General features: G+C 66.9%; 112 protein-coding genes and 5 pseudogenes (1 of these 117 running past the window's edge). 47 read left to right on the top strand and 70 right to left on the bottom strand.

Annotation, left to right across the window (positions count from 1 at the left end; translation table 11 throughout):
* The 4 genes from IPM80_05310 to IPM80_05295 all read right to left on the bottom strand — a co-directional run.
* Positions 1-89, bottom strand: the start of a protein-coding gene (locus IPM80_05310; GenBank protein MBK8957849.1) for a hypothetical protein. 352 nt of this gene lie to the left of the window's left edge; the window shows 89 of its 441 coding nt (coding positions 1-89); it begins with the start codon at positions 87-89; its stop codon lies beyond the left edge, outside the window.
* The gene (locus IPM80_05305) at positions 56-466 is read right to left on the bottom strand and encodes a hypothetical protein (protein ID MBK8957848.1); all 411 of its coding nucleotides are present in this window, start codon (positions 464-466) and stop codon (positions 56-58) included. Before IPM80_05305 ends, IPM80_05310 begins: the two co-directional genes overlap by 34 nt.
* Entirely contained in the window at positions 467-1,114 is a 648-nt protein-coding gene (locus IPM80_05300; GenBank protein MBK8957847.1) for a PAS domain S-box protein, read from the bottom strand.
* A 108-nt stretch (positions 1,115-1,222) separates the two neighbouring features.
* Positions 1,223-2,083 (bottom strand): TIGR03619 family F420-dependent LLM class oxidoreductase, encoded by an 861-nt coding sequence (locus IPM80_05295; protein MBK8957846.1) that lies wholly within the window; start codon positions 2,081-2,083, stop codon positions 1,223-1,225.
* Between the two features lie 143 nt (positions 2,084-2,226).
* Between IPM80_05295 and IPM80_05290 the strand changes: the two genes are divergently transcribed.
* Positions 2,227-2,601, top strand: a complete 375-nt coding sequence (locus IPM80_05290; protein ID MBK8957845.1) for a DUF4440 domain-containing protein — start codon at positions 2,227-2,229, stop codon at positions 2,599-2,601.
* Positions 2,602-2,639: 38 nt separating this feature from the next.
* Positions 2,640-3,170 (top strand): hypothetical protein, encoded by a 531-nt coding sequence (locus tag IPM80_05285; protein MBK8957844.1) that lies wholly within the window; start codon positions 2,640-2,642, stop codon positions 3,168-3,170.
* Positions 3,171-3,298: 128 nt separating this feature from the next.
* Here the strand turns inward: IPM80_05285 and IPM80_05280 are convergent, their stop codons facing one another.
* Positions 3,299-4,003 (bottom strand): PEP-CTERM sorting domain-containing protein, encoded by a 705-nt coding sequence (locus IPM80_05280; GenBank protein ID MBK8957843.1) that lies wholly within the window; start codon positions 4,001-4,003, stop codon positions 3,299-3,301.
* Positions 4,004-4,417: 414 nt separating this feature from the next.
* On the opposite strand from IPM80_05280, the gene IPM80_05275 reads away from it, so the two are divergent.
* A complete protein-coding gene (locus IPM80_05275) occupies positions 4,418-5,323 on the top strand; it encodes a sulfotransferase domain-containing protein (GenBank protein ID MBK8957842.1) in 906 nt (301 codons plus the stop codon).
* Positions 5,324-5,349: 26 nt separating this feature from the next.
* On the opposite strand, the gene larB is transcribed toward IPM80_05275, so the two are convergent.
* From larB to IPM80_05240, 7 genes are all read right to left on the bottom strand, one after another.
* Positions 5,350-6,006, bottom strand: a complete 657-nt coding sequence (gene larB / locus IPM80_05270) for a nickel pincer cofactor biosynthesis protein LarB (GenBank protein ID MBK8957841.1) — start codon at positions 6,004-6,006, stop codon at positions 5,350-5,352.
* On the bottom strand, positions 6,003-6,794 hold the full coding sequence (locus IPM80_05265) for an adenine nucleotide alpha hydrolase (protein ID MBK8957840.1): 792 nt from the start codon (positions 6,792-6,794) through the stop codon (positions 6,003-6,005). The genes larB and IPM80_05265 overlap by 4 nt, the downstream gene beginning before the upstream one ends.
* Positions 6,795-6,841: 47 nt before the next feature.
* On the bottom strand, positions 6,842-8,167 hold the full coding sequence (locus tag IPM80_05260; GenBank protein ID MBK8957839.1) for a LarC family nickel insertion protein: 1,326 nt from the start codon (positions 8,165-8,167) through the stop codon (positions 6,842-6,844).
* Between the two features lie 9 nt (positions 8,168-8,176).
* On the bottom strand, positions 8,177-8,356 hold the full coding sequence (locus IPM80_05255; GenBank protein MBK8957838.1) for a hypothetical protein: 180 nt from the start codon (positions 8,354-8,356) through the stop codon (positions 8,177-8,179).
* 87 nt (positions 8,357-8,443) lie between these two features.
* Positions 8,444-8,956: a DUF111 family protein gene (locus IPM80_05250; protein MBK8957837.1), complete on the bottom strand. Its 513-nt coding sequence runs from the start codon at positions 8,954-8,956 to the stop codon at positions 8,444-8,446.
* Positions 8,953-10,734 (bottom strand): hypothetical protein, encoded by a 1,782-nt coding sequence (locus IPM80_05245; GenBank protein MBK8957836.1) that lies wholly within the window; start codon positions 10,732-10,734, stop codon positions 8,953-8,955. The genes IPM80_05250 and IPM80_05245 overlap by 4 nt, the downstream gene beginning before the upstream one ends.
* A gap of 28 nt (positions 10,735-10,762) precedes the next feature.
* Positions 10,763-11,458, bottom strand: a complete 696-nt coding sequence (locus IPM80_05240; protein ID MBK8957835.1) for a glutathione S-transferase N-terminal domain-containing protein — start codon at positions 11,456-11,458, stop codon at positions 10,763-10,765.
* A gap of 170 nt (positions 11,459-11,628) precedes the next feature.
* Between IPM80_05240 and IPM80_05235 the strand changes: the two genes are divergently transcribed.
* On the top strand, positions 11,629-12,645 hold the full coding sequence (locus IPM80_05235) for a helix-turn-helix domain-containing protein (protein MBK8957834.1): 1,017 nt from the start codon (positions 11,629-11,631) through the stop codon (positions 12,643-12,645).
* A gap of 18 nt (positions 12,646-12,663) precedes the next feature.
* Here the strand turns inward: IPM80_05235 and IPM80_05230 are convergent, their stop codons facing one another.
* The gene (locus tag IPM80_05230) at positions 12,664-13,164 is read right to left on the bottom strand and encodes a DUF2938 domain-containing protein (protein MBK8957833.1); all 501 of its coding nucleotides are present in this window, start codon (positions 13,162-13,164) and stop codon (positions 12,664-12,666) included.
* The gene (locus IPM80_05225) at positions 13,161-13,352 is read right to left on the bottom strand and encodes a hypothetical protein (GenBank protein MBK8957832.1); all 192 of its coding nucleotides are present in this window, start codon (positions 13,350-13,352) and stop codon (positions 13,161-13,163) included. The genes IPM80_05230 and IPM80_05225 overlap by 4 nt, the downstream gene beginning before the upstream one ends.
* 48 nt (positions 13,353-13,400) lie before the next feature.
* On the opposite strand from IPM80_05225, the pseudogene IPM80_05220 reads away from it, so the two are divergent.
* Together IPM80_05220 and IPM80_05215 are read left to right on the top strand one after the other, a co-directional pair.
* Positions 13,401-14,454, top strand: a pseudogene (locus IPM80_05220) (pseudouridine synthase).
* Between the two features lie 149 nt (positions 14,455-14,603).
* On the top strand, positions 14,604-16,283 hold the full coding sequence (locus IPM80_05215; GenBank protein MBK8957831.1) for a thiamine pyrophosphate-binding protein: 1,680 nt from the start codon (positions 14,604-14,606) through the stop codon (positions 16,281-16,283).
* Positions 16,284-16,355: 72 nt separating this feature from the next.
* Here IPM80_05215 and IPM80_05210 read toward each other — a convergent pair whose 3' ends face one another.
* The 5 genes from IPM80_05210 to IPM80_05190 all read right to left on the bottom strand — a co-directional run bounded on the left by IPM80_05210 (position 16,356) and on the right by IPM80_05190 (position 21,540).
* Entirely contained in the window at positions 16,356-18,566 is a 2,211-nt protein-coding gene (locus IPM80_05210; protein ID MBK8957830.1) for a hypothetical protein, read from the bottom strand.
* Positions 18,563-18,955: a hypothetical protein gene (locus IPM80_05205; protein MBK8957829.1), complete on the bottom strand. Its 393-nt coding sequence runs from the start codon at positions 18,953-18,955 to the stop codon at positions 18,563-18,565. Before IPM80_05205 ends, IPM80_05210 begins: the two co-directional genes overlap by 4 nt.
* Before the next feature lie 73 nt (positions 18,956-19,028).
* Positions 19,029-19,793 carry a gamma-glutamyl-gamma-aminobutyrate hydrolase family protein gene (locus tag IPM80_05200; GenBank protein ID MBK8957828.1) on the bottom strand — a complete coding sequence of 255 codons (765 nt, stop codon included), beginning with the start codon at positions 19,791-19,793 and terminating at the stop codon, positions 19,029-19,031.
* Positions 19,794-19,939: 146 nt separating this feature from the next.
* The gene (locus tag IPM80_05195) at positions 19,940-20,275 is read right to left on the bottom strand and encodes a hypothetical protein (protein ID MBK8957827.1); all 336 of its coding nucleotides are present in this window, start codon (positions 20,273-20,275) and stop codon (positions 19,940-19,942) included.
* A complete protein-coding gene (locus IPM80_05190) occupies positions 20,161-21,540 on the bottom strand; it encodes a carboxypeptidase regulatory-like domain-containing protein (GenBank protein ID MBK8957826.1) in 1,380 nt (459 codons plus the stop codon). Before IPM80_05190 ends, IPM80_05195 begins: the two co-directional genes overlap by 115 nt.
* A 179-nt stretch (positions 21,541-21,719) precedes the next feature.
* On the opposite strand from IPM80_05190, the gene IPM80_05185 reads away from it, so the two are divergent.
* From IPM80_05185 to IPM80_05165, 5 genes are all read left to right on the top strand, one after another.
* Positions 21,720-22,622, top strand: a complete 903-nt coding sequence (locus IPM80_05185; protein ID MBK8957825.1) for a VOC family protein — start codon at positions 21,720-21,722, stop codon at positions 22,620-22,622.
* A complete protein-coding gene (locus tag IPM80_05180; protein ID MBK8957824.1) occupies positions 22,619-24,124 on the top strand; it encodes an aldehyde dehydrogenase in 1,506 nt (501 codons plus the stop codon). The genes IPM80_05185 and IPM80_05180 overlap by 4 nt, the downstream gene beginning before the upstream one ends.
* A 28-nt stretch (positions 24,125-24,152) precedes the next feature.
* A complete protein-coding gene (locus IPM80_05175; GenBank protein ID MBK8957823.1) occupies positions 24,153-24,884 on the top strand; it encodes a hypothetical protein in 732 nt (243 codons plus the stop codon).
* Position 24,885: 1 nt separating this feature from the next.
* On the top strand, positions 24,886-25,263 hold the full coding sequence (locus IPM80_05170; GenBank protein ID MBK8957822.1) for a RidA family protein: 378 nt from the start codon (positions 24,886-24,888) through the stop codon (positions 25,261-25,263).
* Positions 25,264-25,328: 65 nt separating this feature from the next.
* A complete protein-coding gene (locus tag IPM80_05165; GenBank protein ID MBK8957821.1) occupies positions 25,329-27,299 on the top strand; it encodes a cyclic nucleotide-binding domain-containing protein in 1,971 nt (656 codons plus the stop codon).
* 20 nt (positions 27,300-27,319) lie between these two features.
* Here the strand turns inward: IPM80_05165 and IPM80_05160 are convergent, their stop codons facing one another.
* From IPM80_05160 to IPM80_05140, 5 genes are all read right to left on the bottom strand, one after another.
* Positions 27,320-28,117 carry an N-acyl homoserine lactonase family protein gene (locus IPM80_05160; protein ID MBK8957820.1) on the bottom strand — a complete coding sequence of 266 codons (798 nt, stop codon included), beginning with the start codon at positions 28,115-28,117 and terminating at the stop codon, positions 27,320-27,322.
* 9 nt (positions 28,118-28,126) lie between these two features.
* The gene (locus tag IPM80_05155; GenBank protein MBK8957819.1) at positions 28,127-28,516 is read right to left on the bottom strand and encodes a carboxymuconolactone decarboxylase family protein; all 390 of its coding nucleotides are present in this window, start codon (positions 28,514-28,516) and stop codon (positions 28,127-28,129) included.
* A gap of 125 nt (positions 28,517-28,641) precedes the next feature.
* Positions 28,642-29,238, bottom strand: a complete 597-nt coding sequence (locus tag IPM80_05150; GenBank protein ID MBK8957818.1) for an MmgE/PrpD family protein — start codon at positions 29,236-29,238, stop codon at positions 28,642-28,644.
* Positions 29,174-30,022 carry an MmgE/PrpD family protein gene (locus IPM80_05145; GenBank protein ID MBK8957817.1) on the bottom strand — a complete coding sequence of 283 codons (849 nt, stop codon included), beginning with the start codon at positions 30,020-30,022 and terminating at the stop codon, positions 29,174-29,176. Before IPM80_05145 ends, IPM80_05150 begins: the two co-directional genes overlap by 65 nt.
* Before the next feature lie 36 nt (positions 30,023-30,058).
* Positions 30,059-30,952 carry an NAD(P)-dependent oxidoreductase gene (locus IPM80_05140; GenBank protein ID MBK8957816.1) on the bottom strand — a complete coding sequence of 298 codons (894 nt, stop codon included), beginning with the start codon at positions 30,950-30,952 and terminating at the stop codon, positions 30,059-30,061.
* 265 nt (positions 30,953-31,217) lie between these two features.
* Between IPM80_05140 and IPM80_05135 the strand changes: the two genes are divergently transcribed.
* From IPM80_05135 to IPM80_05125, 3 genes are all read left to right on the top strand, one after another.
* Positions 31,218-31,826: a PEP-CTERM sorting domain-containing protein gene (locus IPM80_05135; protein ID MBK8957815.1), complete on the top strand. Its 609-nt coding sequence runs from the start codon at positions 31,218-31,220 to the stop codon at positions 31,824-31,826.
* A 153-nt stretch (positions 31,827-31,979) separates the two neighbouring features.
* Complete coding sequence (locus IPM80_05130) at positions 31,980-32,870, top strand: transglycosylase SLT domain-containing protein (protein ID MBK8957814.1); 891 nt, start codon at positions 31,980-31,982, stop codon at positions 32,868-32,870.
* Between the two features lie 75 nt (positions 32,871-32,945).
* Positions 32,946-33,737 (top strand): MOSC domain-containing protein, encoded by a 792-nt coding sequence (locus tag IPM80_05125; protein MBK8957813.1) that lies wholly within the window; start codon positions 32,946-32,948, stop codon positions 33,735-33,737.
* Positions 33,738-33,890: 153 nt separating this feature from the next.
* On the opposite strand, the gene IPM80_05120 is transcribed toward IPM80_05125, so the two are convergent.
* The 4 genes from IPM80_05120 to IPM80_05105 form a co-directional block, all read right to left on the bottom strand.
* On the bottom strand, positions 33,891-34,784 hold the full coding sequence (locus tag IPM80_05120; GenBank protein ID MBK8957812.1) for an alpha/beta hydrolase: 894 nt from the start codon (positions 34,782-34,784) through the stop codon (positions 33,891-33,893).
* A gap of 113 nt (positions 34,785-34,897) precedes the next feature.
* Positions 34,898-35,164, bottom strand: coding sequence for a cytochrome P450 (locus IPM80_05115; GenBank protein MBK8957811.1), 267 nt, complete (start codon positions 35,162-35,164; stop codon positions 34,898-34,900).
* A gap of 18 nt (positions 35,165-35,182) precedes the next feature.
* On the bottom strand, positions 35,183-36,151 hold the full coding sequence (locus IPM80_05110; protein ID MBK8957810.1) for a cytochrome P450: 969 nt from the start codon (positions 36,149-36,151) through the stop codon (positions 35,183-35,185).
* Between the two features lie 40 nt (positions 36,152-36,191).
* Positions 36,192-37,571: an LLM class flavin-dependent oxidoreductase gene (locus tag IPM80_05105; protein MBK8957809.1), complete on the bottom strand. Its 1,380-nt coding sequence runs from the start codon at positions 37,569-37,571 to the stop codon at positions 36,192-36,194.
* A 70-nt stretch (positions 37,572-37,641) separates the two neighbouring features.
* Between IPM80_05105 and IPM80_05100 the strand changes: the two genes are divergently transcribed.
* Positions 37,642-38,391, top strand: a complete 750-nt coding sequence (locus IPM80_05100; GenBank protein ID MBK8957808.1) for an SDR family oxidoreductase — start codon at positions 37,642-37,644, stop codon at positions 38,389-38,391.
* A gap of 111 nt (positions 38,392-38,502) precedes the next feature.
* Complete coding sequence (locus IPM80_05095) at positions 38,503-39,204, top strand: hypothetical protein (GenBank protein MBK8957807.1); 702 nt, start codon at positions 38,503-38,505, stop codon at positions 39,202-39,204.
* Positions 39,205-39,315: 111 nt separating this feature from the next.
* Here the strand turns inward: IPM80_05095 and IPM80_05090 are convergent, their stop codons facing one another.
* The 3 genes from IPM80_05090 to IPM80_05080 are packed head-to-tail and all read right to left on the bottom strand — an operon-like array spanning position 39,316 to position 41,630.
* Entirely contained in the window at positions 39,316-40,236 is a 921-nt protein-coding gene (locus IPM80_05090) for a hypothetical protein (GenBank protein ID MBK8957806.1), read from the bottom strand.
* Entirely contained in the window at positions 40,215-41,174 is a 960-nt protein-coding gene (locus IPM80_05085; protein ID MBK8957805.1) for a hypothetical protein, read from the bottom strand. Before IPM80_05085 ends, IPM80_05090 begins: the two co-directional genes overlap by 22 nt.
* Before the next feature lie 6 nt (positions 41,175-41,180).
* Positions 41,181-41,630 carry a hypothetical protein gene (locus IPM80_05080; protein ID MBK8957804.1) on the bottom strand — a complete coding sequence of 150 codons (450 nt, stop codon included), beginning with the start codon at positions 41,628-41,630 and terminating at the stop codon, positions 41,181-41,183.
* A 281-nt stretch (positions 41,631-41,911) separates the two neighbouring features.
* On the opposite strand from IPM80_05080, the gene alkB reads away from it, so the two are divergent.
* Positions 41,912-42,556 (top strand): DNA oxidative demethylase AlkB, encoded by a 645-nt coding sequence (gene alkB / locus IPM80_05075; protein ID MBK8957803.1) that lies wholly within the window; start codon positions 41,912-41,914, stop codon positions 42,554-42,556.
* Between the two features lie 3 nt (positions 42,557-42,559).
* Here the strand turns inward: alkB and IPM80_05070 are convergent, their stop codons facing one another.
* The 6 genes from IPM80_05070 to yghU all read right to left on the bottom strand — a co-directional run bounded on the left by IPM80_05070 (position 42,560) and on the right by yghU (position 47,768).
* Positions 42,560-43,957 carry an MBL fold metallo-hydrolase gene (locus IPM80_05070; GenBank protein MBK8957802.1) on the bottom strand — a complete coding sequence of 466 codons (1,398 nt, stop codon included), beginning with the start codon at positions 43,955-43,957 and terminating at the stop codon, positions 42,560-42,562.
* Between the two features lie 60 nt (positions 43,958-44,017).
* Positions 44,018-44,515 (bottom strand): TPM domain-containing protein, encoded by a 498-nt coding sequence (locus tag IPM80_05065; GenBank protein ID MBK8957801.1) that lies wholly within the window; start codon positions 44,513-44,515, stop codon positions 44,018-44,020.
* A gap of 2 nt (positions 44,516-44,517) precedes the next feature.
* The gene (locus tag IPM80_05060) at positions 44,518-45,357 is read right to left on the bottom strand and encodes a TPM domain-containing protein (protein ID MBK8957800.1); all 840 of its coding nucleotides are present in this window, start codon (positions 45,355-45,357) and stop codon (positions 44,518-44,520) included.
* Positions 45,358-45,361: 4 nt separating this feature from the next.
* Positions 45,362-46,003 (bottom strand): LemA family protein, encoded by a 642-nt coding sequence (locus tag IPM80_05055; GenBank protein MBK8957799.1) that lies wholly within the window; start codon positions 46,001-46,003, stop codon positions 45,362-45,364.
* Positions 46,004-46,099: 96 nt separating this feature from the next.
* Positions 46,100-46,894 (bottom strand): SDR family oxidoreductase, encoded by a 795-nt coding sequence (locus IPM80_05050; protein MBK8957798.1) that lies wholly within the window; start codon positions 46,892-46,894, stop codon positions 46,100-46,102.
* A 31-nt stretch (positions 46,895-46,925) separates the two neighbouring features.
* Positions 46,926-47,768: a glutathione-dependent disulfide-bond oxidoreductase gene (gene yghU / locus IPM80_05045; protein ID MBK8957797.1), complete on the bottom strand. Its 843-nt coding sequence runs from the start codon at positions 47,766-47,768 to the stop codon at positions 46,926-46,928.
* An 89-nt stretch (positions 47,769-47,857) separates the two neighbouring features.
* On the opposite strand from yghU, the pseudogene IPM80_05040 reads away from it, so the two are divergent.
* Positions 47,858-49,305: pseudogene (locus IPM80_05040) on the top strand (DHA2 family efflux MFS transporter permease subunit).
* Here IPM80_05040 and IPM80_05035 read toward each other — a convergent pair.
* Positions 49,272-50,306, bottom strand: coding sequence for an AraC family transcriptional regulator (locus tag IPM80_05035; protein ID MBK8957796.1), 1,035 nt, complete (start codon positions 50,304-50,306; stop codon positions 49,272-49,274). The pseudogene IPM80_05040 and the gene IPM80_05035 sit on opposite strands and share 34 nt — an antisense overlap.
* A gap of 175 nt (positions 50,307-50,481) precedes the next feature.
* On the opposite strand from IPM80_05035, the gene IPM80_05030 reads away from it, so the two are divergent.
* The 8 genes from IPM80_05030 to IPM80_04995 all read left to right on the top strand — a co-directional run bounded on the left by IPM80_05030 (position 50,482) and on the right by IPM80_04995 (position 58,018).
* Entirely contained in the window at positions 50,482-52,005 is a 1,524-nt protein-coding gene (locus IPM80_05030; protein ID MBK8957795.1) for a monooxygenase, read from the top strand.
* Positions 52,002-53,066 carry a monooxygenase gene (locus tag IPM80_05025; protein MBK8957794.1) on the top strand — a complete coding sequence of 355 codons (1,065 nt, stop codon included), beginning with the start codon at positions 52,002-52,004 and terminating at the stop codon, positions 53,064-53,066. Before IPM80_05030 ends, IPM80_05025 begins: the two co-directional genes overlap by 4 nt.
* Positions 53,063-53,401, top strand: coding sequence for an MmoB/DmpM family protein (locus IPM80_05020; GenBank protein MBK8957793.1), 339 nt, complete (start codon positions 53,063-53,065; stop codon positions 53,399-53,401). The genes IPM80_05025 and IPM80_05020 overlap by 4 nt, the downstream gene beginning before the upstream one ends.
* A 100-nt stretch (positions 53,402-53,501) precedes the next feature.
* Entirely contained in the window at positions 53,502-54,512 is a 1,011-nt protein-coding gene (locus IPM80_05015; GenBank protein ID MBK8957792.1) for a 2Fe-2S iron-sulfur cluster binding domain-containing protein, read from the top strand.
* A gap of 155 nt (positions 54,513-54,667) precedes the next feature.
* Positions 54,668-55,039, top strand: a complete 372-nt coding sequence (locus IPM80_05010; protein ID MBK8957791.1) for a nuclear transport factor 2 family protein — start codon at positions 54,668-54,670, stop codon at positions 55,037-55,039.
* 337 nt (positions 55,040-55,376) lie between these two features.
* Positions 55,377-55,706, top strand: a complete 330-nt coding sequence (locus IPM80_05005) for a c-type cytochrome (protein ID MBK8957790.1) — start codon at positions 55,377-55,379, stop codon at positions 55,704-55,706.
* A gap of 18 nt (positions 55,707-55,724) precedes the next feature.
* Positions 55,725-57,158 carry an NAD(P)/FAD-dependent oxidoreductase gene (locus tag IPM80_05000; GenBank protein MBK8957789.1) on the top strand — a complete coding sequence of 478 codons (1,434 nt, stop codon included), beginning with the start codon at positions 55,725-55,727 and terminating at the stop codon, positions 57,156-57,158.
* 89 nt (positions 57,159-57,247) lie between these two features.
* Positions 57,248-58,018, top strand: a complete 771-nt coding sequence (locus IPM80_04995; GenBank protein MBK8957788.1) for a helix-turn-helix transcriptional regulator — start codon at positions 57,248-57,250, stop codon at positions 58,016-58,018.
* Positions 58,019-58,369: 351 nt separating this feature from the next.
* Here the strand turns inward: IPM80_04995 and IPM80_04990 are convergent.
* From IPM80_04990 to wecB, 10 genes and pseudogenes are all read right to left on the bottom strand, one after another.
* Positions 58,370-60,001, bottom strand: a pseudogene (locus IPM80_04990) (amidohydrolase family protein).
* Positions 60,002-60,181: 180 nt separating this feature from the next.
* On the bottom strand, positions 60,182-61,027 hold the full coding sequence (locus IPM80_04985; protein ID MBK8957787.1) for a hypothetical protein: 846 nt from the start codon (positions 61,025-61,027) through the stop codon (positions 60,182-60,184).
* A gap of 153 nt (positions 61,028-61,180) precedes the next feature.
* Positions 61,181-61,510 carry a hypothetical protein gene (locus tag IPM80_04980; GenBank protein MBK8957786.1) on the bottom strand — a complete coding sequence of 110 codons (330 nt, stop codon included), beginning with the start codon at positions 61,508-61,510 and terminating at the stop codon, positions 61,181-61,183.
* Positions 61,431-61,736 carry a hypothetical protein gene (locus IPM80_04975; protein MBK8957785.1) on the bottom strand — a complete coding sequence of 102 codons (306 nt, stop codon included), beginning with the start codon at positions 61,734-61,736 and terminating at the stop codon, positions 61,431-61,433. The genes IPM80_04980 and IPM80_04975 overlap by 80 nt, the downstream gene beginning before the upstream one ends.
* Before the next feature lie 72 nt (positions 61,737-61,808).
* Positions 61,809-62,396, bottom strand: a complete 588-nt coding sequence (locus tag IPM80_04970; protein ID MBK8957784.1) for a polymer-forming cytoskeletal protein — start codon at positions 62,394-62,396, stop codon at positions 61,809-61,811.
* The gene (locus tag IPM80_04965) at positions 62,324-62,713 is read right to left on the bottom strand and encodes a hypothetical protein (GenBank protein ID MBK8957783.1); all 390 of its coding nucleotides are present in this window, start codon (positions 62,711-62,713) and stop codon (positions 62,324-62,326) included. Before IPM80_04965 ends, IPM80_04970 begins: the two co-directional genes overlap by 73 nt.
* A 201-nt stretch (positions 62,714-62,914) precedes the next feature.
* A pseudogene (locus tag IPM80_04960) lies at positions 62,915-64,166 on the bottom strand (glycosyltransferase family 2 protein).
* A 37-nt stretch (positions 64,167-64,203) separates the two neighbouring features.
* Positions 64,204-65,001 carry a hypothetical protein gene (locus tag IPM80_04955; GenBank protein ID MBK8957782.1) on the bottom strand — a complete coding sequence of 266 codons (798 nt, stop codon included), beginning with the start codon at positions 64,999-65,001 and terminating at the stop codon, positions 64,204-64,206.
* Positions 65,002-65,003: 2 nt separating this feature from the next.
* Positions 65,004-65,672 (bottom strand): YaiO family outer membrane beta-barrel protein, encoded by a 669-nt coding sequence (gene yaiO, locus IPM80_04950; GenBank protein MBK8957781.1) that lies wholly within the window; start codon positions 65,670-65,672, stop codon positions 65,004-65,006.
* A 322-nt stretch (positions 65,673-65,994) separates the two neighbouring features.
* Positions 65,995-67,119 (bottom strand): UDP-N-acetylglucosamine 2-epimerase (non-hydrolyzing), encoded by a 1,125-nt coding sequence (gene wecB / locus IPM80_04945; protein ID MBK8957780.1) that lies wholly within the window; start codon positions 67,117-67,119, stop codon positions 65,995-65,997.
* A 109-nt stretch (positions 67,120-67,228) separates the two neighbouring features.
* Here wecB and IPM80_04940 point away from each other — a divergent pair, with 109 nt between their 5' ends.
* Positions 67,229-68,176: a carbamate kinase gene (locus IPM80_04940; GenBank protein ID MBK8957779.1), complete on the top strand. Its 948-nt coding sequence runs from the start codon at positions 67,229-67,231 to the stop codon at positions 68,174-68,176.
* Between the two features lie 4 nt (positions 68,177-68,180).
* Here the strand turns inward: IPM80_04940 and IPM80_04935 are convergent, their stop codons facing one another.
* On the bottom strand, positions 68,181-69,515 hold the full coding sequence (locus tag IPM80_04935) for a GTPase (protein ID MBK8957778.1): 1,335 nt from the start codon (positions 69,513-69,515) through the stop codon (positions 68,181-68,183).
* Entirely contained in the window at positions 69,512-70,306 is a 795-nt protein-coding gene (locus tag IPM80_04930) for an SDR family oxidoreductase (protein MBK8957777.1), read from the bottom strand. Before IPM80_04930 ends, IPM80_04935 begins: the two co-directional genes overlap by 4 nt.
* 143 nt (positions 70,307-70,449) lie before the next feature.
* Between IPM80_04930 and IPM80_04925 the strand changes: the two genes are divergently transcribed.
* Positions 70,450-70,734, top strand: a complete 285-nt coding sequence (locus IPM80_04925) for an antibiotic biosynthesis monooxygenase (GenBank protein MBK8957776.1) — start codon at positions 70,450-70,452, stop codon at positions 70,732-70,734.
* A 44-nt stretch (positions 70,735-70,778) separates the two neighbouring features.
* Positions 70,779-71,930: a phosphotransferase gene (locus IPM80_04920; protein MBK8957775.1), complete on the top strand. Its 1,152-nt coding sequence runs from the start codon at positions 70,779-70,781 to the stop codon at positions 71,928-71,930.
* Positions 71,931-71,964: 34 nt separating this feature from the next.
* Here the strand turns inward: IPM80_04920 and IPM80_04915 are convergent, their stop codons facing one another.
* Together IPM80_04915 and IPM80_04910 are read right to left on the bottom strand one after the other, a co-directional pair.
* On the bottom strand, positions 71,965-72,933 hold the full coding sequence (locus IPM80_04915; protein MBK8957774.1) for a DUF4105 domain-containing protein: 969 nt from the start codon (positions 72,931-72,933) through the stop codon (positions 71,965-71,967).
* Positions 72,934-72,960: 27 nt separating this feature from the next.
* Complete coding sequence (locus tag IPM80_04910) at positions 72,961-73,515, bottom strand: thermonuclease family protein (GenBank protein MBK8957773.1); 555 nt, start codon at positions 73,513-73,515, stop codon at positions 72,961-72,963.
* 210 nt (positions 73,516-73,725) lie between these two features.
* On the opposite strand from IPM80_04910, the gene IPM80_04905 reads away from it, so the two are divergent.
* The 5 genes from IPM80_04905 (at position 73,726) to IPM80_04885 (ending at position 78,524) form a co-directional block, all read left to right on the top strand.
* Positions 73,726-74,553 (top strand): universal stress protein, encoded by an 828-nt coding sequence (locus IPM80_04905; GenBank protein MBK8957772.1) that lies wholly within the window; start codon positions 73,726-73,728, stop codon positions 74,551-74,553.
* Positions 74,554-74,563: 10 nt separating this feature from the next.
* Positions 74,564-75,784 carry an NnrS family protein gene (locus tag IPM80_04900; GenBank protein MBK8957771.1) on the top strand — a complete coding sequence of 407 codons (1,221 nt, stop codon included), beginning with the start codon at positions 74,564-74,566 and terminating at the stop codon, positions 75,782-75,784.
* 51 nt (positions 75,785-75,835) lie between these two features.
* Complete coding sequence (locus IPM80_04895; GenBank protein MBK8957770.1) at positions 75,836-76,936, top strand: hypothetical protein; 1,101 nt, start codon at positions 75,836-75,838, stop codon at positions 76,934-76,936.
* A 158-nt stretch (positions 76,937-77,094) separates the two neighbouring features.
* Positions 77,095-77,844 carry a MotA/TolQ/ExbB proton channel family protein gene (locus IPM80_04890; protein ID MBK8957769.1) on the top strand — a complete coding sequence of 250 codons (750 nt, stop codon included), beginning with the start codon at positions 77,095-77,097 and terminating at the stop codon, positions 77,842-77,844.
* A gap of 20 nt (positions 77,845-77,864) precedes the next feature.
* Positions 77,865-78,524 carry a hypothetical protein gene (locus tag IPM80_04885; GenBank protein ID MBK8957768.1) on the top strand — a complete coding sequence of 220 codons (660 nt, stop codon included), beginning with the start codon at positions 77,865-77,867 and terminating at the stop codon, positions 78,522-78,524.
* Positions 78,525-78,624: 100 nt separating this feature from the next.
* Here the strand turns inward: IPM80_04885 and IPM80_04880 are convergent, their stop codons facing one another.
* From IPM80_04880 to IPM80_04845, 8 genes are read right to left on the bottom strand one after another with little or no spacing between them, the layout of a single operon-like run.
* Entirely contained in the window at positions 78,625-80,001 is a 1,377-nt protein-coding gene (locus tag IPM80_04880) for a MotA/TolQ/ExbB proton channel family protein (protein MBK8957767.1), read from the bottom strand.
* A complete protein-coding gene (locus IPM80_04875) occupies positions 79,998-81,245 on the bottom strand; it encodes a tetratricopeptide repeat protein (protein ID MBK8957766.1) in 1,248 nt (415 codons plus the stop codon). The genes IPM80_04880 and IPM80_04875 overlap by 4 nt, the downstream gene beginning before the upstream one ends.
* 3 nt (positions 81,246-81,248) lie before the next feature.
* Positions 81,249-81,869: an energy transducer TonB gene (locus IPM80_04870; protein MBK8957765.1), complete on the bottom strand. Its 621-nt coding sequence runs from the start codon at positions 81,867-81,869 to the stop codon at positions 81,249-81,251.
* Between the two features lie 2 nt (positions 81,870-81,871).
* Positions 81,872-82,285: a biopolymer transporter ExbD gene (locus IPM80_04865; protein MBK8957764.1), complete on the bottom strand. Its 414-nt coding sequence runs from the start codon at positions 82,283-82,285 to the stop codon at positions 81,872-81,874.
* A gap of 13 nt (positions 82,286-82,298) precedes the next feature.
* Complete coding sequence (locus tag IPM80_04860; GenBank protein MBK8957763.1) at positions 82,299-82,706, bottom strand: biopolymer transporter ExbD; 408 nt, start codon at positions 82,704-82,706, stop codon at positions 82,299-82,301.
* Positions 82,707-82,717: 11 nt separating this feature from the next.
* The gene (locus IPM80_04855) at positions 82,718-83,221 is read right to left on the bottom strand and encodes a MotA/TolQ/ExbB proton channel family protein (protein MBK8957762.1); all 504 of its coding nucleotides are present in this window, start codon (positions 83,219-83,221) and stop codon (positions 82,718-82,720) included.
* 28 nt (positions 83,222-83,249) lie between these two features.
* A complete protein-coding gene (locus IPM80_04850) occupies positions 83,250-84,632 on the bottom strand; it encodes a MotA/TolQ/ExbB proton channel family protein (protein MBK8957761.1) in 1,383 nt (460 codons plus the stop codon).
* A complete protein-coding gene (locus IPM80_04845) occupies positions 84,632-85,426 on the bottom strand; it encodes a DUF3450 domain-containing protein (GenBank protein MBK8957760.1) in 795 nt (264 codons plus the stop codon). Before IPM80_04845 ends, IPM80_04850 begins: the two co-directional genes overlap by 1 nt.
* A 301-nt stretch (positions 85,427-85,727) precedes the next feature.
* On the opposite strand from IPM80_04845, the gene IPM80_04840 reads away from it, so the two are divergent.
* The 9 genes from IPM80_04840 to IPM80_04800 all read left to right on the top strand — a co-directional run bounded on the left by IPM80_04840 (position 85,728) and on the right by IPM80_04800 (position 96,081).
* Positions 85,728-85,991, top strand: a complete 264-nt coding sequence (locus IPM80_04840) for a hypothetical protein (GenBank protein MBK8957759.1) — start codon at positions 85,728-85,730, stop codon at positions 85,989-85,991.
* 196 nt (positions 85,992-86,187) lie between these two features.
* On the top strand, positions 86,188-86,763 hold the full coding sequence (locus IPM80_04835) for a DsrE/DsrF/DrsH-like family protein (protein ID MBK8957758.1): 576 nt from the start codon (positions 86,188-86,190) through the stop codon (positions 86,761-86,763).
* Between the two features lie 23 nt (positions 86,764-86,786).
* Positions 86,787-87,020: a sulfurtransferase TusA family protein gene (locus IPM80_04830; GenBank protein MBK8957757.1), complete on the top strand. Its 234-nt coding sequence runs from the start codon at positions 86,787-86,789 to the stop codon at positions 87,018-87,020.
* An 11-nt stretch (positions 87,021-87,031) separates the two neighbouring features.
* A complete protein-coding gene (locus IPM80_04825; protein ID MBK8957756.1) occupies positions 87,032-89,281 on the top strand; it encodes a response regulator in 2,250 nt (749 codons plus the stop codon).
* On the top strand, positions 89,278-91,425 hold the full coding sequence (locus IPM80_04820) for an EAL domain-containing protein (protein ID MBK8957755.1): 2,148 nt from the start codon (positions 89,278-89,280) through the stop codon (positions 91,423-91,425). The genes IPM80_04825 and IPM80_04820 overlap by 4 nt, the downstream gene beginning before the upstream one ends.
* 175 nt (positions 91,426-91,600) lie before the next feature.
* Positions 91,601-93,151, top strand: a complete 1,551-nt coding sequence (locus IPM80_04815; protein ID MBK8957754.1) for a hypothetical protein — start codon at positions 91,601-91,603, stop codon at positions 93,149-93,151.
* Positions 93,141-94,505: a DUF1329 domain-containing protein gene (locus tag IPM80_04810; GenBank protein MBK8957753.1), complete on the top strand. Its 1,365-nt coding sequence runs from the start codon at positions 93,141-93,143 to the stop codon at positions 94,503-94,505. Before IPM80_04815 ends, IPM80_04810 begins: the two co-directional genes overlap by 11 nt.
* A gap of 14 nt (positions 94,506-94,519) precedes the next feature.
* Positions 94,520-95,509 (top strand): hypothetical protein, encoded by a 990-nt coding sequence (locus IPM80_04805; GenBank protein ID MBK8957752.1) that lies wholly within the window; start codon positions 94,520-94,522, stop codon positions 95,507-95,509.
* Entirely contained in the window at positions 95,506-96,081 is a 576-nt protein-coding gene (locus IPM80_04800; GenBank protein MBK8957751.1) for a hypothetical protein, read from the top strand. The genes IPM80_04805 and IPM80_04800 overlap by 4 nt, the downstream gene beginning before the upstream one ends.
* Positions 96,082-96,108: 27 nt before the next feature.
* Here IPM80_04800 and IPM80_04795 read toward each other — a convergent pair whose 3' ends face one another.
* The 5 genes from IPM80_04795 to IPM80_04775 all read right to left on the bottom strand — a co-directional run bounded on the left by IPM80_04795 (position 96,109) and on the right by IPM80_04775 (position 101,661).
* Positions 96,109-96,693 carry a hypothetical protein gene (locus IPM80_04795; GenBank protein MBK8957750.1) on the bottom strand — a complete coding sequence of 195 codons (585 nt, stop codon included), beginning with the start codon at positions 96,691-96,693 and terminating at the stop codon, positions 96,109-96,111.
* A gap of 130 nt (positions 96,694-96,823) precedes the next feature.
* Positions 96,824-97,435: a peroxidase-related enzyme gene (locus IPM80_04790; protein MBK8957749.1), complete on the bottom strand. Its 612-nt coding sequence runs from the start codon at positions 97,433-97,435 to the stop codon at positions 96,824-96,826.
* Positions 97,436-97,627: 192 nt separating this feature from the next.
* Positions 97,628-98,773, bottom strand: a complete 1,146-nt coding sequence (locus IPM80_04785; protein ID MBK8957748.1) for a response regulator — start codon at positions 98,771-98,773, stop codon at positions 97,628-97,630.
* Positions 98,774-98,785: 12 nt separating this feature from the next.
* Positions 98,786-99,982, bottom strand: coding sequence for an HDOD domain-containing protein (locus IPM80_04780; protein MBK8957747.1), 1,197 nt, complete (start codon positions 99,980-99,982; stop codon positions 98,786-98,788).
* On the bottom strand, positions 99,979-101,661 hold the full coding sequence (locus IPM80_04775; protein MBK8957746.1) for a PAS domain-containing protein: 1,683 nt from the start codon (positions 101,659-101,661) through the stop codon (positions 99,979-99,981). Before IPM80_04775 ends, IPM80_04780 begins: the two co-directional genes overlap by 4 nt.
* A gap of 157 nt (positions 101,662-101,818) precedes the next feature.
* On the opposite strand from IPM80_04775, the gene IPM80_04770 reads away from it, so the two are divergent.
* Positions 101,819-102,226: a hypothetical protein gene (locus IPM80_04770; protein ID MBK8957745.1), complete on the top strand. Its 408-nt coding sequence runs from the start codon at positions 101,819-101,821 to the stop codon at positions 102,224-102,226.
* A gap of 39 nt (positions 102,227-102,265) precedes the next feature.
* On the opposite strand, the gene IPM80_04765 is transcribed toward IPM80_04770, so the two are convergent.
* The 5 genes and pseudogenes from IPM80_04765 to IPM80_04745 form a co-directional block, all read right to left on the bottom strand.
* Entirely contained in the window at positions 102,266-103,180 is a 915-nt protein-coding gene (locus IPM80_04765) for a hypothetical protein (GenBank protein MBK8957744.1), read from the bottom strand.
* A 130-nt stretch (positions 103,181-103,310) separates the two neighbouring features.
* Positions 103,311-103,817 (bottom strand): acetone carboxylase subunit gamma, encoded by a 507-nt coding sequence (locus IPM80_04760; protein ID MBK8957743.1) that lies wholly within the window; start codon positions 103,815-103,817, stop codon positions 103,311-103,313.
* 15 nt (positions 103,818-103,832) lie between these two features.
* Positions 103,833-106,169 (bottom strand): hydantoinase B/oxoprolinase family protein, encoded by a 2,337-nt coding sequence (locus IPM80_04755; protein ID MBK8957742.1) that lies wholly within the window; start codon positions 106,167-106,169, stop codon positions 103,833-103,835.
* 47 nt (positions 106,170-106,216) lie between these two features.
* A complete protein-coding gene (locus tag IPM80_04750) occupies positions 106,217-108,361 on the bottom strand; it encodes a hydantoinase/oxoprolinase family protein (GenBank protein ID MBK8957741.1) in 2,145 nt (714 codons plus the stop codon).
* Between the two features lie 390 nt (positions 108,362-108,751).
* A pseudogene (locus IPM80_04745) lies at positions 108,752-110,730 on the bottom strand (sigma-54-dependent Fis family transcriptional regulator).
* A gap of 349 nt (positions 110,731-111,079) precedes the next feature.
* Between IPM80_04745 and IPM80_04740 the strand changes: the two are divergent.
* The 3 genes from IPM80_04740 to IPM80_04730 all read left to right on the top strand — a co-directional run bounded on the left by IPM80_04740 (position 111,080) and on the right by IPM80_04730 (position 112,773).
* Entirely contained in the window at positions 111,080-111,835 is a 756-nt protein-coding gene (locus IPM80_04740) for an enoyl-CoA hydratase/isomerase family protein (protein ID MBK8957740.1), read from the top strand.
* A gap of 106 nt (positions 111,836-111,941) precedes the next feature.
* Positions 111,942-112,151, top strand: a complete 210-nt coding sequence (locus tag IPM80_04735) for a dodecin domain-containing protein (GenBank protein MBK8957739.1) — start codon at positions 111,942-111,944, stop codon at positions 112,149-112,151.
* 19 nt (positions 112,152-112,170) lie between these two features.
* Positions 112,171-112,773 carry a DUF1269 domain-containing protein gene (locus IPM80_04730; GenBank protein ID MBK8957738.1) on the top strand — a complete coding sequence of 201 codons (603 nt, stop codon included), beginning with the start codon at positions 112,171-112,173 and terminating at the stop codon, positions 112,771-112,773.
* The last annotated feature ends 100 nt before the right edge of the window (positions 112,774-112,873 follow it).

The raw sequence follows: 112,873 nt of genomic DNA, 5'->3' as shown, positions 1-112,873 counted from the left end.
AACAGCGCCGCTTCGGTGCGCTTGAGTTCGGTGATGTCGACATGCACCTGCATTATCAGCGGATCGCCCAGGTGCGGATCGTCGTACAAGGTCCACTCGCTGAGCGCGGCGATGCCCGATCATCGGCGGTCGTGGCGCCGATCTCACCGCGCCAAGTACCTGCGGCACGCAGGCGGTCTACGAGCTCCTTGAAGGGCAGCGGAAAGCGCGGCTTCAACAGCGCGCTGATGGTGGAGGATTCCGCCAGCTGGCGGCTGTAGCCCGACAGGGCCTCGGCGCCGCGGCTCCAGTAATGGATGCGCCCGTCGAGTCCAAACAGGATGACAGATGCGAGATCGAGCAGCGCGCCACGCTGGCGCAAACGGGCGTCTTCGGCGAGCCGCGCACTGCTGTCACGTACCAGCGACAGGAACAGCTTCTCATCCCCGTGGCGGTAACAGACGACATGTGCGTCGACGTGGATCACCTAACCGTCCGGGCGGCGCGCGAGGGTCGCTGCCTCCCAGCTTTCTCCCGGCACTGCCACCTGCCATTGGGCTCGCAGCGCCGTCGCGTCTATCTGTGCATCGAGGTCTGTGATGCGGAGCGTCAGCAATTCGTCCCGCGTGCGTCCGATCAGTTCGCTCGCATGCCGGTTTACATCCAGGATGCGTCCTTGCTCGTCGTGCAGGAAGAACGCATCCGGCAGGTATTCGATGAGGGCCCGGTAGCGTCGCTCCTGCACCCGCACGGTATCGACCGCGCGGCGCTGCTCGTCGATATCGGTGCTGGTGCCTATCCAGTGGAGCCCTGCCTGCCCTTCGAGTTGCACGCGGCGAGCGCGCGCTTCGAACCAGCGATAGACGCCGTCATGGCGGCGCAAGCGGTAGATGAATTGCCATTCGTCGGCGCGCTCGCAGTTGGCGCGCCAGGCAGCGGCGAGGTCGGCGAGCTGGTCGGCATCAATGGGCGCGCGCCAGCCGTCGCCCAGCGATGCCTCGAGACTGAGCCCGGTGTATTCCCGCCAGCGCGCATTGAAGTATTCGGCCTGGCCATCGGCGCGCGTCACCCACACGAGATGCGGCAAGGCGTCGATCAAGGCCTGCAAATCGGGCGCACGAATCGTTGCGTTCAAGAGCGGCCCTCCTCCGTGTGCGCGCTCGCGCCAAGTGCAATGTTCGAAATGCTAAGGCCTCGGGTGGGGGATCGGCCAGGGCTGCATCGTGGACAGAGCCCGGGCGACTCACAGCTTCGCCACCACCTCGTCCTGAAAGCGCCGGTAACACGCCAGCACGGCGTCGACGTCGGACGTGTTCGCATCGACCACGATCTCACCCACGCCGGCTTGCGCGTAGCCGCGCAGCTGCTCCAGCATTTCCGAAGGCGAGCCTTTCAGCGTGCGACGATCGTCCACCGCGCGCGCTACCGGCGCATCGGTGAATTCCAGCACCATGCGTATCGAGCAGGGCTTGCCCGCCGCGCCGGCGATGGCGGCGCGCACGTCGTTCACCGACAGGCTCATGGCGTGCCAGCCGTCGCCTTTCTCGCGCACGCGACGCAGCGCGCGCGCCGAATTACCGCCGATGAGGATCGGCAGCCGTGCCTGGTGCGGCTTGGGCGAGAAACGCAATCCGGCGAACTGGAAATGCGTGCCGTGGTGGGTAGGCACGTCTTCGCTCCATAGCGCGCGCAGCGCGTCGATGGCTTCATCGGTCACCGCGCCGCGCGTGGTGTAGGCAATGCCGAGATTGGCGAACTCGTCTTCGGTCTGCGCCACGCCCACGCCCAGCACCACGCGGCCGCCGGACAATTGATCGAGCGTCGCCACCTGCTTGGCGAGGCGCGCCGGATGATGCCAGGGCAATACCAGCACCGAGGTGCCGAGTCGCACGCGCTCGGTGACGGTGGCGGCGGCGGTCAGCACCGTCAGCGCTTCGTGGTAAGGGCGGTCGCCGAGACGCGAGGCGACATAGCTCGCGTGGTAGAGATGCTCGCTCACCCACACCGAGGCATAGCCGGCGCGCTCGGCCTCGAGCGCCACGTTCACGAGCGCGCGCACCGAGGCGATGCCCTGGTTGTTGGGAATGCTGATACCGAAATCCATCGTCGACTCCTGGCGAATGGGGCAATGGCGCCGCGCGCGGATTATAGGGGCGTCATACCGCGGCGCGGCCTAGGCCTTCCAGCGGACGCCCAAGTGCGCTGCAATGGGCGCCGTCGCCATCGACCCGCCGAGGACTTGCCGCCATGACCGAGCTGCCGCCCGAATCCGCCCACGACGCCTTCCGCGCCTGCTTCAAGGCCGGCGATCTCGAAGGCATCCTTGCGCTCTACGAAGACCATGCCGCGCTGGTGCAAGGCGATGGCACGACCACCACCGGCAAGGCCGCCGTGCGCGACATGATGGCCGGCTTCCTGGCGCTGGGCGGAGACTTCGAACTGACCACGCGCTACGCGGTGCGCATGGGTGAGCTTGCGCTGTTGAGCAACCGTTGGACGCTGCGCGGCACCGGACGCGACGGCCAGACACTGGACATGAGCGGCCAGACCACGGAAGTCGTGCGGCGCCAGGCCGACGGTCGCTGGCTGTACGTGATCGATCATCCCTGGGGCGCGCAGTAGTCGCCCTCGTCGCGCTCCCACTCCCTAGAGGTAAGCCCATGCACACCACGGACACGCTGTTGAAATTGCTCGACGCCACGCAGGTGTATTTCCACGGCGAGAAGGTCGAAGCGCTGGTCTTCATCCTGCCGGTGGGTCTGTTGTCGCTGGTGTTTGGCGGCTGGCTGGTTACCGACGGCGGCAGCGGCTTCGCGCGCGGCGTCGCCATTCCTTTCCTGCTGATGGGCCTGGTGATGACCACCGTCGGTGCGACGGTCGGCTTTCGCACGCCCGCGCAGGTGGCGGCGGTGGAAAGTGCCCTGCACAGCGATCCGCCGAGTGCGCGCGCCGCCGAGACCGCGCGCATGGCCAAGGTCAATGGCGCGTGGAAGATCTACCTTGTGATGTGGGCGGGCTTCGGCGTGACTGGCCTGGTGCTGCGCTTCGCCAGCCGCAGTGATTTTCTGCAAGGCCTGGGCATCGCGCTGGTGTTCTTCGCCGGTGTCGGCCTGTTGGTGGACGGCTTCGCGGAACGGCGCACGCATCCCTATACCGACGCGCTTTCGGCACAGGCTGCCGACCACGGGTGATCCATCTTTAACGGCGGGGTCGGTTTGCCCGTGCCTGTCGGGCAAACCGGCTTGCGCGGGACGCGGCGCCGCGACGCGCCGTGAAACGCGGCAGCTCGCCGCTGGCGCCTACCGCCCTACGATGACCATCAAACGCCGCGACGGCGGCCGAGACCCACGGCGCACAGCGCCACGCCGATCAGCGCGAGCGATGTCGGTTCGGGCACCAGGCGGGTGTCCTTGATGTCGACGTTGGAAGCCGCCACTTCGCCGTTGTCGCCCACTTCGCCGATGTAGAGGAACAGCCCCGCGGTCGACACGCTGGACGTCAGGTTGAAGCCGATGCTGCCACCGTCGCCGAGGCTGATGAAGCCGGCCGCGCCGGGAATCGCCGTGGTTGAATTGCCGTCGAAGGCACCGAGCGTCGCCACCGCGTCATCCAGCGTGTTGCCGAGCGGCCCGGTGCCGAACAGCTTGGCGTCCGCCGGTGCGCGCTGAGCGCCCGGTGTGAATTGCACGCCGAGCGCGAAATCGAATGCCGACAGGCCGACCAGGGCCGCGACGCATGCCGCGCCGCCGGCGCTGCAGTCAGTGGTCGAGAGCTTGATGGAATCGAGATCGAAGCCGCTGAACTGTCCTACTGAACCGCCCAGGCCAAAACTGTTATCGGAAATCTTGATCGATGCGATGGTGCCCAAGCCCAGCGCCGACAGATCAGCCTGGTATACGGCCGTTCCGGCCGGCGAGCCGCCGGTCAGGCCGGTGAGCTTGGTGAAGGACACGGGCACCGCGAAGGCGCTCGCCGAAGCCAGGGCCCCTGCCAGCAGGAAGCCACCCAAATACCGCTTGTTCATGTCTATCGCTCCGCATTGCACGTCGGCTGACGTTTTAAGGAAAAGCCGGGCATAAAGCGCGCCAGATTCTCAAACGGCGGTTTTCCCACGGATTTTGGCCGAGCGCGGGTGGCGCGCTGCGGGCCACCGTAAAATTTGTTGACAAGCGCCCCGCATCAAAACGTCAACTGCTTGGCAACTCGGGCGCCGCCGCGCTCTGCGTTTGGAGCATAAATGTCCACGGAACAAGCGCTTCAAGCACTCGGGTGCAAATGTAAATTTCTTTGACGCGCCCCAGCCTATGAAGCCTTGCAGCGATTTTCACTCCCGAGCCGTGGGTCGGCAGGAAGATGCAGCGCTGCCGGGCGCTGGTTTGCGTCCCGACTCAGGCGCCGCATACCATCCCCTTCGACCAGCAACGCCGGGGCGAAAATCATGCATTCAGCAGCACAGGCAGGCGGCCCGCCGCCGTGGATCGATCCTTCCATGCAGGCCCATGTCGCGTGGCGCGACGATGACATCCTCATCGCGGTGCCGCCCAAGAGCGGCACCACCTGGACCATGAACATCGTCCACCAGCTATTGAGCGGCGGTGATGCGGACTTCGCCGACATCTATGCCGAGGTGCCGTGGATAGAGCTTGTCACCCGGCCTGGCATGCCGCGCCAGGAAATGCTCGAACGCGTGGCCGCCATGCCGCACTCACGGCCGCGCGCATTCAAGACCCACGGCGCGCCGCCGGTGCTGCCGTATATCGGCGCCGACGCCAGCCCGCGTGTGCGCTACGTGGTGGTGATGCGTAACCCGGAAGAAGCGCTGGTGTCGATGAAACCCTTCCTCGAACAGCACAGCGACGCCTTGTTCGAAGCCTGGCAGATCCCGCGCGAGGCCATCGTGCACGCCGACTTCGCGGCGTACTTCCAGGCGGTGGGCGCCAATCTCAATCGCGGACTGTTCGCGTTTCTCGCCGCCTGGTGGCCGCTGCGGCATGCGCGCAACGTGCTGTTCCTGCATTACAACGACATGAAGCGTGATCACGATGGCTCGGTGCGGCGCATCGCAGACTTCCTCGGCATCCACCACGACGCCGCGGCGTGGGCGCGCATCCTCGAATACACCTCGTTCGCGTGGATGAAAACGCACGACGTGAAGTTCGACGGCATGAGCAGCGAGATCCCGCTGTTGAAACCCGGCGCCATGGTGCGCAAGGGCGCGGCCGGCGCCGCGCATGAAGATGGCATGACGCCGGCACTGGCGGCCGAGGTGCGGGCGGTGGGCGAAAGCATCTGCGGCGATGCGGACGCCGTACGCTGGTTCTACGCAGGCGGTGCGCTGCCCTGAGCGTTAAATCGCCTTCGCGCTGGGCGTCACGACCGTGGCACGGCCCTCAGCGCCGCGCAGGCCGCGCCGTAGCCATTGTCGATGTTGACGGTCACGATGCCGGATGAGCACGACGCCAGTATGGCGTTGAGCGCGGTGTGGCCGCCGGCCGCCACACCGTAGCCGACCGAGGTCGGCACGGCGATGATGAGCCCGCCATGAAGACCGCCGATCACGCTCGGCAAGGCCGCATCCATGCCGGCGGCGACGATCAGGATGGGCAGACGCCTCAGTTCCTCGATGCGCTCCATGAGCCGCCACAGGCCCGCCACGCCCACATCGAACACCGACAGCGTCGGCACGCCGCAATACGTTAGCGTGCGCAGGGCTTCGCGCGCGACCGGCACATCGGAACTGCCGGCGGTCACGACACCTACCACGGCGTCGCCAACGGCGCGCGGCTGGCATCGATAGAAAGCGGTGCGGGACAGCGGGTCGTAATCGAGACAGGCGCGATGGCGCGCATCCAGGGCCGCCGCATGCGCGGCTTCGAGGCGCGTCAGCAGACCGCCCTGCCCTGCCGCTTCGAGTCGATCGAGCACCGCGTCGATTTGCGCCACGCTCTTGTGCGCACAGAACATCGCCTCTTCGAAACCGAGGCGCTCGCGACGCATGAGATCGAGCTTGATGTCTTCAGCGCTCATGGCGTGTCGCGCAGGAACGCGCTGCCGCGGCTGTAGGGTGCGAACGACACCGCGCCTTCGACTTCGTGGTCGCGGCCCAAGCGTTCGAGTTCGACACACAGTTGCTCGCGTTCAGCGACGCCAAGCCCGGCGTGGGTATCGGCGTCCAGTTCGATGCTGATACCGGCGCGGCGCAGCCGGCAGCGCACGATGCGCGCCGACAGGCGTTCACGCACGAGGTTTTCCGCCGCATCGATGAAGCCCAATGCGGGAGCGACAATCCTGATGCCGGTCTCGACACGACTGGACAGGCACGGCGCGGCGGGCAGCTCGGCGATGTCGCCGAGCGCCAGCGTTCTGGCGATGTCGCGCAGGCCCGCCTTGCTGATGGCGGCTTCCACGAACGGATGGCGCACGCCGGCTTCGCGCGCCGCGTCGAGCCCGGGGCGGTAGTCGTCCAGATCGTCGAGATTGGTGCCCGACACCATCTGTCCCGCCACCGCGCCCTTCAGCGCCGAATACAGGTTGGTTTTGCAGAAGTAGCAACGATTGGCCGGGTTATCGAGATAACGTTGGTCGTCGAATTCGCCGGCGCCGAGCACCGTCAACTGCCAGCCTTCACGCTCCGCGAGTTCGCGCACGCGCTGCGTGGCGGCGGCGGGCACGGCCGGTGACACGGCATGCACCATGTGCGCGCGCTGCCCGAGTACGCGATGGGCGAGGGTCGCCAGCGTCAGGCTGTCGACACCGCCCGACACCGCCACCACGCAGGGCGCGCATGCCTCCAGCACCGCGGTGAGCCGGGCCATGGCGTCTGCGGTGTCGATGGCGGATTGTTCGCGTTCGATGGCGACGCTCATGGTGTGTGCTCCTCGCGCGACCATGCGGGCTGGTCGAGACTGCCTTCCACGCTGCGCCGCTGCGCTTCGCGCGCGGCATGGTCGCCGGCCTGCGCGAGGTCGGCCATTTCGACCTTGACGGTGGCGACGCCCCCGCGTCGCGCCCATTTGACCCGTGTGCCGTCCGCCGCTGTGTGCGCTTCGCGCGCCAGCACGCGCCGTTCCGCGCGCTCGACGCGGACACCGAGCGTGGTGGTTTCGCGGAAACAAGCCGCGGCCACCGCTTCACTCGCCGCCGGGGTGGCGAGCACGCGTATGGCCGCCGCCTGCCGTCCGTGTTTGCCGGTGACCGTGCCTTGCACGACATCGATGACACCACGCTCGGCACGCAGACGCTCGAGCCCGACCGCGAGATCTTCCGGTGTCTGGTCGTCCACCTCGAAACACAGCGTGGTCACCTGGTCGATGCCGATGTCGTCCGCCGCGGCGACGTCCGCGAAGGCGAGCGCGCGCAGCACATTGGGCAAACCCTCGAAGCGGCGGCTGCCGAAGCCATGGCCGCTCCCTTTCAACACGCGCGGCGTCATGCCGAGTCCCGCGCTCGGCGCCAGGTGACGCAGGATGGCCGCGCCGGTCGGCGTGATCCTTTCGCCGGCGCGCCCGTCGTCGAAACACGGCAAGCCTTCCAGCAGCAGGGCGGTGGCGGGCGCCGGCACCGGCAACAGGCCATGGGCGGTACGCACGCGTCCGCTGCCGAGCGGCAGCGGACCGACGGAACAACTGCGGATGTCGAGTGCATCGATCAACCATGCCGCGGCGACGATGTCGGCCACCGAGTCGAGCGCGCCGACTTCGTGGAACGCCACGCTCTCGACCGGTTTGCCATGGACGCGCGCCTCGGCCTCGGCAAGCAAGGCGAAGATCTGGACGGCCCGTCCGCGTACCGCGGCGGCGAGCGGCATGGCCTGCAAGCGAGCGCGGAGATCGCGCCAGTGAAGGTGGGCATGCCGATGCGTGGCGGCGTGCGCCGCGCTTTCCCGCGCTTCGTGGTGATGATGATGTGCATGCCTGCCATGGTGGTCGTCATGCTGGTGCGCGTGATCATGCGGCGGCGCGGCGAGATGGGTGTCGTCCTCGGCGCCGGCCGGCAGGGTCACGACGAAACGGCTGCCGGACAGGACGCCGTCGTCGACATGCGCATGCTCGACCGCTACCGATTCGTCGAGCCCGGCAGCGCGTGCCGCGGTGATGGCGCCCGGCGCAAGATGCGGGGCGAGATCCAGCAGGGCGGCGACGAACATGTCGCCGGCCACGCCGCCGACCGGATCGAGATGCAGGTGCACGGCCGGCGCTCAGCCTGCGCTGTTGCGACGCTCAGCGGCGTGGCGCAGGGCGCGGCGCACGATGAGGCCGATGGCAACCGCCAGCAGCGTCGCGCCCATCACCACCAGCCGTTCGCTGCCGATGTCATGCAGCAGACGGTGCAGCGCGCCGTCGAGTGTCGAGCCCGTCGTGCGCGTGGGCCAGCGCACTGCTGACGGCCAGGGTCAGAAAAAGCATGAAGCGTCGGGTCATGGTGCAGTCCTCGGGATGGTCTTTGAATAATCGCCTGGGTGAACTTACAGGGCCAGGGTCAGCGCTGTCGGCAAGGGCGACATCGGCGCGAGCCGGCTCTCGATGGCGGCCTTCAACACCGCCAGGGGCAGGTGCAGTTCAACATCGCGCAGCATCGCGCACAAGGCCACGAGGTCGTCGTGTTCGGCCTTCACGCGCAGGCGCTCGGCGCCGTCGGCGATGGTCTTGATGCGCACGTCCCGGGCGCAGCTCAGCTCGCCGCGCTGCACGGTCACCGCCACGGTGGTGCGCGCAATGTCGAAATGATGGTGCTCGGCCTCGATGACACGATAACCCCAGCAGCCGAGCTCCGCGCCGAGCAGGCGCGCGGCTGCGCTTTCGAGCGCGGCCGGCACGTCGAGGTACACGAGGTAGGCCGGCCGGTTCTTCTTGGTGATGCTCGGCACCACTTGCACATTGCGCGCGCCCAGCGCTTCGGCGCGCAGGATGAATTCGCCCATCAATTCGCCCGGCACGTCGTCGACCTGGGCCATCATCAGGCGCAGCCCTTTGCTCATTGCAGCGTCATCATGTCCAGCGCGAGGCGCGCGGCGGCTTCGGCATTGACGTTGGAGCCGGGAATGCCCGACGACACGAAGCCCGCGCGCTGCGCGATGAGGCCCGCCTCTTCCGGCGTGTGCAGGCCCATCGCCGCCGCCACCGCCGCCGGCACCGTGACATTGATGATGACATTCGAAGCCAGCAGGATCTCGCTCGCCAGCGGCACCACCATCGGCACCAGTGGCGCAAGGTCCGGGCGCTTGCCGAGCGCGACGTCGGGGATGACCTGGTCGGAATAGCGCTCGAGCCTGGTGGTCACGCCGTCGATGGTGATCTCGGCGTCGAGGTGCGCGTCGAAGGCAAACCATTCACGCGCGAGCTTGCTGCCGCGGCGCGCGCCCGGGCCGATGTGGGTCAAACGCACCGCCACCTGCTTGCCTGACATGCGCGACAGGAAGGCGCTGACGCGCGTTTCCACCGTGTACTTGCGCTCGGCATCGAGTTCACTGACGACCTCCGCGAGCGGCTTGCCCGCGGAGAGATCGTCATAGGCCTTGGCCGCGCGTCGATAGACGGCGCGCGCGCGCACGCCTTCCGAGGCCAGCACCATGGCGTTGGTCACCGCACCGGCCTTCAACTGCTGGGCCTTCTTGGCGACGATGTTCATGGCAATCATCGAGGTCTCGGGGTCGAACGCGAAGCCGAAGCGTCGTTCGCGCAACTGCGTGGCCACCGACTGCGGCGTCGCGTCCGGTTCGAGCAGGCACTTCATGGCAATCACCGCGTCGGTACACACGTGGCCGAGCGGCGGATTCACCGGCCCGGCCGACGAACCGGCGATACCTTCCTGGAACACGCCCATGATCTCGTCGACGGCCATGATGCCGATCACCGACGGGCCGCCGATGTCTTTCAGGATGAGGCCGAGATCGCCGATCACCTGCCCGGTGTCGTATTCCTGCCCGGTGATGCGCACCGTGAGCTTGGGCGGCAAGCCGGCGGTCTCGGCCGCGGTCTTGCCCGCCAGCCAGGCAGTGGTGACCTTGCCGTGCGGGCCGTATTCCTCGGCGATGTCGGCGTCGGGGTGGATGATTTCGAGGATCGCCGCGGCGCCGAACACCGCCGCGTTCAGCGCCTGCGGCTTCATGCCGGCGCCCGCCATGCAATCCATCATGGCCTTGGTGCCGATGCGCGCGCCGTTGGCGGCCATGGCGGGAAAGATGATGTCCTCGCCGAGACGCCCGTGGCCGACCAGCGGTCCGCCGGACACCACCATGTCGTAGCCACTGATCGGCGACAGCTTGCCTTCCATCATGGCCTGGTGGATGGCCATCACCGCCGCGAAGCCCGACACCTTGTTGTTCTTCTTCGAAGTCGGGATGGCGGCGACGCCCGAGCGGTCGACCCCCGCCAGCATGCGTGCCGAGGCGCCGAGCTTGCGGTTGCCGGCCGGAATGCCGACCTGCGCCTTGGTGCCGGTGAGATACATCAACACTGCCGCGATCAGCGCGGCGTTGGCGGGCGCCGCACCGGCCTGCACCGCGGCCTTGATGGCCTTGGCCAGGATCTCGTCGACCGGCTGGCTGGCGGCGTTGGCAAAGCGCAGCTTGTTGTCCATGCCGCGTTTCAGTTCGTGCACGATGACTTCCGCGGCGTTGATGACCGCGATGTTCAACATGCCGTGACCGCCGAGCAGCGCATCGACCATGTCGCTGGTCAGCCAGTTGGGGCTCGCGGCGGCGCCGGTGGTGGCTGCCAGCAGTACCTGTTCGCGGCGGGTGGATTGTTCGTTCATGGCTTGCTCCGTCATTCGCTGGGCGTATTCAATCGCGGACGCGCGGCACGCGTCCCGCATAACCGTCGTAAGCCTCGTTGAGGCGGGTGAACCATTGGCCGCTCGGGGTGGTGGCGGCGAGCGGCGCGTAGGCGCTGACGATGTCCAGCCATTTCAAGATCCCGAACACCAGGAAATCGGCATAGGTAGGATCCGCACCGCCGATGAAGTCGTGGTGGGCCAACACCTCGTCGAAGATCCGCAAGGCCTCGGCCAGGCGCGCGCGCCCCGGGTGCTCGTCGGCATGTACGTCTTCGAGGCGTGCCTTGAACATCGCTTCGCGGCTGGCGCGGAAATACGGCTGGCAGGCCGGACTCAGCAGGCGAAAAGCCTGCAGCACACCGATGGGCACCGCGGCCGGGAACAGCAGGCTGCCACACAGCGCGGCGACCAGGCGTGCATGGGCTTGGCCGCAAGGCGACGGAAAGAGCAGCGGACGCTCGGGATAACGGCGGTCGAGATAGGCTGCGATCTCCCAGCTGTCGCCCACCCAGGTGTCGCCGTCGCGGATCACCGGCACCGAGTCGTGACCGGACGCCGCCAACGCGTCGCGCTCGGAAAAGCGCCACGGCAACACTTCGAATGCCAGGCCCTTGTGCAGGAGCGCCATGCGCACGCGCCAGGCGAACGGGCTGAACAGGAAGCGCGGGTCCGCGCCCGCAAGGTCATACAACTGGATGGTCACGCGCCGTCTCTCCCTGCGAACATCACGGTGCGCCTGGCAGAGCTGTGCGCTGCCACAGGCGTTGGCCCATGCTCGCGTTTCGCGCCGCGTCGACACAAGCTGGCGAAAGTGACATATTCCCAAGGTGGTTTCGCCACTGCCTCGATACACATCTCGACCGGGAAATTCCCATGAACGCACCACCACCCCGCCCCCAGCACCTCGCCCTGGTGTCCTTCACCGGCGGCAACGCGTCGACCACCACCGCGCCGCTGGAAGTTTTCGATTACGCGGCGCGGCGCGCGGGCCCGAACCCGCCGTTCGAGATCTCGGTGGTCACCCGCGATGGCGGCGCCGTCACCTGCGATGGCTGCGTGACCATCACGCCGGTCGGTTCGATTGAAGACGTGCGTCCGGCCGACGTGATTTTCCTGGCCGGCATGCCATGCAACGTCGACGAAGTGATCGGCGCCCATGCCGGCATGCTCGACTGGCTGAAAGCACAGGTGGCGCGTGGCGCGCACATTGCGATGGTGTGCCCGAGCCAGGCCTTGCTCGCCTACGGTGGACTGCTGGACGGGCGCACGGTGGCCATGCACTGGAGCCTGGTCGACGAAGTGCGTCGACGCTTTCCGGCCGTGCACTGGACGGCCGAACGCATGGTGGTGGAAGACCAGGGCATCTATTCCTGTTGCGGCGCCAGCGCGACGATCGATCTCACGCTCTACCTGGTCAATCAGCTGTGCGGCCGCGACACCATGCTGGCCTGCGCACAATGGTTCCTGGCCGATCTCCCGCGCGTGCGCCAACAAGTGCCACCGCCGCTGATCCCGCGGACCTGCGCCTCGTCGGGCGCCATGCTGGCGGTCGAGAACTGGCTCATGGGGCACTTCCATGAGCCGATCAACTTCGAAGCGCTGGCGCACAATTTCGGCATGAGCTGGCGCACTTTCTATCGCCACTTCCAGGATGCGTTTGGCGATCCGCCCAAGACCTACGTGCAGAAAATGCGGCTGAACGCCGCACGGCGATTGCTCGAAAGCGATACGCTGGCCATTGACCAGGTTGCAACCCGTGTCGGCTATGGCGACCCGGCGTTCTTTCGCGGCTTGTTCAAGCGCCACATGGGCATGACGCCATCGCGCTACCGCGAGAGCTTTCGTACGCGCCCCTTGACCGCCAATGCCGCGCCCGTCAGCGGCAAGTGAGGCGGGCAGATACGCCATTCAGTGCGCCAGGCTCCGCAGCGCGAGCGCGGTGGCGTACATGCCGAGACCGAACACCGTGTGCGCGGCCGCCGATCGGAGGCGAGTGAGCTGCGGCCTCGGCGTTCGCGAACCCGCGATGCCGAGGCCCAGGCCCGGCATCATCACGAAATAGGGCGCGGCCAGCAGCGCGAGGGCCAGGGCCACCGGCTCGAACGGCGACGGGGATTGCAGCCACGTGGTGCCGGCGGTGGCGATCAGCAGCAGGCCATAGGCCACGCCGATGGCGTAGTGAAACGCCCAACCGAGCAGCAATTCATGTGTGACGGGTTCGGCCATGCCGATGGCATCGTGCATGAACCGCCCGTGCGGCATGTGACCCAGCCAGCGCCCGACCATGGCCCAGTTCGTGCCCGGCGTACCGCTTACTTTTTTCAGCACCACGGCCCATAGATCGAGCGCCACCGTACCGCCGATGCCGATGCACGCCGCCTTGAGCACTGGTGCGAATTCGAACGTCATGATTGCAGCCCGTGGCGCGCGTGCCGCGCGTCACGGCCAGCCATGGGTGACGCGCCCCCGCCTCCGCCCAGCTGCAGGGTCCAGGCGCCGTCGGTCAGCTCAGCCAGGCGCAGATCGCGCACGCAAATGCCGGGCGCGACGCTGGCCCAGACGCTGTCTTCGGCGTGACGAATTTCGAAGCTCGGCATGGCGTCTCTCCGTGATGGTTGCGCTGCCCGAGTTTGCGCCTGCGCTCGATGCAAGGCGATCCTACCAATGTCCGGTTGAAACCGGACCTACGACGAAGAGGCCGGGCCATGTGCGTGGTAGGTCCGAATTTATTCGGACACCCTTGCTCGACATCCCGACCAGCGATGCGCGACAGTTTCGTCATGACCACTACTCCCAGCACCTTGCGCCTGCCACCCGGCCCATGGCGCACGGTATATGAATGTCTGTGCGCGCATTTTTCCACGATCACGCCCGCCGAGTGGCGCTCGCGCTTCGAGCGCGGCCGCGTGCTCGATGCCGCGCATCAAGCCATCGACGTCGACCACCCTTACCGCCTCGGCCTCACCGTGCATTACTTCCGCGAGGTCGAAGACGAAACGCGCATTCCCTTCACGGAGTCCGTGGTGTACCAGGACGCGCACCTCGTGGTGGCCGACAAGCCGCATTTCCTGCCGGTGATACCCGCCGGGCGCTTCGTTCGTGAAACGCTGCTCGCGCGCTTGATTGATTCCCTCGCCAATCCCGAGCTCGTGCCGCTGCATCGCATCGACCGCGGCACGGCGGGCCTGGTGGTGTTCTCGGCGCAGCGCACGACGCGCGGCCTCTACCAGGCGCTGTTCCGCACCGGCCGCGTACAGAAGAATTACGAAGCCATCGCCGCGCCGCTGCCACGACTGGCCTTGCCGCATCGACGCGAGTCGCGCATCGAGCGCGGTGAGCCCTTCTTTCGCATGCGCGAAGAACCGGGGGCGGCCAATGCGACGACGGTGCTCGAGGCGATGGATCTGCTGGCGCCGCACGACGGACAGCCACGGGCGCGCTACCGGCTCAGGCTCGAGACCGGCCGCAAACATCAATTGCGTGTGCACATGGCCGCCCTCGGCGCGCCCATCGAAGGCGACACGCTGTATCCCGAACTCGATGCAAGCGCCCTGCCCGGGGGCGCGTGATGCCGGTGACTGGCGCGCGCCGGCTGACGACTACGCCCGGCCCCTGCAACTGCTGGCGCGCTCGCTCGAATTCGAGGATCCCTTGAGCGGCGAGTGGCGTCATTTCGAAAGCACGCGCCGTCTCGAATGAGAGGGTAGCGGCGACCGCGGGCACGCGCGCCTCTATAATCCCGTTGTCATGGCGCCTACCCGGCGCCGACCACCGACCGCCATCGGTATCGCGTCACAAGCGCGCGCCGATGCCGACAACACCACTGATTCAAAAGACCAGAGGGCTCCATGCCAAACCATCGCCACAGCGCCGCGCGTACCGGCGCCAACATCCTGCTCGACGTTCTCGAAAGCGAAGGCTGCGAATTCATTTTCGGCAACCCGGGCACCACCGAATTGCCGCTCATCGACGCATTGGTCGACCGGCCGCGCCTGCATTACGTGCTGGGGCTGCAGGAAGCGACCGTGGTCGCGATGGCCGATGGCTATGCACAGGCCTCGGGCAAGCCGGGCTTCATCAACCTGCACACCGCCGGCGGCCTCGGCCATGGCTTGGGCAATCTGCTCAATGCCTACACCTCGGGCACGCCGCTGGTGGTGACCGCCGGTCAGCAGGATTCACGGCATGCCATCACCGATCCCCTGCTGCAGGGTGACCTGGTCTCGATCGCGCGCCCGGCCTGCAAGTGGGCGGCGGAGATCACCTCGCCGGACCAGATCGCGATCCTCACCCATCGCGCTTTCCAGGATTGCATGGCGCCGCCGCGCGGACCGGTGTTCCTGTCGCTGCCGATGGACGTGATGGAAGCGACCAGCACCATCACCGAGGCGCGCACCTCGCATGTCGACCGCCGCCCGATCGCCGGCTCCCTCAATGAACTCGCCATCGAATTGACGGCGGTGGCGCCGGGCAAGGTCGCGATCATCGCCGGTGACGAGATCTCCCATCACGATGCCTACAAGGAAGTGGTGCAGTTGGCGGAACTGCTGGCGGCGCCGGTGTTCGGTTCGTCGTGGCCCGCGCATATTCCCTACCCGACCAGCCACTACCTGTGGCGCGGCAACCTCTCGACCCGCGCGGTTGAAATTGCCCAGGCGATGAGCGGCTTCGATTGCGTGTTTGCGCTCGGCGGCAAGTCCTTCATCACCATCCTCTACACCGAGGCCTCGGCGCTGCCGGACGGTTGCGAGCTGTTCCAACTGTCGGTCGACGGCCGCGATCTCGGCCGCACGTTTCCGTCCAAGCTGTCGGTGGTGGGCGATATCGAGCTGTCGCTGAAATCACTGAACGGCATCATCGCCAAGCGCATCGCGCCGCGTGACGCTGAATACCGCGCCGCGCGCGATGAAGCACGCCAGGCCTTCGCGTCGCGCAAGGCCGCGCTCGAACGCCGCGCTGGCGAGCTCGCCACGCATGCCGAACTGCATCCCATGGTGGCGGCCAAGATCCTGGCCGAAACCATCGGCGCGACGCCCATCGTCGACGAAGCCATCGCCACCGCCGCGCATCTGCGCGCCTTCCTGCACAACGGCTCGACGCGCCAGTATTCCTTCCTGCGCGGTGGCGCCTTGGGCTGGGGCATGCCAGCGGCGGTGGGCTTTTCGCTGGGCCTCGGCCGTCAGCCCGTGGTGTCCTTGGTCGGCGACGGCGCGGCGATGTACTCACCCCAGGCGCTGTGGACCGCCGCGCACGAAGACCTGCCGGTGACCTTCGTCGTCATCAACAACCGCGAATACAACGTGCTCAAGAACTTCATGCGCTCGCAGCCCCATTACCTGTCGGCGCGCACCGGCGAATTCATCGGCATGGATCTGGTCTCGCCGGCGGTCGACTTCCTGGCCCTCGCGCAATCCATGGGTGTGCCGAGCCGGCGCGTGACGCGCGCCGACGAGATCCACGAGGCGGTCAACCAGGGCATCGTGTCGTGCCGGCCCAACCTGGTGGAGATCGAAGTCACGGTGGAGTGACTTCGAGCAGCGCCGCTCACACCACCTCGCTGAGCGGCCCGTCCTCGGCGAAACGTCGCAGCACGTTCTCGGTCATGCGCGAGACGTTGTTGGCATAAACGTTCCACGACAGGCTGCCGCACCACGCCATCGACGAGGCCGAGAACACCGCGCCGCCATTGCGCGTGGTGACGTAGGCGATGTCGGCGCGCACCAGCGGGTTGTCGCGGCCGGTGATGCCGGGATAAGCGAAGTACTGGTCTTCCGGCACCAGCATCGCGCTCGCGGTGTGGCCATGGGAAGTGGCGAGCAGCATGGTGTTGGGCGGCGAACCGAGGCTGTAATCGACCTGTCCATTTCCAGGCCCGAGGCGCCGCCGTTGACGAGACCGAAATCGCCGATGACTTCGTCCGCGCCTATGCCTGCGACTATCCACGCCAGGCGCGGGTCACGCGCATCGGGCAACTGGTAGTAGCCGGCCGAGACGTCCAGGCCGTGCGCGGTGTAACCGGTGCCCCAGATCTTCTGCGGCGCGCGGGCGCGATGCCGCCACAGGCCGCCGCGTTCGCCGGTGGTGCTGTGGTAGAGCTCGCCGGGCCGCGCGCGCCACGCCTGGTCGCCACTCTCGCCCTTGCGCACTTCGATGAGCCACGGTTTGTCCGGGTGCTGGCTCGTGATCCAGTAGAAGCCATTGGCGCCGAGGTACATGCCGCGCCCGCCGCTGGCGAAATACTGCTCGTAGGCGTCGAGCATTTGCGACGAGGTGTATTCGGCATGGGATGGCGAAATCACCACCGCGTAGCGACGCAGCAGCGCCGCGCCTTCCTGGTGCAGGTCATGATCGGTGATGACATCGAAGGCGAAACCTTTGACGGTCAGCCAGTCGATGAGATGCAGGTCCGCCGGGAACTGCCACACCGTACCGAACTCGTGGCGATAGTCGGGACGCATGTTGAGGATCGGCCGACGCCAGGTGCTGTAGCCGACGCCGCGTCCGTCGACGTGGTAGTCGTAGGTCGACAGGCCGTGCTGCGGCGTGGTGTGGAGTTCGAGATCCAGGTCGTCGAGCGTGGTGATCACCCCCATCACGCTCTGGCCGGTGGCGGCGTTCTGCAGCACCTGCGAATTGGCGTAGGCGAGATAGCTGAAGGTCGGGATCACGACCGCGATGCGGGCCGTGGCCTCGCCCGGCGGCGGCGCCACGAAGAACGGCACGCGATCGACGGCCTCGCCCTGCACGAGCTTCAAGGCATAGGCGCCACTCGGCAGATCGGCCGGGATGGTGAGCGTCAAGGACTTTTGCCAGCGGCTGTCGTCGAGGCTGTCTTCATGGAACCACATGGCGCCGTATTGCGCGGGACAATGGATGAAGTGCTCTTCGCGTCCGTCCCAGTTCCAGCCCGTCATGCCGCGATCCGGCTGGTTGATGCAGCGCCCGTGGTAACCAAGACCGCTCACGTCGCATATCGCGTCGGTGCCGATGCCGTCGCGCGTGATGCCGGCGGCGAAATCCCAGTGGGCGAGCGCGCCGGGCAGCGCGCCACCGCCATGCAGGCTCGCGCAGTCGGCGTCGTTCAAGGCCGTGCCCCACAGGCGCGGCGCATCGAGCTTGCCGTTGTAGAGCGCCGTGACCCGGCTCGAGGTCGCGTCGCTCGCCACGCCGGCCATCACCAGCGGCACGGCGGGCGCGCTCGGCGCGGCGGCGAGCGGCGCGCTGGCGGTCGCGTCGGAATCGAGATCGACCATGCGTCCGAAACGACTGTTGACGCTGTTGAGGGTCACCACCTGCGACAGCGTGAGCTCGGCGGCCTCGACATCGATGCGCGCCACCACCGAGTACCAGACTTCGGGAAACAGCGGTTTCGGTGACGCGACACGCGACACCTCGTTGCCATCGCCGGCCACCAGCACCAGGTGACCGTTGTCGATCATCAGCGCCCAGCCCGCGCCCTCGGCCTCGCACCAGCGCGACACCACGCCCTGGCGTTTGGCCGGCAAGGTCGACCACAGGTGGAGGTGCAAGGTGAGCCCCTCGCGCGCGGCCAGCGCGCCTTGCGCATCCGTCACCACCACGTGGCCGCCGAGCTGGGTGAACTGCGTCGTCGCCATCAGTTCGCCGTGCGGCGCGCCGGCCACCGCCTGTTCCTTGTAGCCCGGTCCCAGCGGATTGCGATCGCCATGAATGAGGCGCACGAGCTCGGTGCGATAGGCGCCGGGCGTCGGACTGCTGACGAAGAAATCGAGGGCTTCACCCGGCCGCACGTTGGGACGATCGCAATAGCCTCGGATCTGTCGGGTCTTCATGCTTTCGATGCTCCCTTGCCGACCAGGCCCAAGGCCTCGAGACGTTCGAGGAATACCGCGTGCACCGCCTCGCGCTCGCTGGCGAACGCGCGCGCATCGCTGAGCGTCGGCGCGCTGCCACGCGCGCGCATGATGCCGACGCGGTAGCGCTGGTAGGGCACTTCGGCATAGGCGAAGGATTTGCCGTCGGTCGGCATGTTGTGCACGTAGTTCAGTACGTCCTGCAGCGCGAAACTGTGGGGCGTGTCGCCACCGCGCGGGTCTTGTTCGTGCTCACGCAGCAGCGCCGGCGTCACCAGCGGCGCGAGGGCTTCGCGACGTTTGGCAGCGAACAGCGCCAGCCAGTCGGTGGTCTTGTCGCGATAATCGTTCGGATTGCGTAACGGCATGCGATGGTCCTTTGCGCGAATTGAATTGCCCGGAGCGGGCATCGGTAACGGCGAATTCGCCTCGGCGGCCCCGCTAATGCGCGCGGCGCGCTTCGGCATGGCGACGCACCGCGTCGCCGAAGGCCGTGAAGATCTTGACCGAATCGGCGTTGAGCGCGGCGCGGTACTCGGGGTGCCATTGCACGCCCAGCGCAAACGTGCGCGCCGCGCGCACCGACACCGCCTCGATGATGCCGTCGGGCGCCAGCGCTTCGACGGCGAGTCCCTCGGCGAGGCGCGCGATGCCCTGGCGATGCAGTGAATTCACGCGCGTGCGCGTGGTGCCGAGAATGGCGGCCAGCTGGCCATCGGGCTGGACGGCGATGTCGTGCGCGGGGCCGTAACGCACCGCGTCGTCCTCGCTGGCGGGCGCGCGATGATCGAGGCGGCCGGCGGCCTGCTGCAGCTCCGTTTCCAGCGTGCCGCCCAGCGCGACGTTGAGTTCCTGGAAACCGCGGCAGATGCACAGCAACGGCATTTCCAGTGCGCGGCAGCGCAGGATGAGTTCGAGCGTGAGGTCGTCACGCACCGGGTCATAGGGTTCGTGGGCGGCGCTCGCGGCATCGCCATAGCGCGACGGGTGCACGTTCGATACCGCGCCGGTCAACAACACGCCATCGACCTCGGCAAGCACCGCGTCGAGATCCAGCACGTCGGCCATGGCCGGGATCACGAGCGGCACGCAGGCCGCGACATCCGCCACCGCGCGCAGGTACTTGTCGCCGGCCGAATGGTGCAACTGGGCGCCGAGCATGAGCGTGTCGGCAGGCACACCGACCAGTGCGCGGCGCGCGGTCATGGCAGGGTTCCGGGAGCAGCGCGAACGTTCATGCCATCGATTCTCGCGAACGCTCTGCGGCGCCGCAAGCGCAAGCGCTGCGTTGCCGCGCGAACGACGCTCCCTGGCGCGCCCGGGCCAGCGTGGAGGCGGCGCGTCCCCGCCCGCTACTTGTCCGGCGCGGGCTTGAGGCCGCCGACCCGCACCAGGGTCGCGGTGCCGCGCCCGGTGTGCTTGGTCGGATAGTTGGCGAGCGAGGTCCACACCTCGCCGCGCCCGTAATCGACCGCGATCATGCGCCCATAGGAGATCGGTGACGGCAGTCGATAGGTATCGAAGCGCGCGGCCGTCGGCCAGTAGCGGTACAGCGAGTTCGCGCCGTTGCCCATCACCCACACCGAATCGCTGGCGGCATCGTAGCGCGCCGCGTAGGGAAAGGTGTCGGGCTCGGGCAGCGGGATCTCTTCGAGCTTGTCGGCCGCGATGTCGTACTTCGCCAGCACGCCGTAGCCCGACAGCGGATCCACAGGCGGTCGTGACCGTCGATGGTCATGCGATGGGGGGCGCTGGACGGACGCGGCAGGGTCTTTTCCGTGACCTTGCCGGTATCGGGCTCGACCATGCCGAACACATTCTCGTTGTACTTCGTGTACCAGGCGCGTCCCTTGCTGTCGAGCGCGATGCCGTAGGTGTGGCCGACCTCGCCCGGCAGCGGATACTCGCGCACCGCGCCGCTCACGGGGTCGAGACTGGTGACGGCATTCTTGCCGAACTCCGACATCCACAGCCGGCCCTGGGCGTCGGTCTGGATCAGGCCGCGACCGTCGTAGGCGAACGAATGGATCAGCGAGCCCTGCTGGAATCCGCCGAAGACTTTGAACGCCTCGGTCTTGGGATCGAAGCGCACCACCTTGTCCGCCAGCTGCAGGGTGATCCACAGCGCACCGTCGCGATCGAAATGCAGGGTATGCGCGCCGCCGCCCTTGACCGGGATGATGTAGACCTTTTGCGCGGCGCTGTCCGGGTCGACGCGGATTAGCTTGTCATAGGGATAGTCGCCCACCCACACCGCGCCGGTGGCCGGCTCGACGGCCATGTCGTGCGCCCAGCTGTTGGCGTCGCCGACGTCGTATTCGCGGATCACGGCGTGGGCGGTGGCGTCCTTGCCCGGGTCCGGCAGTGTCACCGTGGCCGGCTTTTCACCGAAGTGGTTCTTGACCAGCCAGTCGGCGAGTTCATCGTTGTCGAAATTCGGGATCACGCTGTACACGTCGAGCTTGCGGTTGCGCATCATCTCGATGGCCGCCACCCAGGCGGCGTGATCCTTGGGCAAGCGCACGCGCTCACCGGCGACATCGTGGCAGATGGTGCAGCCGGTGATGAAGCGCGCCTTGAACTCGCTGTCGGGCAAGGCCGCCAGCCAGGCGTAGCCCGGTATGCGCGCATTGGCATCGGCGGCGGCCGTGAGCCCGACATCCTGTTGCGCGTTGCTCGCGGCGAGTTGCACCGTCGCCGGCGCCGCGCTGTCGTAGCCGTGCCGCGTGGCGGCCAGGGTGTAGCTGTCGGCGGCGAGATCGGGCAGGCGGTAGCGACCGGCGGCGTCGCTCACCACCGATTGCGCCCAGCCGCGCGCCGCGCTCCTGGCGGTCACGAACGCACCCGCCACGGGTTTGCCGGCAGCGTCGGTCACCGTGCCTGAAAGGTCGGCGGCGCCTGCCACGCCGCTCCACAGAATTGCGGCCGCGAGGCCCATGCCGTTCCTGATCATCGTTCACCCTCCCGTGCGATGTGCTGGCGAGGCCATTGTGAGCACCGACGCTGAATCGCCAAGGCGATCCAGATCAAGCCGGCGGTGGCGCGCAAGGCCGGCACTTGCCTCCTTCGGCCAAGCGGTGTTCCATGTCGCACCTGCCGCAGCCAGCGGTCCAGCAACGAGGGGAGCGCCCCATGAGCGCCGTGACAGAACTGGGCTACGTCGTGTTCGGCGTCGCCAACCTCGCCGAGTGGCGCGAGTTCGCCACCGAGCTGCTCGGCCTGGAGGCGTTCGAGGAGCCCGGAGAATCCGGCCGGCTTTACCTGCGCACCGACTACTGGCATCACCGCATCGTGCTCGAACAGAACCCGGCCGACGACCTGCTGGCGGCGGGCCTGCGCGTGGCGGGACCGCAGGAATTCGCGGCCCTGGCCCAGGTGTTGCGCGACGCCGGCATCGCGCATGAAGTCGCCGACGCACGCCGTGCCGCCGAACGGCGCGTGCTGGAACTCATGACGCTCAGCGATCCGGCCGGCAATCCGCTGGAAATCTTCCATGGCCCGCGCCTCGATCCGCACAAGCCCTTCCACCCCGGCCGCCGCATGCACGGACGCTTCATGACCGGCGATCACGGCGGCGTCGGCCACATGATCCTGCGCCATGCCGGTCTCGATGCCAGCTACGAGTTCTACCGGCGGCTCGGCATGCGCGGCAGTCTCGAGTACCGCATTCCGACGCCCGACGGCGGCCTGTTCGACATCCTGTTCATGCACTGCAACCAGCGCGATCACACTTTTGCCTTCGGCCCGCCGTGCCGCAAGAGCGTCAACCACCTGATGCTGGAAGTGGACAATCTCGACGACGTGTTCATGACCCATGAGCTGGTGCAGGCCAGCCGCTACCCGGTCATGATCAGTCTCGGCAAGCACGCCAACGATCACATGCTGTCGTTCTACGTGGCCTCGCCCTCGGGCTTCCTGATCGAAATCGGCTACGGCGGCCGCCCCGCCACCCACCAGTCCGAATACTACGTGCGCGATACCTACGGCCACGTGTTCAGCGAACGCATGGGCGCGGCCATGAGCCTCGACCCGTGAGCGTGCCGGCCGGCACGCCGGGCGCGATGACGGTGGCGCGTCCGGCGGTGACGCCGCCGCTGCACTTCATCGCCAACGAGTTCGTGGCGTCGCGCTCGGGCCAACGCTTCGAGGTCATCGACCCCGCCACCGAAACGCTCACCACCCACGCGGCACGCGGCGCGGCCGCCGACATCGCGCTGGCGGTGGCGGCCGCCAAGGCGGCCTTCGACGACGGCGCGTGGTCGCGCGCCAAACCCGCATGGCGACGCAAGCTGCTATGCAAGGTGGCCGATCTCATCGAAGCGCGCTCCGACGAGATCATCGCCCTGCAGGCGCTGGAGATGGGCGCGCCGGTCGGCCCGGCCACGCGCGGCCCGCATCCGATGATCGAACGCTCGGCGTGGAACTTCCGTTTCTTCGCCCAGGAACAGGAACTGGCCGGCAACGAGGCCTTCAATCGCGACGACAACCTGATGACCTACACGCTGCGCGACCCGGCCGGCGTGTTCGGGCTCATCACGCCGTGGAACGGGCCGTTCATGCTGTCGACCTGGAAGATGGCGCCGTGCATCGCCTACGGCAACTCGGCGGTGCACAAGCCTTCGGAACTGTCGCCGCTGTCGATGCGGGTGCTGTGCGAGATCTTCGCCGAGGCCGGCTTGCCGAGCGGCGTCTACAACATGGTGCTGGGATACGGCGCCGAAGCCGGCGTGCCGTTGGTCGAGCATGAAGACGTGGCGGGCGTGTCCTTCACCGGCTCGGTGCCGACCGCGCGCGACATCGCCGCGCGTGCCGCCCGCCAGCTGAAGCGCGTGTCCTTCGAACTCGGCGGCAAGTCGGCCAACATCATTTTCGCCGACGCCAACCTCGAGCGCGCGGTGCCGGCCGCCGCCCATTCGATATTCATGAACGCCGGGCAAGCCTGCATCGCCGGCTCGCGCATCCTCGTGCAACGCCCGATCTACGAGCAGTTCCTGGCCGCCTTCAGCGCCGCCGCCACGAGTTGGAAGGCCGGTGACCCTTTCGACCGCGCCACGCGTCTCGGCCCGCTGGTGCATCAGCGCCAGTACGAGCGCGTGATGGGCTACCTGGCGCTGGCGCGCGAGGAAGGCCGCATCCTGTTCGGCGGCGGACGCGCGGAAGGCTGCGCGCGCGGCTATTTCGTCGCGCCGACCGCGGTGGTCGACGTCGACAACGACGCGCGCATCTGCCAGGAAGAGATCTTCGGGCCGGTGGCGGTCATCATGCCGTTCGACGACGCCGATCACGCGCTCGCCATCGCCAACGATTCGAGCTACGGCCTGGCCGGCTACATCTGGACCGAATCGCAGACCACCGCGCACTACGTCAGCCACCGCCTTGAGACCGGCATGATATGGATCAACGCCGGCTTCGAACGCGACCTGCGCCAGCCCTTCGGCGGCGTGAAGCAGAGCGGCAGCGGCCGTGAAGGCGGCGGCCACAGTCGCGAGTTCTACACCGAAACGCGCTTCGCGTCGTTTACCCTGACGCCGCGCTGACGCCCGCAACACTGCCCAAGGAATCCGCATGACCACGACTCCCATCCTGCCCGCGCTGGGCGACGACGAAGTAGGCGCGCTGAACAGCCTCGCCACCTCGACGCTCACCCACCAGCTGCAACAGCGCGGCATACGCAGCACCTTCCTGGCGGGCCTCAAGCCCTTGCAGCCGACACTGCGCATGGTCGGCCGCGCGCGCACCCTGCGCTACGTGGCGCTGCGTGAAGATCAACAGGCGCACTACGCGAGCGGCCTGAATGCGCAGCGGCGCGTGGTGGAGAGCATGCGTCCGGGTGAAGTGCTGGTGATCGAAGCGCGCGGCGTGCCCGACGCCGCCACCATCGGCGACATCTATGCCACGCGCGCCTTCAAGCTCGGCGCCACCGGCATCGTCACCGACGGTGCGCTGCGTGACACGCCGGCCATCCTCGACATGCACATGCCGGTCTATCATCTCGCCTCCCACGGCGCGACCTACGGCCGCCAGCACATGCCGTTCTCGGTCGATGAACCCGTGACCTGTGCCGGCGTGTTCGTGGTGCCGGGCGACGTGGTGGTGGGCGACGGTGAGGGCGTGGTGGTGATCCCGCAGGCGCTGCTCGGCGAGGTGATCCGCGACGCGCTCGCCCAGGAAGAACGCGAACGCTTCGCGCTGGAACGAGTCAGCGCCGGCGAACCGACCATCGGCCTGTTCCCGCTTTCCAAGGAACGCACGCCGGAGTTCGAACAATGGCAGGCCGCGCGGCGGCGAGGGCAATGACATGGGCGCACGTCGCAGCATCCACATCGAAGGACTCGCCCACCTCACCGCCATCCCGGTCGCGTCGCGCATCGGGCCGCTGCTGGTGTCGAGCGTGATCATGCCCTTCAACCCCGGCACGCGTGATGTGCCGGAAGGCTACAGCGCCCAGTACACCAATATCTTTCGCCACGTCGGTGAAATGCTGAAGGCCGCCGGCGCTGACTGGCGGCACGTGGCGAAGATGGAATTCTGGGCCGGCTCGGCCGATGCGCGCGCCGCCTGCGATGCGTTCTGGGTGCAGAAATTCCCCGATGCCGAGTCGCGTCCGGCGCGCCATACCCATCTCGGCGGCGGCGAGGTGATATCGGCCTCGTTCCTGGCCTACATTGACGACTGACCGCGGCGCGACGCGCTGCCACGCTCCGGGGGACGCGCAGCGTTTCGGACCCGCTCGGAAACCCCATGGGTCACGACGCCGATCACGCCCCGCACCTCGAGGCCTTGCTGGAACGCCATCTGCGCGCCTTTCTGGGCGACGTCGATGCGAGCGTCATCGCCTTGTTCCGCGAGCAGCTCGATTGGCAGGAGCTCGGCGGCGGCGAGACCTTGATGCGCCAGGGCGAGGTCGGCGATGCGATGTACATCGTGCTCAGCGGTCGCCTGCGCGTGCAGGTCAGCGACAGCGACGGCGGTTCGCGCGTGATCAGCGAAATCGCGCGCGGCGAGGTGGTCGGCGAGATGAGCCTGTTCACCGACGAGCCGCGTCTCGCGACGGTCACCGCGGTGCGCGATTCGGTGCTGGTGAAACTGCCCAAGAGCCGCTTCACGCGGCTGCTCGAAGGCAGCGCGCAGGTATCCATCGCGCTCACGCGCCTGATCATCCGCCGCCTGCAGGATCCGCAGCATCAACCGGCGCTGGAAAAGCCGGTGGTGATCGGGGTGATGCCCATCACCGACGGCGTCAACGCGGACTACATCGTCGACGAACTGGCGCTGGAGCTGGCCAAGATCGGCCGCGTGCAGGTGGTGGACGCGGACATGGTCGATGAGGAATTGGGCGTGCCGGGCTTGGCCGACAGCGGCGCGCACGATGTCGATGTCAACCGTCGTATCGCCATGCTGCTCGACGCTGTCGAAGCGCGCGCCGACTACGTGCTGCTGCAGACCGACCCGGCGCTCGGCGTGTGGACCGAGCGTTGCTGTCGCCACTGCGACGAACTGCTGCTGCTCGCCGACGCCACGCAGCCGGTCGCCGTGCATCCCCTCGAACAGAAGCTGCTGGCCAATCGCGCGCCCGGCGACGGCGCCGCCGAAATCCTGGTGCTGCTGCACGACGAGGGCGTGCAGATGCCGCGCAATACCGCCGCATGGCTGGCGCGGCGACCGCTGGCCGGCCACCTGCACTTGCGGCCCACGCTGGCGGCGGACATCGCGCGCCTCGCCCGCATCGAAAGCCGCAGCGCCATCGGCCTGGTGCTGGCCGGCGGCGGCGCGCGTGGCATCGCGCATCTCGGCGTGCTCGAAGCGCTCGATGAGCTGGGCATCCCGGTGGACTGCACGGTCGGCTCCAGCATCGGCGCGGTGATGGCGGTCTGCGCCGCCTCCGACCAGTACCTGCCGGCGGTATTCGCCAATGCACGCAGGGCGTTTCGCGGCAACCCCATCGGTGACTTCAACCTGCTGCCGCTGTTGTCGCTCAGCAAAGGCAAGCGCCTGCGACGTGTGTTGACGCGCGCCGCGCGCAACCTGATGGGCGGCGATCACGATCTCGAAGACCTGTGGAAAACCTGCTGCTGCATCGCCACCAACTATTCCAAGGCGCGCGAGCAGACCCTCGCCAGCGGCAACATCGTCGAATGCCTGCTCGCCAGCACTTCGATACCCGGTGCGCTGCCGCCGGTGATCCGCGATCACGATCTGTTGTTCGACGGCGGCACCTTCAACAATTTTCCGGTCGACGTGCTGCGTCGCATGCGCGGCGTCGGCACGGTGATCGGTGTCGATCTCGGCTATCGCAATCCACGCCGCATCACCCATGACGACGTACTGGGAACCCGGGCGCTGCTGCGCGATCGTCTGCGGCCGCGCGCCAAGCGCCGTTATCGCCTGCCCTCCTTGCCCGCCTACCTCATGAACGTCAGTGTGCTCTACAGCACCGCGCGCCAGCGCGGCGCCGAGCGCCTGTGCGACATCTATCTCAATCCGCCCTTGCTCCGCATCGGCATGCTGGACTGGCATGAATTCGATCGCATCGTGCGGCTCGGCCATGCCCATGCCATCGAGGCGCTCACCGCCAACGAAACCGCGCAGGCGCTCCGGGTGCCCGAGTCGCCTGACGCCGATGGCGTCGACGAATACGAGGACGACGAGGAGTTCACCGACCCACTGCTCGAGGACGTGCTGAACCAGAGCGAGGCGATGGAACGCAAGTAGCGCGCCGCGGCGCGCCTCTGTCAGTCCATGGGATCGAGGTCGAGCCGCACGATCCAGTCGCTCAGCCCCTGGCCGGCGGCCGGGTAACGCGCCATCACCAAAGGATCGTGGCCCGGCACGACGTGACGCGGCGAGGTGGCCAGGCGGCGCAGCGTCTGGTAGCCGGCCAGCATGTCGCCGAGGTTGTAGAGCACCGGGAAGGCACGGTCGCCCTCCATGTGCGCGTAGAAATGGCTGGCGTCGGAAGCCAGCACCACCCAGCCGCGCCGGGTCTGCACGCGCACCGCCTGCAGGCCCTTGGTATGCCCGCCGATGTGATGCACTTCCACGCCCGGCGCCACTTCGTCGGCGCCATCGTGAAAGTGCACGCGCTGGTCGAACACGCAGCGCACCAGGTTGACGACGTCCTCGGCCTCGTAGCCGTGGTTGAGCAGGCCGTGGCACATGCAGCGGCCGGTCGCGAACGCCATCTCCTGGTCCTGCAGGTGAAAGCGCGCGCGCGGAAACAGCGGAATGTTGCCGGCGTGGTCGTAATGCATGTGCGTGATGATGACATCGTCGACGGTGTCGCTGTGGATGCCCAGCGCCGCCAGCCCCGCGCCCACCGGTTTGACTATCTCGCGACCGCGCTGGGCGGCCATCGCCTCGTTGAAGCCGGTGTCGACCACGATGGTGCGCTCGGCGTTGGAGATCACCCACACGTAATAGTTGAGCGGCATCTCGGTGTCGTGGATGTCGCCGCCGATGAAGTTCTCCGACGAGCGGCGCATGTGGCGCGCATAGCGGATGGCGCGCACTTCGTAGCAGTCGTTGGCCATGGCGTGCGCTCAGGTCTTGTCGTTGCGTTCGAAATCGTTGATCGCTTCCTTGGCGAGGCGGAAAGCCTCGACACCGGCCGGAATGCCGCAGTAGATCGCGACCTGCATCAGCACCTCGCGAATCTCATCCTTGGTCACGCCGTTGCGCAGCGCGCCGCCGACATGGGTCTTGAATTCGGTCGGGCGGTTCAGGGCCGACAACATGGCGAGATTGATCATGCTGCGCACCTTGTGCGGCAAGCCCTCGCGTCCCCACACCGCGCCCCAGCAGTACTCGGTGGTGAGACGCTGCATGGGCATGTTGAAGTCGTCGGCCGCGGCCAGCGCCTTGTCGACGAATTCCTTGCCGATGACCGCCTTGCGGATCTCGAGGCCACGCTCGTACAAATCGTCGTTCATGCTGTTCTCCCGTCTCGTGCGTCTATGGGTGATGCTGCGTGGGCGCGCGGCCCACATGCAATGCGCAGGTGCGAATTCATTCGCACAATGAATATCCGGCCCGAACGGCGCTCCGGCGCCGCGTCTCAAGCTTCCAACAACGCGCTCAAGCGCCCGGCGTCGTCACTCTCGGGCAGTTGCTCGATGCATTGTTCGATGGCCTCGGCACGTTGCGCGCCGAGCGCCTCGCGCACCGCCGCGCGAAAGCGCGCACGCACTTCCGCCGGTTCGGCGTTGACCACGTTGTCGAGCCGTAATGCACGCTGGCTGCCATCCTTGAAACGGATGTCGACCTCACCACCCTGCAGCAGCGGGTAGGCCGCCGTCATGGCGTCGTCGACGTCGAGGCGCATGAGGCCGATGAGGCGATGCAGGCGCGCGTCGTTCAGCAGCGCGAAGTTTTTTTCCGTCACGCCGCGCTCGATGAGCGCCGCCGCGACGTTGTACTGGATGCTCATCTTGGCCTGCAGGATGTGCGCGAACGGGCCGCCGTGATCGCAACCCGGGTAGAGCTTGCCGGCGCGCGGTACGCGCACCGCGATGGCGGCGATGTCGTCGAGTGCGATGGCCGTCTCGCGCGCGAGGCGCAATGCCGCCTGGCTCGCGGTCTGGGCGAAATTACAGGCCGGCACCGGCTTGTGATAGACCGACAGGATCTCGGGCGCGCCGGCGAACATCGCCATCGGTGGCGCGGCCGCGTTTGCCGAAGGCCGCGAACAAGCCCGCCTCGCCGTCGAGGGCGCTGGGCGAGGCAAATGCACCGGCTTCGGCGAGGCGCACCGCCATCACCGCGTTGCGCGCGGCGCAGCCGGCCTGGAAGAACATTTCGCTGCCGCCGGTATGCGCCCACTGGTTGTAGCCGACGGTGGTATTGGCGCCGAGCGCGAGCGCGCTGGTGGCGGCATCCTCGTCGAGTTGCAGGAGACGCGCGCCGGCGGCGGCGCCCGCGAACGGCCCGGTCACGCCGGTCGGCCGGTGAATCTTCGCGACTTCGGCATCCATCACCGCGCGGCCGAGCTGGCCGCCCGCTTCGTAGCCGACCACCGCCGCGGCGATGAATTCCCGGCCGCTGACGCGGCGCGCTTGCGCCAGCGCCAGCAAGGTCGGCAACACGATGATGCCGAGATGGCTGATGCTGCCGGAGTGCATGTCTTCACGCACCAGGCCATGACCCATGACGGCGTTGGCGAAGGCCGCCTCGGCGGCGTTCACGCGCCCCGCGGCGCCGATGATGCTGGCGCCGCGCGCACCATCGGCGAGCGGCTCGGCCAGTGCGCGGGCCTGGCGACTCCAGGGCAGGTCGCGCGATTCGAAGGCGCAGCCGACGAGGTCGAACAGGCACACCTTGACCTTGTCGATGACCGCCGCCGGCAAGGCTTCGATGCGCATCGCGCGGAGCTCGCGGGCGACCTGGCGGGCAAGCGGCGCCGCCTCGGCGGTCGCAAGGCTGGGGCTGGCAAGCGTCATGAGCGTCTCCCGCTAGCGTTGTTCACAGCTTCGCGCTCAGCCGCGCACCTCGACCCCGGCCCACGACTCGATGACCTTGCACATCGAGGTGAAGTCCGAATCGGCGCCGTACATGGCATTGGTGACGGCCAGCATCTGGCGCACCGTCGCGCCGCACACCATCGGCACGCCCAGCGCTTCCGCTTCGTCGATGCACAGGCGCACGTCCTTGTAGGAAAGTCCGGTGGCGAAACCGAAATCGAAGGTGCCGGGCAGGATGGCGCGCGGAAATTTGTCCTGCGAGGCGCTGTTGCGCCCGGAGCCTGCGTTCAGCACGTCGAGCATGACCTTGGGATCGAGGCCGGCCTTCACGCCCATCACCATCGCTTCCGAGGTCAGCGCGATGGCGGCGGCGGCGAGCAGGTTGTTGGCGAGTTTCATGGTCTGCGCCTGGCCGGCGCGTTCGCCGAGATGGAAGGGCTTGCCGAACAGCGACAGTATCTCTTCGAGTTCCGCGTAGACCGCCTTGGCGCAGGACACCATCACCGCCAGCGTGCCTTCGCGCGCGCCCTTCAGGCCGCCGCTGACCGGAGCATCCACGTAGACGATGTCACGCGCGGCGAAAGCGTCGGCCACGTGGCCGGCGGTGCGCGGCCCGATGGTGGAGAAATCCACCACGCGCCTGGCGCGGGCGCCGTGCACGATGCCGTCGGCGTTGAGCGCGGCGTCGCGCACGATGTCGGGATTGGGCAGGCTCAGGAACACGACGTCGGCGGCATCACCGACGGCGCGCGGCGAGGCGGCGGCCTTGGCGCCCTTGGCCGTGAGCGCGGCGACGGCATCGGCACTGATGTCATACACGTGCACTTCATGGCCGCGCTCGAGGAGGCGCGCACCCATGAGACTTCCCATGCGCCCGATGCCGACGAATCCGTAGACCTTGTGCTGCATGACGACCTCCCCAAGTGTCAGAGCAAGGATAGTAGCCTCGACGGGCGCGGCGCGGCATCCCCTTTGTGGGCAGCACCGGCGCGGAAAACCTGCCGTCAGCCGGCGCGCATTAAGGGGAAGCCATCACACTTCGTCCGGATTTATCACTTATTAACCCGGCCTGCCCTGGCGCGCGCGGCAAGGCATCTGAAATCATTCGAGTCGAGGCCGATGACCGTTCAAGGTCAAGACCCGAAGCCAACCACCGTTCGAAAAGGACAGTCCCATGCGCCGCACCCTCGCCCTCTCGTTCGCCGTCTCGCTATTGTCCGCCACCGCCGCGCAGGCCGTGCCGCTGTTCAGCGACAACTTCGACAGCGAAGCCCTGGGCCTCAGTACCGGGCTGGACAACTGGACGATCAGCGATGGCACCATCGACGTCATCGGTGCCGGCGGGTCCTTCGATTTTTATCCCGGCAACGGCCACTATCTCGATCTCGACGGTTCGTCGGGCAACGCCGGCAAGATTACGACCAACACCGCGTTCAACCTGTTGCCCGGCACCTACACCCTGAACTTCCAGCTCGGTGGCTCGACGCGCGGCGACAGCAACTCGGTGACGGTGGCGCTCGGCAGCATCTACAGCGAAGTGTTCACCCTCGCTTTCAACGCCGGCCTGCAGAACATCACCCGCACCATCACGCTGGCCGCTGCCGCGGGCAGCGGTGCGCTCAGCTTCGAGAACGCCGGCGGCGACAACCTGGGCCTGATCCTCGACGATGTGAGCCTGGATTTCAGCCGCGTGCAGACCGACGTGCCGGAGCCTTCCAGCCTCGCGCTGCTGGCCTTGGGCGGCATCGCAGGCGTGGCGCGCCGGCGTCGCGCTCGCGGGTGATGGAGGCGGCGCGCCAGCGCCGCGACGCACATCGCGAGGACGCGGGATTGAGTGTGCGAATGAACTCGCACCTGGAGGCTCATCGAGTGACAGTGGCGCTCGAAAAGCTCGGGTAAGCGCGCTAGGCTGGGCCTCGAACGCCAGCCTGCCGCCATGTCACGAGCCTCTCATCCGCGCAAGCCGCGGGCCGCCAAAAGCCGCCAATCCAAATCGCGCGCCAGCCCACGCAAGCCGGCCGGCGCGCAACCGCCATCGAGCCGTCGCTCCCCCGTCGTTCCGCGACACATCTTGTGGCTGGCGCGTATCACGCGCCTCGCGCGCGTGCCCAGTGCGGTGTACCTCCTGATCGGCGTGCTGCTGTCGCTGGTGTTGGTGCCCGGCGTCAACTGGCTCTACCAGGTGGTGCGCAAACCCTCGGAGCTGTTTTTCCCGGTCAGCGACGACTTGTACAAGACCCCGAGTGAAACCTGGCGCAGCTACGGGCCGCTGTTTCTCGCCCATTCGACCGCCATCATGACGCCCGAGCTGCTGGCCGCGCTCGCGCAGAAGGAAGCCTCGGGCAACCCGGTGGCGCGCACCTACTGGCGCTGGTCCACCACCCTCAACCTGTTCGAGATCTACCGACCGGCATCCAGCGCGGTCGGCATGTACCAATTCACCGACGGAACGTTCGAAGAGGCCAAGCGCTACTGCATCCACGATCACCGCGTGGTGGCCGACGGCCCGTGGCACGACATGCGCAGCTGCTGGTTCAACAATTTCTATGCGCGGGTGATCCCGTCCCATGCCGTCGAACTCGCATCGTCGAACCTCGATCGCAGGGTGCGTGAGATCCTGTCACGGCAGCGCATCGGCCATGCGAATGTGCGCCAGCAGCAGGAGCTCGCGATCCTCACGCACCTGTGCGGCGCCGGCGCCGCCAACCGCTATGCGGCGCGCGGCCTGCGGCTCACGCCGGGCCAGCGCTGTGGCGATCACGACCCGCGCCAATACATCGAGCGCGTGATGGGCCTCACCCAGGTATTTGCCCGGCTGCGCCAGTAGGGGCGTGCGCCCACCGCGGCGTATCATGACCGGCCACAGTGTTCACACCCGCCACAGCCGAAGGGAGATGCATCGATGATGACGGTCGCGCAGATAGGCCAGGTCCATGTCAAAGCCACCCAGTTCCTGCACCCGCAATGCGTGGACGTGCTCAGCACCGGCATCCGTCACGATCGCGAGTTCGCGCTGGTCGAGGCCGATGACAAGTTCGTCTCGTCGGACAAGCATGGCGATTTCTTTCCGCTGCGCTTCGACTTCGATGCCGGCGCCGACCAGCTGACCCTGAGCTTGCCCGACGGGCGCTGCGTGCGCGGTCCGGCCGCCGGCAGCGGCCGACGCTTTGCCGTCAACCACGCCGGCTTGCGCGACATCGACATGGCGGTGGTGGAAGGACCGTGGAGCGAGGAGCTCTCGCAATTCGCCGCGCGCCCCATGCAGCTCGCGCGCTGCACGCTCGGCAATGGCGGCGTCGATGTGTTGCCCATCACCTTCGTCACCACCGGCTCGCTGCGCCGCCTGGCGCGCGAAGTCGGCGCGCCGGTGGACGCGGCGCGTTTCCGTGCCGGCTTCGTGTTCGAGAACAGCGTCGAGCATGAAGAAGACGCGTGGGACGGTCGCCTGGTCCAGGTCGGCGCCGCCACGCTCAGGGTTCGCACGCCGGTGCCGCGCTGTGGCATCACGGGCTTCAATCCCGCCAGCGGCGTGCGCGATCAGGAAGTGATGCGCGGCTTGATCAAGTACCGCGAGAAAGCCGCGTTGCCGGACGGCATGCTGCCCGGCTACGCGACGCCCGGCTTCGCCACCTATGCCGAAGTGGTGAAGCCCGGCCGCGTGCAGGTCGGCGACAAGGTCGAATTGTTACCCTGAGCTTGAAGTGCTGTCGCTGACAATTCGTTCGCACATTGCATAGTCAGGCTGAAGCCTGACCCACACAGAGCGCAGCGCCATTGGACTGGCCTGCCCCCGCGCCATTGTGGGTCAGACTTCAGTCTGACATTCAAACAAGCCAGCGCGGAACCGTCAGCCGCAGTGCTTGCGCACGAACGCGCCGATGCCGTCGATGGCTTCCTGGCCCTTGTCGAGCATCGGTGCGAACAGATGCCAGACATGGATCATGTCGGGCCACACTTCCATGGTGACATCGACGCCGGCAGCCTTGAGCTTGGGCACGATGCGCGTGGTGTCATCGAGCAGGGTCTCGGCGTCGCCGACCTGGATCAGCAGCGGCGGCAGGCCTTTGAAATCGCCATACAGCGGTGAGGCCAGCGGATTCCTGGTATCGGCGCCCTGCAGGTAGGCGCCAGCCATTTCCAGGAGCGGGCCTTTCTGCACCATCGGGTCGACCGCCGCGCGGCTTTCCATCGAGGCGCCGGTGCCTTCCATGTCGGTCCACGGCGAGATCGGTATCGCGCAGCCCGGCAGCGCGTCGCCCGCATCGCGCAGCGCCAGCAGCGTGGCCAGCACCAGTCCGCCGCCGGCCGAATCCCCCGAAATGGCGATGCGCTTGGCGGCGATGCCCTGCGCCAGCAACCAGCGATAGGCGGCGCAGGCGTCTTCGACCGGCGCCGGGAAGGGCGCTTCAGGGGCGAGACGGTAATTGATGGCGAGCACACGCCGACCACTGGCCTTGGCCAGGCGCTCGAGCATGGCGCGGTGCGAATCGACCGAACCCAGGAGATAACCGCCACCGTGCAGGTAGAGCACGACGCTGTCCTGCTTGCCGTTGGCCGGCGTCAGCCATTCGGCGGCGACACCGCCGGCGCTCACCGCCGCTGCGCTGACATCGGGCAGGCTCGGCACCGACTTGCCCATGGAATCGAGGGCCTGGCGCATTTCGGCCAAGGACGCGCCCGGCTTGATCAGCGGGTTCTCCTTCAGCATCGTGCAAATCATGTCTATCTGGGCATTGGCCATGGGGATCTCCTTGTGTGTGGCAGTGATGAATGGGGTGATGATAATCGACTCTGTGGGTCGGACGTCAGTCTGACAATCATCGCCATTGAAACGATGCGCCACACCTTTGAATGTCAGGCTGAAGCCTGACCCACAACAGGAGCACTCCGTGATTTCAACTTCACCGGCAAATGCTTCAAGCCGCCGACGAAGGTCGATTGCACGCGCTCGATGGGGCCGGTGATCTCGATGCCATCGTAGCGCGACAGCAGTTCTTCCATGGCGAGCCGGATCTCCATCTTGGCCAAGGGCCCGCCGAGACAGAAATGCGGCCCGGCGCCGAAACCGAGATGCAGGTTGGGATGACGCGTGACGTCGAAGTCGTAAGGCCGCTCGAACACTTCCGGATCGCGATTGGCCTACGGAAACCACAGCATCACGCGCTCGTTCTCGCGCACGGTCCGGCCGCCGAGCTCGGTGTCCTGGGTCGCGACGCGCATGAGTGAAATCACCGGGTCCGACCAGCGCACCATCTCCTCCGCCGCGAGGCGCAGCCGCCGTGGGTCTTCGCGCAGCAGTGCCATCTGCGCGGGGTTTTCCAGCAGCGCCAACACGCCGCCCGAAAACGCGTTACGCGTGGTTTCGAATCCCGCCAGGATGATCTGCACGGCGTTGTAGGTGACCATGCGCTGGGTGAGCGGCTGCTTATCGATGCTGGCATTGGCCAGCGCCGTCAGCGGGTCGGAAAACGGACAGCCGCGACGTTGCGAGGATTCGCGTTCGGCATAGGCCTGCAGTCGACGGAAACCGTGGATGACGGTCTCGGCCACCGTGCCCACCTGGTATTCCGGATCGGTGCCGCCGATGGCCTGCTTGCCCCAGGTCAGCATGTCGTCCCAGGCATCGGTCGGCAGGGCGAGGATGTCGCAGATCACCGCCATCGGAATGCGCACCGCGAGATCCGCCACGAGGTCGATCTCGCCATGCTCGGGCAGCGCATCGAAGATGCCGGCGATGAGTTTGGCCGTGCGTTGTTCGCCATCGGCCAGCGCCTTGGGCAGGAACGGCGTCGAGATCACCTTGCGCACCGCGGTGTGACGCGGCGGATCGATCATCGCGACGTTTTCGCCGACGCCCCAGGCCTCGGCGGCGATGGCCGCCATGGCATCGTCGATGACGGGGAACACGCCTTCCCGCTCGGAGCTGAAACGGGTGGCGTCGTTCAACACGGTCTTGATGTCGGCGTGGCGGAACACCGACCAGTAGCCGCGCCCGTCGGGGCTCGCGGTCCAGTGCACGGGGTCTTCGACGCGCAGGCGATCGAACAGTGCGTAATGCGCGCCGGTCGCGAAAAATGCCGGGTCGTTCAGTTGCTCATCGACATGCATCGCCGCCGCGCCCTCGCAAAGGATGTGCTCGAGCCGATGGTCACACAGCGTGCGGATAGCGACAAGCCGCCGCCGGATGCGGCGCCGCGATGCGCGCCGCGCGCCCCGGGAACAGCTTCTCGCGCAGCGTGCCGCCCTGGTACTCGGTCTGCATGCGGCCACGGCGTTGCAGCACCGGCACCACCGCGTCGATGAAATCCTCGTAGCTGCGCGGCAAGGTTGCGTAGGACAGGTTGAAGCCATCGATGCCCTGCGCCACCCATTCTTCCAAGGTGTCGGCTATCTGTTCGGGCGCGCCGACCAGCACCGGCCCGGCGCCGCCGATGCCGACGAAGCGCGCCACGTCGCGCAGCGTCCAGCGGCGACTGCTGTCGCCGGCGGTGAAGCTGTGCAACACCGTGCGCACCGCGTTGGTGTCGATGTATTCGATCGGTTGATCGGGCTCGTAGTGACTGAAGTCGATACCGGTCCACGCACACAGCAGGGCCATCGCGCCTTCGTAGCTGACCTGGGACAGGTACTCGTCATACTTGGCGCGCGCCTCGGCCTCGCTGCCGCCGGTGATGATCTTCATGTAGGCGAAGCACAGCACGTCGTCGGGACTGCGCTTGAAGCTCGCCATCCTGGCGCGCACCGTGCGCGCGTAATCGCCCGCCACGCGCGGATTGGCGCCGATCACGAACACGCATTCGGCGTTCTCGGCAGCGAAGGCCGTGCCGCGCTCCGAGGCGCCGGCCTGGAACAGCACCGGCGTGCGTTGCGGCGAGGGCTCGCAGATATGGCAGCCGTGCACGCTGTAATACTCGCCGTCGTGATCGATGTCGCGCACCTTGCGCGGGTCGGCATAGATGCCGCGCTGCTTGTCTTTCAACACCGCGTCGTCGGCCCAGCTCTCTTCCCACAGGCGATAGCACAGGCGCGTGTATTCGTCGGCCATGGCGTAGCGCACGTCGTGATCCGGCAGGTTGGTGAGCCCGTAATTGCGCGCCGCGCTCTTGGTGAACGAGGTGACGATATTCCACGCGACGCGGCCGCGGGTCAGGTGATCGAGCGTCGAGATCAGGCGCGCGAAGGTGAAGGGGTGATACTGCATGATGGAACTGGTGTAGCCGAAACCGAGATGGCGGGTGGCGGCGGCCATGGCCGGCACCAGCAGCATCGGATCGTTGATCGGCAGGTGCGTGGCCTCCGTCAAGGTCGCATCGCGATTGCCGGCATAGACATCGTAAGGGCCGACCACGTCGGCCAGGAACACCGCGTCGAAGCAGCCGCGCTCCAGCAGCTTGGCGAACTCGGTCCAGTGTTCGAGAGAGGTGTAGTCGACCATGTGGTCGTCCTCGCGCGTCCACAGGCCCGGTGACATGTGCGTCACGCAGTTCATGCGGAAAGCGTTGAAGTACATGCGCGTGGCTCTCATCATCGGTCTCCTGCCGGGCGGCGCGCACCGTGACGCGCCGCGAAGGCGTATTTATATCAACAGGACGCTCGCGATGGACAACTCACGGTTCGAGGGACAGGTGGCGATGGTCAATGCCGCCGCCGACTCCGGCATCGGCGCGGCCATCGTGCGCGCACTGCTGGCGCGCGGCGCCTGCGTGATGGCGACCGATGTCAGCGCCACGCGCGTCGCGCGACTCGAGCAGGCGCTCAGCGAGCATCACGCGTCTGGACGCTTTGTCACCGCGGTGGTCGATGGCGGCGACGAGACGGCCGTGCAAGGCGCCGTCGCGCGCTGCGTGGAGAAATTCGGGCGCCTCGACAAGCTCGTCAACAACATCGGACTGAATCGCCTGTCGCCGCTTGCCGCAACCTCGCTCGCCGACTGGAACCACGTGCTGACCACCTCCCTGACCTCGCATTTCCTGCACATCCGTCACGCGTGGCCGTGGCTCATGGCCTCGCGCCAGGCCAGCGTCGTCAACATCGCCTCGCTGGCCGCCGAGCGCCCGACCGCCTTCGGTGAAGCTGCCTACGCCGCGGCCAAGGCCGGTATTCTCGGCCTGACGCGCGCCGCCGCCGCCGAGGGCGCGCCGACCATCCGCGTCAACGCCGTGATGCCGGGCCTGGTGTGGAACGACGAGCTGTCGCGCGCCGTCGCCGATGAATACATCGATGCCTATCGCAGCCGCTCGCCCCTGGGACGCCCCGGCACGCCGGAGGAAGTGGCCGAGGTGGTGTTGTTCCTGGCGTCCGAGGCGAGCGCCCACGTGAGTGGTGAGGTCGTCCGCGTGGCGTGCTGAATCGCTCGCGTCGGCGCCTTCATAACTGACCCCGGTCAGCTTGCCGCGCGCCGCCCTCGCTACGCTTGAACGAGGTCGACATCTCGCGTCGGCCGTCACGCGGAGGGATCTATGTCTTGCAAATCCTGGCTCGCCATCGGCGCGCTGGCCACCATCATCGTTCACGCGCCGCGCGCCACGGCGGAAGCCGTGCCCTACTGGGTGACGGACGCCGTCGCACATGTCGACATCTTCACCGGCTCACCGGATGTCGTGCAGATCGATCGCAGCGGCGACACCGAATCGCATATTGATGCGCTGTACGCCAAGGGCGATGCGACAGCCGACCTCGGCTATGCCAGCGTCTTTACCGAGGCCCAGGGCTCACCGGGGCCGGCGCTGATCTACATCACCCACGCCGTCGCGCGCGCCGATGCGGAATTGAACGGTCTCGCCACGGGCCGCTACCGCGTGAGCTTCAGCTACAGCGTGCTGTCCATGGGGCCGGGCCTCATACTCGGCAACGAAGCGGCGGTCGGCTACCAGTTCGGCAATTCCGTGGTCGAGCTCAAGGGCACGGCGGCCGGCGTGTACAGCGCCGATATCAACCTCGACGACGGCACCGGCGCCGATGACAACTGGATAGCGTTCTTTGCGTGGTCGGAAAGCCATTCCCAGAACGGCACGACGGCGGGCAATGCCACCTTGAGTGATGCGAGCGTCATCCGGCTGCCCGATCAACCGACCCTGCCGACGCCGCTGCCGGGCGGTCTCGCCATGCTGGTGCCGGCACTGGCGACGCTGGGCGTGCTCGGCCGTCGCGCGCGCGGCTGAGGGCGAACGCCTGCAGGGCCGCCACCGCATGGGCGGTGGCGAACACGCGGCGCCTGTCGGCGACCACGCTGCCGCGCGCTTGCGGCGACGCCGTGTATTCGCCGGGCGCGGTCACGCGCAGGCACGGCGCGCACGGCCATGAACCGTCGGCGAGTTGCATGGCGAGCAGGCGACGCGCGGCCGCCGTGCAGGCCGCATCGAAACCACCCTCTGCGACGGCGGCGCTGAGCGCCATCGCCGCCTGCGGACAGGCCAGGCCGCGCCCGAGCAAGGCCGCCAGCGCAGGCGCCGCTTGCGCCGGCAAATCACCCAGGCGCGCGTCCAGCCACAGCGCATAGGCGTCGTCGTTCCACCAATAGGCCGGCAGCACGCCGGCGCGCCGCTGCTTCGCGAGCCACGCCGCGCAGCGCGCCGCGCGGCGTGGCGACCATCGCGCCGCAGCCAGACCAGCACCATCGCCGCGACCTCGGCATGCGCGGCGTGCCAGCCGTGGGCCGGCGCGGCGGCGACCTGCGGCACGTAGGTGGGATAGCCACCGTCGCCACTCTGCGCGGCGGCGAGACTTTCGGCGATGAACGACGGCAGCGACAGGTCGAAACGCTGCGTCACCATCAGGGCCTGCGCGCTGCTGTCGCAGTCCACCGCCACGCGCCGGTTGTAACCCCAGCCGCCATCGTCGGCGCCATGCGCCGCGAGGTAAGCGGCGGCGCGGCGCGCGAAGCCGTCGAGCGCCGGCACCGCTTCGACCACGAAGCACACGTGCGCCGTCAGCCAGTCACTCGACGCACCGGGATAAAGACAGAAACCTCGCAGGCTGCCGTCGCGCCGCTGCTGCGCCTCGAGAAAGCCGACGGCGGCGGCGATGGCCTCGTCGATGCGCGCGGCGCTCGGCGTGGCATCGGCATGCAGCAGTGCGCGCGGCGGATGACGCAGCACAAAGACCGCTTCGCTGACGCGGTCGCCGAGCGCGCCGGCCAACAGCGCAAGGCTGCGTCGCAGCCGCCGCGCGCTCAGTTCAAGAGCGTGCGACATAGCTGCAAGCTGCGCGCATGGCTGAGCGGATGCCAGGCATGGGCCGCCTCGAGCGTGGCGGCCAGCGCCGCAGCCAGCTCACGTTCGATGTGGCCATGCACGACGGCGCCGGCGCTGACGCGCGCGAGACCCCGCGCGAGGTAGGCCACGGTGGTCGCCACGTCGATACCGCGGCCCTTGCCGAGAAAATGATTGGGCGCGAGCGCGGTCAGGTCCTCGGCGATGTCGAGCGCGTCGTCCCACACCTGGCACAGGCGCGCGAGCGCGGCGTACAGCGGCCGCGCGCGCGAGACATCGCCACCTGCGGCCACCTCGCCGATGAACATCACCGGGCCGGTCTTGGCAACGAAGGGATCGGCGCCCTGGCCGAGCACGCTGCGATACATGGCGTCCAGCATTGCGCACAGGCGTTCGATGCATTGCGGCTCGCCGGCATGGCGCACACCCGCGAGCGCCAGGGCCCGATCGAAAAGATGCACCACGCACGCGGCGGCGGCGTGTTCGGAGCGCAATCGCGCGTTGTCGTCACCCGGTGTCTTCAAACGCTGCGCCAGGCGTTGCGGCGCGAGGGCCTCGACCAGCGCCAGGCGCGGGATCGGCGCTTCGTCGATGGCGGTATCGAACAGCGCCACGGCAAGGTTGAAGGCCGCGCCTATCTCGAGGGCCTCGAGCCGCGCGGCGCCGGTGCCCGGCCCGAGGTCGGCGAGCGCCGATCCCCACCACGCGATGCGCGCGAGTTGGCCCGCATCGCCGCGCCCGCGCACATGGCGGGCGATGTCCTCGAGGCGCGCGCTCACGCAGAATGCCGCGAGCTGCTGTTCGTCCCAGCCCGGCGCGACCTGGTCCTGGCTATCGACGTCCGCCAGCTCGGCGCGCACGGCCTCGATGATGCGCAGACGCGCAACGCCCGCACAGCCGAGACGACGCCGCAACCACATGCGTGTTCACCAGATGCTGGAATCGCTGAGCACGCTGCTGGCCGTCACTTCACCGCGCAACACCTCACTGCCGATCACGACGCTGACCGTGCCGGTCACCGAATCGAGATCGAGGATCGCGCCGCCGCCGACATCGTCGAAGCTGTCGGCCGGCAGGGTGATGGTCACGCCCACCGCCCATTCCTTCAGTTCGCAATAGCTGGCACTGTTACAGGTCTTGCTGCGCGTGGCGGCGCCCGGCCCGCTGCCGCGATAGACGTTGGTGATGGAAATGGACGAGGCCGCCTTGCGCACCCAGTCGGTGACGGTGTTGCCCCAGATGTTCTTGGTCTGCTCGCGATGATAGACCGTGACTTCGGTGCCTATGCTCTTGTACACCAGGGCGTTGTTCTTCCAGGCTTCGACCTCGGCTTTCCAGTCGCCGGCCTTGGTGAACAGGGTGATCTCGCTGGCCATGGTCCTCTCCTTTCAACGTGCGGGTGACGTGGAGTGATGGGTGACGCTGCGTGCCCACGCTGAGCATAGGAGTGGCTGTCAAGACGCCGCAAGCGCGGCGCGGGGTGCAAATCCATGAACGGTGATGGCCGTCGTAGCTTTGCGCCGCGCGATGCGCGCGGCATGACCGGTATCGGTGGCATGCGCGGCCAGCGCGCAAGCAACGGGAGGCACGCATCGCCATCGCGGGCCAGACTGGCGCCCGGCCGAAGGTACGCCGCAAGAAGGATGGGCATCGCGCCATGACACTGTCTTTGTTTGCCGACGAGCCGCGCCAGACCTTGAGCGAGGGCGCCTGGCTGCTGCGCGGCTTCGCGCTGGCCGAGGCCGCCGCGCTCGTGGAGGACATCGCGGCGCTGACACGCCGCGCGCCGTTCCGCCATCTCGTCACGCCCAGCGGCCATCGCATGTCGGTCGCGATGAGCAACTGCGGCGCGCTGGGCTGGGTGTCGGACCGGCGCGGCTATCGCTACCAGGCCTGCGATCCGGACAGCGGTGAACCGTGGCCGGCGATGCCCGCCGCGTTCAGTGCACTCGCGCTCCGCGCCGCGCGGGCCGCCGGCTTCGAGGACTTCCATCCCGATGCCTGCCTCGTCAATCGCTATGCGCGCGGCGCACGCCTGTCGCTGCACCAGGACAAGGACGAAGGCGACTTAAGCCAACCCATCGTGTCGGTGTCGCTGGGCGTGCCGGCGCGTTTCCTGTGGGGCGGCGCGCGCCGCCAGGACAGCCCGCGGCGCATCGCACTCGCGCACGGTGACGTGGTGGTGTGGGGTGGCCCGGCGCGGCTCACCTACCACGGCGTGGCCGAGTTGATGGAGGGCCAGCACGAACTGACCGGCGCCTATCGCTACAACCTCACGTTCCGCAAGGCCGGCGCCGGCTAAGGATCAATGCGCCGGCGGCGCGAGCGACTCGCCGCGCGCGGCGATGTGCGCGGTGACGCCATGGTCGTCGCGGATGCGCTGCACCAGCGCCTGCTGCGCATCGGTCTCACCGTGCACCAGCACCAGGGGCGGCTTGGTTTCGAAATGCCCATACCAGCGCGACAGCTCGCCCTGGTCGGCATGGGCGGAAAAACCTCCCAGGGTATGCACCTTGGCATTCACACGTATGGTCTCGCCCCACAGGCGGATGTGCTTGGCGCCGTCGACCAGCGCGCGGCCCAAGGTGCCGCGGCCTTGAAAGCCGACCATCACGATATGGCAGTCACGCCGCCACGCATTGTGTTTAAGATGATGCTTGATGCGCCCGCCGTTACACATGCCGCTGCCGGCCATGATGATGGTGCCGCCGGCGGCGCGGTTGAGCGCCATGGACTGCGCGGCGGTGCGCGTGAAGCTCAGGTTGGGCAGCACCGGCAGGCGCCGCTGGCGACCGAACAGCTCGCGCGCCTCGGCATCGAACAGCTCGCTGTGACGCAAATAGATCTCGGTCGCTTCGATCGCGAGCGGACTGTCGAGCACGATGCGCCAGTGAGCGAGATCCCATTCCTTGAAATAGCGACCGAAGAGGTACAGCAGTTCCTGGCTGCGGCCGACGGCGAAAGCCGGGATCAGCACATTGCCACCGGCCGCGTCCGCTTCGCGTAATACCGCCGCCATCTCGTCCAGCGTTTCGGCCTGCGAGCGATGCGGCCGATCGCCGTAGGTGCTTTCGAGGATCACGAGATCGGCGGCGCTGAGCATGCTCGGGTCGCGCATGATGGCGGCGCCGCTGTGGCCGAGATCACCCGAGAACACCAGCCGGCAGCGCCGGCCCTTTTCCTCGAGCTCGAGTTCGACGATGGACGAACCGAGGATATGCCCGGCATCGTGCAGGCGCAGGCTCACGCCCGGCACGATGGTATGGGTTTCGTTGTAATTCAAACTCACGAAGCGCTGCATGGCGCGCTCGGCCTCGCGACGCGAGTACAAGGGCAGGCGCGGCGCCAGGCCTTTGCGTTCGCGCTTGCGGTTCTCCCATTCGACTTCCTTCTCGTTGATGAAGGCGGCATCGCGCAACAGGATCTCGCATAGATCGCGGGCCGCGCCGTGGGTGTAGATCGGGCCGCGGTAACCGGCCTTGACCAGCAGCGGCAGGCGGCCGGCATGGTCGATATGGGAGTGACTCAGCACCACCGCGTCGATGCTGGCGGGATCGAAGGCGAACGGCTCGGCATTGCGCGCCTCGTCGCTGCGACTGCCTTGCACCAGGCCGCAGTCGAGCAGCACGCGCCGGCCACCGACGGTCAACAGGTGACAGGAGCCGGTCACTTCGCCGGCCGCGCCCAGAAACTCTATGTGCATGGATGAACACCCCGCTACGCTACGGGCAGTGTACGCCCTCCGGCGGGCGCCGCTTCGCCGTCAAAGCAGCCGCGGACGATCGTCCAGCTCGTTGCGCGCCGCGCCGCCGGCGGGAAAGTTCGCGGCGAGGTGGCGGCCGATGGCGGCGATGCCGTTGACCACGCCGGCCTCGTAGTGACCCTCGCGAAACGCCGCTTCCATGTCGCGACAGATGGCTTCCCATGCCGACGGCGGCAGGCGTGCGGCGATACCGCGGTCGGCGACTATCTCGACGTCCCTGTCGGCCAGCAGCAGGTACACCAGCACGCCGTTGTTGTGCTCGGTGTCCCACACCCGCAGCTGCGAAAACACTTCGAGCGCGCGTTCGCGCGGCGCCTGGTCGTTGAGCAGCGCGGGCACATCCAGCGCCGCTTCGACCACGAACCGGATCTCACCGGCATGGCTTTGCTCGCTGGCCTTGATGGCCTCTTCGATGCGCGTGAGGCTGCGCTCGGGAAACGCGCGACGCAGATGCGCGTGGCGAGTGGCGAGATGACGGCACAGACGATTGAAGCGCATGTTCACCAGCGCCCCGACGCGCCGCCGCCACCGAAACCACCGCCTCCGCCGCTGAAGCCACCGCCGCGTCCGCCGAAGCCACCAAATCCGCCGCCGCCCAAGCCGCCCCTGCCGCGCCCGGGCAGGCCGCCCATGAGTGTGAACAGCGACGCGAACACGCCCACCATCAGCGCCAGCAGCAGGCCACCGAGCAGCATCCAGCTGATGAGCGACACCGCGCCGCCGGTCACGACGGCGCCGGGCACGCGGCCGAACATCACGCGCGACGCTTCGCCGATGAAAAGAGTGAGGATGAACAGCACGGGAAAATATCGCGACAGGCCGCCGCCCTGGTCACGCTCGCGGGCGGGCGGTGGCAGGGCTTCGCCGTCCATGACTTTCATCATGTGCGTGACGCCGGCCGCGACGCCGCCTTCGAAATCGCCGCGTTTGAAATACGGCACGATGATGTCGCTGACGATGCGCTTGGCGGTGGCATCGTTCAGCACGCCTTCGAGGCCATAGCCGACTTCGATGCGCAGCGCGCGATCGTCCTTGGCGATGACCAGCAGGGCGCCGTCATCGATGCCGGCGCGCCCAAGCTTCCATTGCTCGGCGACGCGCAGCGCGTATTGCTCGATGGTCTCGGGCGCGGTGGTGGCCACCATCAACACCGCGACCTGGCTGCCCTTGCGCGCTTCGAATGCCGCCAGGCGCTGCTCGAGATCGGCGGCGACCGCGGCGCCGAGCGTAGCCGTGAGATCGGTCACGCGCTGCTCGAATCTCGGCACCGCCACTTCCGCGCCGGCGGCCGCGGCCGTCAGCAACAGCAGCGCGGCCAGCACCGCCCGCCACGCCTTCATGGCATCACTGTGCGCCGCCACCCGCCGTGCCGGGTTGCGCGGCGGGCGCGGGCGCGGCATTGCCGAAATCGACGGTCGGCGGCTTGGCGATGGCGGCTTCGTTCTCGACCGTGAAATTCGGCTTGGTCTTGTAGCCGAAAGCCATGGCGATGAAATTGGTCGGGAAGGACCGCACCGTGACGTCGTATGCCTGCACGGCCTTGCTGTAGCGGTCACGCGCCACCGCGATACGGTTCTCGGTGCCCTCGAGCTGCGCCTGCAGATCGCGGAAGTTGGCATCGGACTTCAACTGCGGGTAGTTCTCCGACACCACCAGCAGGCGCGACAGGGCGGTGCTCAATTCCCCCTGGGCGGCCTGGAACCTGGCGAAGGCCTCAGCGTCGTTCACCAGCTCCGGCGTGGCCTGGATGCTGCCGACCTTGGCGCGCGCATTGGTCACGCCCAGCAGGATGTCTTTCTCCTGCGCGGCGAAACCCTTCACGGTGTTGACCAGGTTGGGAATGAGATCGGCGCGGCGCTGGTACTGGTTGATGACCTCTGACCAGCTCGACTTGACCTGCTCATCGGTGCTTTGCAGGGTGTTGTAACCGCAGCCGCTGAGCGCCAGCGACAGCACCAGGATCAAGGCGGGCAGCAATCGACGCATGACGGTTCTCCATGAAACGGATCCATTGCTCGAATCCGTCAATTGGGGACGACCGCCATCAATTGCAATGGCGATCGACGAAGACCAGCAACGGGGTCAGTCGAGAAACGCCGCATTCACCGCCAGCTTGGCGCGCGTGCCTTCCGGGTCCAGCGCCGAGGCCTTGTCGAGATCGCCGATCTCGGCCGGTACGAACCAGTGCAGGCGATCGGGCTCATCGTGGTAGGAGGCCCACACCGCTTTCGCGATTTCCACCGGCTGGATGAGACGGAACATACCGCTGCCGGCGGCGGTGTGGCGCAAGGCATCGGGGATGAGCGGCGTATCAATGAGTCCCGGCAGGGTGTCGGCCACGCGCACGCCGTAGCGGGCGAATTCGGTCGACAGGGATTCGGTCAGGCCTTTCACCGCGTGCTTGGTGGCCGAGTACACCGCGATGCCCGGCATGCCCATGGTCGCCGACGACGAGGACGTCGAAAAACACAGCGAGTTGGGCGTCGCCTTCAACAGCGGCGCGGCAAGGTGAATGCCGTTCAAGACACCGATGAAGTTGACGTTGACCACCGCCATGATGTCCTCGAACGACTGCTCGTCGAAGCGCCCGCCCTTGCCGATGCCGGCGTTGTTGAACAGGAGATCGAGCTTGCCGCCGGTGGCGCTGGCGAATTCCGCCAGCGCGCCGCGATAGGCTTCCCGGTCGGTGACATCGAGACGGCGCACGATGCAGTTGTCCGCACCGAGTTCCGACTCGAGCGCGGCGAGACCGGCTTCATTGACATCGTAGCCGCCGACGAACCAGCCGCCGGCCGCGAACAGGCGCGCGGTCTCGAGACCCATGCCACTGGCGGCGCCGGTGATGAAGATGGATTTGCGCGTGCCTGCCGTCGTCATGCTGATGCTCTCGTGGTTGGATGGGTTGGATTTACTTGAAGTCGGCGGCGGAGTGACGCTCCACCACGCGCTCTTCTTCCGGGCCCCAGGTCTTGTTCACGCGCCGCCCGCGTTGCACTGCCGGGCGCGCTTCGATGTCCTTCGCCCAGCGCTGCACGTGGGTGTAGGACGTGACGTCGAGGAATTCCTGGGCGTTGTACAGATCGCCCGTGCACAGCACGCCGTACCACGGCCACACCGCGATGTCCGCCAGCGTGTATTCATCGCCGATGAGGTAACGACGCTCGGCGAGATTGCGATCGAGCACGTCGAGCTGACGTTTGACTTCCATGGTGAAGCGGTTGACGCAGTATTCGATCTTGCTCGGCGCGTAGGCATAGAAGTGCCCGAAGCCACCGCCGAGATAGGGCGCGCTGCCCATCTGCCAGAACAGCCACGACAGGCATTCGGCGCGCGCGGCGCCGCTCTTGGGCAGGAAGGCGTCGAACTTCTCGGCGAGGGACATGAGGATGGCGGCCGATTCGAACACGCGGGTTGGCGGATTGGTCGAGCGATCGAGCAGCGCCGGGATCTTGGAATTGGGATTGACGGCGACGAAGCCGCTGCCGAACTGTTCGCCCTCGAGGATGTTGACCAGCCACGCATCGTATTCAGCGCCGGACTTGCCGAGCGCCAGCAGTTCTTCCAGCAGCACCGTGACCTTCACGCCGTTGGGCGTGCCGAGCGAATAGAGCTGCAAGGGATGCTCGCCGACCGGCAGCTCCTTGTCGTGGGTGGCGCCGGCGATGGGCCGGTTGATGTTGGCGAAGGCGCCGCCGGACGCGGTGTCCCAGGTCCAGACTTTGGGAGGGGTGTAGGCTGCGCTGTCGGTCATGGCTCGGTTCCTCGGGGTAAGGCGGCCGAGTATAACGAGGTCTGTCGACGCCGGCATGGCCACGCGCGCGCTAGACTGTCGCCCCTGTCATGCAAGACGCCACCACCAAACGCTACCTGCCGTGGGTCGTCGCGACCGTGCTGTTCATGGAGCAGCTCGACTCGACCATCGTCAACACCGGCATCCCGGCCATGGCCGCGAGCCTCGGCGTCACGCCGCTCAGCCTGAAGGCGGTGGTGACCAGCTACACCCTGAGTCTCGCGGTCTGCATTCCCTTGTCCGGCTGGTTGGCGGATCGCTACGGCAGCCGGCGCGTGTTCCTGTCGGCGCTCACGCTCTTCACGCTGTCGTCGCTGGTCTGTGGATTGGCCACCAGCGCAGCGCTGCTGGTCGCCGCGCGCGTGCCGCAAGGCATCGCGGCGGCGATGATGATGCCGGTCGGGCGCATGGCCATCGTGCGCACCTTCGCCAGGGCGAGCTGCTGGTGGCGATGAACTTCGTGATCATCCCGGCCCTGCTCGGCCCGTTGCTGGGACCGACGGTGGGCGGACTCATCGTGCACTTCGCGAGTTGGCGCGAGATGTTCTTCGTCAACCTGCCGGTGGGGCTCGCGGCCTGGTGGTTCGGGCATAAACATATGCCCGACTACCGCGGCGACCTTGCGCGGCCGCTGGACCTGCGCGGCTTCCTGCTGTTCGGCAGCGCCGCGGCGCTCGTGTCGTGGCTGCTCGAGATCTTCGGCGAACATCACCTCGCCACCTCTCACGTGCTGGCCTTGGCGGCGCTGGCGGCGGGCTTGTTCATCGCCTACGGCCTGCATGCGCGGCGCCTGCGCCACCCGCTGCTGCGCCTCACGCTGTTTGGCACGCGCACTTTTCGCGTGGCGGTGCTGGGTGGATTCGTCACGCGCCTCGGTGTCGGCGGCCTGCCCTTGCTGCTGCCGCTGTTGTTTCAACTGGGCCTGGGTCTGCCGGCCTGGCAGTCGGGTCTGTTGATGATGCCGGCGGCGGCGGCCGCGATGGTCATGAAAGTGGTGTCGACCTCGCTGCTGCGGCGCTTCGGCTACCGCCGCATCCTCATCATCAACACCTTGCTGGTCGCGCTGATCATGGCGAGCTTTTCGCTCATAGACACACACACGCCGATAGTCGTCATCGTCGCCATGGGGCTCACCATGGGCCTCGCCAACTCCCTGCAGTTCTCGAGCATGAACACCATGGCCTATGCCGACATCGCCGATGCCGAGGTCAGCATGGCCAGCACCCTGGCCAGCACCCTGCAGCAGATGTCGCTGTCTTTCGGCCTTGCCTGCGGCTCGTTGGTGACGGGCTTCTACCTCGCCGAGCTTCCGCAGAGCGATAAGCTGGCGGTGCTCGGCGCCTTGCACAGCGCGTTTCTCACCCTGGCGGTGATGACCGCCATCTCGAGCCTGTCGTTCTGGAGCCTGCGCGCCGGGGACGGCGACAACATCAGTCGCGCGGCGGCGCGGTGGAGGGCAAGTAATCAGGCGTCGTTGCCGTTCACGCGGCGCCGGTAATCGCCCGGTGTCATGGCGAACCAGCGCTTGAAGGAACGCGCGAAGCTGTTCGGATCCTGGTAGCCGAGTTCCACCGCCACGTCCTGGATGCGCAGGTTGGGGTTGCCCAGCAGTTCGCGCGCACGCTGCTGCTGCACGCCGTCGACCACCGCCAGGTAGGTGGTGTCGCCGCTGCGCAAACGGCGAATGAGGGTGCGCGGCGAAAGATGCAGCGTCGCCGCCACTTCCTCGAGGCTGGGGATCACGCGTTCACCTAGCGGCCGCTCGAAACGGTTGAACAGCATGCGCCGCACGCTGGTGAGCGTGTCCTTGTCTTCGGTGATCGCGCACAGCACCTCGCAATGGCGCAGCGAGGTGGTCCAGGTGCCTTCGTCATGGCCCATGTTGTGCACCGCACGCCAGGCGGCGGGTATGACCAGCGCATTGCGCGGCGCGTTGAAGCGCACTTCGCAGCCATACCACTCGCCGTACACGGCGGCGTGCTCGGGCGGCGGATACTTGAGCTCGATGCGCGCACCCTGCATGGGCCCGGGCCGGATGGTGCGCACGTACTCATGCATGACCAGCAACGGGATCTCGACCAGCGTCACGCGCACCGGGCCGAGGTCGATGAGCTCCCGCACTTCACACACGAAGTCCTCGCCTTCGACGTGGCCCGACCAGCGGTGATAAGGCACACGGCTCGGAATGAATTTGAGAAAGGTGTCGAGGCCCGCGCCGAGGGTCGGCGCCGACAGCCACGCGAGCGTGATGGGGCCATGGAAATGTTCGGCCATGCGCCGGCCCCAGGCGAAATACCAGTCCGAGCGGCCGGACAACTCGAGGGCGTTACGGATGATCTGTAAATGCTGGGCGACGCTGACCGGCTCGGCATAGGTCAGGAGCGCGTCGGCGGCAATGCCGCTGCCGGTCGTCAAACGTTCGTGATCGCTGAACTCCTGGGCCACGTGCTTGACGTAGGTGTTGGGCATCAACACACGCTCGAGCTTGGCCTGTTTCATCGATGCGCTGTCACCTTCGGCATGAAAACTTGGCAGTTTCTACGCTTCACGCTGGCTGGCTCCCCGCCTAAGTTCATCGACATCCACCGCAATGCTTCGAGGCCGCGCGGCGGACGAGGGGCCGCGTTCGTTCGCATCGACGCACGGCGCGGGCGTCAATCGAGCGGAGGTCGACATGCAGCACATCATTGAAACCCACAACAGGGTTAAGGAATTCGACTGGCAGTTCAGCTATGTCGACAAACCTCAACGCTATCCTACCAAATACAAGATCCCGGCACGCACCAAGGATCCGTTCCGCCACCTGATTCGCGACTACTGCTCGATGGAGCAGGAAAAGGACGACCGCCAGTACGGCGCGATGTCCGACGTGATGGCGCGCGCCGGGCTGCCGCGCAAGGCTTCCCAGCGCTGGATGGAAATCATGAAGCTGGTGCTGCCGGTCACGGGCTTCGGCGAATACAGCGCCATCAAGTCCACCGGCCAGCTGGTCGACACGGTCGACAATGCCGAGCTGCGCCAGGGTTACATGGCACAGATGATCGACGAGATCCGTCATACCAACCAGGTCGCGCACCTGACCCGTTACCTGGCGAAACACGCCCACGATCCGGAGGGTTTTTCCAACGGCATCGCACTGCGCTCGAAGTCCATCCAATGCCGTGCCGGCCGCGCCGCGCTGCAGGGCTTCTTTGCCGGCGACCCCATCGAGGGCGCGGTCAACCTGCAGGCGGTGGTTGAAACGGCTTTCACCAATCCCTTGTTCGTGGCCATGACCGAAATAGCCGCCGCCAACGGCGACCAGGCCACGCCGACCGTGTTCCTGTCCATCCAATCCGACGAATCACGGCACATGGCCAACGGCTATGCGACGCTCGCGGCGGTGGTGTCGGAGCCCGACAACCTGCCGATGCTGCAGAAGGATTTCGATCGCGCGTTCTGGCGCCAGCACAATTTCTTCGACCCGCTGTTGTCGGCGGTGTACGACTACTTCCAGGACGAGCGCACCAGCTCGTATCTCGAAAAATGGACGGAATGGGTCGACCACGACTGGGCCGGCGCCTACATCCGCAAGCTCGAACCTTTCGGTCTCGAGATCCCGCGCTGGTTCGAGGAAGCGCGCGACCGCATGTTCTGGGTGGGACACACCGCGGCGATGGTGGTGTTCGCCGGCTGGCCGCTGATGTTCTGGCGTCACGATCCGCTGAACGCACGCGACTTCGAATGGTTCGAAAAGAAATACCCCGGCTGGTACAACCACTTCGGCAAGTGGTGGGAAGACTTCGCCGCGATGTCGGATCCGAGTTCGGGCATGATTCCGCTGATGGCGATGGAAAACCTGCCGCCGCTGTGCCGCGTGTGCCACATGCCCGGTGTGTTCCCGCGTCCCGACATCTCGACCATGCGCGTGCGCCTCATTGACGGCAAGAAGCATGCGTTCTGCTCCGACGCCTGCGAACACATCTTCCGCGAAGAGCCGCAGCGCTACCTCGGCTCGCCGACCCTGTTCGAAGAATTCGACGGCATGGACTTGGCCGACTTCGTCGAGCAGAACGGCTTCCTGCGCGCCGACGGCAAGACCCTCATCGGCCAGCCCCATCTCGACATGAAGCGCATGTGGACCATCAACGACATCCGCGCCCTGCATTACGAGATCAAGGACCCGCTGCACAAGCTGCCGGTACAGGAGGTGCAATGAACGCGCCGGTCACCAACACCGTCACGTCCGTGGAATCGGCGCGCGACTTCAGCTTCATCAAGCCGGCCAAGCGCCGCCTGACGGAATACGAAGCGGTCACCATTCGCCAGCAATGGGAAACCGGCGGCTTCGACAAGGGCGGCCACTTCATCACGCCCGCCGATGGCCGCGCGCCGTGGCGCGAGGAATCGACCGCGCTGCGACATCCTGACTGGTTCGCGTTTCGCGATCCGGCGCAGCTCTGGCAGCGCCCCTACGTGCGCATGCAGGCCGAGCAGGAACGCGCCATCGAACGCCTGACCGAGGACAGCGTCGAAGCCGGCGCCTTTGCCGACATCGACCGCGCGTGGTTGGACGACTTCATCGCCGGGCATTACCGCGTGTGGTCGTTCTTCGAGAACGGCCTGTTCCGCGCCTTCGCGCCGGCGCAACGCGAAGCGCTGTCCGATTGCCTCGGCAACGCCCTGTGCTTCCAGGCCTTCGATCAAATGCGCCATGCGCAGGCGATTGTCAGCCACCTGGTCGCCGCCGAGATGGCGGTGCCGGGCCTGTCGGACGCCGGCGCCAAGCAGACGTGGCTGGACGAGCCGGCCTACCAGCCGCTGCGCCGGCTGGTCGAACAACTGGTCGCGACCAGCGACTGGTGCGAGATCCCCGTCGCCACCAACCTCGTCATCCTGCCCTTGCTCAGCGAAGTCGCCATCGGCGGCTTGATTCGCCGCCAAGGGCCGCTGCACGGGGACAGCATCTCGCCCTATATCGCCCTCACCGCCGATCGCGATCGGCGCCGCAACGCGGACTGGACACAAGCGCTGGTGAAAATGGTCATCGATGACAAGCTGCCGGCTGCGGCGGCCAACCGCGGCGAAATCGAGGGCTGGCTGAAACGCTGGCAACCGCGTGCACTGGATGCGGTGGCGGCGCTGCAGCCCATCGCGGATCGCGTGCCGGCCGGCGCGGTCGATCTCAAGCCGCTGCTGGCGTCGGCGCGGGCGCAACAGAACCGGTTGTTGACGGCCGCCGGGCTCGATGCGTCGCTGCTGGCGGAGTTCGAGGCATGAACGCGGTGGTGGCGGAAGACAAGATCCGGGACCTCAACCTTGCCAACGACAGCGTCTGCATCGTGCTCATGAAGAGCCCCGAGACCGACGCCACGCTCGATTACCTGGCAGCCGATCACCCGCACGTCAAATGCGAGGACCTCGGCCCCTACTGGCTGGTGTCCAGCGAAGGCGAAATCGTCATCGACATCGCGCGCGTGGGCGAGGAGCTCGGCGAGAAACTGTCACTCGGCTCGTGGCTGGTGATCATGTCGAGCTTCGTCGGGCGCGTGGTCACCGACCCGATGACGTTCCGCGTGACGTCGCACATGACGGATCTCGAGTCGCCTGCATAGGCCTGTTCTCACCTGCCGACGGCAGGACCCTTGTTCTTCCGCCGACAACTCCCCGTCGGCGGAAGAGATCTTTCCGACGGTCCGCACACGGAGTCATGCCATGACCTCCTATTCGATTGAATTGTCGCCGGGCGGTGAAAGCTTCGCTGCGCAGGATGACGAAACGGTGCTCGATGCCGCGCTGCGCGCCGGCGTGGCGCTGGAATACGGCTGCCGCCACGGCAACTGCTCGAGTTGCAAATACCTCGTGAGCGATGGCGAGGTCGATCACGGCGGCGCGTCCATCTATTCGCTGTCCGAAGACGAACGCGACGAAGGCTACGCGCTCCTGTGCTGCGCGCGGCCGCTCAGCGACCTCGTGGTCGAGGCGCGACAGACGGTGGACGCGCGTGCGCGCCCGCTGCTGTTGCCGCGCGAACTCGGCGCCGAGCTGGCGTCGATCGAAAAACTCACCGCCAGCCTGTGGCGCTTCAGTCTCGCCTTGTCGGCGCCGCTCGACTTCTACGCCGGCCAGTTCGTCGAACTGACGCCGCCGTGGGCCAACGCGCGACGCTCCTACTCGATAGCCTCCAGCCCGACACGCGCCGACACCCTCGACTTCATCGTCAAGGAAGTGGTGGGCGGTGCGTTTTCGGGCGGCCTCGCCGGCGCCCGCGTCGGCGACCGCTTCAAGCTCAGCGGCCCATTCGGCAACAGTTACCTGCGCGACGGCCAGGGGCCGGTGCTGCTGTGCGCGACGGGCTCCGGCATCGCGCCGATAGCAGCCGTGCTCGACGACGCCATCGCTCGCCAGGACCCGCGCGAGTTCCGCTTCTACTACGGCGCGCGGCGCGCCAGCGATCTGCCGGCGCTGTCGCTGCTCACGCGCTGCCACGAAGCGCTCGGCGACCGCTTCAAATACCTGCCGACCTTGAGCGCGGCCGGTGAAAGCTGGTCCGGCCACAGCGGCCGCGTCACGCAGCTCATGCAGCGCGAAGTCGGCGATGCCCAGCAGTGCGATGCCTACCTGTGCGGGGCGCCGGCCATGTGCGACGCGGTCGGCACGCTGCTCGAAGCCAAGGGCATCCGCGAAGGCCACCTGTTCTACGACAAGTTCCACGCCGCCCTGTAGGTGCGAATTCATTCGCACACCAATTGCCTCGCTGACAGATGGGGCTCACACGTGAACGTGCGAATGAATTCGCACCTACAGGGTCCCCGGACCGGTAATTGACGGCTCGCGGTCCTCGCGCAACGCTTGCGCGCATTCGTCACGAGGATCACGCCATGACCGCCCCGCTCGACATCGCCAACCGCTGGATAGCCGCCTACAACGCCAAGGACTTCGACATCCTGGCAAGTCTCATGAGCCCCGACATCCATGTCGAACACCACAATCGCGGCGCGCTGCTGCACGGCGCCGAGGCCATGCTCACCGTCATGCGTCAATTCGCCGAACTCCTGCCCGACCGGCGCTTCCATTCGCTGCGCCGCCAATTCGCGGCCGGCGACACCGTGGTCAGCGAGCTGACCTGGGAAGGCACGCCCAAGGACGACGTCGAAGGCTTCGCGAAGAAAGGCGAGACCGTCAAACTCGAACTCGCCTGCATCTGGACCATGCGCGAAGGACGCGTGATCGACTACCACGATTACGGTTGAAGGCGCGGCTGGCCGTCCTGTACCTCGAACACGCGTGAACATGCGTCGCGCGTGACAACGCGCGGCGCTTGCGCATCGCGTCGCCCCCATCACCACATTTGCAAGACATGTCTTGCGCCAGATCAATTCTGACGCAATGAATGCACATTCATCACTCATCTTCGAATTTTCGCGTTTGGCTCGAACTGTGAGTCGATTCGCAAGCTCACCTTGTGCGCGAACAGGCGTGCCGCAGTTGCGACTCGCTTGGCATTCGTCGGCGCCCGAGCGCGTAGCTTCCCGGTGACGAACCGAATCGCCGATCGTTGGGAGCGGCAGGGTTCGAAAGGAGAACATCATGAAGATGGAGCAAAGACATCGACGGCCACTGCCTGCCGTCATCGCTCTTGTGCTTGCCTGCGCGGCCAGCGGTCATGCTGTCGCCGCGCCGCCGGCGGGGCGCTTGCTTGCCGCGCAATGCGCGCAATGCCACGGCACCGGCGGCAGCGGCCGTGGCTTCGATGAGCTGGCGGGCGAGTCGGCGCGGGAGCTGTACGGCGAACTGCGGGAGATGAAATACCGCACGCGGATCGAATCGATCATGGATCGCCAGGCGCGCGGCTATACCGACCAGCAGTTGCGCACGATTGCCGACTATTTCGCCAGCCTGCCCGGCAGCGGCGATTGAGCAGTGGAGGAAACGACAATGAAGAATGTCGACAGAAGAAGCTTTTTGCGCATGGCCGGCATCGCGGGCGGTATGGCCATGCTGCCGCGCGTGAGTCGCGCCGCGGCGCCGCGCGTGGTGGTGATCGGCGGTGGCTTCGGCGGCGCCTCGGTCGCCAAGTACCTACGACTGTGGGGCGGCAACGTCAGTGTCACGCTGGTCGACCCGGCCACTGCCCACATGTCGTGCATCCTCTCCAACCTGGTGGTGACCGGGCTGCTGGACATGAGCCGCATCACCGTCAGCTACAAGGCGCTCGGCACCAACCGCGGAGTGACGGTTGTGCAGGGCAAGGCGCTGGCCATCGATCCTGCCGGCCGACGCGTCACCATAAGCACGCCGACCGGCAACAAGAGCCTCGATTACGATCACCTGGTGGTCGCACCGGGCGTCGATTTCGTGGCGCCGCCCGGCAACTGGAACCCGTCGCTCACGCCGCATGCCTGGCAGGCCGGTGCGCAGACCACGCTGCTCAGGAACCAGTTGGCGACCATGGGCAACAACGATCGCTTCGTCATGACCATTCCCAAGTCGCCCTACCGTTGCCCGCCCGGCCCCTACGAGCGCGCGTGCATGGTGGCGGACTACCTCAAGCGCAAGAATCGCAGCGGCGCGATGGTGGTGGTGCTCGATGCCAATGCCGGCATCCAGGCCGAGCCCGAGGCTTTCACGCGCGCGTTCAACGTCACCCACGCGGGCCGCATCCTCTATGTGCCCAATGCCAACGTGCTGTCGGTCGACTCGGCCTCGAGGAGCATACGCACCAGCGCCATGAGCTTCAGCAATGCCAAGGTGCTGAACATCATTCCGCAGCATCGGGCCGGCGGCATCGCGGCCTCGCTGGGCGTCAATGCCAGTGGTTTTGTGCCGGTCGATGCGCTGACCTATGGCATTGCCGGCTACCCCAACGTGCATGTCATCGGCGATGCCAGCGCGGTGCCGGCCAGCGATGGCAAGGCCGTGCCGAAATCGGGGCACATGGCCAATTCCGAAGCAAAGGTCTGCGCCGACGCGATCGTGCGTGCCCTGAACGGCGAAGCGCCGGACCGCAACGTCGCGACCAGTTCGGCCTGCTACAGTCCGATCACCGCGCGCAGCGCCTCGTGGTTGTCAGCCAACTTTCTGTATGGCGACATCTACGACACCAGCGGCGCGGTCAAGGGCAAGGGCATGCACCGCGTCGATTTGGGTGAAGCGCCTGCGGGGCAAGTCAACCAGGATAACTACCAGGACATGTTCACCTGGGCCGACAGCCTGTTTTTCCGACAGCTTTGCCTGAAGTCCGCCTGCGCCACGCGCCGCCGTCCCGCCGCGGACGGTGGCGCGCCCGCCATGCGTGCAGACATCCACCCGCGAGCCAGACAATCCGCCACTGTGGGTTTTGTCATTTCAGCATTTTTCCTCGCGGCCTAGCCTGTTCCCCGACATACCAGGGAACGTCGACGGCGCGCCGTAACGCGCGCGTTGACCCAACACACGCCTGCGCGTGCGAGGAGGAAGGGATGGATCGACATCAAGCACCGTCGAGTCCGTGCGCGGAATTCCACGAGACCACGAGCACGTTGCCGGCGGTCGCGGATACGGGGGGTCGCATGGCGGCCGTGCCCCATGCCGGACGTGGCGACGGTGGGTCGCCGCGTCGGCTGGAGCAAGACCCGCGCGGCGAGATCTGTGGCGATGCGCTCGAGCGCCTGGCCTGTGGCGTGGTGGTGGTCGACGGCGCCGGCAAGCTTGTGCTCTGCAACGCCGCGGCGCAGGCCATCCTGCAGCACGGCCATGTCCTCAAACTCGTGCAGGAGCGCGTGACCGCGACACGGGCCTGCGAATCGCGTCGCTTGCACACGCTGTTGTACGGCGCGCTTGCCCACCACCAGCCGCGCGGTGGCGCGATGCTGGTGCGAGGTGCCGCGCGCGGCGCCTATGGGGTCATTGTCGAAACCGCCGCCGACGCCTTGCGTCATCGCACCGGCGCCGCCGCCACGCTCTATGTCAGCGACCTCGACGCGAGGCCCGCCCACGCCCACGAAGCGCGCGTACGCGCGATGTTCGGCTTCACGCCGGCCGAATCGCGCATTGCGGTCGGCCTCGCCGATGGCGACTCGGTGCACAAGGCCGCGGCCTGCGCCGGCGTCACCTATGAGAGCGCGCGTTTCACGCTGAAAAGAATCTACGAAAAGCTCGGCGTGCATAAGCAGGGCGAACTGGTGGCTTTGATTCGCAGCGCGTTGCCGCCCTTGCGCGAGTGCGGCACGCCGGGCGGCGTCTTAGCTTGACGCGGCGGGTCGACGAGCGTTGCTCGCACCGCCCGCCGCGCCAGTCGGCATCGTTCGCGGGATGCGTCGATGCCGAGGGTCAGGGATGACCCACCCGCGCGGGCGGGTGGGGGGGGGGGGGCCCCGGGCCCCCGCGCCGTTGTCTCGCGGCCCCGCCACCGGCGCGGGGCGACTCCCCCCCCCCCCCCCCCCCCCCCCCCCCCCCCCCCCCCCCCCCCGGCCTGGCGACCGGCCGGGGCCGCCTCCTGAGCCGACCCTGCGCCGGGGGCCGGGGGGGGGGGGGGGGCGCCCCTGGTGGGGCGGCGGCTGGACGATCGCAGCACCTGCCCCTGCCCGCGCGTCGGTCAGCGCGCCGTTCTCGTACAGGGTCTCGCCATTGACGATGGTATGCAGGATGCCGCGCGACGGCATGACGATGCGCTTCGCGCCGCCGGGCAGGTCGTAGCGCCGTTCACCGCGGTTGCTGGAGCCGACGGTGGCAGGATCGAACACCGTGATGTCGGCGGCGAGCCCCACCGCCAGTCGTCCGCGGTCGCGGATGCCGAAGAAATCCGCCGGGTCGCCGCACAGGCGCCGCACGCCTTCCTCGAGACTCAAGGCGCCGTGTTCGCGCACCCAGGTGCCGAGCAGGTAGGTCGGATAGCCGGCGTCGCACAGGATGTCGAGATGCGCGCCGCCGTCACCGAGACCGAGCAACATGTCACGGTTGGCGAGGATCTCCTTCATGCGGTCGACGCGATGATTGAAGGTCGAGAGGATGAACTCGTTGTCCAGGTCGTCGGCCAGCGTGAGATCAAGGAAGGCATCGACCGGGTCCTTGCCCTCGGCCTTCGCGATCTCGTCGATGGTCCGGCCTTCATAGCCCTTGAGTTCGGCCTTGCGCACTTCGTGCACGCGCACCCGTGTCCAGTTGCCGAAAGTCTGCGGCCGTTTCAGATCCTCGCGAAAACGTGCGCGGAAGTCCGGATCGGCATATATCGCGCGCTGCGCGGGCTTGGACTGGTCGACGAACAGGGCGCGCCACGACGGGAAGGGCGCGAACACGAACGGATTGCGCATGTTCAATTCACGGGTCAACGGCAACGGCGAGGTCTGCGGCCGCGCGCCGCGCGCGATCAGCGGCGCGACCTTGGCGAGGGTGTCGCGCACCGCTTCGGGGATGTCGTCGCGATCGAACATGGCGATGAAGGTCACCGGCCGACCGCTGGCCGCCAGCAGCACGTCCAGCAATTCATAGCCATCATCTTCGAGCACCGCTATCTGGCGCGTCAGCGCCACTTCCACCGCACCCTTGCCGCGCGCCTTCAGCACTTCGCCGTAGGCGCGATACTCGGCGTGACTGGCATTGCGACAGGCCAGCGGTCGGCCGCCAAAACCCATGTGCTGATTGAGCACGGTGCTGGAAAAACCAAACGCGCCGGCATCCATCGCCTCGCCGAGCAAGGCGGCGATGCGCGCGGTTTCGTCGCCGCTGGCGGCGCGCTCCATCGAGGCATCGCCCATCACGTAATGACGGAACGGCGTCAGCGGCGCGAGAAACGCGAGATTCACGCCGGGCTGGCGACGCGCTGCGGCGGCCATGAATTCGGGAAAGGTTTCGAAATCCCAGGTGATGCCGCGCTCCAGCACTTCGAAGGGAATCGCCTCGACGTTGACCAGATCGCGCATCGCGATCTCGCGCGCTTCGGGTCGACACGGCGCGATGCCGACCCCGCAATTGCCCATCACCACGCTGGTCACGCCGTGCCAGGGCGAGGGCGTGGCGGCGTTGTCCCAGCACATCTGCGCGTCGTAATGGGTATGGGGATCGATGAAGCCCGGCGCGACCACGCAGTCGGCGGCGTCGATCACGCGTTTGGCGCTGTCGTCGCTCTTGCCGATGCTGACGATGCGGCCGTCCAGCACGCCGACGTCGGCCTGGTAGCGCGGCGCGCCGCTGCCATCGACCACCGTGCCGTTCTTGATGAGCAGATCGAGGGCCATGCGTGTCTCCCCTGTGCCATGAGCCAGTCATGAGGGTAACCGCAGGGGAAGGTTCAGCGAAACACACGAAGCGGGGTTATAGAGACCGGCTCACGCACCCGTAGGTGCGAATTCATTCGCACATTGGCGGGCTCTGCACGGCACATCGCGGCGCCGTTAAATGTGCGAATGAATTCGCACCTACAGGCGGCGGCGGGAGAGCCCCCCCAGCACCGCCAATGCGCCGCCGAGCAGCAGCGCCGGCGCCGGCAGCGGCACCGCCGCGACCTGTACACGGAAAAAGGTGCCACCGTTCAGAGTCGTGAACTTGAGACCATTGCCGAGCGTCGGCAGCAGGATGTTGCCGAACGCACCGCTGATGCTGTCGGCGAGGATGATGTCGAAGGCGTCCCCCAACACCGGTCGGTATCCCGCCAGCAGCGATACGCTCAGTATGCCGCCCAGGGTCGCATCGCCGTGCACATCGAGGACATCGTGCTCGGCACGCGCCGTGCCGCCCAGGTCGACGGCGAAGCTGCCGCCCAACAGCGCGAGGCCCGCGGCGATATCGAACTCGCCGCTGGCATCCAGCGCGTCACCCGGTGTCAGCAGACCGTCGACGGTGACGACCTGCGGCCGTCTATGCTGCCGTGACTCGCGCAACTCGCCGCCGGCGATCTGCACACCGAACGCGTCGCTGGCGCCGAGCGTGCCGCCGTTGATGGAAGTGGCGCCAAGCAGTTGCTGGAACTTGACGGTATCGAGGCGCGCCTGCACGCCGTCGATGCTGATGCCGAAGCGGCTGGCGCTCAGCACTTCACCGAGGCTCACCGTCGCGCCGTTGCTCAAGGTCAGCGCGCCATCGGTATCGTTGTTGAAATTGACCGCATCGAGATGCGCGCCGTCGACGATGAAAGACGCATGGTTGTCCACGGTGTCGATATTGGCGCTCGCGCCGGCCAGCACTTTCACGCTGCCGCGATTGGTCACCACGTCCTGCGCGATGTACTCGGCGTCGATGCCCGTAACTTCGGAGGCTGCCGTCATTGATCTGGCTGTTTGGTCTGCACCTGCCCTCCGCCTCGACCAGCATCGAGGCCTTGTTGTCGATGCTATGGTCCCGAGCTGCGCCGCGGTCTTGACTTCGAGGCTGCCGTCATTGGTGAGGTTGCCGAATGGCGATCATGCCGCCGGCGCCGATCACGGCACGTCGCGCCGGCGTGGTTGATCGGCGCTGTTGGCGGCGGCCTTGCCGTCGCTTTCGAAGCGCAAGGTGGCGAAGTTGTCGAAGCTTTCGGCGCTGGCGATGGCGCCGCCGCTCATGCGCCAGTCACCGTGATTGAAGATGCCCTGCACCACCTGCACCGTGGTGCCGAGATCGGCCGCGTGCAGCGCGCCGCCGCTTTGATGATGATGCGCCCGGCATCGAGCAGGGCGCCGCCGTCGACGCTCACCGCGCCGAAAACTGGCGAGCGTGCCGACCACCGTGAGTTTGCCCGCGCCTATGCCCAGCGCGCTGTGGTTCGACACTTCCGGCGATATTGCCGGTGGCCGAGGACGTGACGCTGCCGGTGTAATCGATGGCGACGAAATCGTCGGCGCCGGGCACGGCGGCGCCCGACCAGTTGGCGCCGTTTTCCCAGGCGCCGTCAGTGGCACTCCAGGTGAGACTGTCGGCCAGCGCCACGGGCGCAATGGAGACCAGGGCCAATGCCGCCAGTCCCTGGCCGCGACGCGTGTATCGTGAGTTTTTCATGTCTGTAATTATCGCCATGCCAGGTCACCCGTCTCTCTAACAATTGTGTCATCCGTGAGCTGCAACAAGAATTTACACAGCGGCGCGCCGCGACGGCGCGTCGACCACGCCTTCGGCCGTCGCCCATAGGGTACCGGACACCTGACACCCCGACTCCACGCGGATGCGCGGAGCTGTGACCGTGGTCGCGAGTCCCGGCGTGCCGATCACGCTGCCGGCCGCGATCGAGATGGTGGACTCCGGACACCACCGGGCCTTCACCAGGCAACCGGGGCCGATGGTGATGGGGGCCTGACATACCAGGGCGCCGCGTACCACGCATCCGGCGCCCAGCACCAGGGCGGTGCGAGCCTTGATATTGCTGCAGTTCAGTTCCGAGCTCGTGCCGACCTCGAGGCGCCCTTCGGCAACCAGGTGGCTGTCGACGCGGGTTGCCGTGTAGAGCTTGAGATCCGAGGCCACCGCCACCGTGTGCTCGTCCAGGTGGCGCACGGTTTTCGGCAGGGTCCACGGGATCGGCGGCGGTCGCTGCATGTTCAGACCACCCGCCACCGCGGCGTCCGAGGCGAAGCGCACCACCTCGGCATTCAAACGCTGAAAACGCGTGCCGGGCGCGAGCGTGATCGAGGACGTGCTGAGATGCGGCCATACACCGTGCAATCGCGGCCAATGTGCACATGGCCCCGGGAGTGCAGCCAGCGCGCCACCGTGCAGTTCTGGCCCAGTACCAGGTCGGTGCCGGCATAGACGGCGCGAAACGTGGCATTGGCGCCACCGTAGAGCTGGCCGCCGCAATAGATCTCCTGCTCGTAGACATAGCCACCTTCCACCATCAGGTCGCCGCAGCCGATCAGGAGCGTGTCGACCAGGCGCGTGCGCCGGATCTCGTCCGACCACTGCGGTCGGCTGTCCGGCCCGAGCAGCAGGAAGCGCTGGCCAGGGCGGAACTCACCCTCGTAATCGGGCGGCGGTGACAAAGGGTCGATGCCTTCGCGCTCGAAGAAATTCTGGATCTGGTCGAAGAACGAAGCGGCGAAATGGCGGATGTTGCGTTCTGCTCGCGCGCACCACCACCAGCGGCGCCGCGTCGCTGCCGTTGAGCCATTCGCGCAGCGCCGGCATGAACGGCGCCGTGCACACCAAGAGCGCCAGCACCCAGAACAGCGCATGCCACATCATCACGAATGGCCGTTGACGCGATAGCGCGCGGTCTTGTCCCAGCGCAGTTCGCGCCGCCTGAGCGTGTCGTCGAACAACAGCGAGGCGCAGGCGCGCGTGATGTTGATGAGGCTGACCAGGAAGTTGAGGAAATTGAGCGGCAACAGGCGCAGGCGTTTGCGCGAGCCATCGAGGTGCAGCGCCGCCGCGATCTCGAAGAAAGCCGCGTAATTGCCGAGCGCGCTGAACGACACCAGGCCAAACACCACCAGCGCGCCGCCGCGCAGCACCGGCTCACCGAGCAGGAACAAGGCAAACGCGGATACAAAGCCCAGCAACAGCAGCGGCGCCAACATGTACACGCCGAGCAGCAGCACGGCGTCCAGGCGTTCGAACAAGCCCATGCCCGGCGCGCGCAGCGTGCGGCCGAGGTGACGCAGCGCGACCTGGTTGTGGCCCTTGGCCCAGCGCATGATCTGACGATTGCGCTCCTGCCACACTTCCGGCACTTCTTCGTAGCACTCGCAGCGATTCTCGTAGACGGTCTTGAAGCCGGCCAGCATCAGCCGATAGGTAAGGTCGGTGTCTTCCGCATAGACATCGACGCGCCAGCCGCCCACCGCGCGCAGCGCCGACAGCCGCACGCCGCCCACCGAACCGCCGTATTGCGGCAGCAGGCCGAGATTCATGCGCGCCTGCTGGTCGACCTGGTAACCACCGGCGCGTTCCAGGTCGAGCAGGCGCGTGAGCAGGTTGCTCGACGTGTTGTGCGGCACCACGCGTCCCATCACCGCGCCCACCTCGGCGTCGAAGAACGGCGCGGCAATCTGCTTGATGAGGCCACGCCCCGGCACGTAGTCGGCGTCGAACACGATGAGCACATCGGAATCCAGCGCTTCCGACACTTCCTTCAGCACCGCCGCCTTGCCCCGGCATGCCCTCGCTGCGACGCAGGATGCGCAACACCTCGGGATGCCGTTCACATGCGGCGCTCATCACCGCCCAGGTGTCGTCGCTGGAGCGATCGTCGACCGCCACCACTTCGTAACGCTCAGTGGGATAGTCGACGTCCGCCAGGGCGTCGAGCGCATGGGCGATCACCACGCTTTCGTTGTGGGCCGGCACCACCACCGTCACGAACGGCCAGTCGGCGGTATCGATGTCGAGATAGGGATGGCGCTGGCGGCCGAACAGGCGATTCATGGTGAACAGCACGTGGCGCAGGGTGTAGACGATCATCAGCACCAGCACGAAATACACCACGCACTTCAGCGCAAGTACGACAGCGTGAGGGGCAAGGCCACTCATGTCATGACTCCCAACTCACCACCCACGCGTACAGCGCGATGAACACGCCGATATCGAACAACAGCCCGAACAACACGTACAACAGCGGCAGCAGCAACAGCGAGCCGGCCTCGATGAGGAGCACATGCACGAGGTACTGAAAGGGCGTGACCAGCACGATGCCGGCGATGATCAACAGCGTGCCGGCGATTTTCTTCGGCAGCGAGTATTCGAACACGTAATAGGAGAACGACAGCAGCAAGGGCACGAACAACACCAGCACCAGCGCGTATTCGAGGCCGTTGGCGACATGGCTGGCGAGACTGTAGGCGAACGGCGCGGGCGCCAGCCAGAACAGCGCCGAGGTCAGGAACTGCACGAGGCACGCGCCCCACAAGAGATAGCCGATGGGCAGCATGCGACCGCGCATGGTGAGAAACGCCACCAGCATGATCAAGGCGCAGGCCGCGACGCTGGCGCGCAGGGTGTCGATGTCGGGCGCGCTGCCGCTCAAGGCCGGAAACGGTACGCTGTAGGCCAGCGGTCCGAACAGCACGCGGGTCTGGGTGTCGAGCGCGGCGGGCAGATCGAGGCGCGGCAGCCAGAACGCGAACTCCCAGCGCCAGAAGGCGGTGATGTAATCGGCGCCCAGCCACAGCGCGAGGTAGCTGCCACCGACCAGCAGCAGCGGATGGAGCAGGCTCGCGCGCCGGAACTCGAGGCGATGCAGGGCGCGATGGCGACGTATCACGCGCCCCGAATGGCTCTGGTAGCGCAGCCGCTCCAGCAAGCCCCACGGCGTACCGGGCGCGCGCGCCATGTTCAGAATTCCTGGAACAGACCAAGCTCTACGCCATGCTGGTCATAGGTGCTGCTGACATAGCTGTCGGCGGACACGTTGATACCCCAGCGCTTGCCCAGCCACTGTTTGCAGCTCACGCGCAGCTCGCCAAAACTGATGCCGACGTTGAAGCGGTTGTCGGCGAACGGCTGGTAGGCCTGTTCACCGCCGCCTAAGCGCGCCGTGACGATGCGCTTGCCATTCTCGGCATGGGACAGCGCCACGTAGCCCGAGGCCGAGCCGACCGCGCCGGGGTGGCTGATGTTGTAGGTGGTGCCGGCCTGCACTATCCACTTCGAGGCGCTGTACCACACCGCTTCGGCCTTGAAGCCGGTGTCGGTATGGATGTCCTTGGCATCGAAGCAGGTGACGCCGAGCGTGGTGACGAGATTGCGTCCCGGCAGCCAGCGCCGGCTGACGCTGACGTCGGTGCGCAGGCGCGGCCAGTAGAAGCCACCCGAACTCGAACCGATGTTGACGGAGGTAAACCAGTCGGGACCGAACTGGTGGACATTGCCGAGCGCGCCGTAGAAGCCCTCATCGCCGAAGCGCGACAGCTCGTTGGCCTCGGCGCGCCACTGGTCGCTGGCGCCCGTGTCCAGGCGGCCACGCAGGTAGGCGCCGCGCGTGTCGGCAAAGCCGTCATTCACGTTGTAATAAATGCCGCCCGCTTCCAGTTCGCCCCCGACTCCCTCCGCGGCCTGGCCCGCGAGCGCGACGGATCCCGCGCACGCCACCACGGCGGCTCGCAGGACACGAAGCGGTCGGCGCCGGCGGCTGCTCGGCTCGAACATTCGATGCTCCGTTGCTCGCGCAAGTAAAAATCCGTGGATATGTTATAGGATTCATAGACCTATCGCGACTTATTAATTTTTCTTGGCGGATATACCCCGGAAGTCCATGAGCCAGGGCAAGCGAGCGGAAGAATCGGGCCTGCGCCCGAGACCCGGCTGAGCGCGGCGCGGGTCGAGTTCAGAAGTTGCGCGCGGCGAGCATGCGCGCCACGGCGCGCACGATGCGCGGCCCGCTGTGGCCGTCACCGAAGGGGTTATGGGGCAGCGCCCGTCGCGCCGGCCACGGCGCGCCGTCGGCCAGCATCGCCGCCAGCGCGGCCGGATCGGGCGCCAGGCGCGCGAGGCCGGTGGCGAGGATCTCGACGCGTTCCGTGCAATCGCGCAGCACCAGCAAGGGCACGCCGATCGCGGCGACCTCCTCCTGCACGCCGCCGGAATCCGACAGCACCAGGCTGCTGGCGGCGAGCAGCGCCAGGAACTCCTGGTAGCCGAGCGGCGCGATGAGTTCGACCCGTGGCTGCCCGTCGAGCATGGCGTGCAGCACCGGCGCGACCTGCGGGTTGGGGTGCACCGGCGCCACCAGCACGGTGTCCGGGTGAGCGGCCACGAAGTCGCGCACCGCGCGCACGTAGCCCGCCAGGCGCTGGCCGAGATTCTCGCGCCGGTGCAGCGTCAGGCACAGCACGCGACGTCCGGCATGGCGCGCCAGCAGCGCCGCCAACATCGCGCCCGGCCGCGCCGTCGGCAAGCCATGGGCCAGGGCGTCGACGATGGGGTTGCCGCACAGCACGATGGCTTCCGGCGCGATGCCTTCATTGACGAGATTGACGACGTTGTCGGCGGTGGCCGCGCAATGCAGGGTGCTGGCGTGAGTGATGAGCAGGCGGTTGGCCTCCTCCGGGTAGGGACTGTGGAGATTGAAGCTGCGCAGCCCCGCCTCGATGTGCACGACCGGGATGCGCAGCGACGCCGCCACCAGCGCGGCCGCCAGCGCGGTGGTGGTGTCGCCCTGCACCAGCACCGCGCGCGGCGCGAGGCGCGCGATGAGCGGCGTGAGCAGCCGTGCGGTGGTGGCGAGCAGCGCATCGACGCCCTGCCCGGGCTGCATGACGTCGAGGCGGTGGTGCACCGTGATGTCCAGCGCCGCGAGCTGGTCGCGCAACAGGTCGGCCTGCTGACCGGTGACGATGGTTTCGCAACGCAGCGCCTGCTGCGCCGCGAACGCCGCCAGCACCGGTGCGAACTTGATGGCCTCGGGGCGCGTGCCCAGCACGGCGACGACGCGCGCTCGCGGCGATGACAATCCCAGATCGAGTCCCCACCGCGGCACTGTAAGAGCCGCCCGCGGCCGCGGCAAGGCGAGCACCGCGGGTTACAGTAAACATCGTGTCCATCACCAAGCGGGGACGAGAATGAGTGGAGCGCGCACGCCGCTGCTGGTCGCGGCGCTCGGCGGCAATGCCCTGTTGCGTCGTGGCGAAACCGCCGACGCCGCCACGCAGCGCGCCAATGCGCGCCTGGCGGCGCGTGCGCTGGCGCCGCTGGCCGCCGGCCGGCAACTGCTGGTGACCCATGGCAATGGTCCGCAGGTCGGCCTGCTGGCGCTGGAACGCGAGGGCGACACCCATGCCGGTCACTACCCGCTCGACGTGCTCGATGCCGAGACCGAAGGCATGCTCGGCTACCTCATCCAGCAGGAGCTGGCCAATCAACTGCCGCGCGAGCGCGCCTGCGTCACGCTCATCACGCAGATCGAAGTGGCGGCCGACGACCCCGCGTTCGCACGGCCGGGCAAACCGATAGGCGCGGTCTACGCCGCCGACGAGGCGCACGCCATCGCCGCGGCGCGCGGCTGGCGGATGCTGCCGGACGGCAACGGCTGGCGCCGCGCGGTGGCTTCGCCGCGGCCGCGGAGCGTGGTTGAACTGCGCGTCGTTGCCCAGCTGCTGGCCACCGACACGGTGGTGATCTGCGCGGGCGGCGGCGGCATCCCGGTAGTGCGCGATGCGGCCGGGCGACTCGATGGCGTCGAAGCGGTGATCGACAAGGATGCGGCCAGCGCGCTGCTCGCGCGCCAACTCGAGGCCAGCGCGCTGCTGCTGTTGACCGATGTCGATGCGCTGTACAGCGACTGGCGTGGCGACAATCAACGCGCGTTGCGCAGCATCGGCAGCAGCGAACTCGCGCGCCAGGTGTTCGCCGCCGGCAGCATGGCGCCCAAGGTGGCGGCGGCCTGCGAGTTTGTCGAGGCCGGCGACGGCGTGGCGGCGATTGGGCGACTCGAAGACGCGGAGGCGATACTCGCCGGTCGCGCCGGCACCCGGATCGTGGCCGGCCGCCACCCGGCGTGTTGGTGGTGAGGTCTCAGCGCGTGAGCCCGCGCTCGCGCAGGAATTGCTCCACCTCGCCGCGCAGCCCCGGCGCATCGAGATCCGCGTAGTCGTAACGCACGCGCAACACCGGCTTGGTGATGGGCGCCAGCGCCGCCAGGTCGCAGGGCGTGGCGGCCACCACCAGTTCGGCATCGCTGGCGTTGATGGTCGCCGCCAGCTCGGCCAGCTGCCGCGCGCCGTAACCGAGCGCCGGCAGCACGGCATCGAGATGCGGATAGCGTTCGAATACGGCCGCCATCGCCGGCGTGGCGCTCGCGCGCGGATCGACGATGGCCGCGGCGCCCGCCGCGCGTGCCGCCACCAGCCCCGCGCCGTAGGCCATGCCGCCATGGGTCAGGGTCGGACCATCGTCCACCACCAGCACACGCTTGCCGCGCACCCGCGCGGCGGCGTCGAGGCGCAACGGTGAAGCGCCGCGCAAACACCGGGCGCGCGGATTGACGGCGGCGGCCGCGGCCAGCACCTGGCCCACCGCCTCGCTGCTCGCCTGGTCGCACTTGGCGGCGATCACGATATCGGCCATGCGCAACACGCTTTCGCCGGGGTGATAGGCGCACTCGTCGCCGGGCCGCAGCGCATCGACCAGCACGATGTGCAAATCGGGCCGCACGAACGGAAAGTCGTTGTTGCCACCGTCCCACAACAGGACGTCGGCTTCATCCTGCGCGCGCGCGAGGATCGCGGCGTAGTCGACGCCGGCATACACCACGCTGCCGCTGGCGAGATGCGGTTCGTACTCCTCCCGTTCCTCGACCGTGCACCGCGCGGCATCGAGATCGGCGCGCGTCGCGAAGCGTTGCACCGCCTGCCGCGCCAGATCGCCATAGGGCATGGGATGGCGCAACACCACCACGCGCAGGCCATGCCCACGCAACCAACCCGCCAGCGCGCGGCTGGTCTGCGACTTGCCGCAGCCGGTGCGCACCGCCGACACCGCGATCACCGGTACACGCGCCGCCAGCATGGTGCGGCGCGGCCCCAGCAAGGTGAAATCAGCGCCGCCCGCCAAGGCCGCCGAAGCGCGGTGCATGACCTCGACATGCTTGACGTCGCTGTAGGCAAACACCACTTCATCGACCGCCGCGCCGGCCAGCAGCGCGCCCAATTGCGTTTCCTCGACGATGGGAATGCCGTGCGGATAGAGCGCGCCGGCCAGCTCGGCCGGGTAGCGACGCGCGGCGATGTCCGGGATCTGCGCGGCGGTGAAGCTCAGCACTTCGTAGTGCGGATCGTCGCGGTAGACGGTGTTGAAGTTATGAAAGTCGCGCCCGGCGGCGCCCAGGATCACGACCCGGCGACGGCTCATCCGATCATCACCGACTGCCCGCCGTCGACCGGCAGGCACACGCCGGTGATGAAGCGCGCCTCGTCGGAAGCGAGGAACAGGGCCGCGTTCGCCACGTCCCAGGCCGAGCCCATCTGGCGGCCGAGCGGCACGCTGGCATTGCGCTGTTCGATGAGCTTGGCGCGATCGAAACCGGCGGCGACATAGGTCTCGATCGCCATCGGCGTGTTCATGAGCCCCGGCATGATGACGTTGGCGCGAATGCCATGGCGGGCGCCGCCGGTGGCGAGGCTCTGGGTATAGGCATTGAGCGCGGCCTTGGAGGCCTTGTAGCTGACCAGCCCGGTCGAGGCGATGGCGGCAATCGAGGAAATATTGACGATGCTGCCGGCGCCCTGCGCACGCATCACCGGCAGCACGTGCTTGCAGGTGAACATCACCGATTTCAGGTTGATGGCGAAGATGCGATCCCAGGTCTCCTCGCTCATCTGCGTCGGACCGCAGTCACCGGCGCCGGTGCCGACGTTGTTGTGCAGGATGTCGATGCGCCCGTAGCGGTGCACGCAGGTGTGGGCGATGGCCTGGCACTGCGCCTCGTCGGTGACATCGGCCAACAGCACGCTGCCGCGCCCGCCGCGCGCTTCGAGCATCACCAGGGTCTGTTCGACCGACTCCTGGTGCTTGTCGACCAGCAGCACCGTGGCGCCCTCCTCGGCGAAGCGGATGGCGGTGGCACGGCCATTGCCGATGGTGTCGCCCGGCGTCTGGCCGGCGCCGACCACGATCGCAACCTTGTCCTTGAGTCTCGCCATCGCCACCTGCCCCGCTCGAATTGCCGCGCCCGGCGACTATACACCGGCGCCGCGCGTCGACGGCGCGCGGCGCGGCACGAATTCGCAGCCGTGGCGTGCGGCGCTATCATCGCCGTTCCACACCCAAGCACCAGGAGCCAAGCATGATCGGCATCGTCGCCACCATCAAGACCAAACCCGGCCAGGGCGCCGCCTTCGAAGAAGTCGCCAGGATGCTGGCGCGGGAAGTGAACGCCAACGAAGCGGGCTGCCTGCTCTACATCCTGTGCCGCGCCGACGCCGAGGACACCTACGTGTTCATGGAGCGCTACAAGGACGAGGCCGCGGTCGAGGCCCATCGCGCCGCGCCGCATTTCAAGGAATACGGCCGCAAGATGGGTGAATTCATGGACGGGCGCCCGCAGGTGCAGGTACTGCGCGAAGTCTGATCCGCGGCCCTTGCCCCCACCCGGCACACGCAACAAGGAACACCATGACCATCTCCTTCGCCGAAATCAAACAGCGCTACGACGAAGAGCGCCGCGCGCAGAAACGTCCGACCACCATCGAGCATCTGCCCTTCACCTACGAGTCGATCACACCGGAATGGCTGACCGCCGTGCTGGCGCGGCACGAGGCCGGCGCGGCGGTGGTGTCCTACAGCCTCGGGCCGGTCGACGACGGCACCTCCAACCGTCGCCGCATCGCCATCGAATGGAACGGCGCCGGCCAGGCCGCCGGTTTGCCGGACAAATTGTTCTGCAAGGGCACCCAGAGCCTGGAAAGCCGTTACATGCTGGGCATGAACGAAGGCGTGCAGGCGGAAGTCAATTTCTACAACCTGGTGCGCCCGACCCTGCCCGTGATCGCGCCGGTCGCGCTGTTCGCGCGCTTCGATCCGGCCACGCTCAACTCCATCATCATGATGCGCGACATGAAGGACGAGGTGGAGTTCTGTCGTCTCGACACCGATTTGAGCCTCGCCCACGCGCAAAGCCAGATGCGCCTGTTCGCGACCTTGCACAGTCGCTATTACCAGAGCCCCGAGCTCGACACCACGTTGAAGCCGTTCTCGCTGTGGGAAGACTTCTTCACCATCACCTGCGACGACGCCGGCTTCACCGATGCCTGCATCCGTGGCTTCACCATGGCCGAGGCGGTGATCCCGCCGCGCCTGTTCAAACGCGAGGCCGAAGTGTGGCCGGCCACGCTGCGTTGCACCGAGTTGCACAAGACCATGCCGCGCGGGCTCAACCATTCGGACGTGCATCTGAAGAACTGGTACATCACGCCGGCCGGCGAGATGGGCATCAACGACTGGCAGAACACCGCCAAGGGCAATGGCGGGCGCGATCTCGCCTATTGCATCGGCACCAGCCTGTCGGTCGACAAACGACGCCTGTGGGAACGCGATCTCATCCGCTATTACTGCGAGGAGTTCGCGCGCGCCGGCGGGCCCAAGCTCGACTTCGACACCACCTTCCTGCGCTATCGCCAGCAGATGTTCGCGGCCCTCGCCTGGTGGACCGGCACGCTCGGCCAGCCGCCGGATGCACCGGCCATGCAGCCAGCCGAAACCTCGCTGGAATTCATCAAGCGCATGGCCACCGCGCTCGACGATCTCGACTGCCTGGATTGCGTGTGAGCAAAGCCGGCCGGATGTGCGAATGAATTCGCACCTACAGGTGCCTTGGCTCGCGGATCCTTTTCCAGAAATCGACGTCGTCCTGCGCGGCCTGGGCGGCCGCCACGATATTCGCGTCGGCGGCCACCTCGGCGAAGGGTCGCGTGTCTTCCAGGAGGCCGAGCTCGTGCAGGTAACGCGGCACGTGGCCCGACACCAGCACACGCCAATCCAGCGGCACGCGCCGCCCCGCCGCGCGGAGGATGCGCACCACTTCGGTGGTGCAGTTGCGCAGCACCGTGTTGTAGAAGCGCGGGCGGCGCGCCAGGTCGTTCATGTGTTCCACGTACAGACCGAGCAGCTTGCGGCGCATCTGCGGCGTTGATTTCAGACGGTAGCGCGCCACCTGCTCGCCACGCACATTGGTGCGCACGCGGACGACGTCGCGTTCGTCGGCGGCGATGAGGATGATTTCATAGGACTTCATGAAGCCGGCCAGGATCGACCAGCGCTCGCTCTGTTCGCGGCGCGTCTCGATGGAGAAGGCCAGCGGCGGCACGTCGCTGAACACGAAACTGACGATGAGATGGGCGACGCGCGGATCGCCCCAGGTCGACACGAACAGGTCGACGGCGGTCAGATGTCCCAGCTCATAGGGCCGCACTTCCCAGCGCGGCACGCACTCGCGCCCACTCAGCCATTCGAAATTGCGTACGTCCCTGACGACCAGCCGTTCATCGCTCAGCTCGCCGGTGGCCTGGCGCGCATTCTCCGCCACCCACGCCAGCGTCGAGACGGCGCGTATCGAGTTCCACCACAGGGTCCACAGCAATATCGCCACCAGCATCAGCAGCGGCGCGACATGCGGCGCGTGGCTGCGCAGTGCCACGCAGGCGGCGGTGAAGCCCAGCCACGCCACGGTCCACGGCCACGCACGCTCAGCCTTGCTGAAATAGAAATAGGCGGCGGCGGCGTGGAGCATGCCGAGCGCCGCCATGAGTGCCAGCACCCACGCGTCTTCCATCAACCGGCCGCTCCGTGGTCGCTCATGTCAGTGCGTACGCGGCGTGCACTCGCCGCGACACCAGCAGCGCGTACGCCAGCTTGCCGGTGGCTCGGGCCGCGCCTCGGCCCATAGCCCGCGTCGCGCGCCGCGCGCCGCCTGTTCAGCCGCGGCGCTGTCGGGGTCGCGCTGCCAGGCGCGCTTGCCCGGCAACATGGCCCAGCCGTCACGCAGCTGCGCGAGATTGAGATTGGCGCCGGCCACGAACACGTGGCACACCGGGCGACCATAGTGGTCGATGGTGTAACACTCGGCGCGCGCGGCGGCCTTGCGCGGCGCGCGCTGACGCAGCGCCGTGCGCGCCGCCTCGCCCTGGTCTTGCCCGAGCGCGCGGCGCGGCGCGTTGCGGCACGCACGCCGATCGCGGTACGGGTTCCTGGCATGTTCGACTTCCGGTGCATCGAGATCCGACAGGCGGATGGTGAAGCGCCCACCGCCGACGCCGCGCAGCACCAGCGTATCGCCGTCATCGACATCGAGCACGCTGCCCTCGAGCGTGAAGTTGATCCTGGACACGCGCGCATCGGCGGCCAGGCTCGTCACGCCGTACGCGGCCAGCGCGAGCGCGAGACAAAAACCGACGACGGCGCGCGCGATGCGCGGCGACGGGCAAGGGACAGGCGCGAAGGGAAGCATGCCCGCACTATAAAGGAAACGCCGCGCGACTTGCGGCGACCGCCGCTTGACGGCGGTCAAGCGCGCGCGCCGCGCGCCTGTCAGCATGACCAGGCTTTCCGTCCACGCAGTGCCGACATGACGCTCGCATTCAATACCATCCTGGCGGTCATCGACCCCACCACCGACAATCAACGCGCGCTCGATCGCGCACTCGGTCTCGCCGGCCAGGGCGGCGCGACGGTGCACGCCTACCTGTGCTGTTATTCCAACGCACGCGTCGAAGACTTCGCCGCCCTGCAACGTGTCGAAGTCGCACGTCACGAAGCGTGGCTGGCGGCGCTCGCGGCGCGCTATCGCGAGCAGGGTCACGCTTTCACCTGCGAGGTGGAATGGAGCGATGATTGGCGCGAGAGCATCGCGCGCGCGGCAGCGCGTCGACACTGCGATCTGATCGTCAAGTCCACCTACCGGCACAGTGCCGTGCGACGACGCTTGTTGAAGACCTCCGACTGGGTGCTGTTGCGGCGCGCCGCGTGTCCGGTATTGCTGGTCAAGCAGGAAACGATAGCGCCGCTGCGCTGCGTGCTGGCGGCGGTCGACATCCAGGCCGACGACGACGCGCATCGTCAGCTCAACAGCGCCGTCGTGGCCTTGGCCCGCCAGCTCGGCGCCAGCGCCGAGGACTGCGTGGTGCACGCGGTCAGCGCTTGCGAGGATCGCGAGCGTCAACGCCAGGCGGCGCGACTGGCGGCGCTGGCGGAGGTGGATGCAGCCCGCGCCCACGCGCTGCTGGCAAGACCGGAAGATGCCATCGTCGACTGTGCGGCGCTGGTGGCGGCGGATCTCGTCGTCGTCGGCAGCGTGGCGCGCCACGGTCTCGGCGCACTGACCTCCGGCAACACCGCCGAACGCGCGCTCGATGTTCTCGATGCCGATGTGTTGGTGGTGACCTTGCGTCATTGACAGGCGTACCATGAGCTCCAGCATGGCCAATCTCAACGTCCAGCCTGGCAAGGCACCGTCGCCCGCCGCCGCTCCCTCGCACGCGCCGCTGTGGGACATGGGCTTTCGCCCCTTCTTCCTCGGCGCCGTCGTCTATTCCGCAATTGCCATGGGGATTTGGCTCAGCGCCTACGCGCTCGGCATGACGCCGCCCGGCGTGCAGCGTTACGGCAGCCTGTGGCACGCCCACGAAATGATCTTCGGCTACAGCGCGGCGGTCATCGCCGGCTTCCTGCTGACCGCCGCGCGCAACTGGACCGGCCTGCCGACGCTGGAGCGCGGGCCGCTCGCACTGCTGTTCGCCCTATGGGCGGGCGCGCGGATCGCGTTCTGCGTGGAGTCGACGAGCTTCGTCGCGCCGGCGCTCGACTTCACCTTCAACCTCATGCTCATCTACGCCGTCGCGCGCCCGATAGTGAAAGCGCGCCAATGGCGCCAGCTCGGCATTCTCACCAAGCTGGTGCTGCTCGGCGTCGGCAACGGGCTGTTCTTCCTGGGCGCGTGGAACATCGTCGACAACGGCATGCGCTTGAGCGTGGTGGCCGGCATCTACATCATCATCGGCCTGGTGCTGACCATGGCGCGCCGGCTCATTCCGTTCTTCACCGAGCGCGGCGTCGGCGAGCCACTCACGCTGCGCAATTCGAGCGTACTGGACGGCCTGTGCCTGGCCGCCTACCTCGCGTTCTTCATCCTCGAGCTGTTCACCAGCCAGCAGCGCGTGGCCGGCCTGTTCGCGGGCCTGTTATGCGTGCTGCACGCCGTGCGCCTCACGGGCTGGTATACGCCGGCCATCCGCCCGCGGCCGCTGCTGTGGTCGCTGCACCTGTCCTATGCCCTCATGGTGGTGGCCTTTGCATTGCAGAGCGCCGCGGCGTTCGGCTTCGCACCGGCCACGCTCGCGCTGCACATGTTCGCGCTGGGCGGCATCGGCATCATCACCATCAGCATGATGGTGCGCGTCAGCATCGGTCATACCGGACGCAATGTGCACGCGCCGCCGCCGCTGGTGAAAGTGGTGTTGGCGCTGGCCGTCGCGAGCCTGGTGGCACGCGTGCTGCTGCCGCTGCTGCTGCCGGCGCAATACTTCGCGCTGGTGGTGACGGCGCAGGTTTTATGGATAGCGAGTTTCGCCGTGCTGGCGTGGCTGCTGGCGCCGATACTGCTGGCGCCGCGCGCCGACGCGACCTGAGCCTCACCGCGGACAGTGCACCCGCGCATACCCCGCGCCATCGTAGCGAGCGTGACACCGGCGCCGCTGTCACCGCGCGCGGTACGTCGCGAGTTCGATGCGCTGCGCGCCGCCGGCGTGGCGCTCGCGGTGTCCGGTTCGGCGCGCCACACGCCGGATGTATTGCTCGACCGTGGCCATGGCCCACGTCACCTGCTGGAACTGTTCGACACCCGTTATTTCCTGTCGGCGCCGCGCCAGAATCCGGACCTGCGTTTTTTCGTGGCCTATGTCATGCCGCCGGCGGCCTCGCTGCGTCGCGCACGCCTGTACGCGCGCATCTTCTACAAGGATGTGTCGCTGATCTGGCGCTCGGCCTCGCACGTGGTGCGTTCCGAACACGAGAACTGGGTGGGCAAGGGCGATGTCACGGTCAGCGTCGAAGACGGTTATGAAACGGTCTCATCCGCCGAGGAAACGACCGACCTGCCGCTGGAACTGCAAACCGCGCTGGAAGATTTGAACCGCCAGTATGCGCGCGTGAAAACCGATCAGGTGGCGGTGGAGATGGTGCTGCGCAACGGGCCGGACTCGCGCATTCGTCCTTACCGCGATTTCAGCGCGCCACGCGCGCGCGCCGCCAGCAACCCGCGCAACCGCATCAACGGCGGCAAGCCCATTGCGTGGTTCACGCACAAGGGCCGGCCCCACACGCTGCGATTCGCGCCGGGCTTCGCGCCCGACTTTGCCGGCGGCGTGCTGGAAACCAGCGCCTTGGCCAGCTCGCTGTATGGCGGCTGCCTCGAGCGCTTCCGCATCGTCTCGCACAATCGTGAAGTGCAATACATGTTCTTCGCCAGCCCGCACCAGGTGTGGATCATTCCGCCGCAGGCCACCACCACCGAGATCATGAGCTACGGAGTACGCACGGTAGGCGTGCTGGCCGACGACGATTTGTGCGTGCCGGGCTATGAATATCACTACCTCGACGAAAGCGTGTCACCGCCGGAAATGGTCAGCCAGATCCCGGCCGGCTATGTCGGCGCGGCCAGCCTCGTCGACCCGTGCCGCGCCGACGCCTCGCGCTGGTTGGACGCGTTGCCGGTCGTCAAGGAATTCCGACGGGTGGTACTGGCCGGACACCGTCGCATTGTGGGTCAGACTTCAGTCTGACATTTGATTTTATCGACACCGCATCGCAACGCCACGAATGTCAGACTAAAGTCTGACCCACAGAGACCCGGACCGAAAGGGGCTCGCCCCGCCGAGGCCCCCCGTCTACAATGCCCGCCATCCTGTTCTGACCCAACCGCGCTCGAGGGGAGCATCGCATGCGCCGGATTGAACATTTCCTGGTCCTGGCCTGGCTGCTGCTGGCGGGCCTGACGGTGTTCGCGACCGTGGTCATCATCGACACCGGCCTCATGCACGAACTGCTCGCCAATGACCGCAGCTACGTGTCGGCCATCCTGTTGGCGATGTACGTGATCGGCGCCGGCCATGCGTTGTACCGCTCATGGCTGTTGTCCACCGAGTTGAAGCACATCGCGAGCGCCGAACAGACCCTCGCCAGCGCCGGCGACAAGCCGCTGCGCCTGGTCGAGGCCAGCATCGCCACCGCCGCCGGGGCGGTGCTGCCCGCAGGTTTTCTCACCTCCTACGTGCATGACATCGTGCGCACGCGCGCCAAGAACGCGGTCGGCGCCCATGCCGAGGGCAGCGCCGGCGGCGATCTGCTCGAGGCTTATGCGGCGCGCATGCGCGGCGAGCACGAGTTCGGCTGGTTCATGATCGACCTCATGCTCAAGGTCGGCTTCGTCGGCACCTTGATAGGCTTCATCTGGATGCTGTCGTCGGTGTCCCGGCAATCGGTGATCGACGCGGCCTCCATGCAGCAGATCCTGAAGGACATGAGCTATGGCATGAGCATCGCGCTCAACACCACGCTCACCAGTCTCGTCACCGCCACCCTGCTGTCGGCGCCCTACTATCTGCTCAATCGCGGCCTCGATGAGCTGCTCGAATGCACGGTCAAGCTGACGCAGGTCGAGATCCTGCCGCGCCTCGACACCGCGGCCTGAAGTCACGCTGAGTCACGCTCATGGGTCTGCGCCTGGGGTCACGCTCGAAGTTCCAGCAGCCTTTCGATCCGATCACGGCCATCCTGTTCAAGATGATCCAGGCCCTGACCTTCTTCTTCGTGCTGGCCGTGATGTTCATGAACCCGGTGGCGAAGAAGGGCATCATCGATCCCAAGGCCGAATACATCATCACCCTGAGCTGGCCGGACAACAGCATGGAGGACATCGACCTGTGGGTCGAAGACCCGGACGGCAATCTCATCTGGTTCCGCAATCGCGAAGTGGGCCTGGTGCATCTCGACCGTGACGATCGCGGCATGTTGAACGACGAACTCACGGTCAACGGCCGCAAGGTCGCCAACCCCTTGAACCAGGAAATCGCCACCATCCGCGGCATCGTGCCGGGCGAATACGTGGTCAACGTCGTCTACTACGCGACCAGCAAGCTCGACAACGACGGCAAGATCATCGAAGACAGCACGCCCGACGGCGGCAAGCCCATCGACACCATGGTGCGCGTGGACCGCGTCAACCCGGTATTGAAAGTGGTGTACTACGACAAGGTGCCGTTGACCAAGGTATCGGATGAAAAGACCGCGCTACGCTTCACTGTCGACGCCGACGGTGAAGTGACGAACGTTGACCACACCCAGAAGTCGATCGCCATCACGCGCAATTGAGAGTGTCAGACTGAAGTCTGACCCACAATGCATTCGACTTTCCCTGTGGGTCAGACTTCAGTCTGACACCTCAGCCGATGTCGGAAGCGGCCAATCGGCCTCAGATCTTCCGCCCGCGACTCAAGGTATCCGCCAGCAGGCCTTCGCCGTGCTCGTCCAGGATCTGGATGATGGCGCGCGACAGCGCCGCCAGCAGGGAATTGGCGAACAGCAGGGGAATGGCGATGCCCAAGCCCAGTACCGTCGCGATCATGGCCTGGCCGATGCCGTGGGCGACGAGCTTGGGATCGCTGGCCCCGGAGGCGGTGATGGTCTGAAAGGTGATGATCATGCCGATCACGGTGCCGATGAGACCCAGCAACGGACCGGCGGCCACGGCCAGTCGCAGGAAACCCTGAAAGCGCTCGAGCTTCGGCACTTCACGCAACACCGCCGCCGAGATGTGCAGTTCCGCCATCTCGGCTGGCACCGCTTCACTCTTGTCCTTCTCCAGTGCCGCCAGCAGGCGGCCGAGCGGATTGCGCGGGCTCGGCTTGGACAGGTTGCGCAACTGCCAGGCCACGGCGGTGCGCACGCTGACGAGGTAGATGAGCTGGGCGAGCCACGCCGCCACGCCGATGAGACCGAGCGTGAGGGTGACATAGCCGACCATGCCGCCAACCTTGATGCGTTCGAACCAGTTCGGACGTTCGACCACCATGCCGAGCAGCGCGCCGCGCGCCGGGTCCACCAGGCCTTCGACATAGCCCGCGCCGCCCTCGGCCTTGGCCAGTGACTGCGCCAGTTCACGCAGCGCGCCGGCCGGTTGACGCTGATAGGGCACGAACACTTTCTCGCTCGGCAGCCACGCCAGGTATTGATCGTCGGCGCTCGCGGTAAAGGGGCCGATACGCAACACTTCGCGCAGCGCCGCTTCCTTGTCGCCCGGCGCCTTGAGCGGCGCCTTGAAGCGCGCCACCTGGCCGCTGGCGGTCATCTCGCGTTGCAGTTCCACCCACAGCCGTTCCAGTTCGACGATCGACGGCAGGGCCTTGGCGCTGGCGAGGCGGGTGAGAAACGCGGCGCGATCTTCTTCGCCGGCGGAGCCGAGGAACTGGCTCGCGATCAGTGACTGGCGCAACTCGCTGCCGGCATCACCCGCCACCTGGCGCGTGACGCCGAACAGTTCGCCGAGATTGCCCTGGTGTTCGGTCAGGAGCTTCTGCAGTTCTACCACGCGTTTCTCGTTGGCATCGAAGCGCGCCGACAGCGCCGCGGTGGTGGCGTCGAGCGTCGCGCGCTGGCTGGCCACGCCGTTCAGGAGCTGCTGCTGCTGATCGAACGCGCGCTGGAACTGCGCTTCACGCTGCTTGTTGAGCTTGGCCTCCTCGTTGCGCAGCGCCGTGGCCTTTTGCGCCAGTTCGTCCAGCGACACCGCCGCGTGGCCAGGCAGCGCCAGCAGCAGCGCGAGACACAGCAACACGCGACGCGCCATCATGATTTGCCCTGCCGGGTCGCGATGGCCTGCAGGTAGGCGCGCGCGTACTGGCGCTCGCCGTGCTGCGCGGCCTGCTCGAAGGCGGCGCGCGCCTCGTCGAGCTTGTTCTGGTTGTAGAGCGCGATACCGAGGTTCAGGGCCACGCCGCCCGGGGCCTTGAGGCCGCCCTTGGCCAAGGCCTTGTTGGCGGCAGCCTCGGCGGCCGGCCAGTCGTTGCGCTGCAGGTGGATTTCGCTGATGCGCGCACCGATGTTGGCGTCGTTGGAAAGATCGAAAGCACGCTGCATGGGTTCGACGGCCTTGCTGTATTCGCGCGCCGCCAGCCACGCGTTGGCAATCTTCTGATACACCGCCGCGTCGGCCTTGACGCGCTTCTGTTCGAGCGCCTGGCTGAGATAGGTGGCGGCGCGATAGGGGATCTTGGCGTACAGCAGCTGGTCGGCGACGCGCAGGGTTTCCTCCTGCTCGGTCAGCATGCCGGCGTGGTCCATGAGTTCGGTGATGACCAGCGCGCGATCATGTAACTGTTGCTGGCCATAGACCGAGGCGAGCTGCTGCCAGCCGGCCTTGTCCTGCGGCGCGGCGCGCACCTGGTAGGTGACGAGCGGCACGGCCTTGTCCCATTTCTCGAGATGCAGGTACAGGGCCAGCAGCAGCTGCACCCAGTTGGGCTGCGGCTTGTCGCTGGCCTGCACGGCCTTCTCGGCCGGGTTGAGCGCACGCGCGTAATCGTTCTGCTGGTAATAGGCCATGGCCAGCATGTACCAGGCCGAGGCATTCGGCGCAGGCGCGACCTTGAACCACTCCTCAAGCGCCGCCGCGCCGTCCTTCCACTTCTCCTGGGCGAGGTAGAGCTGCGCGACCTGGAATTTCACCTGCAGCGCTTCGTCGGCCGACAGGCCACCGGCTTCCAGCGCGGCGGCGAGATGCTTGGCGGCGCCGCCGAAGTTCTCGGCGTCGTTGTCGATGGCGGCCAGGATCTGCTCGACCCGCGAGCGCTCGTAGGGCGAAAGATTCTCGAGCTTCAGCTTGCCGATGGCGGCCTTGGCGCCGGCCGGATTCTTGGCGTTCAACAGTTCAATGGCATCGTTGATGGACTTGCCGACCGCCGCGCCGATCTCCGGCGCCGCGCGCTGACCGTCAGCGCCCTTCTTCTTGTCGGCGGCCGACGCACCGCCGGCCAGCACGGCGCACAGCACCAGCAGCAGGACGCGCGCGACTTGATGGAAGGACGGCGGCATCACGACTCAGTTCTCGAGCTTGAAGCGGATCAAGGTCTGTTCACCGACACGCTCCACCGCCACGCCGTTCTCGACGCGCGGGTTGTAACGCCAGCGCAGCACCGCCTTGGATGCCGCTTCGTCGAACACGCCCTTGGGCTCGGAATCGACCACCACCAGGTCTTTCACCGTGCCGGCGGCGGTGATGGTGAAGCGCACATGCACCCAGCCCTCGATACCGCGTTCCAGCGCACGGCGCGGATACTCGGGATTGACGCGCACCAAGGGCGCCACGCCGCGATCCGAGCCGCCGGCGGTGAGATTCATCTTCACGCCGCTGGCGTCGATCTTGGGCTGCACCATCTGCACCGGCGCGGCACTGATGGAGGTATTGTTGGCGACCGACATGCGCGGCGCCACCGGCACCTGCGCGGCGCGTTGGCGCTCGGCCTTGCGCACTTCCTCGCGCTTCTTCTCGACCTCGGTGTCCTTGCGCATGCGCGTGAATTCGATGCGCGCGGCCTTGGCCATTTCGTTGATATCGGTCGGCGACTGGATGAGACGCGCCAGGAACCAGAACATGGTGGCCGAGATCATGAGCGCCAGCCCGAAGGCCACCGGCACGCGCAGCCAGGATAGCGCCGCCATGCTCACGAGCCTCCCTGCGGCACGCCGGCCAATGACACCTGCTTGATGCCGCCGGCGCGCACTTCGTCCATGAGCTTGGCCATCACGCCGGCGCTGGAATTGCGGTCGGCGATGATGACGGCGGTGTCGTCCGGCCGCTCCACGTGCAGGCGCTCGATGGCGGCGCGCACGTCGCGGATATCGATCTGCCGGCGGTCCATCCAGATGTCGTTGTTGGCGCGCACCGCGATGAGGATGTTGCCCGACTCGCGGTGTTCGGCGGTGCTGGCATTGGGTTTGACCACCGTCACGCCCGCTTCCTTGATGAAGGAGGTGGTGATGATGAAGAAGATCAAGAGGTTCAGCACGAAGTCCAGCATCGGCGCCAGATCGATGCCGTGATCTTCCACCTCGGGATTATGGCGTCGGGACTTCACGTACGTGCCTGTTTCATTGTGAAGTGGAAAAAGTGATGTCCTGGATGCCGCCCAGGCGCACCTGGTCGGCGGCCTCGATGATGAGCCCGTTCTTGGCGCCCTCGTCGGCCAGCAGCAGCACGCCGCTGTTGGGGAACTCGGCATGCACGCGCTCGATGTTGGCGCGGATCGCACGCAAGTCCACCAGCCGGCCGTTGACCGCGATGTCGCCGTTGGCGAACACGTTGACCGTGATCGAGGAATTGTCCGAACTCGACTGTTCGAAGCTCGACGGCCGGTTGACCTCGAGGCCGTATTCCTTGACGAAGATCGCGGTGATGATGAAAAAGATCAGCAGGTTCAGCACGAAGTCCAGCATCGGCGCGAGATCGATGCCGTGCTGCGATTCGTGCTCCTCGTTGCGATAACGACGCATGCGCATGGCGGTGGCGCTCAGAAGCTCAGCTGGTCGGCCAGCAGTTCCGTCTCACGACGGGCCCGCGCGCGGAAGTAGTGCACGGGATACAGGCCCGTGATGCTGACCGTGAGTCCGGTCATGGTGCAGATCATGGCGTGCGACACACCGCTCGCCATGGTGCGCGCGTCGGCGCTGCCGCGCAGCGCCATCGAATCGAACACTTCCAGCATGCCGCTCACGGTACCGATGAGACCGAGCAGCGGCGACAGCGGCACCAGCACCTGCAGCAACGGGAAACCGGTGGTCATGGCAACGTTGACGCGCGAGATCATGGCCTCGCGGATCTGGCGCGCGCACCAGGACGTACGATCGCCGCGCGCCAGCCATTCGGCTTGAGCCTCGCGCGACAATCGCGGCAGCACGCGCATGAAGAACCACCAGCGCTCCAGCACCAGCGTCCACAGCACCACGCCGCAGGCATAGATCCAGAAGACAAAGGGGCCGCCGTCATCGATGAGATGACGTACCGCGCCGACCATCTGGCCGAGCACGCCGAAGCCGCCGGCCTCAAGCACCGCGCTTGCGCTCCAGGGTGGCGGCCAGGAGGCCGGTGCTCTGCTCGTCGAGGATCTGCACCACGCCGCGCGACAGCGTGGCGAGGATGGAATTGCCGAACAGGAGCGGGATGGCGATGCCGAGACCGGCGACCGTCGCGATCATGGCCTGGCCGATGCCGTTGGCCATCAGCTTGGGGTCGCTGGAGCCCGATTCGGTGATGGCCTGGAAGGTCACGATCATGCCGATCACGGTGCCGATCAGGCCCAGCAGCGGGCCGGCCGCGACCGCCAGGCGCAGGAAGGCCTGGAAGCGCTCGAGCTTGGGCACCTCGCGCAGCACCGCCTCGGAGATGCGCAGTTCGGCGATGTCGGCTTCCTGTTCGATGCGCTCGGCGTCGCCCTTGAACGCCAGCAGCACGCGGCCGAGCGGATTCATCTTGCTGAGCTTGGTCAGATCGCGCAGCTGCGACCACACGCCGACGCGCACCACCACCAGGTACAGGAACTGCACCAGCCACAGCGCGAGGCCGAGGGCGCCGACCGCCAGGATCACGTAGGTCACTTCACCGCCGCGGTGCACGCGTTCCTGCCAATTGGGGCGCTCGACGTACAGCGCCAGCAGCGCGCCGCGCGACGGGTCGACCGCGGCCTTGACCGTGCCGGTGTCGGCCTTGGCGAGGTTCGCCGCCATGTCGCGCAATTCGGCGGGCGGCTGGCGCGACAGGCGCACGAAGGTCGTAAGCTCGGGAATGAAGGACAGGTAATCGGCGCCGGCGCTGGCGGTGAAAGCGCCGATGCGCACCACCTCCTGCTCGGTCTGGCCACCGTTGGGCTGGCCGACCTTGGCCTTGAAGCGCGCCACCTGGCCAGCCAGCGTCATCTCGCGCAGCAGCTCGGTCCACAGGCGTTTCAGCTCCGCCGCGCCCGGCGCGGCATCGGCTTCGGCCAGCGTGCGCAGCGCCGTGACGCGGTCGTCCTTGCCCTGCGCCGCGAGCTCGGCGGTGGTCATGGATTGCTGCATGAGCGTCGCGCTGTCGCCCGCCACCTGGCGCGCCAGGCCGAACACTTCGGCGAGGCCGAGGCTGGCAAGGTCATCCTTCATGCGCTTGTTGAGATCGGCGAGCTTCAATTCGTTGGCGTTGTACTTGTCGAGCGCGGCACGACTGGCGGCCTCGGCCGCGGCGCGCGCGGCCAGCGCTTCCTTCAGCATCTGCTCCTGCTGGGCGCCGCCCGCGGCCTTGTACTTGCCAGCGCGCTCGGCGGCGAGGGTGGCGCCGGCCGCCGAGTTGTTCTCGGTCTGCTCGAGGAGCTCGCCGAGATCGGCGGCGGCGAAGCTGGCCTGCGCGGCGCCGAGCGCGACCAGCAGGGCGAGGCGACGAAGGACGCTGTTCATCAGGACTTCTCGCCCGCGACGGGCGCCGGCACCGGCACGCGCAGCAGGTCCGGCGCGCCGATCTTCTTGGCCACGTGCAACGCGTCCTTGACCGCCTTGGCGTAGCTGTCGTCGCGCTGCCATTCGCGCTTGGCCTGGTTCCAGTAGCCGGTCTCGCCGCCGTCCAGCGTCTGGTACATCAGCGACACGCGGCCGAGGCGCACGAAGTCGACGATGCGCGCGGCATCGCCTTCGCCGAGCTTGCCCTGGTAGGCGTCGAGCGTGCGGCCGTATTCGAGTTCTATCTGGTAGGCCTCGAGGATGCGCCGGTATTTCTCGGCGATGGCGACGTCGGCGCGCTCCATCATGTCCTTGAGATTGGCCACCCGCTTGCTGCGCTCCTCGAGCAGGAAGGGCGCATCGAGGCTGACGAACTGGTCGAGGGTTTCGACCATCTGCTGCATGAGGGGCTGCACTTCGCGCTCGGTGACCTGCAGGGCGCCGAGCTGCTGTTCGAGGGAGGCGACCTCGGCGTCCTGGCTCTTGACCTGGCGCGCGAGCTGTTCGTTGTACTTGTTGAGGGAGTCGACGTCGGCCAGCGCCTGCACGTACTTGGCGGCGATGCCCTGGGTCTGTTCGTCGAGCGCGTCGATCTTCTGTTGGGACGCCGCCGCCGCCTTGTCGGCCTCGGTCTGCGCCGCCACGGCGTTGGCCAATGGTTCCGCCTGTGCGCTCCATGAGCCGCCGGTCACTCCGACCGCGAGCAGCGCGCTGAGCGCAAGCTGCCGGCGGCGTGCATCGTTGATACCGATCACTCCGAATACCCCTATAGACGTAGCGAAAAAAGTGTATCGGGTCGCGTCATGCATTGAAAGCAGCGCGCCGCGCCCACACCCGGCCGCGAGGCCGCGGCGTGACAGCGCCTGTCGGGCCAGCGGCCATCACCACGAAAAAGGCGTGGAATTCGGCTGAAAAAGCCGGTTTGACACCCCCAGGGGGCTTACGCACAATGGCGCGCCGCGCGCCAGGGCGAACTTTCGGCGCGGGGCGTTCTCATATGCATTTCGTAATTTCTTATAGAAGAAGGAGTGGGCGCGCAGCGTGCCCGTGGATGCCATGACTTTGCGTTTCGTTTTGCTTGCCGGAGTGGTCGCACTGACCGCGGCCTGCGCCTCCAACACCATCGTCCCCAACTACAGCGCCTCCAACCCGAACATGAAAGTCGGCAACGAGCGCCCGGAAGACACCGAGGACACCATCGAGAATGCCGGTTCGTTCTGCCTCTCGATCAGCGAGAAATGGCATAAGGACGGCAAGACGCCCGACGACAAGGCGCTGTGGTCCAAGGACACCTTCCGCAAGGTCGTACCCTGCCCCTGAGGCGCGTTTCGTTCCGCTGACGCGGTAGGCCGGCGGCGCGACCGGCCCCGACCGCATCCAAGCCTCGATGATCGAGCGGCGGCCACCGGGCCGCCGTCACGCGCCCTTACCCGCGCGCCCTCCCGCCCCTGCTCAAGCCCCCGCCACGAGCGCCGCTAAACGAGGCTGAAGCTTCGTATCCCGGTAGAACTTTCCCATGCAGACCGCCGCCGCGCCCCCCGTCCCGTCCCTGGACCAGCACACAGAACTCGCCGCACGCGTCGCGCAGCTCGAAGCGCGCATGGCGCGCGCACCCGATCCCGATGGCATGACGCTGCTGGTATTCAGCGGCGATCTCGACAAGTTGCTGGCGGCCTTCACCATCGCCAATGGCGCCGCCGCCACCGGCATGTCGGTGCGCATGTTCTTCACGTTCTGGGGCGCCGCGGCCCTTAAGGCACGCACCGTGCTCGGCGGCAAGTCGCTGGTCGAGCGCGCCTTCGGGCTCATGCTGCCGGGTGGACTCACGCGCCGCGCGCTGTCGCGCATGGACATGCTGGGCGTCGGCCGACGCCTGATGGCCCGCGAAATGCGGCGCAAGAACGTCGCGCCGCTGCCCGAACTGGTCGCGCAGGCGGCAAGCCTCGGCGTCGAGATCTACCTGTGCGAGATGTCGATGGAGATCATGGGCATCGCGCCCCAGGAACTCATCGATTACCCCAATCTTCAATACTGCGGCGCGGCCAAGTTCGCCGACCTCGCGGCCAGCGGCAATACGTCGCTCTTCATCTGATCGAGACGCAGGACATGGCAAGCATGAACGAACTACAAACGGTCGATCTCCGCGGGCTGAAATGCCCCACCCCCATCGTGCGCCTCAACGAGGCGTTTCGCGCGCTCGACGCGGGCAGCGAACTCATCGCCATCGCCAGCGACCGCGCCTTCGAACTCGACGTTAAGGCGTGGTGCCGGCGCACCGGGCACGAGCTGTTGGCGCTCGAACACGCGGACGAAACGCTGACCGCGCGCCTGCGCAAGCGCGCCGCCTGAGGCAGGCGCCCATGGCTGCAAGCACCCGCGCGGCGATCGCGCCAGCGCCCATGTTCGTCGCCAGCGATCCCTTCGCGCACCTCGACGCGCTGATCGCGCGCGTCGACGGACCGCTGGCCGGGGAACTGCGCGAGGTGGCGAGCGCGCTCGAGCGCGCGCTCAGCGCCGAGCGTCAACGCGCCGAGGCCTTGAGCGAAGCGCAGGCCGAAGCGCTGGTCAACTCGGCCATGATCATGAGCGACCTCAAGGCATCGCAGGCCGACCTGGAGCGCGCCCGCGAAGCGGCCGAAGCCGCCAGCCGCGCCAAGTCCGAATTCCTGGCCAACATGAGCCACGAGATCCGTACGCCCATCAACGGCGTGCTGGGCATGAACGAGATCCTGCTGCGCACTGAACTCAGCGCCAAGCAGCAGCGCTGCGCAGTGACCATCCGCAATTCGGTCGAAGCGCTGCTCGGTGTCATCAACGATATCCTGGACTTCTCCAAGATCGAATCGGGCAAGCTCGAACTGCACGAATCGCCCTTCGATCTGCGTGCGCTGCTCGAGCAACTGGTGGAACTGTACGCCGAGAACGCCCACGAACGCGGCGTCGAACTGAACGCGGTGCTGCCCGCCGGCGTGCCCATCCATCTGCTCGGCGACGATGCGCGTCTGCGCCAGGTGCTGACCAACCTGGTGGGCAATGCGCTGAAATTCACCCACCACGGCGAAGTGGTGATCGAAGCGCAGGTCGAAAGCGTCGACCAGGACACCGCGCTGTTGCACTTCGCGGTGCGCGACACCGGCATCGGTATCGCGCCGGCGGCGCGCGCGCGCATCTTCGAAGCCTTCACCCAGGCCGACAGCTCCACCCAGCGTCGCTACGGCGGCACCGGTCTCGGGCTTGCCATCAGCGTGCAGCTGGTGCGCTGCATGGGCGGCGAACTGGCGGTCGAGAGTGAACTCGACAAGGGCTCGACCTTCAGTTTCAGCATTCCTCTCAGGCTCGACCATACCGACTACCCGGCGGACAGCGAGAGCGGCGCGCTCGGCGGCGTGCGCGTGCTGGCGGTCGATGACAACGAAACCAATCGCGCCATCTATTGCGACCAGCTCGCGCACTGGGGCTGTGACTTCGACACCGCCTATGACGGCGAACATGCGCTGGCGTGCCTGCGCGAAGCGGCGCGACAGCAACGCCCCTACCGGCTCGCGATTCTCGACATGCACATGCCGGGCATGGACGGCCTGCAACTGGCGCGGCACATCGTCGCCGACACCGCCTTGCCGCCCATGACGCTGGTGATGCTGAGCTCGATCAGCGACCAGTTGAGCGCCGCGCAGTATCGCGCCTGCGGCATCACCCAGCACCTGACCAAGCCGGTGCGTCAGCGCGAGCTGTTCCGCTGCCTGCGCCGTCTGTGCCAGGCCACGCTCGACGAGACGCTGGCGCTCGACGAAGTGGCGACGCCGGCCGCGTCCGCGCCGCCGCTGCGCGGGCGGCTGCTGGTGGTCGAAGACAATGCCGTCAACCGCGAAGTCATCATCGACCTGCTGGAGGACGAAGGCCTGGTGCTCGACGTGGTGAACGATGGCCTCGCCGCGGTCGAGGCCTGCGCGGCGCAGCGCTATGACCTGGTGCTGATGGATTGCCAGATGCCGGTGATGGACGGCTTCACGGCGACCGGCGCCATTCGTGCGCAAGAGACCGAGCGCGGCCAGCCGCGTGCACCGATCGTGGCGCTGACCGCCAATGCCCTGGAGGGCGACCGGGCGCGCTGCCTGGCGGCGGGCATGGACGATTACCTTTCCAAACCGTTTACCGCGCTCGGCCTGCGTGCCGTGCTGGAGCACTGGCTGTCGGCCGACGGCGCGGCCGCGCCGTCGGCGCCGCCACTGGACACGCCGCCCGCGGCGGCGGAGGAATTGCTCAATCCGGCCGCGCTCGCGCATTTCGAGGCGCGCGAACGCAACGGCCGCAAGGGCGTGTTGCGGCGCGTGGTGAGCGCCTACCTCGAACAGTCACAAACCTATATCGGACAGATGCGGGATGGCCTCGCCGCGGGCGATCTGGAACGCGTGCGCGAAGCGGCGCACGCCTTGAAGTCGAGCAGCGCCGTGGTCGGCGCCGACACGCTGTCTGTCCTGTGTCGTGAAAGCGAAGAGGCTGCGCGCGCCGGCGAGCGAGAGCGCGCCACGCTCAGTGCCGAGCGCGCCATCGCCGTGGGTGGCGAAGTGCTGGCGGCGCTGCGTGCGCGTTTCCCCGAGGTACAAGCATGAACAACGCGCCGCCTGCGGCACCCTACGCGCTGGTGGTGGACGACGATCTCGTGATCCGCATCGCGCTGGTCGATTACCTGGAAGAAGCCGGTTTCGAAGTCGAGGAAGCGGAGAACGGCGCGCAGTGCCTGGCCGCCTTCGAACGCCGTCGCCCCGACATCATGCTGCTGGATGTGAGCCTGCCGGACGCCGATGGCCTTGCGCTGTGCCAGCAGATCCGCGCCCAAGCCGCCGGCGAACACCTGCCGATAGTGATGATCACCGGCCGCGACGACCTGGCCTCGGTGGAACGCGCCTACCGCGCCGGCGCCACCGACTTCATCGTCAAGCCGCTCAATTTCAACCTGCTCATCCATCGCCTGCAGTTCGTGATGCGCGCGCAACACACCGCCGAGCAATTGCGCCGCAGCGAGTCGAACCTCGCGCACGCGCAGCGCATCGCGCGGCTCGGCGCCTGGGAATATGCATTCGACAGCGGCGTGGTGACCGGCTCGGACGAGGTGGGACAGGTGCTGGCCGCCAAACGCGGCTGGCTGCCGACGACACCCGAACAATTCCTGGCCTGCGTCTGTGCCGAGGATCGCGAACGCGTGCGCGAGGCCTTGAGCGCCGGTGCGCGCAGCGGTGAAGCCTTCGATATCGACTTTCGCGTGAGCAACGAGCAAGACGGCGCCGTGCATGCCCATCTCGACGTCGAATTCCTGCGCAACGCCGCCGGCCGCATCACGCGCATGCGCGGCTCGCTGCAGGACGTCACCGAACATCGCGCCACCCAGGCGCGCATCCACGAACTGGCCTTCTACGACGCCGTCACCGGCCTGCCCAATCGCGCCTACTTCCGCGAGCGCCTGTCCGCGAGCCTGGCCATGGCGGACCGACGAAACCGGCGCGTGGCGCTGCTGTTCGTCGATCTCGATCAGTTCAAGCGCATCAACGACAGCTGGGGACACCACGTCGGCGACGAGCTCTTGTGCCAGGTCGCGCAGCGTCTCGGCGAGGCCCTGCGCCGTTCCGACCTGGTGTGCCGTTTCGACGCCCAGGAAAAGGCCACCCTGGCGCGACTCGGCGGCGACGAATTCGTGATCCTGCTCAGCGACATCGAGCGTCCCGAGAACGCCGGCTCCGTCGCGCAGCGCGTGCTGGACCAGTTCAAGCCGTCGTTCATGCTCGACGGCAACGAAGTGTTCGTGTCGGGCAGCATCGGCATCGCGGTCTATCCCGATGACGCCACCGATGAGCACACGCTGCTCAAGCACGGCGACCTGGCCATGTACCAGGTCAAGCAGGAAGGACGTAACGGCTACAGCTTCTTCACCGCCGACATGAACACCCGCGCCATGGAGCGCCTGAACATGGAGGCGTCCTTGCGCCGTGCCGTCGAGCGCGAGGAATTCCGCTTGTTCTACCAGCCCAAGGTGGCGGCGGCCAGCGGCCAGGTGATCGGCGCCGAAGCCTTGATCCGCTGGCAGCATCCCGACCTCGGCCTGATCGGTCCGCAGCAGTTCATCCCCATCGCCGAAGACTGCGGCGTCATCGTCGCCATCGGCACCTGGGTGATCAACGAGGCCTGCCGCCAGCTGGCGGCCTGGAACACCCAGCTGCCGGGGGGCTTCCAGATGAGCGTCAACCTGTCGGCCGCGCAGTTCGCGCAGGCCGAACTGGTGGAGGTGGTCGACCACGCGCTGGCAGCCGCCGGCGTGGCGCCCGCGCAATTGCAGCTCGAGCTGACCGAGACCATGCTCATGGGCGACGTGCGCAGCGCTCTCTCGTTGCTGCACAGCCTGCGCGATCGCGGCGTGGCGATCGCCATCGACGACTTCGGCACCGGCTACTCGTCCTTGAACTACCTGAAACGCCTGCCCATCACCTGTCTCAAGATTGACCGCAGCTTCGTGCGCGACGTCAACACCGACCCGCGCGACACCGCCATCGTGCGCAGCACCGTGGCGCTGGCGCATAACCTCGGCCTGAGCGTGGTCGCCGAAGGCATCGAGAACGAGCAGCAACGCGATGCGCTGGTGTCCTTCGGTGGCGATGAACTGCAGGGCTACTTGTTTTCACCGCCGCTGCCGCCGCAGGCCTTCATCGATTGGCTCAGGGATTACCAGGCGACGCGCGCACCGCTGCGCCTGGCGGCGGGCTGAGCGCGGCGGCGACGCCCCCACCCCCATAGGGGAATTGACTCCCCGTTCGCCCAGGCTACGCTGCCGGACTCATAACAATAAATTTCCACCCACGGGTTCGTTGAGTCATTGGCCGGCACGGACAGGCGCGTCGATGCCATGCGCTGTGCTGGAAATGTGTTTGGGGAGGATGGAAATGATTTTGAATGCGCCCTGGCGCCGTGCCGCCTGGCTGTCGACCTTGCTGCTCGGCGCCGTGTCACAAGCCCATGCCGACAGCGCGGTCTCGGACATGTTCTCCGAGGTCGATCGCGCCATGGCCACCTTCGATCCGGTCGGCAAATACGTGCGCGCGCCGATCGAACGCGCCGTGCCCAACCTGCGCTTCAAGGGCTTCGTGCGGCAATGGACCGACATCCTGCTCGAAGAACAGGGCCAGGTCGGCTTCCAGAACCAGGACTACCGTTTTCTGCAGTTGCAGAACCTGCTGGAGCTCGAAACCTCCTACCACATCCAGGATGGCCTCGACGTCAACGCCGTGACCCACGTCATGTACGACGGCGTCTACGATTGGCAGCGCTCCCAGGGCCTGTACGCCAACGGCTATTTCAAGCAGGCCGAACTCTACAACACCAGCGAGCGGCTGCTGCGCGAGTTCTACGTCAGCTATCGCAAGCCGGGCTTCGACATCCTGGTCGGCAAGCAGCAGATTGCCTGGGGCAAGATGGACGGCCAGTTCATCGACGTCATCAACGGCATGGACAGACGCGAGGCGGTGCAGCTCGAAACCGAAGACTACGAATGGCGGCGCATGCCGCAGTGGATGGCCAATGCCACGCTGCACTTCGGCCAGAACTCGCTGCAGCTGCTCTACATCTTCGATTTCGAACAGGACCGCCAGGCGCTGCCCGGCATGCCCTGGTATTCACCGGCGCTGCCGCAGACCACCCGCGACATCATGCTGCCGGTGCGCCGTCCCGAGAACGACCGCTTCGTCGATCACGAGTATGGCCTGCGCTTCGACAGGGTGCAGGGCTCGCTGTCCTACGGCCTCATCTATTACTACGGCTGGGACAAGAACCCGGTCAGCCACATCGTCGACACCGAGCTGGCGGCGGGGCAAACCTTGCTGCGCCTCGAACCGCGGCACGAACGCCTGCACCACGCCGGCGTGACCGCCGACTACGCGTTCGCGCTGAACGACGTGCCGCTGGTCGGCACCTTGCCGGTGGTGCTGCGCGTGGAAGGGCTCTACACCAACGGTGTGCGCTTCGTCGACTTCGGCAAGCAGGCGCTGGTGCGCGCCGGACTCGCGGCGACCGACGGCACCACCAAGCGCGACACCATGCGCGCGGCGGTGGCGACGGAATTCGGTCTGCCCGGTCGTTCGACCTTCATCCTGCAGGCGTCCTATTACCGCACCCTCGACTGGACGCAGAACCTCGGGCCCGGTTTCGGCGGCGGCTTCGGCGACGAATGGACGCTGATCCCGGTCGCGTTCTTCTCGCGGCCTTTCGGCTTCACGCGCGATCGCCTGAGCATGGAAGCGACGGTGTTCCCCGTCATCAGCGGTCCCGACCGCGGCTGGCAGGGTGTGAAGACCAAGCTGCGTTTGATCTTCAAAGTCTCGCAATTCGTGAAGACCCAACTGGTCTACAACGGCTATGACGGTGGTTCAACGACCGACACCTACGGTCAATACAATCACTGGGACAACGTCGGCTGGGAATTGAGCTATGAATTCTGAAGCATTGAAGTGGAACACCATGGCGCGCGCCTGGCGCGTGCTGCTGTTGCTGGTGGTGGCGCTGCCGCTGGTCGCGACGGCCGACGAACGCGATGAGCAGTGGAAGACCGTCGACCAGATGTCGGCCGAGGACAAGGCGCTGTTCGACCCCAGTACGTCGACGCCGCGCGACGCGGCGATTCCCTACATCCCGGCCGAGCCCTATCCCTTCCAGGCGCCCTACACCGCCGAGGAAATGGGCTTCCGCTCCGCCGAGTTCGTGCACATCGGGCGCTGGCCGCAGGCCATCGTCGACGTGTTCGGGGTGGTCACCAGCACCGGCTATATCAACCAGGGCGTGTCGGTGAGCTACACCTCGCTGGCCGGCCGGCCGGGCCTGGAAGGCTATATCCACGACATCAAGCCCGGCGAGCCCTACGCGCGCTGGACCATGTTCGACACCTTTCCGCCGGAATCGGAAGGCACCCAGCAACTGTGGCTGCCCTATCGCACCGACAAGGAACATCGGACCAAGATGGATTACTACATCTACTCCGAGCAGTTGCGCCGCGTACGCCGCCAGCCCCAGCCGCTGCGCGACCAGCGCTTCCCCGACAACTCGCAGACCTTCGACGACGTGATCGGTCGCGACCCGTGGGAGATGGAATGGCAGTTGCTCGGCACCGATGTGCTGTACGAAACCATCCGCTTCCCCAACACGCGCCCGACCATCACGCAGAACATCCAGGGCCAGTTCGTCGAGAGGCAGACCTCGGCCATCAAGATGATGGGCGACGACTACCCGCATTACCGCGCCGACGGCGGTGTCGACTGCTTCGTACTGAAGGCCACCGTTCGCGAGGACTGGCTGCCGGGCTATGGCGAGAAGACCCTCATCTTCTGGGTCGACAAGCACCTGTTCTATCCGCTGCGCATGGAGAAATACAACCCCAAGGGCGAACTCGTGATGGTCGAAGTGCGCTTCGCCGAGCATGAGAACAAGGCGCGCGGCGATTTCGGCTACGCGGCCTTGTCGACGGTGTACTGGAACGTCGAACACGACCTGGTCGGTTTCAGCCTGCACGACGGCCAGGTGCCGCGCGACTGGAAGCCGGAAGAAGAGAAAATGATCTTCACGCCGGAGTTCATGCGCCGCAAGTGGCTGGTGGAACCCATCAAGTCGCAGGCCGTGATCCGCGATCCCGAGCATTTCTACCTCCGGCCGCGACTCTACCCGGGCAAGTTCCCGGGCGAGCGCAACCCGACCGTGCCGGCCGAGATCCAGGCGCGCATCGATGCCCAGGAAGCGGCCGGGCACCTGGTATTCGTGAGCGGCGAGGGCGTGAAATCCACGGAGACCACGCCGGCGAAATGAACAGGCTGTGCGTCATGCGCGTTGCGCTCGGCGCGCTCGTGGCCTGCCTGCTGTCGGCCTGCGACCAGCAGGCCGCCGCGCCACGCGCCGCGGCGGCTGTCATCGAGGGCAAGGGCGCCGGCCCCTATCGCATGCTTCTTTCCGCCGAGCCGGCGCCGGTGCAGCCGGGCATCGACACCCGGCTCACCTGGCAACTCACCCAGGCGGCGAGCGGCGCGCCAGTGGAGAACCTGCAGGTGCTGCATGAACGGGTGGTGCACAACTTCATCGTCAACCTCGACTTCTCGAGCTTCGCGCACATCCATCATGAAGACTTCAAGGCGCTGACGGCGGACGATCTCGCGCACGCCACTTTCACCCTGCCCTACCGCTTTCCACGTGCCGGGCATTACCGCATCGTCAGCGACTTCACGCACCGCGATCGCAACTGGCTACGACAGTTCGACGTCACGGTCGGCGCGCCACCAGCGCCCGGCGTGCCGCCGGCGGATTTCTCCGCCGTGCAGAACGTGGACGGCTACGAGGGCCGGCTCACGATGTCGCCGGCGGTGCCGCTGGCCGGCTACGAAACCGAACTGGTGCTCGAGCTGCGGCGCGGCGGCGCGCCGGTCACCGATCTCGCGCTCATCCTGGGCTCGGAAGTCCACGTCGCGCTGTGGCGTGAAGACGGCCAGCACTTCGGACATACCCACAGCTACACGCCACACATGGCCAGCATGTTGAACGCCATGCACGACCGCGCGCTCGATGCCGAGGCCCGTGCACGCATGATGGCGGACATGATGGTGATGATGATGAACATGCCGGCGGAGCTGGTGTTCCACGGCCCGACCATCCCCGTGCACTACGTGTTCCCGGAGCCCGGCGTCTATCACCTGTTCCTGCAATGCGCGCCGGGCGGCACGCCGCGCGTGTTCCATTTCGCGCTCAAGGTCGAAGCCTGGCGCGAGGGCATGAGCACCCGCATCGATTCCATCGTGAGCGGCCATCACCACGCGCCATGAAGGCGTGGCGCGGGCTGTTGCTGGTGGTGTCGCTGTGGGCGCCTGGCGCCTTTGCCGGCCATGGCCTGATGAACAGTTTCAGCGCGCTCGAATGGCTGCCCCCACCCGGCCGCACGCCAGACCAATGGAACTATGCGCTGGACACCTGGCGCGAACGCATGGCGCTGCGCGGCGCCGACAAGGGCACGGCTTTCACGCTGTGTCTCGCCTACATGCGCGACAAGCTGGCGGACATCGAAGCGATGGTGACGGCCAACAACGTGGACGCCGCGCGCCTCGCCGCCGAGCGCTACCGCGACTATCGCGAACGCGCCATGACGCTCAGCCGCGGCGATCGCGCACTCGGCGAACGCCTGGCCCGCGCCTTGCTCGAGCACCAGTACATGCTGTCGGTCGATTACCCCGACCTGCCCGCCGCATCGCGCGAGCCGGTGGCGGAAGTCATCGAGGACAGCGCGCGCCGTTACGCCGAGCTACGCCGCGAGCTGCCGCGTGCTGTCGCCGAAAGCCTGTTTTTCAAGGAAGAAGAAGTGCGCTGGTCGTGGCAGATGGCGCGCCAGCCGCTGGAGTGAAGCCGCTGCGTCAGCGCCGCCTTGCGCCTATTCGCTGGTCAGGCGCGGGTCGGCCACCATGCGCGCCAGCGCCGCCGACAGGTGCTTGTTCATGAGCGCGGCGTTGTCTTCGAGGTTGGGTTTCAGAACCATTTCCTTGCCCTGGCCGTCACGATAGGTGCCGGTCACGGTCTTGCCATGCATGACGCTGGTGGCCTCGATGGTGGCGCCGGTGCGGATGTTGTTGACCACCGTGCCCTGCTGGCGCGTGTAGCCGAGTTCGGTCAGGCGCACTTCGAGGGTGATGTCGGCGTCTTCGCCCTGCGGCACGACGCGAAAGCCGAGCGCCTGGTAGGCGTTCTCCACTTCGCGCTTGATGACGCGCATGGTTTCCGGCGCGGTGGTGATGGCCGAGCCCCGGTCATTGGGATCGCGGTAACCGACCACGTTGTCGGACCGGCCGTCGATGGCATCGAGCGCGATGCTGCGACCCTCGCCGCGGTGGGCAGCGCCGCTGACGTCGAGCCGCGGCGTAATGGGCAGCACCTGGGGCTGCAGGGCGCAGGCCGCCAGCAACGCGGTGCCCAGGATGAAAACGATGAGCGCGCGCGGGCGCGAATTGACTGGAGCCACGGAGCTACCCTCGGATTGACAAGGCCACGGCCGGCATTATAGCCGCAGCCTCGCCACGCTCCGCGCATCGACATTGCGACGCGTGTCGCGGCGTGGCTAGCCCCGGCCGCGCGAGCCGCGAGCGTGTCGCTCAGGCGCCGCTGGCGCGCCGTGCGCGCGGCGCCTTGGGCTCGCGGAACATCTCCAGGTACTCGGCCGCCGGCTTGAGGCCGATGGCCTGCGCGATGCGGTTGGCGCCGGCGTAGAAGGCGGCGGTGGAGATAATGCTGAATATCGCCTCGTCGTCGAAACCCGCGTCGCGCAGCGCCTGGCGATGCGGCTCTTCGATGTGCTCGGCGTCGGTCAGCACCCGCACGGCGAAATCGAGCATCGCGCGATGGCGCGGCGACAGCTCGGCGAGACGGTAGTTGCGCGACAGGTATTCGGCGAACAGCGCATCGCCCGTCACTTCGCGCAGCAGCGCGCCGTGATGGGCCGTGCAATACACACAGCCGTTGGTGGCGGCGGCCACCAGCGCGATCATCTCGACCTCGAGGTGGGAGAGCCCCGAGTCCTCGCGCTTGGTTTCCATGTAGCCGGTCATGAAAGTGCGCAGCCTGCGATTGTCGGTCGCGAACAGCTTGATGAAATGCGGCAGGAAGCCGTACTTCTTCTCGATGCCCTTGACCAGCGCACTCATCTCGGCGTCGAGATTGTTGCGCTCTTTCAGATCGAGGGCGTGGATACGGTCTTGGCTGGCCATGGCTCTCTCCTGGCCGCGCACGGGCGCGGCGGGCAATGCTGACGATGGAGTGGTCGATGACGCGGATCGAGGGCGGTCACCGGGCGTGACCAACTATAAGTGCGCGCGACGGCGGCGCCCAAGCGAAAGATGCGCATAAGCTTATGCGGCGCGTGGTTATCGGCGCGGAGGCGGGCGCCGGCCGCGCATGGTTCAGTCGCTGGCGCCCGGTTCGACTTCGATGCCGTCCTCGATGACGCCGTTGGCGAGATGGCTCAGCAAACGCTCGCGGCTGGTCTCGGTGAGCTTCTGACCGGTGCGCAACAGGAGGTTGCCATCGCGGGTCATGAGATCCTTGGCCAGCACCATGCCCGGCGCCAGCATCGCCACCGACAGCTTGATGGTGCGCGCGACCTTGGCCACGCCCAGGTAGTCGCCCAGCGCGCGCAGCAGTTCGGGATCGTAGCGCTCGGCGTTCTGCCGCAGCTTGCCGATGGCGTCCGCCGGTGCGAGGCCGGCACTCTCGGCGGAGATGAAGTCGGTGATGAGTTTCAACAGTCGCGCGCCCAGTGGAATCGCCGCGCCCGCGAGCTTGTCGTGGGGCACACCGCTGCCGTCGTGGTTCTTGAGCTGGTAGCGGATGGCCTCGGCCACGTCGCCCAGTCGCGGGATCTTCTCGATCATGTTGCAGCCCATGGAGGGATGCATCTCGTAGAGCTGGTTTTCCTCCTCGGTGAGCTTCTGACCGCGACTCAGCTTGCGCAGCGTGCCGTCGGGCAGGATCACGCAGCCGAGATGCGAGAGCGTGGCCATGACGTCGCACTTCCATGGCGGGCCGAAGCCGACCTTGGCGGCGATGCCGCCGAGCAGCACCTTCATGCGATCGATGCGGCCGAAGGCCTCGGCGTTGACCAGCGCCAGCGTTTCGCTGAGCGCGCCGACCGCGCCGGCCAGCGTGCCTTCCAGGAGCTCGCGCTCGGCCTGCACCAGGCGGTATTGCTCGATGCCGTCCTGCAGGGTCTTGACCAGCACATCGGGGTCACAGGGCTTGGTCAGGAAACGGTAGACGTCACCTTCGTTGATGGCGGCCACCGCGGTTTGCTGATCGGTGTTGCCGGTGACCATGATGCGCACGATGTCCTGGCTGCGCGACTTGACCGAGCGCAGGAGCTCGAGACCGTCCATGCCGGGCATGCGCATGTCCGACACGATCACCGCGAAATTGCGCCCGCCTTCCAGCATCGACAGCGCGGCGGCGCCGGAATCGACGGTTTCGATCTTGAACTGCCGGCGCAGCGCGCGTTGATAACCCTGCAGCACGTTGACGTCGTCGTCGACAAACAATACTTCGGCATGCATGCCGCGATTCTCCTAGTGGGCCTGGGGCGTTTGTTCGGTGCCGAGCGCGGCGACCAGTTCGCCGACACCGAGCGCATCGAGATAGGCACTGTCGAGCGGCGAACGCATGTGGCTGCCGGGCCGCTCCACCTCGGCGACGAAATGATTGGCGACATGCACCGCGGTCAACACGTCCACGCGCGCGCCGGCGCCGAGATCCGACGGCGTGTGATGAAAGGCCGCGGTTTCCACCACCGCGTCGTGCAAGCCCCATAGTCCGAGCAGGTAGGCGCCGATCTCGCAATGGCTGGAACCGAGTGCATCGCGCTCGAGTCGCCACAGGGGCGGCCCGTCGTCGGCGCTCCTGGCCAGGGTCTCGAGCAGTACCTCGGGATGATTGGAGGCCAGCACCAGCTCGCCGACGTCGTGCAGCATGCCGGCCATGCCGGCCAGTTCGCAGTCGGCCTTGGCCAGCCCCAGGCGCGCCGCCACCATGCGTGCTTGCGCCGCCACCGCCACCGAGTGCATGCACAGCGCGCTGACGTGCGGGTCGAGCGCGTGCAGGTCTTCGAACTGGCGAAAGATGCCGACACCGAGCACCAACGTTTTGATGAGATCGAAGCCCAGCAGGCGCGCCGCCTCGCCGGCGTCGGTGATGAGCCGCGGCAGCGAGAAATAGGCGCTGTTGACCAGGCGCAGCACGCTGGCCGCCATGCTGATGTCGCGATGGATGACGCGGCCCACCGCCTCGGCCGAGCACGACGGGTCGTTGAGCAGCGCCACCAGTTCTTCGTACACCTCCGGGATGCAGGGCAGGAACTGCAGCGCGCCGACGAACTGTGCGAGTTCCGGGTCGGCGATGGTGCGCTTCAAACGACAGGCACGCGTGATGGTGGCGCGCAGACCGTCGAGGTCGCAGGGCTTGGACAGGAACTGGTGCGACACGCGCACGCTGCGGCAGGCGGTGTCGAGATCGGCTTCGCCCGACAGGATGATGCGCACCGTGTCCGGCCAGCGCTTCGCGACCTCGGTCAGGAAATCGACGCCCGAGCGTCCCGGCATGCGGATGTCGCTGACCACCACGTCGTAGGGTTCGTTGGCCAGCAGTGCGCAGGCCGCGTCGGCGCTCTCGACGAAACTCATGCGCCACTCGTCGCGCAGCGGTCGCAGCAGGCGCCGCAAACCCGACAGCAGCATCGGCTCGTCATCGACAAACAGCGTGGAAATCATCGTGCGCCTCCTGGCGGACTGGTCGGCGGTCCGGCGATGGGCAAGTGCACGGTGAAGGTGGTGCCCACGCCCGGTTCGGATTCGCACTCGATACGTCCGCCGTGGCCGTCGACGATGGTGCGCCACGCCAGGGCCAGGCCCTGGCCCGTGCCCTTGCCGACCTCCTTGGTGGTGAAGAACTGGTCGAAGATGCGCTCGCGGATCTCGGGGCGGATGCCGGTACCCTCGTCGCGCACGGCGATGCGTGCCCAGCCGTCGCTGGCGGACGTTGAAATGATGATGAAGGGGAAATGCTCCTTGGGGCCGGCCAGCTCGATGGCATGGGCGGCGTTGACGATGAGATTGACCAGCACCTGGGAAATGGCCTGGCGGTGACAGGTGACGGCCGGCAGATCGGGATCGAGATCGTCGTGCAGGTTGGCCACGTACTTCCATTCGTTGCGCGTCACGGTCACGGCGCTGCGCACGGTTTCGTTGAGATCGGTCGGCTCGGCCAGCTCCGAGCCTGGATGGGAGAATTCCTTCATGGCGCGCACGATGGTCGCAACGCGTTGAATGCCGTCCAGCGACTGCTCGATGGCGACCGGCAGATCGGCGCGCAGGAACTCGAAATCGGCGGCGTCCAGCAGCTGCGCCACGCGCTCGCGGTCGCTCGGCTGGTCGCCGCGCGCCATGGCTTCGAGCTCTGCCTGCAGTTCGAGCATGGTGGCGATACCGTCACGCACGAAACGCAGGTTGTCGCCGATGAACTGCGCGGGCGTGTTGATCTCGTGAGCGATGCCGGCCGCGAGCTGGCCCACCGCTTCGAGCCGCTGCGACAGGCGCATGTCTTCCTGGATGCGACGCTCTTCCGTGATGTCGTGCATGATGCCGCCGAAGCGATGCACGCGCCCCTGCGCGTCCAGCATCGGGTAACCCTGGTCACGGATCAGGCGCACGCCGCCGTCGGGGCGTTGGATGCGATACTCGTTGATGAACGGTTCGCCCGCCAGCGCGTGATCGCGGAACACGTTCACGTAGTGGCGGCGATCGGCGGGATGGATGTAGTTGAGCCAGGCATGGGCATTGGCATACAGCTCGCGCTCGTCCACGCCCCAGATGCGGCTGAAGGCCGGACTGAGATAGAGAATGCGATCGGCGGTGGCATTGCACACCCACAGCGCGTCCTCGATGTGATCGACCAGCACGCCGAACATCTGCTCGTGATCGACCAGCGCGCGCTGCACGAGATGCGTGGTGCGCCGCTCGCGCATGATGTTGTCGACCACGAACGGCAGGGCCGCGAGATTGCGGTCGGGAATCGCGTCGGCGCCGGTGTGCTGCAGTTCGGCAGGCAGGAATTCCGAGGGCAGCGCGCCGCTCAGGATGAACTGCGCGGCATGGGGCGCGGCGGCGGCGAGACTCGCGAGCGCCGTGCCGGTCACGGCCGCGCCGAGGCCCAGCGACACGATGGCGGCATCGAAGATCGCGGCGTCGTCGAGCGCGGCGTCGAATTGCGTGGCGTTGTCGCAGGGGAACAGGCTGCACAGCGCGTTGGCGTCGGAGAAAGTGCGCGCCACGGTGTCGAATTGCGCGCGCTCGGCGGTGTAAACCAGGATGGTGGGCACCTTGCCCGTATTACTGCGCGACAGGGTGGAAGCAAGCTGAACGGCGGCGGTGGCCACGGAAGTACCCGACATCTTTTGAAGGCTGACCGCTGCGGTAGCGGCCGAGCGCAGGCGAACTTTAGGAAGTTGCCAGATTCGGGGGAGACGCGCTTCGTGACGCGGGCACGCTTTGCGCAGACGCCGCCACCTCGCGGCGTGCCTATACTCCGGGAAACAGGGAGGGGGCAGCATGCGTACACCGTCATTGCGCAGGTTCCAGCGCGGCGTGGCGCCGGTCGTGATCGTGATCATCGTGGTGGTGGTGGTGGTCGCGGTGATCGGAGCCATCGTCACCAGCAGCACGACGCCCAGCACGCCCGGCGCCCCACCGCCCGGCTGCATCCCAGCCGGCACGCAATGCCGCCTGTTCATCCAGAACGAGGTGAGCTGTTGCGACGGCAGGCCCATCGTCGGGCAACGCATCGGCTGGTGTATCGGATGGTGGGACGGCATTCCGTGCCGGGGCGGCACCGGTATGCGCGAAGACACGCTGGAAGGGCGCGTGGCGGCGTTGTCGGCGCCGAGTTGCGAAGTCATGCAGCGGCCGGTGTGCGGACTGACGGAGCTCGGCGCCCCGCCCTTGCCGACGGCCAATTGAACTCGGCGCGGCGCGCTCGAGGGCCGCGCGGCTGGCGAATCAGCCGCGCCGCAGGTGGGTGGTCATGGCCTCCAGCACGCGCCGCCCGCCCTTGCCGCTGATGACGGTGCGCACCACGGCGGTATTGCGGCCGCGATGCTCGATGCGCGCATTGGCCTCGATGTGCTCGCCTTCGCCGGGCGCCAGGAACCACGCCGAGATCGCCGACACCGCCCACTCCGCCGGCAGCGCGGCCTCGGCGGTAACGATGGCCATGCCGATCTGGAGCCCACCCTGCATGTGACCGACACGGTTGCCGAGATGCGGGCCATTGGCCGTGCGGCAGCGCGCGCCGTCGGCGGTAGTCCACGGCAACATGCCCCAGAAGTGCTTGAGGAAGCCGCGCTCGCCACCCGCTGCCTTCATGGCGCCATCGGCACGGGCCAGCAGTTCGCGCTCGTGCGGCTCGAATTCTTGTTCAGCAAGCGGCGCCACGCCCTCGTGCACGGCATCGACGATCGGATACATGCTGCGCCCGGGCAGCGGCTCCATGACCATGAACGCGCCCTGGCCGTAGATGGCCGGCGTGCCGTTGGCGTAGACCGTGGTGCGACACAGGCCCTGGCGGCTGTCGACGCCGTCGACGAAGTTCTCGAACTCGCCGCGCCCGCTGATCTCGCCCGTCAGCGGCGCGCCGGTAAATTGCAGCGTGAGGCTGACCGTCGCCAGGCGCTGCGAGGGCGTCAAGTTGGCGCGCACCACGCAGCCCATCGAGACATCGGCCATCAGGCACACGGCGGCGATGTCGACGCGGCCACGCTCGTCCTCGCTGTAGGCGCCGCCGTCCATCGCCACCTCGACTTCGCGCGGCGTGGTGCGCGGAAAGCGCACGCCCAACAGGTTGCCTGAATAGTTGAAGCCGGGGGTGCGATCGAGGGCGAGTCCGACCAGGACGCGACGGCGAAGGTAAGTCATGTCAGCGGCTGTGGATTGGGGCGCACAGGATAACGCCCGGCGCTGCGCGGCAGGATTCCCCGGGCGGGGGCAGCGTGGCGCCGACCCACACGGGCCGGCGCTCGAACATCGGGTCAGCGTCAGGCCGACCTCAGTTGGCTTTCTCCGGCAGCGGCAGCTTCACCCACTCGCGATAGAAGGTCTCGATGTCGGGCTCGAACTCGTTGAGTATCGGGTACCACGGCACCGGCGCTTCGACGTCGTGCATGATGCCGCACTCGGGGCAGATGAACTCGCGGATCTCCTGCCATTCGTGATGCGGCGCCATCAACTTCGGCTGCAGCTCGTTCAACAAGGCCTCGCTGTTGCGCACGAAGATGTTGGCGAAGAGCTTCCAGTTCTCGTGGTACTCGCCCATCACGTGGCCACAGGCGCACTTGTTGACCCACTTCTTCGACTTGGCGTCCTGCACGATGTACAGGTGCGGGCCGCGCGGCAGGATGATTTGATCCGGCCACGACACCCGCTCCTGCAGCACCTTGAGATACAAGTCGAAACGCTCGACGTCTTTCGGCATCGACAGCATGCGGTGCACGGTGTTGAACGGCAGGCGACCATCCACCAGGTCGCCGATTTCCTTCTTGGTATAGCTTGTCATGGGAGCGGCTCCTGCTTAGTAGTCTTCGGGGGCAACGACCGATTCGTCGACCAGCACCACGCGGCGCACGTCGGGCAGGGAATCGATCGGAATGCTCTGCTGGCCGAAGCCGGTCACGCCGTCTTGACCGAGGCGCAGGATCCAGTCCTTGGGCAGGCTCCAGAAGGCGCGGAACTCGTCGAGGAATTTCTTCGAGGCCATGAAGCTCGAGGCATACATGTGCTGCACCTGCTCGGCGCCGTCCTTGGCGGCGACGCGCCTGGATTCCTGTTTGATCCATTCGCGCACCGGCATCGAGCGCGCGATGCGTTCCTTCTTCATTTCCTCGCGGCGTTTGGCGGTGGCGGCTTCGTCGACCTGCCAGGCGCCCTTGGCGTCCTGCGTGGCGACCGCGCCGTAGACATTGGCGGCAAAGCGCGGCAACACGTAGTGACCGTTGAGATCGGCTTCCAGATCGCGACAGCTGCGCTCTATCGGATCGCCGAAACCCGGGCCGCCGCGGATGAGGTTGAGATATAGATCGTAGTCCTCGAAGGGCTGCTCGGTGGCCATGGTCTGCTTGTCACGGATGACATCAGCGCCCTTGGCGAGCGAGAACTCCCACTGCGGGCTGTCGGGGTCCCAGTCGTGACCGAGCGGCAGTGATTCGCCATTGGCGATGCGATCCTTCAAACCGGTGTTGTGCGCGGCAAAGCGGTAGCCGGCGGATGACGGGTAGCCACCCATCATGCCCCAGTTGCACACCACGTAGCCGTCGCCCATGAAGGTCATGGCCCAGTCCTTGGCCTTCCAGATCATGCGCAAGGTTTCGAAACCGCAACCGCCGCGATACTTGCCGGCGCCGCCGGAGTTGGTCTTGATGGCGCGCCCGAGATAGACCATCGGTTCAGCGAGTTCCCAGATCTCCATGTCGCCCATGTCGCCTTCCGGGTTCCAGATCGCGGCGGCGTGATCGAGGCCGTCGGCCCAGGCCCGCGCACCGGCGCCGGAGGCGGCGGGCTCGAAACTGTTGACGGCGTGGAAGTCACCGTCCTGGTTGATGCCGCCGCCCTGCAGCCAGTTGGCGGTCGAGCTGTTGCCGGCGTTCACTTCCTCGAGATAACCGCGACCGAAGTAGCAGCGGCCAAGACCGCGCCACAAGGACGTCCACGAGCCGACCAGGAAGTGCCAGGCATAGGCATGACCGGTGCGGCGATCGTCGGGGTTCATCCAGGTGCCGTAGGGCAGGTGGAACTCGGTGCCGTAGTAGGCGCCGTCGTTGACGCGCTCGTTGGGCACCAGGTGCTGGGTCATGAACACCCAGATGCCGCTGGTGAACGCGACCTGGCTGGAGTTGTAGGTATGCCAGCCCCAGCGGCTCGCGCCTTCGAAGTCGAGCTTCCACGAACCATCGGCACGGATCTCGATGGTCGAAGGCGAATGCATGATCGAATCGACCTTGGCGTACTGCGCCGGCGTCGACATCGCCTCGTGCTTGTAGGGCACGTCGATGAACGACACCTGGCGATACTTGCCGGGAATCAGCATGGACTTGATGCGGTTGCGCAGGCCGCGGCGGCCGTCTTCGATGATCTCGTAGCCGAAGTTCTCGAACACCTCGATGCCGACTTCGCCGATCACTTCCTCCATGCGGTCACGAATCATGTGGCAGCCGGCGATGCGCGTGCGCTCGTCGAGAATCCAGTAATTGGTGGCGCGCACGTTGCGCTGGCTTTCATGCAGCCAGTCGCGCAGCGGCTCGTCGTTGACGCCGGTCTTGCGGCAGGTGATCTGCAGCCCGTCGCCGAAACGCGAGAACTGGCCGTTGGACATCGAGCCCGGCGACACCGCGCCCAAGTCGATGACGTGGGTCACGCCGCCGACCCAGCCCACCAGGTTGTTGTTCCAGAAGATCGGCACGATGGTGGCGACGTCGCAGGGATGCACGTTGCCGATCGCGCAGTCGTTGTTGGTGAACATGTCACCGGGATTGATGGTCGGGTTGCGCTCCCACTCGTTCTCGATCATGTACTTGATGGCGGCGCCCATGGTGCCGACATGGATCATGATGCCGGTCGAGGTCAGCACCGCGTCGCCGGCGGCGTTGTAGAGCGTGAAGCACAGCTCGCCTTCCTGCTCGACGATCGGCGAGGCGGCGATCTTCTTGGCGGTCTCGCGCGCGTCGACCAGCACCGCGCGGATACGCGAAGCCAGCTTCTCGAAGAAGATCGGGTCGGCTTCCTTCAGCGGCATGTTGACCAGGCCGTTGTAGCAGCCGCTTTCCTCGGTGCGCGCCAGCACCTGGTTGCGATTGTCGCGCAGCGTCAGGCCGCTACGGCACAGGCCCTTGTCGCGACGCTTGTCGGGGACCATTTTCAAGACGGTACTCATTGCATGTCTCCTTGTTTTTAGCGCCGCGCTCAGAGTTCGCGCAGGTGGAAAAGGCGATGGGTGTCGAGACGCGTGGACCAGCCGTCCGGCACCACCAGGGTGGTGGCAGGCGATTCGATCACGGCCGGGCCATTGATGACGTTGCCGGCTTTCAGCGCTTCCATGTGGTAGAGCTTGGCGGTCTTCCAGCGGCCTTGCTGGTAGAACGGGCGCTCGCCGATGCTGGCATTGGCGGGCGGCGTCGGGCCGCAGTCCTCCTCTTCCGGCACGCGCGGCTTCTTGGTCGCGACGATGCCGCGCATGATGGCGCCGGTCACGCCGAAGCCGAGTTCCGGCGAACGCGCGGCGCGTGCATAGACGCGCGCATAGGTTTCGTCGAAGGTTTCGACGATGCGTTCCCAGTCGGCGACGCTGGACACCGCCGTCAGCGGCGAATCGATTTCCAGGTCGTTCAACTGCCCGAGGTACTGCATGGTGAAGCCCGGCTTCAGCAATACGTCTTCGGGCGCGAAGCCGTTGATGCGGAATTCCTCGATGACCTTCTCGGCCAATTCGCCCCAGGCCTGCTGCAGGGTCGCACAGCTCGCTTGCTTGACCGCGTCGGGCGCGCTCGGCGGCACCGCGATGTCGACGCTCTTGTCGTAGCGGTATTCGAACTCGGCGGTGGCGCAGCCAAAGGCCGAGAAACCTGCCGCCCAGGCCGGGATGATGACGTCCTTGAAGCCGAGACCCTGGGTGTAGCCATAGGTGTGCACGGGGCCGGCGCCGCCGTAGGAAAAGCACACGAAGTCGACCGGGTTGTAGCCCTTGGCATTGATCATGGAGCGCAGGTGACCGCGCAACGACTGGTCGAGGATCTCGATGACGCCACCGGCGGCCTTTTCGACCGAGATGCCGAGCGGGTCGGCGATCTGCTTCTTGATCGCCGCGCGCGCGCGTTCGACCGAGAGCTTGATGGCGCCGCCCAGGAAGTTGTCGGGGTTGAGATAGCCCAGCACCACGTGGCAATCGCTGACCGACACGGTATCGATGCCACCCTCTTCCCAGCACACGCCGACGCGGTAGCCGGCACTGTCGGGGCCGAGCTTGATCGACTGCGAGTAAGGGTCGATGCGCACGAAGCTGCCGGCGCCGGCGCCGACCGAATCCATCGCCACCAGCGGCAATGACACCAGGAGGCGCGCCATGTTGGGGTCTTTCTGGATGGCGAACTCACCCTTGGTGATGAGCGCGATGTCGAAGCTCGTGCCGCCGATGTCGGAGCAGGCGATGTTGTCGTAACCCAAGGCCTCGCCGAGAAACTTCGAACCGATGACGCCGCCGATGGGGCCCGACACCAGGGTGCGCGCCAGTTCCTTGGCTTTCCAGCTGATGGTGCCACCGTGGCTCGCCATCACGCGCAGGTCGAACTTGCCGCCCTGGGCACGCATGGTTTCCGAGAGGCCATGCAAGGTCTTGCGCGACGGCTCGGCCGCGTAAGCCTCGAGGATGGTGGTGTTGGAACGATGGGATTCCTTGCGCGTCGGGTAGTAATCGACCGAGGCGAACACCGGGACATCCTTGCCATGGCGGGCCAGCACTTCGCGGCAGATCTCGACCACGCGGCGCTCGTGCTTGCCGTTCTTGTGCGAATGCAGGAAACAGATGGCGATGGCCTCGACGTCCTGCGCGATGAGCTTCTCGGCGGCCTCGAAAGCCTCGGCCTCGCGCATCGGGATCACCACGTCACCATGGCTGTCGACGCGCTCGGTGACGCCGACGGTGCGCTCGGCCGGCACCAGCGGCTCGTCGTAGCGATGGGTGTTCAGATGCAGGCGGTCTTCGAGCGAATAGCCGAGGTAGCACTGGATGCCGCGGCCCATGCGGTGGAAGTCTTCCATGCCGCGGTTGACGATGAGGCCGACACGCATGCCCTTGCGCTGTACCACGCGGTTCAGCATGGCGGTGCCGGAATAGACCGAGGTCACGAGCTCGGGATAGACCTCGTCGATGTCGCGCTCCCACAGCTTGAGCGCGTCTACCGACGATTCGATCACGGCCTGCGCCTCGTTGCTGGGATTGCTCTGCGCCTTGCCGACCACGAACTCGCCGTCGGCGCGCACGAAGAAGGTGTCGGTCATCGTGCCGCCGGCATCGATGCCCATCACCTCCACTACATTCTGTTCATTACCCATGTTGTCCTCCCCGGATTGCGAACGGATGTTCCGCTGGGCGCATGCGCGCCTGACTGGGGCGGGGGAGCAATGGCTGTGCCAGACAGGAGTGGAGAAGAAAACAGCAGGAGAACAAGGGCTTCGGCAAGGCGCCGGGAGTCCGCCTGGCCACCGCGTTTGAATCTCGAACGCTCGCGCGTGGCCAAGCGTCCGATTTTCGAACGCTGAATCGTCAGACTGAAGTCTGACCCACAAAAAGAGAAGCATGCTCGACGGTCAGACTGCAAGCCGCCCCATCCGAGGGCAAAGCATTGTGGGTCAGACTTCAGTCTGACGATTCATGCCGGCTCAAAAACCACGGATCGATCCCGAATGCGCGATTGAATTCGCTCCCAAACCGGAAACCAGCCCTCAATGCGTCGCGCGCGAAATTGAAAGCCCGTACTTGCGCAACTTCGCGTACAGCGTGCTCTTGGAAATACCGAGTTCGCGCGCGCAGCGTGTGGCATTGCCGGCGCAACGGCTCAACGCCTGTTCGATGGCGGCCTTCTCGGCGGCCTCCAGCGCGTGGCCGCCGACGACCGGCGCGACGGGCGTCACCGCTGCGCCAGCGATAGGGGCGGGCAGATCGGTCAGCTCGAGGCAGGCGCCATCGGCCGTCAACAACGCACTTTCGATCACATTGCGCAGCTCGCGCACGTTGCCCGGCCAGGCGTATTCGCACAGCGCGGCGCGCGCGGCGGGCGCAAGGCGCAGGGCCGGTACACCGTGTTCTTCGGCGAGGCGCAGCATGAAGTGCTCGGCGAGCGCCGCAATGTCGCCGCGGCGCTCACGCAGCGGCGGCAGTTCGAGGCTGGTGACGGAGATGCGGTAGAACAAGTCCATGCGAAAGCGCCCGGCATCGACCTCGGCGCGCAGGTCGCGGTGGGTCGCCGCCAGCAGGCGGAAGCGCACCTTGCGCGGCTGGGTATCACCGAGCCGGTAGACCTCGCCGCCTTCCAGCACGCGCAACAGGTGCGGCTGCAGATCGAGCGGCAGCTCGCCGACCTCGTCGAGGAACAAGGTGCCGCCGGCGGCGGCTTCGACCTTGCCCATCATGCCGCCGCGCCGCGCGCCGGTGAATGCGCCGTCGACATAGCCGAACAGTTCGCTGGCCAGGAGATCGCGCGACAGGCCGCCGCAGTTGACCGTCACCAGCGGGCCATCGGCGGTCGGCCCGGCGCGGTGGATGGCGCGCGCGAACAATTCCTTGCCGACACCGGTTTCGCCGAGGATCAGCACCGGCACCCGCGCGCGCGCCAGCTGCCGCGCGCGGCGCTGCGCTTCGCGCATGGCCGGCGCGTTGCCGGCGAGGTCGGCGAAGGCGTCGAGCTCGACGGCCAGGGTCTGGTGGGTATCGACACCGCGCGGCGACTCGGTTGTGCGTCGGGCAAGTGGATCAAGGTACCGAGGGCGTGGCCGCGGTCGGCGATGATCTCGAGTGCATCGGCCTTCAGCCAGGCCGGCACGCTGAACGCGCCGCGGCCTTCGCCCAGCTGCACGCCCAGCGCCGCGAGGCGCGTGTTGCGGCTGGTATCGAACGCGACATTCAAGGCGCCGAGCGCGGCGGCCGCGCCGCTGCTGGCCTTGACCATGCGTCCGGCGCGGTCGAACAACAGGTACTGACCGTGGCCCTGGCGCGGCAGGCGCGCCTGGATGTGATCGAGCAGCGCATGGCGCAGCGCCAGGCTCTGCTGGGTCAGGCGTTCCTCGATGCGGGTCGCGGCCGCCACCACCAGCGCCAGGGCGTGCTGGTTGTAGGTGCTGGACAGCCCCGAGATGTCGAGCGCGCCCAGCACATCGCCGTCGTAGGCATCGCGGATCACGGTCGCCGAGCAGGTCCAGCGCTTGATGCCCTGGCAGAAGTGCTCGGCGGCATGCACCTGCACCGGCGCGCGGGCCAACAGCGCGGTGCCGATGGCATTGGTGCCGCAATCGTTTTCGTGCCAGCGCGCGCCCGGCTCGAGGCGCACACCTTTCGCTTCTTCAACCGCGCGCGGGTCGCCGGCCATCTCGATGACCAGGCCGGCCGGATCGGTGAGCAGCATCACGGTGCCGGATTCGGACAGGAAATCGCGCGCCTCGCTCATCACCGGCAAACAGGCCTCGACGAGATCATGATGACGGGTCAGCACGCCGCTCAGGCCGTCGCTCTGCAACAGCGGCAGGCCGTTCTGGCAGGATGGATCGACGCCGGCATCGAAACAGCGCGTCCAGGAATCGCGGATCAGGCGCCGCACCACGCTGGTGGTGTAATCCTGTCCTGACAGGAAGCGCTCCCACGCCCCCATCACCTGGCCCTCGGCCTGGGGCTCGGGATAGTTCGAAAGACGCTCGCCGAAGACGCTCATGATTCCCCCTGGGCACGCGCCCGAGGGCGCGATGGGTAGACTCGGATTTGGGACCCGGATGCAGATCGACGCCTGCTTTGCGCCGGATTCTAACCACAGATGTGGCGCCGGCGCACGGAGCAGAGGAGCCAATGGGCGAGGCGCGCGCGCTGTCGTCGCCGTCGCGGCCGGCGGCGCAGTGCAACAATCCACGCGCTGGCGATGCGCCGCGGGGCTGCCGCCCCGAGTCGGCGCAACGTAAGCAATGGCCTACAGATCACCGCCCCACGCACTGCCCCATCGAGGGTTTCGGCGGCGCCCGCCGCGCTCTACCATCGCGCCATCCTTCACACGTCCAGGAGCGTCGCGCATGCCCATTACCGTCAGCCACCCTCGTCCCCACGTTGCGCTGGTCAGCATCGACAACCAGGCCAAGCGCAATGCCATGAGCCGCGCCGACATGAAGGACCTGGTGGCGGTGTGGGACGAACTCGAGACCTCGGACGTGCGCGCCATCGTGCTGACCGGCGCCGGCGATAAAGCCTTCTGCGCCGGCGCCGACGTCAGCGGCGACTTGAGCGCCAGCGAGGATATGGCGCGCATGATCAACCGCGCGCTGCTCAAGACCTCGTCCTATCCCAAGCCCATCATCGCGGCGGTCAACGGCGTGTGCGCCGGCGGCGGCGTGGAACTGATGCTGTCCTGCGATATCCGCGTCGCCGCCACGCACGCCAAGTTCGGCCTGCCGGAAGTGAAATGGGCCATCTACCCCTTCGGCGGCGCCACCGCCAAGCTCGTGCACCAGATTGGTTTCGTGCATGCCATGAAGCTGCTGCTGACCGCCGAGATGATCGAGGCAGCCGAAGCGGCGCGCATCGGGCTCATCAACGAGGTGGTGGCCGCCGATGCCGTGCTGCCGCGCGCGCTCGCCATCGCCGAACTCATCGCCGCCAACAGCCCGGTGGCGGTGCAGGCCGTCAAGCGTCACGTCACGGCCTGCAGCGCGGAGTTGGCCTTGAGCCAGGAAGCGCATGAACAAAAGCTCGGCGACGAGGTGCGCGCCAGCGCCGACTTCGCCGAAGGCGTGGCCGCGTTTCGCGAAAAGCGCGTGCCGAATTACCGGTAACCCTCACTGCTCGCCCGCGCGTGACGTTCGCTCACGCGCGGCGCGCCTCGCCGAAATCGATTCCCCGTCTATACTCAAAGGCGATCCATCCGGACGGGAGAGCCCCATGAGCGACCACGTCTACAAGAAGATCGAACTCACCGGCAGTTCCACCGAGAGCGCCGACCAGGCGGTGCGCAATGCACTGGCCAAGGCCGCCAAAACCATCAAACACATGGACTGGTTCGAAGTCACCGAAACCCGCGGTGAGATCCGCAACGGGCAGGTGGCGCACTGGCAGGTCAGCTTGAAACTCGGTTTCCGACTCGAAGAGTGAAAACAGGCGGCGCGACGCGATGCCGCGTCGCGCCGATGCGCACGGCGCGCGCGTGCTCGATGTCTCGAAGGATCACAACGCCAACCATCCTGAGGACCGCACCATGGAACGACGCATGTATTTCGTTTTGCCTGATCTGGAAGTCGCCAAGCGTGTCGAACGCGACCTGCTGCTGGCCAGGGTCGATTCATCGCGCATGCATTTCATCGGCAAGCGCGGCGCCGATCTCGGCCCGCTGCCGGAAGCGAGCCACGCGCAGAAATCCGATATCCGCCATGGCGTGTACGTCGGCCTGCTCGGCGGCGCCATCACCGGCGGCGCGCTCGGCGCCCTGCTGTGTTTCAACCCGCACTGGTTGGGCATCGCGGTCAACCCGTCCGCGGTGCTGCTGCTGGGTGGCTTCGGCGCGCTGTTCGGCGCCTTCACGTCCGGCGTATTGATAGGCTCGAGCACACCCAATGTGCACCTGCGCCAGTTCGAGGAAGACTTCGAAGCAGGCCGCCTGGTGTTGATTCTCGACGTGCCCAAGCAACGCGTCGACGAGATCGGCGCATTGGTCAAATCCCACTTCCCCGACGTTCGCGACTACCAATTGGACGCGACCATCCCGGCGTTTCCCTGATCAGCTCCGGCGTTCATTGTTCCCAATGTCAGACTGAAGTCCGACCCACGGAAGAACAGCCGCATGACCGTGGGTCAGGCTTCAGCCTGACATTCAAGCA

Source organism: Pseudomonadota bacterium, from assembly GCA_016719885.1.
Classification (GTDB): domain Bacteria; phylum Pseudomonadota; class Gammaproteobacteria.
The sequence above is the reverse complement of the archived record's forward strand: the minus strand, read 5'-3'. Positions and strand labels throughout refer to the sequence as shown.

Excerpts from the sequence above, each read along its gene's own strand:
- IPM80_05295 (MBK8957846.1), bottom strand. The coding sequence starts at position 2,083 with ATGGATTTCGGTATCAGCATTCCCAACAACCAGGGCATCGCCTCGGTG.
- IPM80_05290 (MBK8957845.1), top strand. The coding sequence starts at position 2,227 with ATGACCGAGCTGCCGCCCGAATCCGCCCACGACGCCTTCCGCGCCTGC.
- IPM80_05285 (MBK8957844.1), top strand. The coding sequence starts at position 2,640 with ATGCACACCACGGACACGCTGTTGAAATTGCTCGACGCCACGCAGGTG.
- IPM80_05280 (MBK8957843.1), bottom strand. The coding sequence starts at position 4,003 with ATGAACAAGCGGTATTTGGGTGGCTTCCTGCTGGCAGGGGCCCTGGCT.
- IPM80_05275 (MBK8957842.1), top strand. The coding sequence starts at position 4,418 with ATGCATTCAGCAGCACAGGCAGGCGGCCCGCCGCCGTGGATCGATCCT.
- larB (MBK8957841.1), bottom strand. The coding sequence starts at position 6,006 with ATGAGCGCTGAAGACATCAAGCTCGATCTCATGCGTCGCGAGCGCCTC.
- IPM80_05265 (MBK8957840.1), bottom strand. The coding sequence starts at position 6,794 with ATGGCCCGGCTCACCGCGGTGCTGGAGGCATGCGCGCCCTGCGTGGTG.
- IPM80_05250 (MBK8957837.1), bottom strand. The coding sequence starts at position 8,956 with ATGAGCAAAGGGCTGCGCCTGATGATGGCCCAGGTCGACGACGTGCCG.
- IPM80_05245 (MBK8957836.1), bottom strand. The coding sequence starts at position 10,734 with ATGAACGAACAATCCACCCGCCGCGAACAGGTACTGCTGGCAGCCACC.
- IPM80_05235 (MBK8957834.1), top strand. The coding sequence starts at position 11,629 with ATGAACGCACCACCACCCCGCCCCCAGCACCTCGCCCTGGTGTCCTTC.
- IPM80_05230 (MBK8957833.1), bottom strand. The coding sequence starts at position 13,164 with ATGACGTTCGAATTCGCACCAGTGCTCAAGGCGGCGTGCATCGGCATC.
- IPM80_05225 (MBK8957832.1), bottom strand. The coding sequence starts at position 13,352 with ATGCCGAGCTTCGAAATTCGTCACGCCGAAGACAGCGTCTGGGCCAGC.
- IPM80_05215 (MBK8957831.1), top strand. The coding sequence starts at position 14,604 with ATGCCAAACCATCGCCACAGCGCCGCGCGTACCGGCGCCAACATCCTG.
- IPM80_05210 (MBK8957830.1), bottom strand. The coding sequence starts at position 18,566 with ATGAAGACCCGACAGATCCGAGGCTATTGCGATCGTCCCAACGTGCGG.
- IPM80_05205 (MBK8957829.1), bottom strand. The coding sequence starts at position 18,955 with ATGCCGTTACGCAATCCGAACGATTATCGCGACAAGACCACCGACTGG.
- IPM80_05200 (MBK8957828.1), bottom strand. The coding sequence starts at position 19,793 with ATGACCGCGCGCCGCGCACTGGTCGGTGTGCCTGCCGACACGCTCATG.
- IPM80_05190 (MBK8957826.1), bottom strand. The coding sequence starts at position 21,540 with ATGATCAGGAACGGCATGGGCCTCGCGGCCGCAATTCTGTGGAGCGGC.
- IPM80_05185 (MBK8957825.1), top strand. The coding sequence starts at position 21,720 with ATGAGCGCCGTGACAGAACTGGGCTACGTCGTGTTCGGCGTCGCCAAC.
- IPM80_05175 (MBK8957823.1), top strand. The coding sequence starts at position 24,153 with ATGACCACGACTCCCATCCTGCCCGCGCTGGGCGACGACGAAGTAGGC.
- IPM80_05170 (MBK8957822.1), top strand. The coding sequence starts at position 24,886 with ATGGGCGCACGTCGCAGCATCCACATCGAAGGACTCGCCCACCTCACC.
- IPM80_05165 (MBK8957821.1), top strand. The coding sequence starts at position 25,329 with ATGGGTCACGACGCCGATCACGCCCCGCACCTCGAGGCCTTGCTGGAA.
- IPM80_05160 (MBK8957820.1), bottom strand. The coding sequence starts at position 28,117 with ATGGCCAACGACTGCTACGAAGTGCGCGCCATCCGCTATGCGCGCCAC.
- IPM80_05155 (MBK8957819.1), bottom strand. The coding sequence starts at position 28,516 with ATGAACGACGATTTGTACGAGCGTGGCCTCGAGATCCGCAAGGCGGTC.
- IPM80_05150 (MBK8957818.1), bottom strand. The coding sequence starts at position 29,238 with ATGGCGATGTTCGCCGGCGCGCCCGAGATCCTGTCGGTCTATCACAAG.
- IPM80_05145 (MBK8957817.1), bottom strand. The coding sequence starts at position 30,022 with ATGACGCTTGCCAGCCCCAGCCTTGCGACCGCCGAGGCGGCGCCGCTT.
- IPM80_05140 (MBK8957816.1), bottom strand. The coding sequence starts at position 30,952 with ATGCAGCACAAGGTCTACGGATTCGTCGGCATCGGGCGCATGGGAAGT.
- IPM80_05135 (MBK8957815.1), top strand. The coding sequence starts at position 31,218 with ATGCGCCGCACCCTCGCCCTCTCGTTCGCCGTCTCGCTATTGTCCGCC.
- IPM80_05130 (MBK8957814.1), top strand. The coding sequence starts at position 31,980 with ATGTCACGAGCCTCTCATCCGCGCAAGCCGCGGGCCGCCAAAAGCCGC.
- IPM80_05125 (MBK8957813.1), top strand. The coding sequence starts at position 32,946 with ATGATGACGGTCGCGCAGATAGGCCAGGTCCATGTCAAAGCCACCCAG.
- IPM80_05120 (MBK8957812.1), bottom strand. The coding sequence starts at position 34,784 with ATGGCCAATGCCCAGATAGACATGATTTGCACGATGCTGAAGGAGAAC.
- IPM80_05110 (MBK8957810.1), bottom strand. The coding sequence starts at position 36,151 with ATGCATGTCGATGAGCAACTGAACGACCCGGCATTTTTCGCGACCGGC.
- IPM80_05105 (MBK8957809.1), bottom strand. The coding sequence starts at position 37,571 with ATGATGAGAGCCACGCGCATGTACTTCAACGCTTTCCGCATGAACTGC.
- IPM80_05100 (MBK8957808.1), top strand. The coding sequence starts at position 37,642 with ATGGACAACTCACGGTTCGAGGGACAGGTGGCGATGGTCAATGCCGCC.
- IPM80_05095 (MBK8957807.1), top strand. The coding sequence starts at position 38,503 with ATGTCTTGCAAATCCTGGCTCGCCATCGGCGCGCTGGCCACCATCATC.
- IPM80_05090 (MBK8957806.1), bottom strand. The coding sequence starts at position 40,236 with ATGTCGCACGCTCTTGAACTGAGCGCGCGGCGGCTGCGACGCAGCCTT.
- IPM80_05085 (MBK8957805.1), bottom strand. The coding sequence starts at position 41,174 with ATGTGGTTGCGGCGTCGTCTCGGCTGTGCGGGCGTTGCGCGTCTGCGC.
- IPM80_05080 (MBK8957804.1), bottom strand. The coding sequence starts at position 41,630 with ATGGCCAGCGAGATCACCCTGTTCACCAAGGCCGGCGACTGGAAAGCC.
- alkB (MBK8957803.1), top strand. The coding sequence starts at position 41,912 with ATGACACTGTCTTTGTTTGCCGACGAGCCGCGCCAGACCTTGAGCGAG.
- IPM80_05070 (MBK8957802.1), bottom strand. The coding sequence starts at position 43,957 with ATGCACATAGAGTTTCTGGGCGCGGCCGGCGAAGTGACCGGCTCCTGT.
- IPM80_05065 (MBK8957801.1), bottom strand. The coding sequence starts at position 44,515 with ATGCGCTTCAATCGTCTGTGCCGTCATCTCGCCACTCGCCACGCGCAT.
- IPM80_05060 (MBK8957800.1), bottom strand. The coding sequence starts at position 45,357 with ATGAAGGCGTGGCGGGCGGTGCTGGCCGCGCTGCTGTTGCTGACGGCC.
- IPM80_05055 (MBK8957799.1), bottom strand. The coding sequence starts at position 46,003 with ATGCGTCGATTGCTGCCCGCCTTGATCCTGGTGCTGTCGCTGGCGCTC.
- IPM80_05050 (MBK8957798.1), bottom strand. The coding sequence starts at position 46,894 with ATGACGACGGCAGGCACGCGCAAATCCATCTTCATCACCGGCGCCGCC.
- yghU (MBK8957797.1), bottom strand. The coding sequence starts at position 47,768 with ATGACCGACAGCGCAGCCTACACCCCTCCCAAAGTCTGGACCTGGGAC.
- IPM80_05035 (MBK8957796.1), bottom strand. The coding sequence starts at position 50,306 with ATGAAACAGGCCAAGCTCGAGCGTGTGTTGATGCCCAACACCTACGTC.
- IPM80_05030 (MBK8957795.1), top strand. The coding sequence starts at position 50,482 with ATGCAGCACATCATTGAAACCCACAACAGGGTTAAGGAATTCGACTGG.
- IPM80_05025 (MBK8957794.1), top strand. The coding sequence starts at position 52,002 with ATGAACGCGCCGGTCACCAACACCGTCACGTCCGTGGAATCGGCGCGC.
- IPM80_05020 (MBK8957793.1), top strand. The coding sequence starts at position 53,063 with ATGAACGCGGTGGTGGCGGAAGACAAGATCCGGGACCTCAACCTTGCC.
- IPM80_05015 (MBK8957792.1), top strand. The coding sequence starts at position 53,502 with ATGACCTCCTATTCGATTGAATTGTCGCCGGGCGGTGAAAGCTTCGCT.
- IPM80_05010 (MBK8957791.1), top strand. The coding sequence starts at position 54,668 with ATGACCGCCCCGCTCGACATCGCCAACCGCTGGATAGCCGCCTACAAC.
- IPM80_05005 (MBK8957790.1), top strand. The coding sequence starts at position 55,377 with ATGAAGATGGAGCAAAGACATCGACGGCCACTGCCTGCCGTCATCGCT.
- IPM80_05000 (MBK8957789.1), top strand. The coding sequence starts at position 55,725 with ATGAAGAATGTCGACAGAAGAAGCTTTTTGCGCATGGCCGGCATCGCG.
- IPM80_04995 (MBK8957788.1), top strand. The coding sequence starts at position 57,248 with ATGGATCGACATCAAGCACCGTCGAGTCCGTGCGCGGAATTCCACGAG.
- IPM80_04985 (MBK8957787.1), bottom strand. The coding sequence starts at position 61,027 with ATGACGGCAGCCTCCGAAGTTACGGGCATCGACGCCGAGTACATCGCG.
- IPM80_04975 (MBK8957785.1), bottom strand. The coding sequence starts at position 61,736 with ATGAAAAACTCACGATACACGCGTCGCGGCCAGGGACTGGCGGCATTG.
- IPM80_04955 (MBK8957782.1), bottom strand. The coding sequence starts at position 65,001 with ATGGCGCGCGCGCCCGGTACGCCGTGGGGCTTGCTGGAGCGGCTGCGC.
- IPM80_04940 (MBK8957779.1), top strand. The coding sequence starts at position 67,229 with ATGAGTGGAGCGCGCACGCCGCTGCTGGTCGCGGCGCTCGGCGGCAAT.
- IPM80_04935 (MBK8957778.1), bottom strand. The coding sequence starts at position 69,515 with ATGAGCCGTCGCCGGGTCGTGATCCTGGGCGCCGCCGGGCGCGACTTT.
- IPM80_04930 (MBK8957777.1), bottom strand. The coding sequence starts at position 70,306 with ATGGCGAGACTCAAGGACAAGGTTGCGATCGTGGTCGGCGCCGGCCAG.
- IPM80_04925 (MBK8957776.1), top strand. The coding sequence starts at position 70,450 with ATGATCGGCATCGTCGCCACCATCAAGACCAAACCCGGCCAGGGCGCC.
- IPM80_04920 (MBK8957775.1), top strand. The coding sequence starts at position 70,779 with ATGACCATCTCCTTCGCCGAAATCAAACAGCGCTACGACGAAGAGCGC.
- IPM80_04915 (MBK8957774.1), bottom strand. The coding sequence starts at position 72,933 with ATGGAAGACGCGTGGGTGCTGGCACTCATGGCGGCGCTCGGCATGCTC.
- IPM80_04905 (MBK8957772.1), top strand. The coding sequence starts at position 73,726 with ATGACGCTCGCATTCAATACCATCCTGGCGGTCATCGACCCCACCACC.
- IPM80_04900 (MBK8957771.1), top strand. The coding sequence starts at position 74,564 with ATGAGCTCCAGCATGGCCAATCTCAACGTCCAGCCTGGCAAGGCACCG.
- IPM80_04890 (MBK8957769.1), top strand. The coding sequence starts at position 77,095 with ATGCGCCGGATTGAACATTTCCTGGTCCTGGCCTGGCTGCTGCTGGCG.
- IPM80_04885 (MBK8957768.1), top strand. The coding sequence starts at position 77,865 with ATGGGTCTGCGCCTGGGGTCACGCTCGAAGTTCCAGCAGCCTTTCGAT.
- IPM80_04880 (MBK8957767.1), bottom strand. The coding sequence starts at position 80,001 with ATGATGGCGCGTCGCGTGTTGCTGTGTCTCGCGCTGCTGCTGGCGCTG.
- IPM80_04870 (MBK8957765.1), bottom strand. The coding sequence starts at position 81,869 with ATGGCGGCGCTATCCTGGCTGCGCGTGCCGGTGGCCTTCGGGCTGGCG.
- IPM80_04860 (MBK8957763.1), bottom strand. The coding sequence starts at position 82,706 with ATGCGCATGCGTCGTTATCGCAACGAGGAGCACGAATCGCAGCACGGC.
- IPM80_04855 (MBK8957762.1), bottom strand. The coding sequence starts at position 83,221 with ATGGTCGGCGCGGTACGTCATCTCATCGATGACGGCGGCCCCTTTGTC.
- IPM80_04850 (MBK8957761.1), bottom strand. The coding sequence starts at position 84,632 with ATGAACAGCGTCCTTCGTCGCCTCGCCCTGCTGGTCGCGCTCGGCGCC.
- IPM80_04840 (MBK8957759.1), top strand. The coding sequence starts at position 85,728 with ATGACTTTGCGTTTCGTTTTGCTTGCCGGAGTGGTCGCACTGACCGCG.
- IPM80_04835 (MBK8957758.1), top strand. The coding sequence starts at position 86,188 with ATGCAGACCGCCGCCGCGCCCCCCGTCCCGTCCCTGGACCAGCACACA.
- IPM80_04830 (MBK8957757.1), top strand. The coding sequence starts at position 86,787 with ATGAACGAACTACAAACGGTCGATCTCCGCGGGCTGAAATGCCCCACC.
- IPM80_04825 (MBK8957756.1), top strand. The coding sequence starts at position 87,032 with ATGGCTGCAAGCACCCGCGCGGCGATCGCGCCAGCGCCCATGTTCGTC.
- IPM80_04820 (MBK8957755.1), top strand. The coding sequence starts at position 89,278 with ATGAACAACGCGCCGCCTGCGGCACCCTACGCGCTGGTGGTGGACGAC.
- IPM80_04815 (MBK8957754.1), top strand. The coding sequence starts at position 91,601 with ATGATTTTGAATGCGCCCTGGCGCCGTGCCGCCTGGCTGTCGACCTTG.
- IPM80_04810 (MBK8957753.1), top strand. The coding sequence starts at position 93,141 with ATGAATTCTGAAGCATTGAAGTGGAACACCATGGCGCGCGCCTGGCGC.
- IPM80_04805 (MBK8957752.1), top strand. The coding sequence starts at position 94,520 with ATGCGCGTTGCGCTCGGCGCGCTCGTGGCCTGCCTGCTGTCGGCCTGC.
- IPM80_04800 (MBK8957751.1), top strand. The coding sequence starts at position 95,506 with ATGAAGGCGTGGCGCGGGCTGTTGCTGGTGGTGTCGCTGTGGGCGCCT.
- IPM80_04790 (MBK8957749.1), bottom strand. The coding sequence starts at position 97,435 with ATGGCCAGCCAAGACCGTATCCACGCCCTCGATCTGAAAGAGCGCAAC.
- IPM80_04785 (MBK8957748.1), bottom strand. The coding sequence starts at position 98,773 with ATGCATGCCGAAGTATTGTTTGTCGACGACGACGTCAACGTGCTGCAG.
- IPM80_04780 (MBK8957747.1), bottom strand. The coding sequence starts at position 99,982 with ATGATTTCCACGCTGTTTGTCGATGACGAGCCGATGCTGCTGTCGGGT.
- IPM80_04775 (MBK8957746.1), bottom strand. The coding sequence starts at position 101,661 with ATGTCGGGTACTTCCGTGGCCACCGCCGCCGTTCAGCTTGCTTCCACC.
- IPM80_04770 (MBK8957745.1), top strand. The coding sequence starts at position 101,819 with ATGCGTACACCGTCATTGCGCAGGTTCCAGCGCGGCGTGGCGCCGGTC.
- IPM80_04765 (MBK8957744.1), bottom strand. The coding sequence starts at position 103,180 with ATGACTTACCTTCGCCGTCGCGTCCTGGTCGGACTCGCCCTCGATCGC.
- IPM80_04760 (MBK8957743.1), bottom strand. The coding sequence starts at position 103,817 with ATGACAAGCTATACCAAGAAGGAAATCGGCGACCTGGTGGATGGTCGC.
- IPM80_04755 (MBK8957742.1), bottom strand. The coding sequence starts at position 106,169 with ATGGTCCCCGACAAGCGTCGCGACAAGGGCCTGTGCCGTAGCGGCCTG.
- IPM80_04750 (MBK8957741.1), bottom strand. The coding sequence starts at position 108,361 with ATGGGTAATGAACAGAATGTAGTGGAGGTGATGGGCATCGATGCCGGC.
- IPM80_04740 (MBK8957740.1), top strand. The coding sequence starts at position 111,080 with ATGCCCATTACCGTCAGCCACCCTCGTCCCCACGTTGCGCTGGTCAGC.
- IPM80_04735 (MBK8957739.1), top strand. The coding sequence starts at position 111,942 with ATGAGCGACCACGTCTACAAGAAGATCGAACTCACCGGCAGTTCCACC.
- IPM80_04730 (MBK8957738.1), top strand. The coding sequence starts at position 112,171 with ATGCCGCGTCGCGCCGATGCGCACGGCGCGCGCGTGCTCGATGTCTCG.